Raw genomic sequence first — 115343 nt, forward strand, 5'->3', positions numbered from 1 at the left:
CCACGCGGAGTGGATCGAGTCCCACGAGGTCGGCCTCGCCTCCGCCCTGGCGTGCGGTGACCGCATGGCGGCGGCACGTATGCACTACCAGCTGGGCTTCGCACACCTGGACCGCTGGAGCGTGGAGGAGAGCGACCCGAGCCGGGCCCGCGAACATCTCGGAGCGGCACTCGACATCGTCGGTGCGGGAACGCCCGACCGGAGCGAGGCGGAGCAGCGTACGCGGTCGAGTGCGTGGGAAGGACTGGCGCTCCTGGAGCAGAAGCTCAAGCGCCCGCAGCACGCGCTCGCACGCTTCGACCAGGCCGTGGCAGCGCTCGACGGGGTGAACCACCCCCGCGGTCTCGCCCTGCTGGCCTATCACCGGGCCGCCACGTACACCGCACTGGGGCGTCACGACGACGCAGAGCGCGCCCTGCGGGAGGCACGCGAAGGCTTCGAGGCACTCGGCGCGGGCAAGGACATCGCCCTCAACGTCGGCAAGTGCTGGGTACGGACCGCGCAGGACCGGCGTGCCTGCGGGCGGCCCGGCGAAGCGGTCCGGGCCCTGGACGAGGCGATCGTGGAACTGGCCGAGGCGGACTCCGCCTACGTTCTCGCCGCCGCTCATCTGCTCCGCGGCGACGTGTACCGGGACCTGGGCGACGACGGCCGGGCGACCGCCGATTGGGAGTGCTCCCGGGAGCTGTTCACGGCAGCCCGCAGCAATCGCGCGGAGGAAGCGCGGGAACGGCTGACCGGTTCAAGGAACGGGGGCGAGCTCCAGTAGGGCAGGGGGGAGCTGGTCGCTCGCGCGGACTTCGATCCGGACGGTGCCCCGCAGGTGGCGTCGCCGTGGAGACATCTGCGCCCATGCGTGGACGGCTGATGCGGCGAGGGGGCAGGAGACCCAAGCGGTGCGGTCGACCCAGTGCGCGCGCAGCCTGGTGTCGTCGGCGAAGAGCACGGTGCAGCCCTGGTCCGCCGCCTCCACCGCGATGAGACCGCACCCGGGAAACCGAGCGGCGACGTCGGACCACTTCACCGCTTCGGGCTGTGGATACCGCTCGTGCGGAAGCACGAGGACATCGGCGGACCGGGGCCACCGGAGGTCGGGGTCATCCGGGTCGGCGACCAGATGAGCACCGGTGACGGGGGTGTTCCACCTTCGCTGGAGCGCGGCGGGGAAACGGTGCACGCGGACGCCCGGCGCGAGGCCGCTGTCGTACGACGTCGTGGTGACCAGCATGGCGGGCAGGTGGGGAAGGCGACGTTCGTGGAGCGGTGAGACCGATGGAACGGGTATCGGTCGAGTCGCGGCGGGGCGGGAGGGCTCCGGCAAGCGCAGCCAGGAGTAGAAGAGCCGCCGCAACAGGGCCGCTGACCTGCCGGGTTCCGATGTCACGCGGTGCCTCAGGGCGATCAGTTCCGGATCGCCGCGCTGGGCTTGCGCGGCGCGCGCGAGCTGGGCCGGAAGCGGCTGTGCCGTGGCGAGCCGGGGCAGGACTTCACCGAGTCGCTCCATCGGAGATCCAGGAGCGACGACCAGGTCCCGGAACGCGCCGAGAACGCAGGGAATGCCGAGCGCGACTCCGTACGTCGTCAGTGATCCGTGGTCGCCGACAAGGAAATCAGCAGCGCACAGAGCGGCCTTCCATACCTCCGTCTCAGGGCGGGGAAGCATGAGACCCGCGTCGATCAGCGGAGCGAGCCAGGAATGCATCTGCCAGGCTCCGTGCCCGTACCAGGCGTTGGGATGAACAGCCGCCAACACGCGGAATTCGTCCGCCGGTAGTTCGGCGAGGGTGCGCCGCAGCACATCGGTCTGTGGCGATCCCAGGACAGAGCCTTGGCCCCACGTCGACGACACAACGACCAGACGCTGGCCCGGCAGCAGTCCGAGAGCGCGCCGATATGCCGGGCGGAAGGCGAGACCGGCCTTCAACTGGTCGAGACAGGGGTCGCCCGCGACGTGAGCTACCGGCAGAGCTTCAGGACACCCCTCAGCAAGTCGTTCGAGTTGCTCCTGATGGGACAGCACGATCGCGGACGGGATCAGTTTCCCGTCATGCACGAGCCACTCACGCGTGAGGCCGAAAGCTCCCTGCTCCCTGCTCCCTGCTCCCTGCTCCCTGCTCCCTGCTCCCTGCTCCCTGCTCCCTGCTCCCTGCTCCCTGCTCCCTGCTCCCTGCTCCCTGCCAGCGTTTTATTGTAACCGGCTCCGTGTGGTGTACATATGAGAGGGAAAGGAATCCTGTGCAGATCTCCGCCCCGACTGGTGGAAATGGCGACATCGAAATCCTGGGAAAGCGCGTCTTCCCACGGAACATAGAGCATGCCCCGTGAAGCGAGGAATTCCCTCGTGCCTTCGTCGAGCGCCGACGAACCCGTACTGGTGAAAAACACCTGGACCCGCTCATCGCTCTCGAAGGCGGACAGCAGATCCAGCAGTCGAGTTGCGGAGGTGATGTTGTGTACGACTCCGAGAACAGAACGCTCGGCGAGTACCGTGCTCCAGCGCCGTCCGTCACTGCTCAACGCCGCGGGGAGCCGTCCCGCCTCACCCACGTCCACCCCGCATGATCGTCCACTTCCGTCGGGTTACACGATAGCCATGCTCTGCGCCGGTGTCGTCGCACCTGGGCCCCGCCCGGCGGACCCCACCTGCTTCACGGTTCCGCCCGAGGCGTCGGTGTCCCGGTGCGCGCCGGTGGTGAGGCGGGGGTGCGCAGGCGGGCGGTGATGGCGTGGCCGATCGGCGTGGTGTCCGAGGTGGCGGGGAGGCGGAGGCGTTCGGCGAGGTCGCCGAGGTGGAGGTCGCAGGCGGTTTCGATCAGGCCGGCCAGGACGTCCGCGGCGGCGTGGGCGCGCACCGTGGCGGTGGCGAGGACGGCGGTGCCGATCAGCCCGGCGGGCCACCAGACGGCGGTGAGGGCGAGATGGAGCAGGCCCCAGGCGGCGAGGCGGGCGGTGGCGGCGTAGGTGTCGCGGGCGGTGGCGATGTCGGTGCGCAACTGGTCCGGGAGGACGGTCCACAGGCGGGGCCAGGCCAGGGCGAGGTCGTCCAGGCCGTTGAACCGGGCGATGCGGGTGGTGGTGCGCGCGAAGCGGTCTCCGGTCCGGGTGGGGCGCTCCGGGCGGGCGGGGCCGAGGCGGGCGCGGCGGCGCTGACAGGCACGCACCCGGGCGGCGTGGGCCGCGTCGTCCCGGCCGCCGGTGTCCCGGGCGGCTTGCAGGATCGCGGTCTTCAGTCGCCGCTGCGCCGTGTCCCACCGCTGTCGGCGCCGGGCGAGCAGCCAGGCGGCGGCGGGCCGGTCACCGGGCAGCGCCCACAGGCGCTCGACGAGGCCGCCGAGGGCACCGGCGAGCAGTCCGGCGCCGGCGCCTGCCAGCAGGATCGCGCAGGCGGCGAGCGCGACGGTGCCGGGGGCGTGAGCGGCGGGGCGGGCGGCGAGTTGTTGGAGCCAGGCGCTCAAGTGGTCCGTGGCGAAGGCGTGCGCCTGGCCCAGGTGCACGCCCGCGGCGAGCAGCCCGGTCCACAGCAGGCCGGGCAGGAGCAGGGCGTTGACCCACCGGTCGGCGAGTCTGGTGCCGATGCCGGCCAGGAAGGCGCCCGTCATCGCGGACGGGGGCGGTAGGGCCTCATGCGCGCATCCTCGCCGTGGGCGGCGCAGATCGGCGCGGACGGGGTCTCCTCCGGGAGGACGACGCGGCTGCACCTGTCCAGCGGGCATGTCCATCCCGCAGGTTCACCGTCTTGCGGTGTGCGTCGCGCCGTTCCCAGTCCCGGCGGCAGGGATGGCAGGCGGCGGGTGAGTCCGGGCAGGCCCTGCCGGGCGCATGCGTCCTCGATCGCGTCGATCAGCGCGGACACGCGACGATCGTCGGGGGCGCCCCGGCCGGCGAGCAGCGTCAGCAACTCGGCGAGCTGTGCCTGGGCTCCGCCGTCGCGGATCGTCGTCGCCAACTCCGGCCAGCGGCTGAGCTGATCGCACAGCATCCCCACCCGGTCGCTCACCGCTTCGTCCATGCCTGCCCCCTCTGCCGGCCTCGGACGGGCGGCACGAGCCCCGGCACCGGCCCCGCGCCGGCGGGTGAAGCCGCTCCTCCCGAAGCAGCACGAGCATAGGCCGCGTCAGCCGGTGCGGTGGGTAGCATCTGCCAAACGCACACCGCTCGTGCCACGTCGTCACCACACCGTCCGGACAGGTGTGTTGATCGGCTTCCAGGGTGAGCCGTTCTCCGGGGGGATGTCTGTCATGCCGGACCGCGAGGCGGCGCTCGCCGCCCTCCACCACCACCTCGACCGCGCCGTCGGCGACCCCGCGCACCTGCTCGGGGCGCAGGCCATGAACGCCGCGCACGCCCTCGCCGGCGCCGCCGATCCCGCCTGCGACCTCGCCGCCGCCCACGCCCTGGGCTGGTACCACTGGGTGCGTCACCTCGTCCTTCCCCGAGGCCTCGACCGGGACGATCTCGCCGCCGCGGTTCGCCTGCTGGCCCTGGTCCACCGGACACACCCGCGGTCCACCCCCGAAGCTCTGCACGGGACGTTGCAGCGGCTCGTCGCCGAGAGCCCGGTGCCGGATGCCGATGACAGCGCCGCAGCCGCCCTGCATGTCCGTGCCGTCGACCTGCTGCGCGCCTACGAGCGCACGCAGCGGCGGGAGTTGCTGGAACAGGCCGTCTCCGTGATGCGCACGCTGATCACCATGCTTCCCGAGGAGCATCCCGCCCGCGCCGCGGTCCTGAACAGCCTCGGGTCCTCCCTGCGAAGCCTGGTCGAACGCGGCGGCGACGCAGGCCTGTTGGAGGAGGCGGTACGGGCGAGCCGTCAGGCGGTGGCCGCCACCCCAGGCGAGGATCCCGACCGCGCCTTGTACCTGAACAACCTCGGGAGCCACCTGCGGTTCCAGTTCGGGCGCGTGGGCGAGGTGGGTCTGCTGGAGGAGGCGGTCGAGACGGGCCGTCGGGCGGTGGCCCTCACCCCGGACGAGGGCCCCTACCGTCCCATGTGCCTGAAAAACCTCCACACAGCTCTGGGCCTTCTGTACGAACACACCGGCGAGGTGGGCCTGTTGGCGGAGGCGGTCGAGACGGGCCGTCGGGCGGTGGCCGCCACCCTCGACGACGATCCCGACCGTGCAGGGCGGCTGGGCGACCTCGGCATCGACCTGCGCGTCCTGTTCGAACGCACCGGGGAAGTGGGCCTGTTGGCGGAGGCCGTCGAGGTGAGCCGTCGGGCGGTGGCCCTCACCCCCGATGACCACCCCGACCGGGCGGAGCACCTGAGCAACCTCGAACACGCACTGCACATGCTGTTCGAACGAGCGGGCGGTGAGGTGAGTGTGCTGGAGGAGGCGGTCGAGGTGGGCCGTCGGGCGGTGGCCGCCACCCCCGACGACGACCCTGGCCACGCCGCCCGTCTGACCGACCTCGGGATCGATCTGCAGGCCCTGTTCGAGCGCACCGGCCGCGTCGATCTGCTCAGGGCGGCGGTGCGGGCAGGCCGTGAGGCGGTGGACCTCACCCCCGACGACGCCCCCGACCGCGCCGTCCATCTGAATCCCCTCGGGGCCTCCCTGCGGTTCCTGTACGAGCGCACCGACGACGCGGAGGTGCTTGAGGAGGCGGTACGGGTGAGCCGTCAGGCGGTGGCTGCCGCGCCCGACGACCATCCCGACCGTGCCATGTACCTGAACAACCTCGGGGCCGCCTTGCTGAGGCGGTTCGAGCGCACCGATGACGCGTGTGCGCTGGAGGAAGCGTTGTCGACAGGCCGTCGGGCGGTGGCCCTCACCCCCGACGACCACCCCAACCTCGCGATGTACCTGAGCAATCTCGGGTTCACCCTGCGGGCCCGGTTCGAGCGCACCGGCGAGGCGGAGGTGCTGGAGGAAGCGGTACGGGTGGGCCGTCGGGCGATCGACGCCACCCCGGACGACCACCCCAACCTCGCGATGTACCTGAACAACTTCGGGCTCGCCCTGCGGGTCCGCTTCGAGCACACCGGCGAGATCGCCGCGTTGCGGGAAGCCGTGCAGATCGGCCGTCGCGTCGTCACCCTCACCCCCGACGACCGCCCCAACCGGGCCGCGGCCCTGAGCAATCTCGCGAACGCCCTGCGGGTTCTGTTCGAGCGCACCGGCGAAGAGGGGGTGCTTGAGGAGGCGGTACGGGTGAGCCGTCGGGCGGTGGCCGCCACGCCCGACGACCACCCCCACCTCCCCGCGACCCTGAACAGCCTCAGGAACGCCTTGCAGAGGCAGTTCGAGCACACCGGCGAGATCGGGACGCTCAAGGAGGCGGTACGGGTGAGCCGCCGGGCGGTGGAGGCCGCGCCCGACGTTCACCCCGACCGCGCCATGTACCTGAGCAATCTCGGGATCGCCCTGCAGAGGCAGTTCGGGCACACCGACGACGTGGGGGCGCTTGAGGAGGCGGTGCGGGCGGGCCGTGCGGCGGTGGCCGCCACTCCCGCCAACCATCCCGACCGCGCCGTCTACCTGAATCCCCTCGGCAACGCCCTGCGGCTCCTGGCCGAGCGCACCGCGGAGACCGACCTCGTGGCACAGGCCTGTGCCTGCTACCGCGAGGCCGCGGACACCTCGACCGGTGAGACGATGTCCCGGATCCGCGCGTACCGGTCCTTCGCGCTCCTGACCTCGGGCCCCGGTGCTCCCCAGGCCGCACTGAAGGCCGTGGAGGACGCCATCGATCTGGTGGGCGCCCTCGCTCCGGGCAGTCTGGCCCGCGCGGACCGCGAGCACCAGCTCAGCCGCCTGCCAGGTCTGGCGGGGGAGGCCGCGGCCGCCGCGCTGGGCGCGGGCCGGCCCGTGCGCGCCGTGGAGCTGCTGGAACGCACCCGCGGCATCCTCGCCGCCGAAACCCTCGGCATCCGCAGCCGCGACACGGCCCGCCTGCGCGAGCGCGCGCCCCACCTCGCCGTCGAACTCGACCGGCTGCGCGCCCGACTCGACGCCCTGAACCGTCCCCGCTCCGTACTGGCGCAGGAGAGCACCGCGACCGAGGCGACCCTCGCGGCGGACCGGCGCCTGGCCGAGGACCGGCGCGCGACGCACGCGGCGTGGCAGAGCCTGCTCGGGCGGATCCGCGGCCTGCCGGAGTTCGAGGACTTCCTCCAGGCGCCCCCCATCGACCGGCTCGCCCGGGACGCGCACGACGGCCCCATCGTCTTCGTCACCACCAGCCCCGGCCGCTGCGACGCGCTCGTCCTGTCCGACACCCCCGACAGGCCCGTCCAGGCCGTGCCCCTGAACGGCCTGACCCACGAGATCGCCGTCGCCCACGCGGACCACCTGCAGGCCGCCGTTCAGGCCACCACCGACCCCCGACTCGCCCCCCGGGAACGCGCCGCAGCCCAGCGGGAGATCCTCGCGGTCCTGGCCTGGCTGTGGGACACCGTCACCGAACCCGTCCTCACCCGACTCGGCCACACCGCCGCCCCCCGCCCCGGTGCGCCCCGGCACCGTCTGTGGTGGTGCCCTGTCGGGGTGCTGTCCGCCTTCCCCCTGCACGCCGCCGGCCACCACGCCGACGCCCCTGACCGGTCCGGCGGCCCGCGCACCGTGTTCGACCGCGTCGTCTCCTCCTACGCCACCACCGTGCGCGCCCTCGCGCACGCCCGCACCCGCCACGCCGGCCCGGCAACCCCCGGCACCCTGATCGTCCCCGCCGCCGACACCCCCGGCACCGTCCCCCTCCCCGGGGTCCGGTCCGAGACGAGGGCCCTCACCCGTCTCATCCCGGACGCCCACCTGCTCGACCCCGCGTCACGCGCCGCGGTCCTGCGCGCGCTGCCCGGCCATCGGGTCGCCCACTTCTCCTGCCACGGCCACGCCGACTGGAACGACCCGTCCCGAAGCCGCCTGGTCCTCCCCGACCACGCCACCACCCCGCTGACCCTCGCCGACATCACCACCCTGGACCTGACCGCCGACCTGGCCTACCTCTCCGCCTGCGACACCAGCGTCACCGACCCCCGCCTCGTCGACGAGTCCCTGCACATCACCGGCGCCTTCCACCTCGCCGGCTACCAGCAGGTCATCGGCACCCTGTGGCCCGTCGACGACCGGACCGCCGCCGAAGTCGCCACCGCCTTCTACACCCACCTCACCAGCGGTGGCACCACCCCGGCCCAGACCCACCGCAGCGCCCACGCACTGCACCGGGCCACCACACGCCTGCGCGACCGCTACCCCAACACCCCCAGCCTGTGGGCCGCGTACACCCACACCGGCCGCTGATCCCGCGCCCCGCGCCCACGCGCGTGCCCCGTCGCCCCCCGGCCGCTGCCGCAGCAGCGCACCCTTTCGGCATGGTCCGGGCCGGCCCGGCGTCGGCAGCCGCTGGAACAACCGCCCGACACGGGGGAGACCTGCCGCGGAAGCGCCAACTCCCCAATGCCGCTCAGCCGTTGCTCAGCGCTCGCAGCACTGCCCCCAGATGCTCCAGCGCCTCGGGGACGCCGGCCTCGACGGCCTTCCGGCACCACTGCTCGCCTTCGGCCACGTCCCCGGCCATGGCGAGACCCAGCCCCAGGAGCTCCATCGACCGGCCGTTGCCGGCCTCGGCACCCCTGCGCCACCACCGATTCGCCTCGGCCTCGTCACCGCGTCGCGAGGCCATCTCTCCCGCGAGGAACATGGCCGAGGGATCTCCCGCCTCGGCCGCCGCCCGGAACCACCGCTCGGCCTCGGCCTGCTCGCCGTGCCGGGCCAGCCTGAACGCCAGTGAGACCATGGCCAGGACGTCCCCGCCCTCGGCCGCGCCGCGCAACCAACGCTCCGCCTCGGCAGCCTCCCCGCGCTCCTCCAGCAGGTGGGCCATCCTCGTCATCGAACCCGCGAGCCCGGCGGCTGCCGCCTTCCGGTACCACACCTCGGCCTCGGCGGTGTCGCCGCGCTGCTCCAGCAGTCGGCCCAACAGCTCCATCGCAGCAGGCTCCTCGGCGGACCGCCGGTACCACTGCTCGGCTTCGGCCTTGCGCCCGTGCTCGTCCAACAGCATTCCCAGCATGAGCATCGACCGCAGATGCCCACCCTCGGAGCCCTTGCGGTACCACTGCTCCGCTGCCGCCAGATCGCCTCGGCGTTCGAGCAGCGACCCCAGGTGGAACATGGGCTCGACACGCTCGGTGGCTTCGGCGGCCACCCGGTAGAACTCCTCCGCGTCGGCCACTTCCCCGCGGTCCTCGTGCAGCAGCCCCAATCCCGTCAGCACATGGGACAACAGCTCGGGAAAGCCCGGGTCGTACGGCGCCTCGGTGATGACCCGTGCGGCCTCCCGCAACCGCCGCTCCTCATCGGCCGGCTCTCCGCGCCCGGCCGCGAGCCGGGCGAGCGCGTTGAGGGCGTGGGCCTGCGCCAAGGGGCTCACAGCCGCCTCCGCCGCCCGGCGGTACCACGCCTGCGCCCCGGCGAGGTCCGTCCGCTGCTCCAACAGGGCCCCGCCCCTGAGCACCGCCAGGGCGTCCCCGCGCTCCGCCCCCTCCCGATACCACCGCTGTGCACCCGTGACGTCGCCGCGTTCCTCCAGCGCGGTTCCCATGGCCCCCCACGCCGGGACGTGGCCGGCATCGGCAGCACGCCGGTACCACTCCTCCGCGTCGGCGAGGTTCCCGCGTTCGTGGAGCAGCGCGCCGAGCCGAACCATCCACTCGGGGCTGCCGGCCATGGCGGCTTCCCGGTAGCAGCGCTCTGCCTGCTCCGACTCTCCTCGTTGAAGAAGCAACCAGCCGACATGGCCCATCCCGGGGGCATGTCCCGCTTCGGCGGCCCTGCGGAACCACACCTCCGCCTCGGCAACGTCACGGCGGTCCCTGAGCAGGATGCCCAACTCGACCATCGCTTCCGGGTCTCCGGCCTGGGCGGCCTCGCGGTACCGCTGCTCCGTCTCCATCTCGCCCCCGTCCTCGCGCGCCGGCCGAGGAAGGCGGCGCCGCAGTCCTCCCGCGGATTCTCCTCCGCACCGGCAGGACGGAGAAGGGGGCGCTGTCATGCCCGTCTCGCAGGACTCCTCGCTCCAGGCGGCGACCGGAACGCACTGAATTACCGCACAGGAATTCGTCCTTGCCCAAAGGGAACTCCATAAACCCCACCAGGAACCGACGTACAGTTATGCAACAGTAGGCTGCACGGGATTACCCCAGCCTCGTACGCAACAGTCGAATTTCCCCTTGCGGCCCTACCCGGCCGGCTGTAGCGTGTGGCACGCAAAGTTGAGGGTGCTGCGAAGCAGCGTACCCGCCGCGTGGCACGGTCACATCTCAGGCTTATTCAAATGAAAGTCCCTGCATCGCGCGCGCTTTGAGAAAACCGGGGGGACAGAGGGATGTATTCCCTATTGACGCGATTATGGGAATGGTGTCGACTCGGGCGCCTGATTCTGAGTGTCGTCGCAGGCCTGACGGTGTTGTCGCGCGCCACTCTCCTCACCGCGACCCCGGGGCGAACACACGGGTCCGGGACCGCCCGCCCATCCTCCCGGCCCATCCGCGCGCGTGGCCCACGAGGAGCCTGCCGTACCCGTGCGGCCGCCAGGGTGCCGGCGAGGGGCGGCGGGCCGTGCCCGGGGCCGGCCGAGCCGTCCGGAACGCGCCCGCGGCCCATTCGGCGATCGCGAGCGTTCCCGCGCACCGCCGGTGACGCGGCCGTGGTCCCCGCATCAGGCATGACCAGCGGCGATACCAACACGCGGGCCGACACCGGCGACGTGCCCGTGCACCATCCGCACCCTCTAGCGCCGTCCATCCGGCGCGCCCGCCACACAAGCCCACGCATCCCGTGGAGGCACCCCATGGACGCGGTCGGTTCCCGGCCTTTCGATCCACGCGACCAGGGCGCCGACCGGATCCGATAGTTCCGCCCGAAAGACGACGGGGGAGTTCCGCCATGCCCGAGCCCACCAGCACACCCACCGGCACGCCCGCCCGCACGAACCGGCCGGCCGACACATCCCGCGTGCGGGCGAACGCCCAGATCACCATGGATCCGGAAGCCATCGATCTGCCGTCGCTCGTGCCGGTCATGTACACCTTCATGTTCCGGAACATCTCCAGCGACGGCTTCGCCTTCAGCGATCCTCAGTCGCCGGGCGACATCTCCCGGAACTCGAAGCCGGGTTGCATCATCGCCGCGCCCTCCTTCCCGGCCGACACCCCCGGCATCGACGAGGACTACGTCTTCAACTGGGTGCGCGACGGGGCCATCACGGCCATGGAGGTGGCCAAGGCCGACATGCCCGCCCGCCCGGGCGGGACGGTGCAGACGCTCAACGACTACGTGCAGTTCGCCGACCTGTGCCACTCCAACGCCCAGCCGCCGCTGACCAAGGGGCACGCCTGCTTCAACATCGCCGGCGACGCCCGCCCGTGGACCGAGCAGAACGACGGTCCGGCCCTGCAGACGATCACCGTCCTGGCCGCCTACGACCAACTCGACGTCGGCACCCAGAAACGGGCGGTCGACCTGGTGAACGCGAACGTGGCCTACCTCCTCGGCGTCTACCAGGCCCCCACCACGAACCTGTGGGAGGAGCACAGCGGTTACAGCTTCTTCGCCCGCTCCGCCCAACTGCGCTGCTTCGAGGAGATCCAGGCCTCGACGGTCGTCGGCATCGACAAGCCGACCGGGCTGCGCCCCGCCATCAAGTGGCTGCGCCAGGCGCTCGCGAGCCACTGGGACGGAAGCGTGTACGTGAGCATGCTGGCCGACCCCGGTGACGGGGCCCAGCCGTCGCCGCAGAACCCGGTCGTCAGCGGTTACGACCCGAACATCGACATCGTCCAGTCGGCCGTCTACGGCGCCGTTCCCGTCACCGACACCAAACTGCTGGCCACGGCGGCCCGACTGCGCTCGCAGTGGGAGGAGGGCGGCATCGCCTTCTACCCGATCAACAAGGCCGACAAGGAAGCGTTCGGCATCGGGCCGCTGTTCGGCCGCTACCCGGGCGACGTCTACGACGGCGACACCGCGCACCCGGTGCTCGGCGGCCACCCCTGGGCCCTGTCCACGTGCAACGTCGCGGAGCTGCACTACAAGCTGGCCGCCGCGATCAAGTCCAGCGGCAAGGTCCCCCTGGACGACCTGTCCGCACCCTTCTTCGCCCAGTCCGGCATCGACGCGTCGACGGCCCCGGCGGCGGCAGCCGCCGCCCTGGCGGCCACCGGCGACGCCATGGTGCGCGCCGTCGTCTACCACAGTGACAACCTGGAGCTCTCCGAGCAGTTCGACGGCACCACCGGCTTCGAGCGCAGTGTGCACAACCTGACGTGGAGCTATGCCGCCTACCTGTCCGCCATGCGGGCCCGGGCCGAGGCCGTGTGACCCATGGCCGACCGACGCGCAACCCCAACCCCACACCGGTCCCGGCCACGCCCGGCAGCGGAGGAGTGACTGCCCCATGTACGCGAAGTTCCCCGAGGGGGCGGCACAGCGCACCGACCCCGCGGCGGCGGCCGAGATCCTCTACGACGCCGTCATCGTCGGCGGCGGGATCGCCGGCGCCCTCATCGCCTCGCGGCTGAGCGCCGCCGGCAAGAGGGTACTGATACTCGAAGCCGGCCCGGCCGAGGACCTCACCCTGAGGGGCTACGAGAGCTACCTCGACCGCTTCTACTCGGCCACCGGCAAGGACAACCAGTCCCCCTACCCGGTCGTCGCAGCCGCCCCGATGCCCCGCGGCACCGACGCACGCCGCATCCCCCCGGGCGCGCCCGACGCCTCGGCCTACCTCGTCCAGAGCGGGCCCTTCGCCTCCGACACCACCTACACCCGGGTCCTCGGCGGCACCACCATGCACTGGGAGGCCAAGACGCTGCGGATGCTCCCCGAGGACTTCCGGATGCGCACGCTCTACGGCGAGGGGGCCGACTGGCCGCTCACCTACGAGGACCTCGCCCCGTACTACACCGAGGCCGAACGCGAGATCGGCGTCTGCGCCGACGTGGCGGACCAGGCCTACCTCGGGATCACCTTCGACGAGGACTACGTGTTCCCGATGAAGGGGCTGCCCCTTTCGTACCTGGACCGGATGGTCGCCAGGGACCTCGACGGGATGCCGGTCGAGCTCGACGGGGAGCGGCGCGAGCTGCGGGTGCGGCCGTTCCCGCAGGGACGCAACGGGATACCGAACCCGGCCTACGACGGCGGGAAGGGCTACCAGCCGCGAGGGGCGGTGAGCACGTACCAGGTCGAGGTCGGCGGGCGGTGCCAGGGCAACAACAACTGCGTGCCCATCTGCCCGGTGCAGGCCAAGTACCACGCCGGCAAGACCCTCGCGGTGGCCCTGCAGAGCGGCCGGGTCGACCTGGTGGCCCAGGCGGTGGCCTACAAGGTGCACGTCGACGAGCGGACCGGCCGGGTGACCGAGATCGAGTACCGCCGCTACGACCGGCCCGACAGCCCCGGCTTCACCACCGTGCGAGCCCGGGGCCGGCTGTTCGTCCTGGCCGCCAACGCGGTGGAGAACCCCCGGCTGATGCTGGCCTCCGGGCTGCGCGGCTCCAGCGGCCTGATGGGGCGCAACTTCATGGACCACGCCTACCTGTTGGCGTGGGCCCTGCTGCCGGAGGTGGCCGGCACCTTCCGGGGCACGAACTGCACGGGCGGCATCACCGACCTGCGCGGGGGCCGCTTCCGCCGCCGCCAGGCGGCCTTCAGCGTCGACATCCACAACGACGGCTGGGGCTGGGCCCGGGGGGCGCCGATGACCGACCTGGCCGACCTGGTGGACGCCGGCGGCCGCTACGGCGAGTCCCTCCGCCAGGGCCTGGTGGACCGGGTCTCCCGCCAGCTGCAGCTGGCGTTCATGGTCGAGGTCCCCGCCAACCCGAGCAACCGGATCACCGTGGACCCGGCCTACACCGACCACCTGGGGAACATGCGGCCCATCCTCACCTACGACATCCCCGACTACACGATGCGGGGCGTGGCGTACGCCCGGCAGCTGTCCAGGCGGATCTTCGCCCGCCTCGGAGCCGAGGACCACACGGCGTACGACCCGAACTTCTGGGGCTACGCCGTGCACGCAGGCGAGGGATACGAGATCCGGGGCGGCAACCACCTTGCCGGCACCCACACGATGGGCAGCGACCCGTCGACCTCGGTCGTCGACGCGGACCAGCGGAGCTGGGACCACGAGAACCTCTACCTGGTCGGCGGGGGAAGCATGCCCACCGTGGGCACGTCGAACGTGACGCTCACCATCGCCGCCCTGTGCCTGCGCAGCGTCCGGGCCATGCTGGCCCGGCTCGACGCGGAGACCGCACCGATCGCCGTGGAGGTGGCCCGGTGACCGCGTCGACCATCGACGACCGTGACGACCTGATCAGCTATCTGCACGTGGCGATGGCGCTGGAGCACGCGACCATCCCCCCGTACCTGACCGCGTACTACTCCATACACTCCACCACCAACTCCGACGCCGCCCACATCATCCGGGTGGTCGCGGTGGAGGAGATGCTGCACCTGACCCTCGTCGCCAACGTCCTGAACGCCATCGGCGGCAGGCCCGACCTGACCCGCCCCGGCTTCGTGCCGTCCTACCCGGCCTACCTGCCCGACGGGGAGAGCGACTTCACCGTCGACCTGCGGTCCCTGTCCCCGGAGGCGGTGGAGACGTTCTGCAAGATCGAGCGGCCGGGCCGGGCCCCCAGCGCCGACGCACGGCTGCTGCGCACACCGGACGGCGGGAGTCCGGTGCTGGCGTTCAGCCCGACGGCCGAGGGGATGCGCTTCTACAGCATCGGCGAGTTCTACGCGGAGATCATCGAAGGCCTCGAAAAGGTGGCGGCCGGCGACCCGGGGCTCTTCTCCGGAGACCCGGCGCTGCAGGTGGGGCCCGAGTACTTCTACTCCGGCGGCGGGTCGGTGATCGTCGTCTCCGACCTGGACTCGGCCTGCCGGGCGCTGCGCTTCATCGCCGCGCAGGGCGAGGGCCTCGACTCGGGCATCCACGACGCGGACGGGGAGCTGGCCCACTACTACCGGTTCCGGCAGCTGCAGCTCGGCCGCTACTACCAGGTGGGCGACGACCCCGACGCGCCGTCCGGGCCGCCGCTCAGTGTCAGCTGGGACGACGTGTACCCGGTGAAGGTGAGCCCCCGGCTGGCCGACTTCCCGGCGGGATCGGAACTCGCCCGTGCCGCCCGGGACTTCAACGCCGCGTACGGGGCCTTCCTCGCCCTGCTCACCAGGGCGTTCACCGGGCAGCCGGGCCTCTTGCAGGACGCCGTCTGCGACATGTTCCGCCTGCGTGACGGGTTCACCCAGCTGGTTCGCAACCCCCTGCCGGGCAGCGACGGCCTGCACGCCGCCCCGACCTTCGAGATCCCGGCCGCGGTCGGGTCCGATCCGGGGGCCTCCCGGTCCGCCGGCAAGACGGAGCGGGCGGTGGCACGGTGACCGCCCCGTCGTTCGAGGAGTTCCTGCGCCTGTCGGTCGACCTCACCGCCTTCGGGGAGACCGAACTGCTCGGCACCGGTCTGGCCCGGCAGTACCTGGCCAAGGTGCGGGCCGCCTGCGGCGACGAGATCGTCACCGCCCTCCTGGACGCCCACCGGGCGGCCCGGGCCGACGCGGCCGGTGACGCCGGCAGCCCCGACCGGATGCTGCTCGACCGGATCCTGCTCGACCGGTCCCTGCGCCACCGCATCTTCAGCGACGAACGCCTCGGACCGGTGGCCCGAGGTGTGATCAAGCTCTGGTACGCCGGGATGTGGTACGCGCTGCCCCCCGAGTGGACCGACCGCTACGGGGCCCACGCCGCGGGCGAGGCCTCCACGGTCACCGCCGCCTCCTACCAGGAGGGGCTGCTGTGGCGGGCCATCGGCGCCAATCCTCCCGGCGCCAAGGGGCCCGGCTACGGCTCCTGGGCCCAGCCACCCCGCATCGAGGACCGCTACCTGAATGGGGCGACGAAATGACCGACTTGGCGGGCCGCCTCGGCCCGGACAAGGTGAAGCTCGGCGTCTGCTGCACCCTGTGGTGGAACGACGACTTCCCCGCCATCGACGCCGGCATCTCCTTCGGCCAGGCCGTGAGCGAGATGGCGCTCGCCGGCTTCCAGGGCTGCAGCATCGGGCACAAGTACCCCTCGGACGCCGCCGCGCTCAAGGCCGCCCTCGATCTGCGCGGCCTGCGGGTGTCCGAGCCCTGGACGAGCACGTACTTCACGATCGGCAAGATGCGGCACAAGACGATCGCCGCCTTCGAGGAGACGCTGGCCCACATCAAGGCGCTGGGCGGGACCGAGCTGGTCGTGGCCGAGTTCGGAGCCTCGTCGCACCTGCTCCCCGTCGACGTGTTCGCCAACCGTCCCGTCTTCACCGACGCCCAGTGGGACGCCCTGACGTCGGGCCTGGACGAGCTCGGCAAGATCGCGGGCTCGGCCGGGATGAAGCTCAGCTATCACCACCACATGGGTACCGGCGTCATGACCCGGGCCGACGTCGACAGGCTGATGGCCTCGACCGATCCGGCACTGGTCCACCTCCTGCTCGACACCGCCCACATCGCCTTCGCGGGCGACGATCCACTGGACCTGGCCAGGGCGCACGCCGACCGCATCGGCCACGTCCACCTGAAGAGCATCCGGCCCGAGGTCGTGAGCCGGGTGCGGGAAGAAGGCCTGTCGTTCCAGGAGGGCGTCGAGCTCGGCGTCTTCACCGTGCCCGGGGACGGCGCGATCGACTTCCGGCCGATCCTGGAGGTGCTGGCCGACGCCGACTACCAGGGGTGGCTGGTCGTGGAGGCCGAGCAGGACCCGAACAAGGCCAACCCGCTCGAATACGCCAAGAAGGCCCGCGCCTATCTCGCCGACGTCCTGGGCTGGTAGCGAACGGAGGACCCGGGAATGAACGAGACATTCGAACGGGACGTGTTCTTCAGCTTCTTCATGTTCACGGCCGACCTGAGGCCGCAGGACGCGCGGTACACCGCGGTCCTGATCAATCATCTGAAGGCCCTCACCGACATGGGCTACGACGGCTTCGACCTGCACATCGCCCCGCAGCCCGCGACCGTCGACCACAAGCTCGAAACCGACAGCTACGTCGCCCTCAAGAAGGCGTTCGACCAGGCGGGGCTGAAGGACGTGAAGTTCACGACCAATGTCGGGACCACGCGGACCTTCGACCCGACGTCGCCCTACGAGGAGCAGCGCAGGCGGGCCCTGTCCTACCTCACGTCACGCGTCGACATCACACGGGTCCTGGGCGGCGACTCGATCATGTCGGGGCCGTTCCTCTACCCGTACGGCGTCTTCCCGGTCACGGACGCCGACGAGCCGCTGTGGAGCGACGCCCTCCAGGACTGGATGAAGTCGCGCTATCGCGCGGCGCGTTCCGTCTTCGAGGACCTGGCGGAGTACGCCGCGGCGCGCGAGGTGAAGCTCGCCATCGAGCCCGTCAAGAGCTGGGAGACGCCGCCACCCAACATGGTCTCCGAGGCACTGGACTTCCTCGACGGCTTCGAGCACTCGGGGGCCGGCGTGACGATCGACACCGCGCAGGTCGTGATGGAGAGCCAGGGCCCGTCGGTCTTCCGGGACAACGTCGCGCGAGCGGTCCGGCGGGACCGGCTCCACTACGTCCACATCTCCGCGCCCGACCGGGGTGCGGTGAAGGACAGCTGGATCCCGTGGGACGTCGTCCGGAACGAGATCGAGCCGGTGTATCGCGGGCCGTACCTCGTCGAGGTGTTCAACGCGATCCCGCCCTTCGTCAGCTCCATGCGCATGGCACGCCGGCGGTTCTGGCGGCCCGGCGAGGACGACCCGGTGCCCGGCGTCGACAGCGCCTACGACGTCGCGAGGGCCGCACTGGAGGAACTGCGGGAGCAGGTCATCACTCCTTCCGCCCAAGTGCCCGGGAAAGGTGCCGCATGCTAGCCCAGGTGTCGGATCCCATCATCATGGTCGTGAAGCAGTCGGGCGACGTCCGCATTCACACCTTCGTCGCCTCCTTCGCGTACAGCAATATCGCGAACGCCACGCACATCATCGAGACCAGGAACCAACTGGTGCTCGTCGACGGGCAGTTTCTCGTTCCCTACGCGAGGGCGTTCAGGGACTACGCGGACAGCCTCGGCAAGCCGATCGAGCGGCTGTACGTCTCCCACCGGCACCCCGACCACTGGTTCGGTGTGGGGGCGGCGTTCGGCGACGTCCCGATCCACGCGCTGCCCGAGACCATGAGCTTCATCCAGGAGCACGGGGAAGCGTCGAGGAGCGACCACTGGAAACTCGGCGACCTCGTCCCGGACCGGATCGTCGTGCCCAAGCAGGCCGTCGGCCCCGGCACCGAGACGATCGACGGGGTCAGGTACCTCTTCGACCGGGTGACAGAGACAGAAATCGACTTCCACCTGACCATCAGGCTTCCTGATCTGGGAGTCTATTTCACTCAGGACCTGATCTACAGCGGCACCCATCTGTACCTGACACAGCACATGGACCACTGGATCCAGGTGCTCCAGGAAATGCTGCTGTCCGACTACGACCTGTTCATGCCGGGCCACGGCCTGCCGGCCGACAAGAACGAGGTCGCTCGCAACATCGAGTACCTCTCGGCCGCCCGGCAGGCGATCGGCAACGGGCTGACGGGCGACGCCTTCAAGGGTTTCATGCTCCAGCGGTATCCCGAACGCAAGTGCCCGGGGATATTCGACATCTACCTGCCCCGGCTGTTCGGCGGCGCGAGCGACTACTGACCCCGGAGGCATTCGGACCATGAACGAGACCTGCACCGTAGGGCAGTACCTGGTGGACCGGCTCCGCCAACTGGGGCTGGGTCACCTCTTTTCCATCGCGGGCGACTACTCGATCGAATGGCTGAACCGCTACGTCGCGCCGAGCGGCATCGAGATCATCGAGGAAGTCAACGAGGTGAACGCCGGTTACGCGGCGGACGGATACGCGAGGCTGAAGGGCGTCGGGGCGCTCTGTGTCACCTACTCCGCGGGCGCACTGTGTGCCGTGAACGCCGTCGCCGGCGCTTATGTCGAGAAGGTTCCGCTCGTGCTGATCAACGGCACACCGAGCATCAAGAAGACCATCGTCTTCGAGCAGACCGGCTTCAGCGCGCATCACTTCATCAGCGGACGTGAAACGGACCTTCAGTCGTTCGAGCACATCACGGTCGCAGCCGTACGCATCGAGAACCCGGACGTCGCACCGACGTTGATAGATTACGCGCTGACCCGGTGCATCAGCGAACGGCGCCCGATCTACATCGAGCTTCTCCAGGACATGGTCGACTTGACGTGCGAGCCGCCGAGGGGTGTTCTGAAGCCGGCCAGGATCCTGTCGGACGAGACCAGCCTGGAACAGTCGGTGGCGCAGATCTGCGCCAGGCTCGAAAGCGCCGAGAACCCGCTCGTCTGGGTCGGTGTGGAGATCGACCGGCTCGGCCTTCAGGACAAGGCCATGAGTCTGATCCAGCAGCTGAACGTCCCCTTCGTCACGGAACTCCTCAGCAAGGCCGTCCTTTCCGAGGACGATCCCCTGTTCGCCGGCGTGCTCGACGGCCAGGCGTCATCGACGGCCGTCACGGATCTGGCCGCGACGTCCGACTTCGTGCTGGCCCTCGGCGTGTGGCTGACGGACATCAACTCGCTCGGCTGGGAGCCGGACTACGACAAGACCGCGTTCGCGTCGTTCGACGCGGTCAAGCTCGGGACCTTCTTCGGCGGACAGGTCGCGCTGGAGCACCTGATGGACGGCATCCTGGCACAAAAGGTCGCGCCCAAAACACGGAAACTCCCGGAGAAACCCGCTCGTGGCGCGCCGACCACGGGCTCGTCCGACGTGATCACGTACCAGGGGTTCTACAACTTCATCCAGCAGTACATCGACCGGAAGACCATCGTCGCCGCCGACGCGAGCATGAACTACTTCGGGAGCCTGCTGCTCGACGTGCCACGGCCGGGCGGGTTCATCGCTCAGTCGTCCTACTCGTCGATCGGTTACGGCGCGGCGGCTGCGACGGGTATCTGCCTGGCGAAGGCGCCCGACCAGAGAGTCGTGGTCTTCTCGGGTGACGGCGGATTCCAGATGACCGCCCAGTGCCTCTCGACGCAGACTCGCTTCAGGCTCAACCCGATCGTCTTCGTCATCGACAACGGCGTCTACGCCGTGGAGCAGTGGCTCGGCGATGCGTCGGTCTTCCACGCCGACAAGCCGTTCTTCAAGCCGTGTGTCCTGCACCGGTGGAACTACAGCCGGCTGTCGGAGGTGTTCGGGTGCCGAGGGTGGGAAGTCGGCACGTACGGAGAGCTGACGGCTGCCGTGACGGGTGCCCTGAAGAACTCGGACAGCCCGTCCATCATCCAGGTCCACGTGCCCGACAAATCGATCCCCGAGAATGCGAAATGGAAGACCCAGTAACAGTAACGGACAAGGAGCAGGAATAGTGCCGACGAAGATCACCGCAATCTACGAGAACCCGAAATCCCCCGAGGAGTTCGAGGCCGGTCACCACGAGCAGATCGCGCTGGCGAAGAAGATCCCCGGAGTCCAGCGGATCGAGAGCGCGAAGGTCTGGCCGAAGGAGGACGGCAGCGCGACACCGGCCTATCGCGTACTCGACATGTACTTCACCGACTACGCCGCGGCCAGCAGGGCCGTGACGACCGGAGAGGCATCGGCGTTCGTCGCCAAGGCCTTCGAGCTGGCGACCGGCGGTGTGCGCCTCCTCTTCACCGATGTCGAGGACGTCTGACCTCGCTTCGTCCGAGGCGTGGTGGGCATCCCACGTGCCTCGTCGGCACGTGGGATGCGTCGCGGGGGTCGTAAGCTTCCTCGGGTTTGTGACGAGCGGGGAGGCGTGCGTGGGGCGGGAATCAGTCCTCAGTGACCGGTACGAGCTGGTCGAGAGGCTCGGGCAGGGCGGCATGGGAACGGTTCATCGAGGGGTGGACCGCCAGCTGCGCCGCACTGTCGCGGTCAAGCTGCTCTCCTCGGCGCTGGCCCACGATCCGCAGTCACGAGCCCGCTTCCGGCGCGAGGCACACGCGGCGGCCGCGCTGAACCACCCCGCAGTGGCCACCATCCACGACGTAGGGGAGGAGCCCGACGCCGACGGCCCGCGGCCCTATCTGGTGATGGAATACGTACCGGGCACGACCCTCGCCGAGGCCCTGCGCGACGGCCCGCTGCCCGTCGCCGAGGCCATCGAGACGGCATGCGCCGTGCTGGACGCGCTGCAGCACAGCCACGAACACGGCATCGTGCACAGGGACATCAAGCCCTCGAACATCATGCGCACCGGCCCCGGCGCCGTGAAGGTCCTTGACTTCGGCATCGCCAAAGCCTTCACCGAGACGGCCACCCGCATCACCGGCAGCGGCGCCGCTATCGGCACCCCCGCCTACCTCTCGCCCGAGCAGATCAACGGGGCGGAGGTCGACCACCGGGCCGACCTGTACGCGATGGGGTGCCTGCTGCACGAACTGCTGACCGGGCAGCCGCCGTTCCGCGGCGAATCGCCGTTCGCCGTCATGCACCAGCATCTGTTCGCCGAACCCGAGCCGGTCTCCCGGCTCCGTCCGCAGGTGCCGCCGGCGGTGGAGGCGGTGATCCGGCGTGCTCTGCGCAAGGATCCGAAGGAACGATTCGCTGACGCACGGCAGATGGGTGCCGCTCTCGCCGAGGCCCTGGCCCGGTCCGCCATGCCGACGGCCCAGGCCCCCTCACCCCTCCCGCCGGCGCCGCGCCCCGGCACTCCCGCCACGCCCGGCCGCAGGTTCGTGCCGCGCCTCACGGCCGACAGCGTCCTGGCCCTGGCGGGGTGTCTGCTGTCGCTGCTGTGCGCACGCGGCCACGTGGTGGAAACGGCCCACTTCGGCTGGGTCGCCTCCGCGGCCGGCCTGCTGGGGCTGGTGGCCCTGCCCTGGTCGGCACGTCTGTCGTGCGTCGTGGGCTGGGGTCCCGTGGCGGAGGCCGTGGCGGTGAACTCGGAACTGCGGCGCGCCAATGACGGGTGGGCCCACTCGTACGTCGGCATCGCCGCACTGCTGGCGCTGACCGCCGCCTGCTGCCTGGTGAGCGCGGCACGCCGCAAGGGGGGCGGCGCCGGTTCACTGGTCGCCTTCTGGTTCTGCGCCACCGCGTCGGTCTGGTACGTCCTCGACGACCTGCGCAAGCTCTTCGTGTTCTACCTGCTGCTGTCCCTGATGTCCGTCGCCGCCCTGTCCTGGGAGACCGCGGTACGTGTGCGGCGCCGTGGCGGCGGCACCGCCGAGTGAAATACACCAGGGCCGTGTCCGTCGGCCCGGCCCGGTTCGGGGGGTAGGTTTCCTGCGGCCCGCGTCCACGGAACGAGTCCTGTGGACGCCCGTTTGACCGCGGATACCCGTCAGACCCTCCTACCGGGAGAGAACACGAGACATGTCTGCACAAGAACCTGCGCAACACCCGCCCCAGCGCGTCGGCGTCGTGGTCGAGTCCCTGTCCGGGGAGACACGGGTCGCGGCGACGCCGTCGACGGTACGTCACCTGCTGGGCCTGGGCTACGAGGTGGTGGTGGAGTCCGGGGCCGGCGCGGCCAGCGGCTTCGGCGACCAGGCCTACCTCGACGCCGGCGCCGCCATCGGCCAGGCCTGGGACGCGGATGTCGTCCTGAAGGTGAACGCTCCCTCCGACACGGAGATCACCCGGCTGCGCGGCGGCGCCACCGTGATCGCCCTGCTGGCCCCGGCACAGCAGCCCGAACTGCTGCGGGCACTGGCGGATGCCGGGGTGACCGCGCTGGCGCTCGACGCGGTGCCGCGCATCTCACGCGCCCAGACGATGGACGTACTGTCGTCGATGGCGAACATCGCCGGGTACCGGGCGGTGATCGAGGCCGCCCACGTCTTCGGCCGGTTCTTCACCGGCCAGGTCACCGCGGCGGGCAAGGTGCCGCCGGCGAAGGTGCTGGTCGCCGGTGCGGGCGTGGCCGGTCTCGCGGCGATCGGCGCCGCCTCCAGCCTCGGCGCGATCGTGCGGGCCACCGACCCGCGGCCCGAGGTCGCGGACCAGGTGAAGTCGCTGGGCGGCGAGTACCTCCCGGTGAACGTCGTCCAGGAGGCGAGCACCGACGGCTACGCCAGGGCGACCTCCGCCGACTACGATCGCGCCGCCGCCGAGCTCTACCACGAGCAGGCCGGGGACGTGGACATCGTGATCACCACCGCGCTGATCCCGGGCCGGCCGGCGCCGGTCCTGCTGACGGCCGGGGACGTGGCGGTCATGAAGCCGGGCAGCGTCATCGTCGACATGGCCGCCGCCCAGGGCGGCAACGTCGAGGGCACCGTGCCCGGGCGTGCGGTCGTCACCGACAACGGTGTCACCGTCATCGGCTACACCGACCTCGCCTCCCGGCTGCCCGCCCAGGCCTCGCAGCTCTTCGGCACCAACCTGGCGAACCTCCTGAAGCTGCTCACCCCCGGCGGGGACGGGCGGCTGACGATCGACTTCGACGACGCCGTACAACGGGCCGTGACCGTGGTGCGGGGCGGCGACGTCACCTGGCCGCCGCCGCCCGTGGCGGTCTCGGCCGCACCCGCCCCGCCGACCGGGTCGCCGCAGACCGTGCCCGCCGAGCGCGAACCCGAAGCGAGGGGACCGAGGCTGACGCCCGTTCGGCGCTACGGCCTGATCGGGCTGGGCATGCTCTCCCTGTTCCTGCTGGTGGCCTTCGCCCCCGCCCAACTGGCCGGAAACTTCACGGTGTTCGCCCTGGCGGTCGTGATCGGCTACTACGTCATCGGCAAGGTGCACCACGCGCTGCACACGCCGCTGATGTCGGTGACCAACGCGATCTCCGGGATCGTCGTGATCGGCGCCCTGCTGCAGATCGGGCACGAGAACCGGATCGTCACCGCGCTCGCCTTCGTGGCGATCCTGCTGACGAGCGTGAACATCTTCGGAGGTTTCGCCGTCACCCGCCGTATGCTGTCGATGTTCTCGAAAGGCTGAGCCGAGATGACTTCACTGACGGCGTCCCACGCCGCCGACCTGGTCGCCGCGCTGCTGTTCGTCCTGAGCCTGGCGGGCCTGTCCCAGCACCGCACCTCCCGCGCCGGCGTCGTCTACGGCATCGCCGGCATGGTCCTCGCGCTGGTCGCCACGGTCGTGCTCGCGGCGCGGAGCATCACTGCGGGCGCGGTGACCCTGATCGTGGTGGCTATGGCGCTCGGCGGGGCGGTCGGCCTGTGGCGGGCCCGGCGTGTCGAGATGACGCAGATGCCCGAACTGATCGCGGTGCTGCACAGTTTCGTCGGCCTCGCCGCGGTGCTGGTGGGCTGGAACAGCTATCTGGAGGTGGAAGCGCACGGCAGGGCGCAGACCCGGATCGCTGCCGACCTGCTGGGCATCCACCACGCCGAGGTGTTCATCGGCGTCTTCATCGGCGCGGTCACCTTCACCGGCTCGATCGTCGCGTTCCTGAAGCTCTCGGCGCGCATCACGTCCCGTCCGCTGACGCTGCCGGGCAGGAATGCGCTGAACCTCGGCGCGCTCGGCGCCTTCGTCGCACTGACCGCCTGGTTCACCGTCAGCCCGGACCTGGCGCTGATGATCACGGTGACCGTGCTGGCGCTGGCGCTCGGCTGGCACCTGGTCGCCGCGATCGGCGGCGGTGACATGCCCGTCGTCGTCTCCATGCTGAACAGCTACTCGGGCTGGGCGGCGGCCGCGGCCGGCTTCCTGCTCGACAACAACCTGCTCATCGTGACGGGCGCGCTGGTGGGCTCCTCCGGTGCCTATCTGTCCTACATCATGTGCCGGGCGATGAACCGCTCCTTCCTCTCCGTCATCGCGGGCGGATTCGGCATCGAGGCGCCGTCCGGCCGTGCGCAGGAGCAGGGCGAGCACCGGGAGGTGCGGGCGGCGGAGGCGGCCGGGATGCTGGCCCGCGCCCGCTCGGTGATCATCACCCCCGGCTACGGCATGGCCGTCGCCCAGGCCCAGCACCCCGTGGCGGAGTTGACGCGCCGGCTGCGCGCACGGGGCGTCGAGGTCCGGTTCGGCGTCCACCCCGTCGCCGGGCGCCTGCCCGGGCACATGAACGTCCTGCTGGCCGAGGCGAAGGTCCCCTACGACATCGTCCTGGAGATGGACGAGATCAACGACGACTTCGCCGGTACCTCGGTCGTGCTGGTCATCGGCGCGAACGACACCGTCAACCCGGCCGCGACCGAGGACCCGGCGAGCCCCATCGCGGGCATGCCGGTGCTGCGGGTCTGGGAGGCGGAGCAGGTCGTGGTGTTCAAGCGCTCCATGGCCTCCGGATACGCGGGCGTGCAGAACCCGCTCTTCTTCCGCGAGAACAGCGGCATGCTCTTCGGCGATGCCAGGCAGAGCGTCGAGGACATCCTGGCCGCGCTCGGCACCGACGGCCACGAGGAGCCGACGTCAGCCGCACGCCAGGCGACGACCGCCGGCCGCTGAGCCGGGCCCCTTCGCCGGCCGCGGGGGGGCTGCATACGATGCGGCGACGACCGAAGCCCGTCGCCTCCGCGCGGGACGGAGCCCTGCCCGACCGGGAGCGGCCCCTCACCCCGGCCGGCGAGGCGTTCGTCCCCGCCGCGCGTGCGGGTGACCGTCTCGGTGCCCTCATCGCGGCGCTGCTCGCGAGCGCCGGGTTTCGAGGCCAGGTCGGTAGGGGCTTCGCCCGGGTGGTTACAGTCGCACCATGGCTGATCTACTTCACCGACGCGGTCTGCGTGCACCGGGGACGTCACCTGGGCGATATGCGCGATCCGGGGTAATCCGGTGAATATCCGTCCGAATTCCCGGAGTGGAGCGCGTGCCGTCGCCGAGCCCTGCGTCGCCGTCCGGCAGCGCCTGCCGAGAGCCCGCCCGTCCACGGGTGCAACCGTGCCGACAGACCTCTGCGGGTGCGAGCTGATGCGGCCGGCCATGTGGAAAGCTGCCGTGGTGCCCGTATCGGTGGGTGCGGTGGGGCCATGGGCGACGACGGCACGTCCGGTCTGCCGGATCGTCGTCGCACCTCCCCGCCGCGAGCTGACGGAGAGGACCGGTCGCTGAGCTGCCGAGACATGTGCTGCCGTGGGGGGAGGCGCAGTTCCCGATCACCCGTGTGTGAAAGAGCCATGACCCGAGTGCGACCCAGAGGCCGACCTTGACGATCAACAACAACGAATGGACTCTGCGACCTCTGGCCCTGGGCAGGAGGACAGCCGGGTACACGGCTCGGACGGGAGACGGCCGGCCGCGGCCGCGCGCCGCGTTGTGGGCGGCGGGGGCAGGCGTCCTCCTGTTCGCGCTGGTCGGTGCGAGCGCGCCCAACCCGAACACGCTGAGGGCGCCGATCACCTGGCTCCGGCTGCCCGCCATGCCCGGCACACTCTCCGAGGCGGCCATGGCCGCCGCCGTCGTGCTGTCGTGCGGAGGAACGCTCGGTCTGCTCCACGCACACGGCCGAGGGTGGAGTCCCGATCCCCGAACTCTGTTCCGCGGGGGCGCGCTGGCCGTGCTCCTCTTCGCGAACCTCACCCCGGTCGGCTCCTCCGACGCGGCGAGTTACGCCGCCTACGGTCGTATCGCCGCTCTCGGCGGTGATCCGTATGTGACGACCCCCGCCCAACTGGGCGGTGCCTACGCGCATTTGGTCGGCGACGCCTGGCGGAACTCCCCGTCGGTGTACGGGCCGGTCGCCACGTGGTGGCAGGCCGCTGCCGCGTGCGTGGGCGGTAACCAGCCGTGGCTGACCATATGGGTGCTGATGCTCGCGAACGCGGCCGTCTTCCTCGGCGTCGGCCTCCTGCTGATGCGGACGGCCGACGATCCGGTACGGGCCGCACTCCTGTGGAGCGCCAATCCGTTGCTGATCGGGGTGCTGGTCGGGGGCGGGCACCTGGACACCCTCGTGGCCGTCCTGGCGGTCTGCGTGGTCCACATGGCGCGCAGCACCGGCGGCAGGCGCCGGGACCTGACCATCGGCGGCCTCGTCGGCCTGGCCTGCGGCGTCAAGGTCAGTGCCGCACTGCTCGGTGCCGGGGTGATCTGGCTGCTGCTCCGACGCGGCGCCTGGCTGCGGGCGGCCGGCGTGGTGGGAGCGGCCACGCTGATGGTGGCGGTGCTCTACGGCATGTACGGCCTGCACGCCTTGGACCCGCTCTCCAAAGCCTCGCACATGGTGTCGATGCCGTCGTTGTGGGGCGTGTTCCAACACGGTGCGACCGCTGTCGTCGGGCCGGCCGCGGCCGCGGCGAGTGTCAGCGTTCTGTGGCCCGTGCTGATGCTCGGGCTGGCCCTCGTACTCCACCGGCACGTACCGGCGGAGGCCCCGGTCGTCGTCACCGTCCCCTTCGTGCTCTCCTTCGCCTGGATCATCGCGGCACCATGGTCCATGCCGTGGTACGCGGCTCTTGCCTGCGCACTGGCGGCGCTGTTCTGCCCCGTCCGCCTCTCGCAGCTCCTCATCGTGGTCACGGCCGGCCTGGCCCTGTTCCACACCAGCGGCGGTCACGGCTGGTGACCGCGCAGTCGGCGGGATTACCGCAGACGTGCCGCGCTGCGGTCGTCGAGGTCCGCGAAGAAGCGGTCCACGACGTCGCTTTCACGGACGACCCCGTCGAGGGACTCGCCGACCACCCGGCCGGCCAGCTCCGTGGCCAACGACACGACGACACCGTGCAATTCCGTCTTCGCGGTCTCCCGGTCGGCCGCGAGCCGGGCCTGAGCTTCGGTGATCATCGCCTCGCGTTCCCGCAGTGCCTCGGCGCGCATCTCGGCGATCAGTTGAGCGCCCTGTTCCAACGCCTCCTGACGCAGGCGAGCCGCCTCGTGCCGAGCGTCCGCCAGTTCCTCGCGGTACATGGCGAGGACCTCACCGGCCTCGATCGCCGCCCGCTCGGCCTGTTCCCGCTGACCGTCGATGGCGTCCCGGCGTTCGGCGAGCGCGTCGTCGATCCGGGGGAGAAGGATCCTGGACAGAGAGAAGAAGATCACGGCGAAGGTCAGCACGCACACCAGTGACGGGGCGAGCCGAGGTATGAGGATGCCCATGCCGAGATTTTAGAGAGACATTGACATGTGATGGGTGTGCGTAAGGTAAGAGTTTGCCCCCAACTGGGCGGCGGCAAAAGCTTTCTGATGTCCCCTCAGGTCAGGTGTGCCAGCCGGGTTCGAGGGTGTCGAGGAGGGCGTGGAAGGCGGTGTCGGCCTGGGCCCAGTGGCCGTTCGCCAGGGGGGCGATCAGGAGGCCGAGGCCGGCGTCGGTGAGGAGGGTGGCCTGGGTCCGGGCCCGGTCCTGGTTCATGCCCAGGCCGTGCAGGATCGAGGTGAGCAGGTCCGTCCACTCGGTGACGATGTCTCGCATGACGGGTCCGTAGCGGTCCGGGTGGAGCACGCTGGCGCTCATGACCTCCAGGAAGAGGGGGAGCGTGGCGCGTACGTCGGGTTCGCCGAACTGCCGCCACAGTTCCTCCATGAAACGGCGCAGCCCCGCGGGGTCCGTGGGGGAGCCGGTCGTGTCGAGCGCGGTGCGGACGCGGAGGAGGGGGCGGCGTTCGTAGACGGCGAGCGCTTCGGCGATCATGCGTTCCTTGGTGCCGAAGTAGTACAGGAGCATGCGGTCGCTGGTGCCCAGGGCCTGGGCCAGCGGACGCAGGGAGAGATCCGTGACGCCGTTGCGCAGTACGTAGGCGCGGACACGGTCGAGAAGTGCGCGCCGTTTGGCCGGGTCGGGTGGGCGAGGCATGGGGGCTCCTGGATGCGTGAGGGACGCTTCCGATGACCGATGACCGATTACTTACTTTTGAGAATTTTGGAGCGCTATTTACCGTAGCAGTCATTACGTCTATATTTGTATGTAGCGGTTGCTACATACACGCGTCCGGCACGAGCCCGGCGCGCACCCGGTGGGCCGCTCACCGTCAGCCCCAGAAGGATTGATCGCCATGGCCACCGACGCCATCGGCCGTCCCGTCGGCCGTCCCCTCGCCCGTCACCAGGAGAGCGGGTCGTCTCGCGGTGCCGCACCGTCGTGGTTCGCCAGGCAGTGGGCCATGTGGTCGCGCACGCTGGCACCGCTGCGGCCGCTGGACGCGCCCCGCGGCCGCCCCACCCCCTGGGACGCCTCCTGGCCCTTGCGCCGGGAACTCACCTCCGCGGGCCGAGCCCGGCGGCTGGTGACCGCGCAGCTGGGCGACTGGGCCGTGACCGACCTCGCCGACACCGCGGAACTGCTGGTCAGCGAGCTGGTCACCAATGCCCTGCGCCATACGCGGGGCCCGCTCAGGCTCAATCTCCGGCTGCGCCAGGGCAGGCTGTTGTGCGAGGTCGAGGACACCGAGTCCGGCGGCCCCGTGCGCGGCGTCGCCGACGCGGACGCCGAGGGCGGTCGCGGCACGGAACTGATCGACCTGCTCGCGGACGCCTGGGGCAGCAGGCGGACGGCCACCGGCAAGAGCGTCTGGTTCGAGCTGCGGTGCGGGGACCGGTTCCCGGACATGCCGGAGACACGGTGATGATGCGGCTCGGCGGCCAGTCGCTCGGCTGCGCGGACACCGGCTGACCGTCCTGGTCGCCGCTCCTGCCCCCGGTGGTCGTGCTGCCTGACCTGTGCGAGGACGGCAGCGGTGTGAGACTGGGCGCGGAAGGGGTGATGACCGTGCCGGATCCTCCGCACGCGTTCTCCGGTCCCGGCACCGCCGTCGACGAGGATCTGCTGGAGCGGCTGGTCATCGAGGCGCAGTCGGCCCTGCCCTTCGAACTGTCGGCCTTGGCGAACCGGTGCGCCTCGGCCCTCGGCCTGGACACCGCGCTGATCTACCTCGTCGACCTGCAACAACGGCTGCTCGTCCCCTTGGACGAGGCCTTGCAGCCGCTGCCGGTGGACCGCTCGCCGGCCGGCTGGGCCTACCGTTCGGTCTCCCCCCGGGTCGTGGGCGGCGACGGCGGCGTGATCGTCTGGATGCCCCTGGTCGACGGCGCGGAGCGGCTGGGCGTACTGGCGGTGCGGGCCGCCTCGCCCGACCGGGTCCGGATGCGCCGCTGCCGGATGCTGTCCCATCTGTTCGCGATGCTGGTCACCTCCAAGCGCGCCTACAGCGACTGGCTCGCCGCCCGCACCCGCACCGTGCCGATGGGGTTGCCCGCCGAGATGCTGCGGGCCTTCCTGCCCCCGCACACCGTGGGCAGCCGCAGATGTGTCTCGACCGCGGTCCTGGAGCCGGCGTACGACGTCGCCGGAGACGCCTTCGACCACTCGGTGGTCAAGAACGTGCTGCACACCATGATCCTCGACTCCATGGGGCACGATCTGACCGCCGGTCTGAGCACGTCGGTCGCCATGGCGGCGGCGCGCAACGCCCGCCGGGGCGGTGGTGACCTGGCCGATGTCGTCGGCTCCGTCGACCAGGCGCTCGCCCGCTGGCTGCCCGACCACTTCTGCACCGGCGTGCTGTGCCGGCTCGACGCCGAGACCGGGGTGCTGCACTGGGTCAACTGCGGGCACCCTCCGCCGCTGCTGATCCGTGCCGAGCGGGTGCTCGCCGGGGCGCTGGACCGCCCCCCACAGCCGCCGATCGGCCTGGCCGGCCCGCTCGCCCCGGCCGTCCGGCAGGTCCACGAGACGGTACTGGAACCGGGCGACTGCGTCCTGCTCTACACCGACGGTGTCGTGGAGGCGCGCGACGCGAACGGCGCGGAGTTCGGCCTCGACCGGTTCACCGACTTCGTCATCCGCTCCAACGCCGCCGGCCAGCACCCGGCCGAGGTGCTGCGGCTGCTCATCCACGCCGTCCTCGACTACCAGCGCGACCAACTGCGGGACGACGTGACCATCCTGCTCTTCGAATGGTGCCCGCCGGCAGCCGGGCCCCGCCCCCGCGCTGCCGCCACGGGCGAGGCTCCCTGATCCTCGGAGGTCCTCGGCGAGACGCCCGCGGGCGAGTGGAGAACGATGGAAACGGTAGAGGTGAGGCAGGAGGCCGACGCGGCGGGACCGGCCGCCACGGGCGTCCCGTCGTGTCGGCCTCCTCGGCCTCCGCGACGGTGCCCGGGGCCACGGTGGCCGAGCGGGCGGAACGGGCGGTGACCGGCATGGGTGATGCCACCCCCCTCGGCGGGAGCCGTGCCGCACGGCCCGATCCGGCAGACCCGGCCACGGCGGTCGTCGACGACCGGGGAATCGTGACGGGATGGAGCACGGGCGCCGAGCGCCTGCTCGGCTACCCCCGCGGGGAGGCCGTCGGAAGCCCGGTCACCCGTCTGATCGCCCCGGACGCGGGCAGCGGCGACGGCCTCCCGGACCTGAGCCCGGCCGGCACGACGGCCCTGCTCCGGCACCGGGACGGCCGGCCGGTGCCCGCGCGGGTGCGGGCCTATCCGTCGGTCGACCGTACGGGCCGCGCCCAGCGGCTCCTCGTGGTGACGTCACCGGAGCACTCACCGCCGGACCTGGTGACGGCCGACGAGGCGTTCACCCAGTGCCGGCTCCCCGTGATCCTGTACGACTCCGCGCTGCGGGCCGTACGGGCGAGCGCCGGAGCGGTACGGGAACTCGGACTGAGCGAGGAGCGGATGCGTGGCCGACGCGTCACCGACATCCTGCCGCCCCACCTCTGCCACCGGGTCGAGGACGGCATGGGCCGGGTGCTCGCGTCGGGCGAGGCGGAGCAGTTCCACGTCCGGGGCAGAGCCCGACCGGACGGACCCGAGAAGGTCTGGTCCGTCACCGTGTCCCCGCTCACCACACCGGCGGGGCAGGTGCGGCACCTGGAGGTCTCCGCCCTCGACGTCACCGAACAGCAGCTGGCCCGGGAGCGGCTCGCGCTGCTGAACGACGTCGGCGCGCAGGTGGGCAGCACCCTGGACGTGATGCGCACGGCCCAGGAGATGGCCGACGTGACGGTGGGCCGGCTCGCCGACTTCGTCACCGTCGACCTGCTCGACTCGCTGTGCCGCGGAGTCGAGCCGAGGCCGTCCGGAACGGGCACGGTCCCGCTGCGGCGCGTGGCGCAGCAGTCCGCGCTGCCCGGGGTGCCCGAGGCGGTGCGGGCACCGGGAGACGTGGACGACTACCCCGAGTCCGCACCACCCGTGCGCTGTCTGGCCACGGGCACGCCCTCCCTGCACCGCAGCGAGGACGCGGCGATCAGGGAGTGGGGGCGGGCCGATCCCGACCGGGCCGAAGTGGTCCGCGGGTTCGGGATCCACTCGATCATGGTCGTGCCGCTGCGCGCCCGCGGCATCACCCTCGGTGTGGCGGTCCTCGTCCGGCATCGGCGCGAGGAGCCCTTCTCGCACGACGACCTGCTCCTGGCCGAGGAGATCGCCGCCCGCACCGCCGTGGCCATCGACAACGCCCGCCGGTACACCCTCGAACGCGGCACCGCGCTGGCCCTGCAGCGCAGCCTCCTGCCGAGCCGGTTCTCGGCCCAGGAAGCGGTCGAGGCGGCTCATCGCTACCTGCCGGCCCGCACCCGGGCGGGGCTGGGCGGCGACTGGTTCGACGTGATCCCGCTCTCGGGCGCCCGGGTCGCGCTGGTCGTCGGCGACGTGGTGGGCCACGGACTGCGGGCGTCGGCCACCATGGGACGGCTGCGGACCGCGGTGCACACCCTGGCCGACGTCGACCTTCCCCCCGACGAACTGCTCACCCACCTCGACGACCTGGTCACCCACCTGGCGACCGAGGAGTGCACCGCGTACGACGAGGTCGATCTCGACGTCCCCACCGGTCTCATCGCCACCTGCCTGTACGTGGTCCACGACCCGGTCTCCAGCCGCTGCACCGCCGCCTCCGCCGGCCATCCGCCGCCCGTCGCCGTCACCCCGGACGGCACGGCGGGCTTCGTCGACGTGCCGCCCGGCCCTCCGCTCGGGGTGGGGGGTCTGCCCTTCGAGACCGTCGAGTGGGACGTGCCCCCGGGCAGCCTGCTCGCGCTGTACACCGATGGCCTGGTCCAGGGCGCCGGGCACGACCTGGGCCGGGGTCTGGAGCTCCTGCGCCGGGGCCTCGGCCGGTCCGCCGCCCGGCCGCTGGAGACGGTGTGCGACGAGCTGATCCGGACGCTGCTGCCCGCGCGGCCCGGGGACGACGTCGCCCTGCTCGTCGCGCGGACCCGGGCGCTCGACGCCGACCGGGTCGTCACCTGGGACCTGCCCTCCGATCCGGCGGTGGTGGCCGACGCCCGCGCACAGGTGCTGGCCCGGCTGGACGCCTGGCGCCTGCGCGACGCGGCGTTCACCGCCGAGCTGGTGGTGAGTGAACTCGTCACGAACGCCATCCGCTACGGCCAGCCGCCCGTCCAACTGCGGCTGATCCGCGGGACGGCGCTGATCTGCGAGGTCTCCGACGGCAGCGGCACCGCCCCGCACCTGCGCCGGGCCCGCACCTACGACGAGGGCGGCCGCGGTCTGCTGCTCGTCGCCCAGCTCGCCCAGCGGTGGGGTACCCGGCACCATGAGGGCGGGAAGACCATCTGGGCCGAGATCGAACTCGCCGAGCGGGACGGGTGAGGGGATCGGCCGCACGTACGCGATGGGGGCCGCGGGACGCCACTCGACCGCGGCGCTCGGTGTCCGGCGGCCCGCCGTCACGGACTCACCCGTCGTGAGGCGGAGTTCCTCACGCTGATGGCGCGGGCCATGGCCAACGTCGAGATCGCCGGGACCCGCGCCCCTTCTCACTCGTTCGGGGCGGGGGAAACGCCGGGAGGGAATCGGGCGGCGAGGGCATGGCCGGATGTGCAGGCGCGAGGGCACTGGGGTGTAAATGCCCAGGTGAGTCGGGCTGTTGGCGGGCGGGTGCGGGCCCGGGCACCAGAGCGTGACGCCTGGTGTCCGGGCCCGGTGGTGCGGGGAGGGCGTGCGGGTTGTCGGACAATGGTGGGGATCGGGGTCCCCGGCCCGATTGCGGCGGGCCGGGGCCTCATCCTGTGCTGCCGCTGTCCGGTCAGTCGTCCCAGCCGCCGTCGCCCCAGCCGCCTTCACCGCGGCCGCCTTCGCCCCGGCCGCCTTCGTGGTCGCAGTCCACACGGAAGCTGGCCACGATGCCGTCCTTGACGTGGACGCCGTCCTTGACGTGGAGATCGTCGACGCCGAAGCTGGTGCTGAACGCGCCGACGGTGGCGATGGGGGCGCCGTTGTCGCAGACGGCCCCGCGGAAGACCTCCACGCGCTTGTGGCTGTCGTTGCGGACGTTGAGGGTCTTGGCGCCCAGGCCGCTGATCACGGTGATGCAGTCGCCGGGGCGGGCGGAGTAGGACCGCTCGTTGATGAGGATGCGGCCCTCCTCGTGGCGCTCCTCGTGACCCCGGCCTTCCTCGCGGCGGCCTTCGTTGCCCTTGCCCTCGTTGCCCTTGCCTTCGTTGTTGTTGCTGTTGTTGTTGCTGTTGTTCTTGCCCTGCCCGGAGTCGCCGCCGAAGGGCGCCTCCGCGGCGGGGGCGACGGCCGCCGGGGCCGCCTGGGGCGCCGGGGCGGAGGCCGCCGAGGCGTAGGTGATGCCGGTGACGGCGAGTGCCGTGGCGGCTCCGGCAGCGGCGGTGACCATGGTGGAACGAGCGAGCTTCATGTCGCTTCTCCTGTCTGGATATCTCGGAGACGTCGGCTCGTCAGCCGACTGCGATCAAACGTACTCACGGCTGTCACATCGGGCATTTCGGGAAATTCGCGATGGAGGCCGATCGGGTTATATGCGGCCCTTTCTGTCGCTCGGTCAGGAAGTGAAGTGACCGAAAAAGAAGGCATATTGAATGACGATTAGGCCTTCCGAATGATCTCTGACGGCTGCTCACCCCACGCCGACAGCGTGTCGCTGTGAACGCCGTGAGGTGGTTCGTGTTAGCGGGCGCCCGCATCGGCCGGTGGGACGCGCCGTCATGGCGGCTCGCCGTGGCCGGCGCGCGACGGCGCGACCGGACGTGCCCGGCGGTGAACTTCGCGCACAGAAAGTCTTGTTGGCCTCGTTGACACGCCGCAAGCACACGCGTTTCACTCAACACTCGTGCATGGCAACGTTGTCAGGCCGTGCGGGGCGCGGCCGGAACCGCTGCCTGTCGTCGGCGCTCCGGCCTTCTTCGGCGCGCCTGCACCTGATGTGCGAAGCACGAACCGCTGCGGAGGCAACCGATGGTGAGACCCCGACGTTCAGCCGCGCCACGTGACCGAAAGAGATTCCGCCAACGCCTGGCCGTGGTCGCGGTCCTGGGCCTGGCCGCCCTCCCCCTTCCGGCGACCGGGAGCGCGTATGCCGCGAGCGCGACACCGGCCCTCGTGAAGGACCCCGCGTCCCTCGTCAACCCCCTCATCGGCACCTCCGGTGCGGTGGACACCTTCCCCGGCCCCGACATGCCGGCCGGCATGGTGCAGTGGGGGCCGGACACGACGCCCGACCGCGCCGACGGCGGCGGCTACGAGTACAACGACAACAAGATCTCCGGCTTCAGCCTCACCCATGTCTCGGGACCCGGCTGCCCCGTCGCGGGCGACCTGCCCGTCCTGCCGGTGACCGGCGCGCTGCCGGGCGACCTCGGCAACGCCTCCGTCGGCTTCAGCCACCACGACGAGCAGGCAGGCACCGGCTCCTACAAGGTCACCGACGCGAGCGGGGTCAGGACCGAGCTGACCGACACCACCCGCGCCGGCCTGGGCACCTTCACCTTCCCCGCGGGTGCGCAGGCGAACCTGCTGTTCAAGCTCAACGGCGGCGCCACGCAGGTGGACGGAACCCGCGTCCAGGTGGTCAGCGACAAGGAGATCAGGGGCGCGATCGACAGCGGTCACTTCTGCGGCGCGAACAACCGGTACACCCTGCACTTCGACGTCATGTTCGACCGGCCGTTCACCGCGAGCGGCACCTGGATCGGCGGCACGGTCAACCCCGGCGCGACGTCGCTGACGGCGGGCAGGGCACAGCAGAACCTGAAGGCTCCCCGGTCGGCCCCGCTGAAGGAGAAGCACTTCACCGTCCCCGCGAAGCCGGCCCCGACGGTCCACGGGAGCGGCGGCAAGGCCTCCGCCGCGCCCTCCCCGGCCGCGAGCGGCGGCGCCGCACCCCGCTCGTCCGGCGCGGGCAAGGCCGCCCAGCCCCCCACGACGGGGGCGAACGGCATGTACCTGACCTTCGACACCTCCGCCGACCCGTCGGTGAGCGCGAAGGTCGGCGTCTCGTACACGAGTGACGCGGGCGCGGCGGACAACCTCGCCACCGAGATCAAGCAGTGGAACCTCCACGCCGTCGAGCAGGCCAACCACGACGCCTGGAACGCCGTACTGGGCAAGGTGCGGATCGGCGGCGGCTCCGCGGACCAGCAGGTGCAGTTCTACACGGCGCTCTACCACGCGCTGCTGCACCCGAACGTCCTCTCCGACGACAACGGCCGGTACATGGGGATGGACGACCAGGTCCACAAGCTGGCCACGGGGCAGCAGGCGCAGTACGCCAACTACTCCGGCTGGGACACCTACCGCTCCCAGACCCAGCTGATGGCGATGGTCGAGCCCAAGGTCGCCGGTGACGTCGTCACCTCGATGCTCAACGGCTATGACCAGACAGGGCTGCTGCCCAAGTGGGCCTCGAACAACGGCGAGAGCTACGTGATGGTCGGGGACCCGGCCGCCGGCATCATCGCCGACGCGCACGCCTTCGGCGCGACGGGCTTCGACACGGACAAGGCGCTCGCCGCCCTCCAGCACGAGGCCACCGTCCCCAACAACGACCGCCCCGGCGAGTCGGTGCGGGACGCGAAGGGCTATCTCCCGCTGGACGAGAACGACTTCGGCTGCTGCAACTTCTACGGCCCGGTCTCCACCCAGCTGGAGTACGACTCCGCCGACTTCGCCCTCGCCTCCTTCGCGAAGTCGCTGGGCAAGACGGCCGTCTACGAGAAGTTCGCCACCCGCGCCCAGGACTGGATGAACGTCTTCAACCCGCAGACCGGCTACATGCAGGCGAAGGACAAGGACGGCCGGTTCGCGGGCGGTTTCACCCCCGGCACCTCCAACGGCTTCGTGGAGGGGACGTCCGCCCAGTACACGCCGATGGTCCCGTTCAACCTGCGCCAGCTCATCCAGGCACGCGGCGGCGACCAGGCGTACTCGTCGTACCTGGACGGCCTCCTCGACAACATCACCGCCCCCGGCAACACCAACGCCGACCTGAGCAACGAGCCCAGCGTGGAGATCCCCTGGGAGTACGACTACACGGGGCAGCCGTGGAAGACCCAGGCAGCTGTCCGCGAGGCCCAGCAGAAGCTGTACTTCAACGCTCCGGTCGGCTCGTTCGGCAACGACGACCTCGGCGCGATGAGCTCCTGGTACGTGTGGTCCGAGCTCGGCATGTACCCGGAGACCCCGGGCACGGACACCCTGGCGCTCGGCAGCCCGGTGTTCCCGGTGGCGCAGGTGACCTTCGCCGGCGGGAAGACGGTGCGGATCAACGCGCCGCAGGCCGCTCCCCAGGCGCCGTACGTGCACGCGCTCGACGTCAGGGGCAAGGAGTGGAAGACCTCCTGGCTGACGTACCAGCAGTTCAAGGGCGCGGGCACGATCGACTTCACGCTCGGCACCCAGCCCGACACCTCCTGGGCGTCCGACCCGTCGGCGGCACCGCCGTCGGACACCACGGGCGGCGGCCGGGTGCTCGCCGCGACCGGTCCCTCCAGCGACGGCCTGGTGCTCCAGCCGGGCACGTCCGGTGACGGCACGCTCGACCTGACCAACCTCGGCGCCGCGGCCGTCACGGTCGACTGGAAGGCGACGGCGTCCTCCGGCGTCACGCTGGACACGGCGTCCGGCTCGCTGACGGTGCCCGCCTCGGGCAGCGCCGAGGCGAAGGTCCACGTGGCCGCGGGCGCGAGCGAGGGGACGTTCCCGGTCGCCTTCGCGCTGACCGACCACGGCACCGGCGCGGCACTGAGCGGGGCGACCCTCCGGGTGGCCGTGGCCAAGGCCGGTGCCCTGTGGCCGTACGACACCAACGAGGGCGTCTACCCCGACGGCGCCCACTTCTCGGGAGGCTTTGACGACGGCGGCTGGGCGTTCTCGCAGAACGCGCTGTCGGCGGCCGGCGTCACCAGCGGCTCCCCTCTCACGGTCGACGGCATCACCTACACCTGGCCCACCGTGACCTCCGGTCAGCTCGACAACCTGGAGATGGCCGGCCAGCGCATCCTCATGCCGGCCGGCACGTCGGGCGCGTCACTGGGCCTGCTCGGCACCGCGACCAACGCGCCGACCGACGGCAGCGGGGTCTCCGGCACGGTGACCGTCACCTACACCGACGGCACCACCGCGAAGGCGACGGTCGGCTTCTCGGACTGGACGCTCAACGGCGGGTCCACCAAGCCGCTCGCGAGCGACACGACCGCCGTGACGACGGCCTACCGGAACACCGGCAGCGGCGGCCGGGACAACGTCGGGACGTACGTCTTCGCCACGAAGGTCCCACTGGACCCGTCCAGGAAGGTCGCGTCGATCACGCTGCCGGTGACGGGATCGACGGGCACCGACCACCTGTTCGCCTACGGCTTCGGCCAGTAGGCGGACCAGGGACACGGGCGCTCACGACGGCGGGCCGGTTCCCGGGTGCGAGCCCGGGAGCCGGCCCGGCCGGGTCCCGAGGGCCGCACGCGCGCGGTCGTGGGCGCGGTCGCCGTCGGGGGCGTCCAGGGCGCGGCGGTACCAGTAGCGGGCCTCTCGCCACTGCTCCTCGCCGGAGGCGACATCGCCGAGGAGGACCAACACCGGTGCGGTCAGGACGGGTTCGCCGGGGCGGGAGGCGGACGGCTGCGGTGCGGGGGCGGCGGTCCCGCCGGGCAGGGCGTCCCGTGCGGGCTCGCTCTCCGGGGCGGGGCGGGCGTCCGCGGGCGCCGAGAGGATCTCCGCGAGCCGGTCCCAGCGGCCCGTGTCCCGCAGCAGCGGGGCGTACGCGGTGCGCGCCTCGGCCTCCGCCTCCGGGTCGCCGGCGGACAGCACCTGCTCGAAGCGGTCGGCCGCCTCGTCCTGCCGCCCGGTGACGACGGCGAGCCGGGCGAGCAGCAGCAGGGCCTGCGGGCGCTCGGGGCTGTCCGCCGCGGCGGCCAGCGGGAGCAGGGTCTCCTCGGCCTCCTCGGGCCGGCCGAGCTGGGCGAGCGTACTGCCCAGATACCGCCGGGCCTGCGGTTCCACGGCGGGGTCGCCCGAGGCCACCGCCCGGGTGAGACGGTCCCGGGCCTCGTCCAGTCTGCGCTCGGCCAGCCGCGTCACGCCGAGCAGCAGACAGGCCCGGGGCGCGCTGTCCGGGGCACCCGACTCCACGGCGGCTTCGAGCAGCTCGGCGGCCATCTCGACCTCCCCGGCGTCGAGGAGGTACTCACCCCGGTCGAGGTAGCTCTCGGCCACCGCCTCCGGGTCGTCGGACGCGGCCGGGTCGGCCAGGAGCCGCCGGGCCGCCGCGTGATCGCCCTGGCGAAGACGCAGGGTGCCCAGGGTCGCCCGCGCCACCTCGGTGACGTCCGAGGGCTCCCCGCGCAGGACGTCCTCCAGGAGTTCCGCGGCCTGTGCCTCGGCCGGATCCCCGCCGTCGCCGAGGTGGGACAGGGCGAGGAAGAGCCGGGCCGCGTCGGACGCCCGGGGCACGTCCGCGGCCACGGCGTCGCTCAGCAGTCGCAGTCCCTGCGACCGGTCGCCCGAGACGATCCGGACCTGGCCGAGCAGCGACTGCGCCCAGGTGGCGAGCACGGGAAGGGACGCCTGCATGGCCTCGACGAGCAGGTCCGCCACCGGCGCGAACCCCTGCGGGTCGTCCGGGTCGGCGAGGTCCGACAACATGAGCGCGAGGCGGATCCGGGCGAGGTGGGACCACTGCTCATGGCCGAAGCCGATGGCCTGCCGGTAGGCGGCCTCGGCCTCGTCGTACCGCTCCAGCACGGTGAGCAGTTCGCCGAGCAACTCCGCGGCGCGCGGGCCGTGTCCGGGGTGTCCGGAGGCGACGGCCTCGGCGAGCAGCGCGGTGAACGCGGCCACGTTCCGCGGATCGTCCGGGTCGGTCGTCACTGCCAGCATGACCGCAAGGTCGATCCGGGCGAGCTGGGACCAGTGCTGGTGGCCGGAGTCGATGGCCCGTCGGTAGGCGGCCTCCGCCTCCTCGTACCGCTCCTGGCCGGCCAGCAGATCGCCCAGGTGGTCCAGGGCGAGCGGGGCGTTCGGCCAGGGCCCGGCGGCGACCGAGGCGAGCAGCCGTTCCGCCCGGTCCGGGTCGCCCTGCCGTACGGCCAGTCCGGCCAGGGAGAGTTCGGCGGTCGGCGCCCAGTCCGGGTGGCCGGATGCCACGGCCTGGCCCAGCCGGTACTCGGCGCGCTCCGCCCGCCCGCCCGCGATGTGCCAGGCGCCCAGGGTGTGGGCGGCGCGGGGCGCCAGGGCCGGGTGGCCCGACCGCACCACCTCGCGCAGCAGTTCGGCGCCCCGCTCCTGCTCCTCGTCCCCGCTCACCAGGAGCCACCCGAGCGCGAGCCGGGCCAGCGGCCAGGCCAGCGGGGCCGGGGCGTCCAGCACGCTTTCGAGCAACGGACGCGCCTCGCCCCACCGGTTGCACGCCACGAGGAGGTCCCCGAGGTTGGCGCAGGCGAGGGGCGCGGCCAGCGGGTGAGCGCCGGCCATCACCTCCCGCAGGAGCTCCTCGGCCCGCGCCAGCTTGCCCTGGTTGACCAGGACCCAGCTCATGTTCGTCCGGGCCAGCTCCGCGATCGGCGCGGTCACGGCGGCGTCCACGGTGCGGGGGAGTGTCCAGGGGCCACGGTCCGGGCCGGGCAGGTCGCCGGTGCGGGCCGCGCGGGCCCGCAGCAGTTCGGTCCCGCCGCCTGCCGGGCCCTGCTTCCCGGCACCGTCCAGGGAGGCGGGAACGCCCTCGTCGGCGAGCAGCCCGCCGAGCCGGGCCTGTGCCAGGCCGGCCACCTCGTCGTCCCCCGCGGCCAGCACGTCCTCCAGGAGCGACAGCGCCCGGTCGTGCTCCCCCTGAAGGATCAGCAGCCCGCTGAAGAACACCTCGGCGAGCAGGGCCAGTTGACGGTTGTGACAGCCCATCGCCGCCTGGAGCAGCTCGCCGGCCCGCACCCGGTCACTGGCCGCCAGCATCCCGCCCAGTTCGACCTGGGCCAGCGGCACCACGTCCGGGACGCCGGAGTCGAGGGCCGCCTCCAGACACTCCGCCCCCTGCGCGAAATCGCCCCGGAAGAGTTCGAGCTGTCCGAGCAGCAGGGCCGCCCAGGCGGCGTCGTCCGAGTCCCCGCCGATCTGCCGGACCCGGCGCAGTGCGGCCGCGGCCACCTCCGTCTCGTCACGCACACCGGCGGTGAGGGCGATGGTGAGCAGCTCGCCGCTCAGCCCGCCCGGCTGGTCCGGGGCCCCGGTGCCGCCGGAAGCGCCCCCGCTCACGGCGAGCCGCCAGGCGAAGCCCGGCACCCGCGCGCCGGGGTCGTCGCTCCTGGCGTCCAGATAGTCGGGTACGTAGGGGAAGACGGTGTACATCCGCTGTGCGGGCCCGTCCCCCGGCGCGGCGTCCCCGGTGTCCGCCGGGGCCACGGGCCGGTCGGGGTGGAGCAGGGCGATCTGCCCGGCGACGGGTTCGCGCGCCCAGGCGAGGCCGGTACGGAACGCCGCCTCGTCGGCGTCCAGTGACGGGTGCGCGTCGCTCAGGTACCCGCGGAACAGCCGGAACAGGACGGCCTCCGGCACCGCCCCGCGCAGGCCCATCCGCCACCGGTCCGCCGCCGCCCGGGTCACCGCCCAGCCCGCCGGGCAGCTGTCGAAGCCGTCCGTCAGCCGCCGCTCCAGCTCGGGCGCGGCCACCAGGACCTGCCCGATGCCCCGCGCGGTGAAGTCCTCGCCCGGGTAGTGGCGGGCGGCCTCCGCCAGTTCCTCGTCGGAGAGCCGCTGCGGCAGCTCCACCTGGCGGGCCCGGCGCAGCACGCTGCGCGCGAGGCGGCCCTGGTCGTCCGCCCGGTCGAAGAGCGCCTGCCGCTGTACCGACGTCATGGAGGCGACCACGGTGACCGGCGGGTCCTGCCGTGCGAACCGTTCCAGGACCTGGACGTCGAGTCCGCCGGGCCGCAGATAGTGGTCCAGCTCGTCCAGCCAGAGGACCACCCGGTCGGGGCCGGCGGGCAGCCGCAGCCGGGACAGGTCGCCGGGCGCGGTCCGGTCGGCGGCGGGTACCAGGAGCCGGGCCCGCGGCATCCGGCGGCGCAGCAGCTCGAACAGGGTCCGGGACTTGCCGGACTTCGACGGGCCGACGAGCAGCAGCAGCCGCGCGCCGTCCGGCGCGGCCGCGAGCGCGCCGTCCAGCGCCTCCTCCAGCAGCGCGTCCGGCCCGGGGCGCGTGACGTACGTGTCGGCGGGGCCGTCCTCGGCCGGCAGCCCGCTGTAGGTGGAGGGGCTCACGCCGACGTGGTACGGGTCCACCTCGGCGACGGGCGGCAGCTCCCCGGCGCGTGTGAGGGGCAGCGCGAGCCGTGACTCCAGGCGGGCCCGCAGCTCGTCGGCGGCCTGCTCCCGGACCTGCGCCGCCAGGGGAGGCCAGTAGCGCAGCAGCGCCTCGGTCTTGATCGCGTACGCGGTGCCGCTCGGACCGGCCCCGCGGGTGCCGGAATCGCCGCCGCGCTCCCGGGCGTTGAGGATGCCGATCACTCCGTCGCCGTCCTCGTCCCACACCGGTGCGCCCGAGAAGCCGGGTTCCGGCGCCCAGCCCGCACGCGGTTCGAGCAGCAGCCACTCGTCGCCCGCGTGGTCCACGATCTCGCCGCGCACCGGGACACCGCCGCGCGCGTGCTTTTTCGGGTAGCCGTAGGCGCGGAAGCGGTGGTGCCAGATGCCGGCCGCCGTGGTGCACAGCGGTGCGGGGCGGGCGCCGGGCGGTGGGTCGCCCGAGAGTTCGAGGACGGCCACGTCCCCCGTGCGGGCCTCGGTGACCGGGTGCCAGCCGTCCGGCAGCACGGTCGCCCTCAGCGCCTCGGCGTGCCGCACGTGCTGGAAGCGGACGTACACCGCGGCGCCGGGCCTGTCCCTGGCCGGGCCGACCACATGGGCACAGGTGAGGATGTGGCGCGGTCCGCACAGCACGCCGACGCCGTGTGCCGGTCCGTCGGCGGCCGAGTGCCGGATGCTGACGAGCCAGGGCGGCTGTTCCCGGCCGAGGGCCACGGGTCGTCAGTTCCCGGAGCCGGCCGGCCGCTCGGGCGCACCGTCCGGCCGCGTCCAGCGCAGCCGTACGGCGAAGTGCCCCTCCGCGGCGGTCCTGGCGACGACGACACCGGCCTCCGCGGTGAACTTCATACCGAAGTCGATCTCCATCTCCTGCGGGGCGAGGGCACGCGCGGTGTCCACCACCGACCGCAGGGTGGGCAGCGTGGACTCCAGCGACTCCCGGATCCGCCGCGTGGCCTCGACGATGCCGTCCTCGCGGCGCGAGATCAGCTCCAGACCAGGAGTGTCGTCGGCGACTTCGACGACGAGTTCGGAGCCTTCCGGCCCCTGGAAGCGCACAAGCTCAGTCACGGGTTCCCCCACCCTCGTCGCTCTCGTCGCTCTCGTCGCTCTCGTCGCTCTCGTCCCCCGGACGAGGCCCGGCCGCTGCCTGGGCAGTCTAGATCCGAACGGCGTTGCCTCACAGGCGAATTCGGGGGCTTCGGCGCTACGCTGCCCCGGTCGGCGGTGTGACGGGGAACCGGGGGTGCGGATGGCGGCTGCGGACGACATGACCCCGGGCGAGCGGGCCCGCCGGGATCTGCGCGGGGCGCTCGCGGACGGTGCCGGAGCCGCGGCGGCCCTGTCGGCGCTCGGTGCCTCGCTCCGGTGGGCCGCGCAGGAACTCGCACAGGCGCGGGACGCGGACGGCGTCGCCGCGCTGGAGGGGCTGTTCGGCCTGTTCGACGCGCTGGAGGAGTTCCCGGCGCTGGCCGAGCAGGCGCCCCGCCTCGTGGCGGCCGCCCGGCCCGGCCGGCGGCCGGCGGAGCAGCTGGACGAGCGGCTCGCCGAGCTCACCGCGCTCGACGGCCGGCTGCGCGACGACCGTGCGGCCCTGGAGCGGCTCGCCACCACCGAGGAGGAACTGCGCCGGCGCCTCGCGGAGCACGGGGAGTTGCGGGAGCGGATCGCGGAGCTGCGCCGCCTCGAACGCCTGGTGGACGCGCTGGACGCGCTCAGCGGGCAGCAGCAGGTGGTGGACGAACGGCTGACGCTGCTGCGCTCCCGGGACACCTCCGCCGAACAGACCCTGGCCGCGGACTGCGGCGCGTTGGTCCGGCTCGGCGAGGACCGGCTGGACGCGCTGGCGCCACGGACCCGCGAGGCGCTGCGCCAGGCCGAGGAGACCGGCGAGCGGCTCGCCGAGGAGGAGCGGGAGCTGGCCCGGGTCACCGCCGAGCTGGACGAACTGCGCCGACGCCTCGACGCGGTCCGCGCCGAACTCGGCGAGCACGTACCGCAGTTGCGGCGCCACGCCCAGGCGGACCGGGAGCTGGCGCAGGCACTGTCCGCATGGGGCGACGACGATGAGGCACAGGCCCGTGGCGACCGGCTCACCAAGAACGGCACGGCCCTGGGGCGCGCGCTCCTCGACGCCGGTGACGTGGAGCGCCGCCTCGCCGCGATCGACCGGGTGCTGCGGGACGCGCTGGAGTAAGGGAGGGGAACGGAAAGAAAAGGCCAGGCGAGGCCAGGCAAGGGGGGTGGTCAGCGGCCGGGGGCGGGTACGTCGTCGGCGGTGAAGGCGGAGTGGTCGGTGGTGGTGGGGGCGGTGCGCAGACGGCGGGCGAGGCGGGCCTCCATGGTGGCGAGGAGGCCGCGGATCTCGCGGGCGTTGCCGAAGCCGCCCGGGTCGATGCGCCGCCGGGCGTCGAGCCAGCGTCCGGCCCGCTCGGCGACCTCCGGCGTGAGGACGTAGCCCTCGGCCCCGGCGCTGCGGCGCAGCACTTCGACGAGTTCCTCGGTGCCGTACGCCGGGAACTCCACGCGCAGGGTGAAGCGGGAGGCCAGGCCGCTGTTGCCGCGCAGGAACTCGTCCATCTCGCGGGGATAGCCCGCGGCGATCACCACGAGCCGGTCGTTCCAGTGCTCCATCTCCCGGACCAGGGTGTCGACGGCCTCCCTGCCGAAGTCGGCGCCCTGGATGCCGGAGCCGGACGTGAGGCTGTACGCCTCGTCGATGAAGAGCACCCCGTCGAGCGCCTCGTGCACGGCCTCCCGGACCCGGGGCGCGGTCTGGCCGACGTACTCGGCGACCAGGTCGGCGCGTGTGGCCTCGACCAGATGGCCCCTGCGCAGCAGTCCGAGGTCGCGGAGCATCCCGCCGACGGACCGTGCCACGGAGGTCTTCCCGGTGCCGGGCGGCCCCGTGAACAGCAGGTGCGGGGGCGCCGGCAGACGCCTGCCCCGGGCCTGGCGCAGCCGGATGCGGTCGGCGAGGTCGGTGATCGCCTCGCGCACCGAGGCGAGGCCGACCATGCCGTCCAGGTCGGACAGCAGGGCCCCGTCGTCGGGCGGGGGCCCGGGCAGCAGGGCGCGGTACTCCTCCGGCAGGTCGTCCACGGTGAACGGCTGCTCGGTGTCCTCGCCGACCCGGACGGCCCACTCGGTGAAGATCTGCTCGCCGAGGTCGCGCATGGTGCCGGCGTTGCCGAAGTCGGGTCGGCGGGTGGCGTGCAGCGCGGTGACGACCTCCAGCAGCCGGTCGGCCGACGCGTCGTCCCAGCGCAGGCCGCGGGCCGCCAGGTAGCGCAGCAGGATGGTGTGCAGCACGTCCGGCGGGTAGTCGGGAAAGGCGATCCGTTCGCGGAAGCGGCGGGCGAGGCCGAGGTCGGCGGCGAGGAACTCGTCGATCTTCTCGGGGTATCCGGCCGCGATCACGACGAGCCGGTCCCGTTCGTTCTCCATGCGGGCGAGCAGGGTCCGGATGACGTCCATCAGGAATCCGGGGCCCTCCTCGCCCACGCCGTGCACCTCGTCGACGAACAGCACCCCGTCCAGGGCGTCGTTCACGGCGGCGTTGGCGAGGGGGGTGCTCTGCCCGACGTAACCGGCGACCAGGTCGTCGAGCCGGACCTCCACCACATGGCCGCGGCGCAGCACGCCCAGTTCGCGGTACATCTCGCCGACGAGCCGGGCCACGGTCGTCTTCCCGGTACCGGGCGGACCGGCGAACAGCAGGTGCGGGGAGGCCGGTTCGGCGCCCGTGCCGCGCCCCAGGTCGTCCAGCCGTCGTTCGGCGGCGATCCGGCTGCGCAGCCGCCGCAGGTGGGTCTTCACCGGCTCCAGGCCCGGCAGGTCGGCCAGTTGCTCCTCGGCCGTGCGGATGTCCGGGCCGGCCGGCACCCCCGGCCGGTGTCCGGCGGACCGGGGCAGCCAGCCGCGCCCGGCAAGCTCCTGGCCGCTGAGCGGGGTCTCGCCGAGGGACAGCAGACGGCTGCGCCAGTTCTTCACGGTGAGCGGCTGGGCCGCCATCGCCCGTACCACGGTGTCCAGTTCGCGCCAGTCGCCGATGCGCAGTCCGTGGCGCAGCCGCAACCGCTGGACGAGGCGGTGCAGTTCGGCCTCGTCCGGGAAGCCGACGTGGACGGCGGGCGCGGCCTGCCGGCGCAGCCGGGCGGCCAGTGCGGGGTAGCCGTGCAGCGACTCGACGTACTCCACACAGGCGTCGAACGTCGGGCGCGCGAAGACCAGCACGACCGGGTGGTCGTAGTCGCCGTGCCGGGCCCAGTCGCTGAAGAAGGTGTCCAGGGGGCGGGTGGCGTCGGTGTGCCGCAGGGTGCTCTCCGCCTCGGTGAACACCACGGCCGTGCGGCGCGGGGGATTCGCCAGGTACCCGGACAGGGTCATGACGGTGAACGGGTCGGACAGGGCGCGCGGCGGCCCGCCTTCGGCGGACGGGGTGGTCGACTCCGCCGCGGGCGCGGCGTCCCGCGGCGGTCCGGGCGGGCGGACGACCACCCGGCCGAGCGGTCCGCGCAGCCGGGCATGGCGCATGAGGGGAGGCCCCGCGGGTCCTGTCCCCTCCGACGCGTCCGATGCCCGTGACGGTCCGTCGGCCGCGGCGCGGCCGGCCGGCCTGGACCGGGCCTCGGACTGCGGGTCCAGGAAGTACAGCGGCCGGCGCTGGGAGCTGTAGGCCACATACGCGCAGGACTCGGCGCGCAGCACATGCCACAGTGCCGCGTCCAGGTTCCGCTCCCGGTAGTCGGCGCCGACGAAGGTGTCGTCGACGCCGGGCCCGTACACCACGGTGAACGGCTCGCCGGCGCCGAGGCGCAGGCCGGCGAAGCGGGAGCCGAGCCGGCCCGTCATACGGCGCCGTCGGCCGGGAGCGTGCGCGGCCGGGCGGCGGGCCGCCGGAACCGGTCCAGGTCGGCGGCCGCCGGATCCGGGACGCCGGGCTCGCTCTCCAGCGCCCCGGTCGGGTGCCCCGCCTCCTGGAGCGCGTGCCGTACCGCCTCGGCCCGGTCCCGGAGTTCCCGTTCCGAGGCCGTGTCGTGGTCGTAGGACAGGACGCGCAGGACCTGCCCGGTCTCGCCCTCCGGCGGGGGCAGGATCTGCACCACGATCCTGTTGCCGTTCGCGTGCTCCAGCACGGCGTGGTACGAGCGGCGCTGGTCCTCGTCCTGGTACTCGCCGTCCGTCAGCTCGTAGGCGCCGATCCGGGAGAGTGTCCCGGCCACCGAGTCGGCGAGGTTCACGCGCAGCTGTGAGGCGAGCTGCCGCATGCCGGCCCGGTCCACGATCTCACCGAGCCGGTCCTCCAACCCGGCTGCCGCAGCGGCCAGTTCGCGCTGTTCGGCGGTGGTCGTGGCGTCGTCCCGGGCCCGGGCCAGCGGCTCGGCCGTCTGTTCGCGCAGCTGTGCGAGCTCGCCCTCCGACCAGTGGTCCACGTCCAGTTCGACCCCGTGCAGCGGCTCCCCGTCGGGTCCCATGACCGGCCTGACCTCGTTCTGCGTGATCAGCGTCTCCACCAGGACCAGGGCCTCGACGGCGGCGTCCTGGGCGAGCCGTCGCTCCAGCTCGCGGTGCTCGATGTCGAGGCGCAGCTCGCTGAGGTCGAGGTAGGCGCCCTGGGCGAGGGAGAGCGCGGCCTCGTACTGGCCGGCGTCGCTGTTGCGCCGTGCGGTGGCGAGGTCCAGGCGCAGCCGGTCGAGCCGGCCGGGGGCGTGCCGCTCGTGCGGCAGGGTGGAGTCGATGAGACCGGCCATCGTGGTGCCGTCGGCGAGCCAGTCCCGGGCGGCGTCCGCGGCGCGCTCGCGATGGCCGGCGAGCTCGTCGACGCGTCCGGTCAGGCCGGCGATGTCGCGGCGGCGCTGGTCGCGTTCGGCCGCGAGTTCGCGTTCCAGGGCCGCGCGCTGCTGGGCGAGCCGGGTACGGGTGTCGCGTTCGAGCCGGTCCGCGGTGCCGCGCAGCTCCTGCTGCAGGCGCTCGGACTGCTCGCGCAGCCTGCGTCCGGTGTCCCGCTCCAGCCGCTGTGTGTGGGCCGCGAGCCCGGACAGGGTCTCCTCCGTCCGGCGGGCGCGCTCGTTCAGCTCGGCGCGGGTGCGGGCCTGGTCGGCTTCCGTCTGCCGGCGGACCTCGTCGAGGAGCCGGGGCATGTCGCGCCGGACCTGCTTGAGGTTCTGGGCCGCCCGTTGGGCCTGGTACCACTGTGTCTCGTCCACCAGGATGCGCTTCTTGCCGCTCATGTCAGTCGTCCTCGCCTGGTCGGTCGGCCGCGAGCCGCGCCCGGGGGTGCCGGGGCCTCGCGTCGGGTGTCTGGGGAAGGCACAGCCGTGAACGGGCCTCGTCCACGGCGGAGTCGAAGGCCGCGAGCAGCCCGGCGGGCGGGACCCCGACCAGCAGGGCGGCGGGCCCGTCCAGGGCGATCTCGGCGGTGCGGGGCCCTTCCGTGAAGTCGTAGCCGCAGTCGGAGAGCCTCGGTGTGAGGTGGTGGACGCGCTGGTTGCTGCTTCCGCGCAGCCCCTTGCCGTCGTCCAGCCCGGCGACGTACCGGCCGTCGATCAGCACGTCGACGAGGCCGAGGAGTTCGGTGACCCCCGGTGCCGGTGGCCGGGCGCGCAGCCGTTCCAGGCGGTGGCCGGTGAAGCAGATCACCGAGAGGTCGCGCCGTGCGCGGGCCGCGCGGACCAGCGCGGCGAGCCCCGCGGCCTGGGCCATCGGCTCGCCGCCGGACAGCGTCAGACCGCGCACGCCGGGGTCGGCGAGCAACTCGCGGGCCAGCTCCGCGGGGTCCGCGCGGCGGGCGGGGCGGTCCGGGATCCACTCCGGTGCCAGACAGCCCGCGCAACGGAACGGGCAGCCCTGCACCCACACCACCGACCGCCGCCCCGGGCCCAGGGCGTGGGTGCCGACCCGGGTGGCGGCGACGTTGAGGTCCGGGCCGCTCACGGCAGGTCTCGTTCCGAGGGCGCGGGCCGCCCGGGCGGCGCCGGCGGCGGTGGCGGGGCGGCGCGCCAGGGCCCGTCCCCGTCGGGCGGCAGCGACCCGGGCCGCGGGATCGGCAGCGGGCCCGGCTGCGCGCCGGCGCCGGACGCGGCCGGCGGCGCGGGCGGCCCGCCGCTGTCGGCCAGGTAGGCGAAGCTGATGCCGTTGATCACCACCGAGTCGCCGGGCCGGCACACGGCGTCCGCGCTGCGGGCCGCGGTGCCGTCAGGGCTGTAACGCAGTTGCAGCGCGATCCCGCGCGTGCCGTCGGCCGCCCGGAACCGGCGGCCGTACACGCGGCCGCGGCCACCGATCCGGGCCGGTGCGAGCGTCAACTGCCGCCCCCGCAGGACGATGTGGTCCTGCGGGCCGCCGCCGAGCGCCGGGGACAGCACCAGGCGGCCGCTGAGGGCCGCCCGGTTGCGCCGCAGCCACAGCAGCAGCGCGGCGAGGAGGACCGCGAGGGGGACGCCGGTCAGCAGGGGCAGGGCCAGCGGCGAGCCGACCTCGGTGCGCAGCCGCAGGCCCGTGGCCGGTCCGTCCACCGCCGCCGGCACGTCGAACCGCACGTCGTCGAGGGTGGCCGCCCAGGGCGTCGTGACCCTGCCGTGCACGGTGACGCCGACCTCGGCCCGCCAGGTCCGCCGCACCGGCAGCAGTCCGGCGTCGGGCCTGCCGCGCACCTGGACGGCGAACCGCCGTGCCGCGCCCGGCTCCAGGGTCACCCGGTCCGGCAGGCCGGTGACGGTGAGCGGCTGTCCGTTCACGCTCGCGCCGAGGCCGGTCACGGTCAGCGGCAGCCGCTTGGTCGTGGCCGTCAGCGTCAGGGTGGCCGCCGCCCCGCCCCGGCCCAGCTCCAGTGTCCCGGCGGGCGACAGCGTGGCGGTGACGCCCCTGCCCGCGTCCTGGGCGATCAGCCGCGCGGCCTTGCGCGCCCGGGCCTGCTCGGCGGCCCGCCCGAGATAACCGGCGAGGTTCTGCACCGAGTCCGGCCGCAGCTCGGTGGTGTCCGGCACGACGCGGGACAGCTGCGCGGTGCCGGACTCGTCGGTGGCCAACGGCAGCGAGTAGGCGGCCAGTTCGTGCCGGCCGGCCAGCTTCTCGGCCCGGCTTCGCAGCGCGTCCCACGCCGGCCCGGAGGCCTTGGGGTACCGGGAGCCCTCCGGCGGATCGTGCCGGCCGTCGGTGAACATCACCACGGAGCCGACGTCGGCGGCGTCGGGCCGCTCCAGCTCGGCCAGGCCGCGGTCCAGGGCGGCGCCGATATCGGTGTGCACGCCGGAGGGCCCGGCCTGCGCGGGCAGCCTGCCGATGACGGCCTTGGGGTCGGACGGGTGCCCCAGATAGACGGTCTCGGCCGTGTTCCCGAACGTGAACAGGGCGACGTAGTCCTGCGGCGACAGGCCCTTCAGGAACGGCAGCAGCGCCGAACGGACCGACGAGTACCGCCCCTTGTCCATCATCGAGCCGGAGACGTCGACGAGTACGACGTAGTCGGCGGGGACCTGCTCCAGGCCGAGCGCGGAGTAGATCGCGGCGCGGCTGGGACCCGGTGCGGCCGGGGCCGTGCCGGCGGCCGCGGGGGCCGCCCCGGACGGCGCGACGGCCAGGGCCGTGAGCACCAGGGCGGCGAGAGCGACGGCGGCGCGGTGGACGGCACCGGCCCGGGCGCGTCCCGGACTCGGGCTGGGCGGGGGCTTGTTCATCGAAGGCGAGCTCCTCGGGCGCGACGCGGTCGGGGGCGGTGGGGCCGGATCAGGTGTCGGGCGGGGCGGGCAGGGGGCCGAGCGGAACGCGGGTCTCGGTGTCCGGACCCTCCGCGACCGCGCGCAGCACCAGGGCCGCCGCCCCGTCCGCGCCGACCCGGACGCCGACGCGGCAGAGCCCGGCCGGTGCGCCGGGAGGCAGGGTGACGTCCGGCAGCGGGACCGGCCGGCCGTCCGGGCCGACGGCCTCGACCCGCACCGGGCGCCCGGCCGCCGTGTCGGGGAGCACCTCGGCCGGCCGGCCGTCCCGGACGGCGAACACGGTGTCGCCGCCGGGCTCCAGGGCCCCGGGGGCGGCCAGTTCGAGTGCCTCGGTGCACAGCCGTCCGGCCACCCGGCGGTGGGTGCTGATGCGGACGGCGTACGGGTAGCGGTCCCCGGGGTCGGCGAGCCCGGCCGCGACCAGGGCGCCGCCGACCGCCGCCGCGTACCCGGCGTCCACGTCCGCGGGCAGGGGCAGCAGCCGGTGGCTCTCGGCCAGCTGCCGGGTGAGCGGTTCGAGCCGGGCCAGCCCCCCGGCGAGCAGCAGCGGGGGCGGCTCGGCCGCGCCGGCCGGTGCGGCGACCTCGGCCACGGCCCGCCGTACCGCGTCGATGAGCGGCGGCAGGGACGTCCGTACCTGCCCCGCGGTGACGTCCCGGCCGGACAGGAGGTGGACCGGGGTGTCGTCGAAGGGGTCGGGCCTGCGCACGGCCCGGGCCACGGCGAGCCCCAGCCGGCGGCCGCCGGGGTCGGCCAGGCGCGCCGCGGCCAGGTCGCGGTGGGCTTCGTCGGTGTCGCGCAGACCGGCGGCGGCGAGCAGCGCCGTGTCGAAATCCGCGCCCAGCAGGCCGGTCGGCCCGGTCGCCTCGGCGGTGGCGCGCACCAGCACCGAGGAGCCGGCCCGAGTGCAGCGGGCGGCGTCCGCGGCGCGGGCCCCGGCATCGCACACGAGGTACTCCCCGGTGTCCGCCGGTCCGCCCGGGGTCTGCCGGACCAGGGCGAGCAGGGCGTGGGCGGCGTCGATCGCCCGGGGCCGCGGACAGCCGTCCGCGGCGAGAGCGGCCGTCGCTGGACCGGCCAGCGCGCGGGCGGTGCGCCGCGGCAGGACGACCACGGCCCGGGCGGGCGGGCCGTACCGGGCGAGGTAGGCGCCGTACGCCTCGCGCAGCGCGGCGACGGGCCGGCCGCGCGTGGCGGCGGACAGCGGCAGCCCCTCGCCCGGTACGTCTGCGGGCAGGTGGACCGGGCGGGCAGGCCCGGCACCGGGCCCGGCGACGGCGAGGCGCGCGTAGCGGGTGCCGATGTCGAGGGCGAGGGAGCGCGGCGGGCTCATACGCGGTCCTCGCCTCGGCCGCGCCGCCCGAGCAGCCGGGAGAACACGCCCCGTTCGGACTCGCCGGAGGTGCCGGACGCCGGGTGAGCGGGGTCGGGGTAGGACCGGCGGCCCCCGGCGGGATGCTGTGTCCCCGGCGGGTACGACGGCCGGTGGGCGCCGCCGGACCCGGCCTGGCCGGGGAACGGGGGAGGAGCTGTCGGCTGCTGGCGCGACGGCTTCTGCCGCAGGAGCTTGATCGCGTGCTCGACGCTGTCCTTCAGCTCCCGGTGGCAGTCCAGTGCCCGCTGCCGGACCGGTTCGCCGAACCGCAGCTGGGAGACGGAGTAGTAGAGCAGGTCGCCGAGCGCCTGGTGCGGGGCGGTCCGGTTGAGGTGCCCGGCCAGCCGGTGCACGAAGTCGCCGCGTCCCGCGTGCTCGTGCAGCCAGGGCCTGATCGCATCGAGCACGGCGGAGGGGAACTCGACGGTCTGCTGGGCGTGTTCGGCGTACCGGGAGTGCGGGCTCGCCCGCACGATGGCGTCGCCCAGGTGCTCGGGAGCGGCCGTGCGGGCGGCGACGAGCCGGCGGATGTCGGCGGTGTGGGCCAGCCACTGGAGGTCGGGGCGGTCGCGCAGCCGCTGCTCCCACGGTGCGGGCATGTCGCGGGTGAGCCAGTCCCCGGCGTGTCTGAGCAGCTCGGCGATCCTGTCGAGCAGCGGACCCTCCAGGCCCACCAGGCCCGCCGCGCCCGGCTCCTGAGGGTGTGTCAGCTCCCACAGGAGCGGATACGGCACCTGGTCGAGCCGTTCCCCGACCAGCCCCTCGGCCAGCCGGCCCTCCCCCCGGCCCCGCAGCCCCAGGTGCGGCAGCTGCTGCCTGAGGACACCGGCGTACTCGGCGCCCGCCGCGCCGTCGTCCGCGAAGAGGCGGGCGCGCTGCACGCTCCCCAGCAGGGGAAGCTGGATCAGATCGGCCCAGGCGGCGTGCCTGCCCGCGACGCCGCGCTGTTTCGGTACGAGGACGTCGACCCGCCGGAGCAGGAAACCCCGGTCCTCGTCGGTGCCGGCCAGCCCCGCCGCGACCTCGTACAGCTCCGGGTGGAGCCAGCAGAGCACGTCCGGATTGCCGGCGTGAGCGGCCAGGCGCAGGCCGGTGCGCCAGGCCGTCGGGGAGATTCCGGCGAACGCCTCGATGCCCTGCCCGTCCGGACCGGCCGACGGCTCGCGGTGGATCAGCGCGGCGCCGTGCAGCCAGTCCGGGGCGCTCTGCCGGTCCGCCTCACCGGGCCGCCGCAGCAGGTCACGGACCAGCCGGTCGTCCAGCGTCCGATGCTCGGCGTTGACGTCGAGCCAGGCCAGCGCCAGCTCGGGGCGGCGCGGCAGGACGGACTGCACGGCCGCCACCGTGCTCTCGTCCAGCCCCCGCTGCACGGCGTGCAGCAGCGCGCCGCGCGCGAGCAGGCCGTCCGGCGCCTCGGCGGCGGTGCCCGCGTCGAGGTAGCCGGCCAGGACGGCGGCGTGGGCCTGCCGGTCACGGGACGCCGCCGCCAGATCGAGGACGGCCCGCACCCGCTGGACGGTCTGCCGCTCGACGGGCCAGGAGTTGAGTTCGTCGGCGAGGGCCGCGCCGGTCCGCGCGGACCAGTGCTCCAGGAGCAGGGCCCGGGCCTGCGCGCGCTCCGCCTCGGGCAGGGCGGCGGGCAGGGTGCAGCGCGCCAGATGACGGGCCACCGTGGCGGCCTCCCGCTCGTCGAGGCTCGCCAGCGGGTGCAGGCTCAGCAGCCTCGCCACGTCGCCCAGCCGGCCGGCGCCCCGTTCGATGTCCGACACCACCACGGCCCGGAGGTCGAGATCCCGCAGGTGCCGCAGCGCCTGCTCGGCGTCCTGCGGGGTCAGCGGGGCGCGATGGGAGAGCAGATGGGTGAGCAGCGCCTCGATGCCCACCTTCTGCCGCAGCCGCAGCAGTTCCGCCAGATAGGCACGGCCCTGGGCCGAGCCCGGCCCCTGCGGCGGCGGCCCCGCGAGCACGGCGTGGCACTGGCTGCCCCGGGGACGCAGCGCGAAGGTCAGCCGCAGCTCGTGGTCGGCGCCGTGACCGGCCCAGGTCGCGGCGGACAGCCAGGCCCTGCTGCCGTACGGCAGCAGGGCGCAGATCCCGTCGAGCACGGCGACCCGTGTGACGGCGCTCAGACCGGCGTGCTCCGGCGACAGCGTGATGGCCACGTGCCGCCCCTCCAGGAGCAGCGCCGCGGACCGCGCGGCCCACTCGAAGCCGATGTCCTCCTCGATGTACCGGGCCAGTTGGGCGACCCCGGCGGGCCGTGCGGCGAGGACGAGGCGGGGCGGGTGTGCGGCGTCCGCGTCCACGGCCGGCCACGCGGTGTCGAGGGCGGCGTCGTACAGCGAGGTCCAGGTGAGCCCCGCGTCACCGGCCGGCTGCCAGTCGAGGAGCAGCAGCCGGGCCGAGTAGCTGATCCGGCCGGTCGCGTCCCGCCCGCCCGACCAGACGGTCTCCACCAGGCCGGTCACGGGCCGGCCGGCCTCCGTGCCGCCGAGGAACGCCACCCACGGCAGTGCGTCGGGGGCGTGGGCGCGCTCGGCGCGTGGCGTCTCCGTGGACGCGGCCCAGAAGTACTTCTGCGCGATGCGGGGTTCCACGCTGCCCGCCTGTACGTCGTAGGCCACCTGACCCGGTGCCTTGCCCTGCAGGGACCAGGCGGCGCGCACCGGGGACCCGGCCGGTGGCCCGCTCACCTGCGCCCCCACCGGGGCCTGCCGGTGCGCGGCGGGCGTCCGGCCGTGCCCCGCAGAGCCTCCTCCAGCGTCATCAGCGGCTCGATGACGTTGATCGGCGTCGGCGGAGAACTGCAGATCCGCTCGCCGTCCGGCTCCACGTTGACGTAATTGCGGTAGTCGAACTGGTTGTTCGGGTTGAGCCGGAAGCCGATCGCGGAGCTGGCGTGGAAGGACATCCGGTCGGGGTGGAAGAAGTTGCCGAGGGCGTCACGGACCAGGCGGGCGCTGCCGCCGCGGAAGCTTTCGCAGATCCAGTCGAAGAAGCCGTGCGCCTGATGGTCCGGGACGCGCGGGACGGCGCCGACATGCTCCTGGGTGACCCAGCCGGCCCGCAGCGCCGGCTCGAAGACGTCCGGGTGGTCGAACTTGGTGATGCACACCGCGACATGGTGCGGCAGCCGGCCGTTGCCGAGGAGCCGGCCCTCGTCGCGCACCCGGGCGGCCATCTGACTGGCCATTCCGTAGAAGTAGTTGATGCTCGCGGTCTGCTGGTTGGCGTCCAGCAGCGGGTCGAAGAGGTAGACGAGACCGCCACAGCTCGTCAGGTGGGTCACGGCCTGTTCGTGCAGGTCCTCGCTGACCTGGTTCGAGCGCGGGTTGAAGGCCTCTCCGGGCAGGTCGAGCACCTCCAGCGCGAAGGTGATCCGCCGGCGGGTACGCAGCCCCCGGGCGGGCCGCGTCTCACCGGCGAACGACCACCTGAGGTCCCGCTGGGCCCGGGTCGCCTGCGGGAACACCTGCTCCGACACCAGCTGGTCCACGCTGTCCTGAAGGAACTCCGCGGAGGAGGGATCCATCCCGGCGACCACCCAGTTCACCTGGCCGCGTCGCTGGTGCTGCATCGCGGCGATCGGCACGGCGCCGAGGAACGTCGTCTTCCCGGACCCGGAGGCTCCCCACACGCCGATCCTGACGCCGACGGGAGGAGCGCCCCGGAGCGACGGAATGGCCAGCGGCGGCGCGCCCAGGTCGGCCACGGTGTGGGTGTCGGCCGCGGTGTGGGTGTCGGCGCCGGGCAGGCGCGGCTCGGCCGCGGGCAGGGGCGGCAGCGGGGGAGGCGGTTCGGCGCTGCGGGGCGCGCCGTCGAGGGCGAGCGACTGCCACGCGCGGTTGCCCCCGTGGTGCCCGTTCGGGGGCTGCCCCGGGTCCGGGGAGCGGGCCTCGTCCTCGTTGTCCCAGGAGCCCGGGTCGGGTCGATGAGGCGTCGTCATGGAGTGCGTCAGCTCCTCGGTGGGTCTGGTGGGCGCGGGGGGAGAGGCGGTGCGGCGAACGCGAGCGGGCTGCCGTCGGTGCCGTGGGGCTGCCCGGCGGTCAGGGCGAGCGCGGCCCGCTCCGCCGAGTCGGTGCCGGGCCGCAGGACGAGGCCCTCGGTGCCCGTCAGGTCCTGCCAGGTCTGCTTGAGGTAGTGGCCCAGCCGGTGCCCGCTGGGCACCCCGGCGGCGGGCGCGGTGAAGGGGGCGGCCCGGATGCCGACCCGCACCCCCCGGTGTCGCAGGGTCCCCAGTTGCTCCCGCCAGTCCACGGCGCGCGGGCAGCCGGGGACGAGGCCGTCCTGGGCGGGCAGCGCGGGCGGCCGGCCCCCGACCACCAGGAGGACCCGGTCGAGGGAGTCGGTGCGCGGTCCGGCGGTCATGCGCGCGGCGGCCTTGAGCGCGTCCTCCAGCGAGGAGGTGAGGGTGTCCCGGGACCGTATCTCCACGGGCAGCTCCCGCAGTTGGCGCAGTGCCCGGCCGGGCGGTCCCGGCGGCACGGCCCGGATGAGCCCCCGGGCGGGCTGGTGGGCGTTGCGGGGCGCGTGGTCGTAGTAGCCGATCACGGCGACCCGCAGGCCCCCGCCCGCGCCGGCATGGCGCTGCGCGGCACGGATCAGGTCGTCCGTGAAGCCGACGCGCTCGGCGACCTCGCTGTCGGCGGTGCCGGACATCTCCACCGCGCACAGGAGTTCCAGGGGCCGGGGCCGCCGCAGGCGCCGCGGCATGCGGTGGACCAGGTCGTGCAGGTCGGGCTCCGGTCCGTGCGCCGTCTCGGCCAGGACGTGGCCGCCGGTGCGCACCTCGATCTCGCCCGGTCCGTGCAGGACGAAGGTGAGGTGCGCGGAGCCGAGCGCGGGCAGTTCGACGCGGGGCAGCCGGACCAGCGGGGGGTGCCGGTCCTGCGGGCGGTAGCGGCCGGCGAGCAGCGGCAGGACGACGGGCAGGGTCGCGGACGGTGCGGCGGCAGCGCCCGCCGCGGTCCCCGCCCCGGCGGACGGCGGGGGCATGACCGGGGGACCGCCGTGCACGGTGACCGAGGCCGTCCGGGTCTCGCCGGGCGCCAGCCGCAGACCGGCCTCGAACAGGACGTGGTGGGCGAGTTCCACCGGAACGTGGTCACCCGCGCCGTGTCCCGCCCGCGCCAGGAGCAGTGTGTGCGGCTCGCGCAGGGGCGCACCGCGCAGCACGTCACGGACCCGGGCCGTGGTGGCGGCCGCCGTGCCCGGACCGGGCGCGGCGGCCGGGTTGCCCTCGGCGCGCACCGCGCACACCTCGTACAGCACGGCGGCGGCCCGGTCGAGGAGGGTCCAGCCGGTGCCGCCGCGCAGCAGCACCACCGCGGTGCTACGGGTGCCGGTCACCTCGTCCGCAGGGGGGACGACTGCGCGCAGCCAGCCGCGCACGGCCCGGTCGAAGCCCAGGCGGTCCACCGGTTCCACGGTGCCCACCCCACCGGCGAGCCGGAACCGACGCAGGGCGTCCGCGGTGCCGAGCTCCTGGACGAGCTCGGTCCAGGGCGTCTCGGCATGCGCGGCCGTGTGGGGCAGACCGGCGGTGTCGGCGAACACCCGTACCACCGAGGCCTGTTGGGTGCCGAACTCGACGAACAGCGCCTCGGGCACCTCCCCGGTGGTGAGCCCGCGCAGCAGATCGGCCAGGGCGGGCGGTCCGGCGGTCACCGGGGGAGCGGAGGCAGGCCGCGGGCCGGGGCCGTCGGCGGGGTGCGGAAGGCCGGAGGGGTGCGGGACGGCGGCGGGGTGCGAAAGCCCGGCGGGCGGTGGGCGAAGCAGCCCGGCCAGCTCCGAGCGCCCGGCGGCGTCGCTCAGCGTGCGCCGGGCGGCGTCGAGATCCCAGGTGTGCGCGGCGGCGGCCAGCTCGTCCGCCGCACACCGGTGGTCCTCCTCGGTGGCGGCACCCAGGACCGGATCCCCGAGGAGCGGGAATCCGCAGACCCGGCAGCGTCGTTCCTCCCCTCCCGGGTGAAGGCACACCGGGCAGGGCACCACCGGGCCGGACCGCGTCTCGTCAGCTCCGGAAGAGAGCGGCACGATCGCGGCACCGTCTCACAGCGACCGTGGGCGAGGTACACACCGGGAAACACCTTTGATCCATGTCACAACTGCCCCCTTGCCTCTCTCGGGCCGAGTAGAGCCCGATGAGCCATCCAGTCATGCCGTGGTCCCACGGACCACTGGTAGACGCCCCGTGTGATTGCGCCGGTTCCCGCCAACGGGTTGCTCATTGTCCCGATGGTGTTCCCGCGCCGCAACGGGTCCTGGGGTTTCGGGCGGCCGGCCGTGGCGTGCGCGCACGGGCGGGCGCGACACGGCCCGGCGGCGCGGGGAGCCACGCGTTCCGGTGTCTCCCGCACCCCGCCTCCGCGTCACTCCGGATCCCCCGAGCCCCCACCCGGCGGCCGGGCATAGACTCGGGCCGCTGAGCCCCAAGGGCAGGGCGCGACGCGGGAAGTTGGTGTCCATGAGCGGGGAATGGGCGGGAGCCGGGCTGCCCCCGGCGGCGGCCGCGCGCATCGCGGAGGTGCGGAGCAGCGGGACGTGGTCCTCGGCGCTGTCCACCGGCGCGTTCGCCGCGCTGCGCGCCGTGGGGTTCGAACCGGTGGGCCAGGTCATGGGTTCGGCCGTCTACCACGTGGGCCGCAGCGGCCGGTACTGGGGCTATCACGACTGCCTCTACCGGGGCATGCGGTACGCCTTCAGCGGTGCCCCGGCACCCGTCGCCCTCTCCGGAGGCGGTGCCCCGTCCGCCCGGCTCGTCGAGGTGCTCGACGGGGCGCGCCGCTCGGCCCTCGACCGGATGGCCGCCGAGTGCTCGGCCCTCGGCGGCGACGGCGTCGTCGCGGCACAGCTGACGGTGGCGCCCTTCGCGGCCCAGCCCAACTGCCTGGAGTTCAAGGTGATCGGGACCGCGGTGCGCGCGGCCGGTACGGTCCGGGCGCCCCAGCCGTTCACCTGCCACCTCGACGGCCAGGGCTTCGCGAAGCTGGTGACCGCGGGCTGGGTCCCTGTCGAGCTGCTCTACGGAATGTCCATCGGCGTACGCCACGACGACTACACCACCCGCGCCCAGACCCGTTCGTGGAGCAACACCGAGGTCAGCGGCTGGAGCGAGCTCGTCCAGGCGGTGCGGGCCGACGCCCGGGCGCACCTGCGCGCGCAGAGCGGCCGGCGGGGCGGCGACGGCGTGATCCTCGCCGCGGGCGACCTGCGCATCTGGGGCGAGTCCTGCACGCGCGGCAGCGGCAACAACGAGCAGAAGGACCATGTGGCCGAGGCGACGCTGGTGGGCACCACCGTCGCCCGCTTCACGGCACGCGAGGAGCCGCCCCGCACCCTCACCGTGATGCCGCTCGACCCGGAACGACGCCGGCGGACCATGCGCCGTACCGCCACCGACATACGATGAGGGGAACCCGCTGATGACCGCCTTCAACCCCGCCGACGGCACCGCTCACGGCCTGTCCGCCCAGGGGGTGCCGGCCGACGCGATGCGGCGGCTGGCCGAGCTGCAGCCGGGAAAGCCGGGTTCGATCTTCACCAGCGACCTGTCGGTCAACGAGTTCCTGCTCGTGCGCGAGGCGGGATTCCGGCCCATCGGCCTCGTGCTGGGCAGCTCGATCTACCACGTGGGCATCCAGCTGGGCCGCTGGGGCAAGAACCAGGAGCTGACGACGCTCAGCCAGGCGATGTACCACGCCCGTGAACTGGCGATGACCCGTATGGAGGCGGAGGCGGCCCAGCTGGGCGCGGACGGCATCGTCGGGGTGCGGCTGAGCGTCGAGGCCCGTGAATTCGGCACCGACATCGCGGAGTTCATCGCCGTCGGCACCGCCGTCAAGGCCGACCACCCCGCGCCGGGCGCGGGCGGCGGCAGCTGGCGCAACCTGAAGGGCCAGCCGTTCACCTCGGACCTCAACGGACAGGACTTCTGGACGCTCATCCGCGCCGGCTACGCCCCGCTGGGCATGGTGATGGGCACCTGTGTCTACCACATCGCGCACCAGCGGATGGGGCAGATGTTCTCCAACATCGGCAAGAACGTGGAGATCGAGCAGTTCACCCAGGCGCTGTACGACGCGCGCGAACTGGCGATGGCGCGGATGCAGCACGAGGCGGAGGAGCTGCGGGCGGAGGGCGTAGTCGGTGTGCAGCTCAACGCGCACAACCACCGCTGGGGCGGCCACACCACCGAGTTCTTCGCGATCGGCACGGCCGTACGGCCGCTGCGTGAGGACCATGTCATCGAGCGCCCGACGATGGTGCTCGGCCTGGACGGCTGAGCGTACGGCCCAGCAGACTCGGAACGACCGCACACCACGAGAGGCCCCACGATGACCTCCCCACAGGACCCCGTACCGTTCGAGCCCGCCGGGGCGTCGGACTCCGTCGAGCTGCTGACGGCCGCGCTGCGCAGGGACGCCGCCGACCTGGAGGTGTACGCCCGGGTGCTCACGGGGACCCTCGCCGAGGCGCTGCCGCCGGGCTCCGTCGCCGTCGAGCGCAGACGCGGCCTGGCGGACCGGCTCGCGGGGCGTGCGGGCCGTGTCGAGCGGGTCGAGGTCCTCCTCGGCGAGCAGCGTCTCGTGCTGGACCTCGCGGGCGCGCATCCCCGGGGCGAGGTGTGCAAGGAGGTCCGCGGCGTGGTGCTTTCGCGGCGGCCGGTGGCGCTCGACGAGTGGGTGCGGGAACTCGCGGTCGCGGTCGCGGCCCGAGCACAGTCCGACGCGCGGGCGCGGGCGGCGCTGGAACGGCTGCTGCTCGGCGAGTAGCGCCACGCCCTGCGCCGCCTACGCCACGCCCTGCGCCACCTGCGCCGCGGCCGGCCACCTTCGCGGGAACCCGGAAAATCACGTGCCCCGGCCCCGTCCCGCCTCGTACTGTCGGGACACGTCAGACACAGAACGGATCAGACACAGGACAGAGGGGAGCCGGCCGTGCGTGCACACAGCGCTGTCGTCGCTCCCCGTTGCCGGTACGAGGTGATCCTCGTGTCCTCGTCCGGCCGGTGCCCGCTGCGCGGCCGGCACCGGACCCCCGTGACGTCCCGCTGACCTCCCCTGCCCGAACCGGCCACGTGCCGCCGGGCCGTGCCGCCGGCGTGCTCTTCAGGGCGTACGGGTACATCGCGCCGCCCTTTTCTCCGCAGACCGGAGAGGCTCCGAACCCCAGAAAGGCCCCGGGCCGTGCGCACGCACATCACCAGTTCCGCCACCGCTCTCACCGCCGTCCGCAACCTCGGCATCCTCGCCCACGTGGACGCGGGCAAGACCACCGTCACCGAGCGGATCCTGTACGCGACGGGCACCACCCACAAGCGGGGCGAGGTGCACGACGGCACCACCGTCACCGACTTCGACCCGCAGGAACGCGACCGCGGCATCACCATCTTCGCCGCCGCCGTCAGCTGTGCCTGGGGCGGCTGTCGCATCAACCTCATCGACACCCCCGGCCACGTCGACTTCGCCGACGAGGTCGAGCGCTCGCTCCGGGTCCTCGACGGGGCGGTCGCCGTGTTCGACGCCGTCGCCGGGGTCGAGCCGCAGAGCGAGTCGGTGTGGCGGCAGGCCGACCGGCACGGCGTCCCGCGCATCGCGTTCGTCAACAAGCTGGACCGCGCGGGCGCCGACCTCGACCGGGCCGTCGCCTCGATCCGGGAGCGGCTGCACCCGGCGCCGCTGGTCGTGCAGCTGCCGATCGGCGCCGAGGACGCGTTCACCGGTGTCGTCGACCTGGTCCGGATGCGCGCGCTGACGTGGGACGACGCGACCGGTACGGCGGTGGAGGGCGTCGTGCCCGAGGAGCTGCGGGAGGAGGCCGTACGACGACGGCGGGTGCTGGAGGAGGCGGTGGCCGGGCTGCATCCGGGCGCGCTGGAGGAGTTCTGCGCGCAGGACACGCTCCGCTCCGCCACCCTCACCGCCGCCCTGCGCGATCTCACCCGCACCGGGGACGGCGTGGTCGTCCTCGCCGGCTCGGCCTACCGCAACCGCGGCATCGAACCGCTGCTGGACGCGGTCGTCGCCTATCTGCCCTCGCCGCTGGACGTCCCTGCCGTACGCGGCGTGCACGCGGGCGGCGAGCAGGAGCGGGCGGCCGATCCGCAAGCCCCGTTCAGCGGGCTGGTGTTCAAGGTGAACGCCGGTACCACCGGACGACTGGCCCACGTCCGCGTCTACTCGGGCACCCTGGAGAAGGGAGACACCGTGCACGAGCAGGGCAGCGGGCGCACCGAGCGGGTGGCGCGCATCCTGCGCGTCATGGCGGACCGGCATGTCCCGCTCGACCGCGCGGTCGCCGGGGACATCGTGGCCCTCGTGGGCGTGAAGTCGGCGCGGGCCGGATCCACCCTGTGCGACCCCGGTGCCCCGTTGCTGCTGGAGCCGCCGACCGCGGCCGAGCCCGTGGTGTCCGTCGCGGTCGAGGCCCGGCGGGCCGCGGACACCGGCCGACTGGCGGCGGCGCTGGCCCGGCTGGTCGAGGAGGACCCGTCGCTGGTGGTGCGCACCGATGCCGAGACCGGGCAGACCGTGCTGTCCGGGATGGGCGAACTCCATCTGGAGGTCGCGGTGGAGAAGGTGCGGCGCGACGGCGGACCGGAGGTCACGGTGGGGCGGCCGAGGGTCGCCTGTCGCGAGACGGTCGTCGCGGGAGTGACGGGGTTCGGGTACCGGCACGTCAAACAGGACGGCGGTGCGGGGCAGTTCGCGCACGTCGTGCTCGACGTGGCGCCGCTCGGACCCGAAGTCGGCGCCACCGGCTTCGAGTTCCGCTGCACCGTCACCGGCGGGTCCGTACCGCAGGAGTACGTGCGGGCGGTGGAGGCCGGGTGCCGGGACGCCCTCGTCGAGGGGCCGCTCCACGGGCATCCGGTGACCGGGCTGCGGGTCACGCTCACGGACGGCTCCACCCATGTGAAGGACTCCTCCGACACGGCCTTCCGCGCCGCCGGCCGGCTCGGACTCCGCGCGGCCCTGCGTGCCTGCGCGACGGCCGTGCTGGAACCGGTCGCCGAGGTCACGGTCACCGTGCCCGAGGACGCGGTCGGCACGGTCCTCGGGGACCTGTCCGCCCGGCGCGGCCGGGTCGGCGGCTCCGAGAGGCGGCGCGGCGCGGCCGTCCTGACGGCGACCGTCCCGCTGGCCGAACTCTTCGGCTACGCCACCCGGTTGCGCAGCCGCACCCAGGGCCGAGGCACCTTCACCACCCGCCCCACTGGCTACGCCCCAATCCCCCGACCCCAACCGACCCCCACCCCCACCCGCTAGCGGTCCCCGGAGCCCGGCACTCCGGCCCTCCGGGCTCCGGGGACTCCAAATTCCCCGGCCTGCCCGGACTCCGGGTACCTGGGCTCCTGGTCTCCGGGCTCCGCAGACCTCGGGGCCCGGGTACCCGGGCCCTGGGCCCCACCCGCACCCCGACCCCACCCGCACCCGCACCCCGACCCCACCCCCGGCCCCCGCCCGCCCGCGTCCACCGCCAACACCCTCACCACGCCCAACACCCCCTCCCGGCGCACGACTTCATCACGACTGTCCTCACCTGTGCCCAACCCCTTGACGGCTGCCGATTCCGAGGTTTAACTCACGTCCTAAATTAAGCCATGAGGAGCTTTCGGGAGTCGAAGGCGACGTCGTGTGACGTCGGCTCCCGTCGGCGGCCTCGGGGATCGACCCCCGGAAAGGGACACCAGGAGCCATGCGCAGAATCCGAGCCGCGGCCACCGGCGCCGTCGCCCTGTCTCTCGCCCTCGCGGCCACGGCCTGCGGCGGCGGTTCCGCGACCGGGGGCGGGTCGAACGACTCCCCGAAGACACTGACGTACTGGGCCTCCAACCAGGGCGCCAGCATCGCCGTCGACCAGCAGGTGCTGAAGCCCGAGCTCGACAAGTTCCAGAAGCAGACCGGCATCAAGGTCAAGCTGGAGGTCGTGCCCTGGTCCGACCTGCTCAACCGGATCCTCACCGCCACCACCTCCGGCCAGGGCCCGGACGTGCTGAACATCGGCAACACCTGGAGCGCCTCGCTGCAGGCGACCGGCGCACTGCTGCCGTGGGACGCCAAGAACTTCGCGAAGATCGGCGGCAAGGACCGGTTCGCCGGCGCCGCGCTCGACTCGACCGGCGTCCGGGGCAAGGACCCGGCCGCGGTCCCGCTGTACTCGATGGCGTACGCCCTCTACTACAACAAGAAGATCTTCGCCGACGCCGGAATCTCCCAACCGCCCGCCACCTGGGACGAGTTGGTCGCCGACAGCAAGAAGATCGACGCGAAGGGCAAGTCCGCGCTCGGGGCCGAGGGCTCGAACCCCTCGGAGAACATCCACCACGTCTTCGTCTTCGCCCGGCAGCGCGGCGCCGACTTCTTCACCCCCGACGGCAAGCCCGACTTCACCGCTCCCAAGGTGGTCGACGCGGTCAAGAGCTACGTCGACCTGATGGCCACGGACAAGGCCATCCCGACCGGCGACGCCGAGTACGCGCAGAACCAGTCCGTCAGCGATTTCGCCAAGGGCAGGCAGGCGATGCTGCTGTGGCAGTCCGCCGCCGCCAACCTCACGTCCCAGGGCATGAGCGCCGACTCCTACGGCATCGCGCCGGTGCCCGTGCTCTCCGGCACGCCCGGCAGCGGCACCCAGGTCGACTCGGCGTTCATGGGCATCAACCTGGCCGTCTTCAAGAACACCCACAACCTCGACGGCGCCACGCAGTTCGTGAAGTTCATGACCTCCGACGCGGAGCAGAAGATCCTCAACAAGGCCTACAGCTCCATCCCGCCGGTCACCTCCGCGCAGGCGGACGCCGCCTTCGGCACGCCCGCCGACACGGTGCTGAAGAGCACCCTCTCCGCGTCCGCGGCCGCCATGCCGCAGGTCCCCTCCGAGTCGCAGTTCGAGACGACCGTCGGTACGGCCGTCAAGGACCTCTTCGCCGACGCCGCCGCCGGCCGCGCGGTGACCACCGGCTCGGTCAAGGCCGAGCTGGAGAAGGCCCAGCAGCAGATGCCGGCGGCGTGAGCGGGCCGATGACACCTCCGCCGATGACGACGACCACCGCCTTCAAGGAGCCGGTGCGCGAGGGACCCCCGGGCGCGGCGGCGCGCGAACCCCGCCGCCGCACCGGGCGGATCCGCCGCGCCGCTCTGCCCTACCTGCTCCTCCTGCCCGCCCTCGTGCTCGAACTGCTCGTCCATCTCGTGCCGATGGCCGTCGGCATCGTGATGAGCTTCAAGGAACTCACCCAGTTCTACATCCGCGACTGGGGCACCGCCCCCTGGTCAGGCCTCGGCAACTACACGGTGTCGGTGGACTTCGACGCCCCCGTCGGCAAGGCCCTGCTGCACTCCTTCCTCGTCACCGTCGGCTTCACCCTGCTCTCGGTCGCCCTGTGCTGGCTGACCGGCACCGCCGCCGCCGTCTTCATGCAGGACGCCTTCCGCGGCCGCGGCCTGCTGCGCACCCTGTTCCTGGTGCCGTACGCGCTGCCCGTCTACGCGGCCGTCATCACCTGGGTGTTCATGTTCCAGCACGACAACGGCCTGGTGAACCACGTCCTGCACGACCAGCTCCACCTCACCGACCGGCGCTCCTTCTGGCTCATCGGCGACAACAGCTTCTACGCCCTGCTGACCGTGTCGGTGTGGAAGGGCTGGCCGTTCGCCTTCCTCATCGTGACGGCCGGGCTCCAGAACATCCCACGGGAGCTGTACGAGGCCGCCGCGCTGGACGGCGCCGGGATGTGGCAGCAGATCCGCCGCATCACGCTGCCCTCGCTGCGCCCGGTCAACCAGGTCCTCGTCCTGGTGCTGTTCCTGTGGACGTTCAACGACTTCAACACGCCGTACGTCCTGTTCGGCAAGTCCGCCCCGGCCGCCGCCGACCTCATCTCGGTCCACATCTACCAGGCGTCCTTCGTCACCTGGAACTTCGGCACCGGCTCGGCGATGTCCGTCCTGCTGCTGCTCTTCCTGCTCGTCGTGACGGGCGGGTACCTGCTGCTCACCTCGCGCCGACGGAGGCCCGCCCGTGGCTAGCGCCAACTCGCCCATGGCACCCCCGCGTTCGTTCCTGTGGACCCGGCGGATCTTCCTCACCCTGCTCACCGGCTTCGTGCTGATCCCGGTGTACGTGATGGTCTCCAGCTCGCTCAAACCGCTCGCGGACGTCACCGGGAAGTTCCGCTGGCTGCCCAGCGGCCTGACGATCCGGCCGTACATCGACATCTGGTCGACCGTCCCGCTCGCCCGCTACTTCGTGAACTCGCTGATCGTGGCGGGCGCGGCGACCGTCTGCTCGGTGGTCATCGCGGTGTTCGCCGCCTATGCCGTCAGCCGCTACGACTTCCGTGGCAAACGCGTCTTCACGGTGACCGTGCTGTCGACGCAGATGCTCCCGGGCATCCTTTTCCTGCTCCCGCTGTTCCTGCTCTACGTCAACATCGGCAACGCCACCGGCATCGCTCTGTTCGGCTCCCGCGGCGGCCTGATCCTGACGTATCTGACCTTCTCCCTCCCCTTCTCCATCTGGATGCTGATCGGCTACCTCGACTCCGTGCCGCGCGATCTGGACGAGGCGGCACTGGTCGACGGCTGCGGCCCGCTCGGCGCGCTGCTGCGGATCGTCGTGCCCGCCGCGATCCCCGGCATCGTCGCGGTCGCGGTCTACGCCTTCATGACCGCGTGGGGCGAGGTGCTCTTCGCGTCCGTGATGACCGACGACACCACCCGCACCCTCGCCGTCGGCCTCCAGGGCTACTCCACCCTCTACGACGTCTACTGGAACCAGATCATGGCCGCGTCGCTGGTCGTCAGCGTGCCCGTGGTGGCCGGGTTCCTGCTGCTCCAGCGCTATCTCGTCGCCGGTCTGACGGCGGGCGCCGTCAAGTGACCGATCCCGCGTACTCCGAAGGGACTTCCGTGTCCGAACGCATCGACCTCGCCGCCTTCCCGCCCGACTTCCTGTGGGGCACGGCGACCGCGGCGTACCAGATCGAGGGGGCCGTCGCCGAGGACGGCCGGGCGCCCTCGATCTGGGACACCTTCTCCCACACCCCGGGGAAGACCGCGAACGGCGACACCGGCGACGTCGCCTGCGACCACTACCACCGCTGGCGCGAGGACATCGCCCTGATGCGGCAACTCGGCGCCGACGCCTACCGGTTGTCCGTCGCCTGGCCCCGCGTCCGGCCCGCCGGCACCGGCCCGGTCAACCCCAAGGGCCTCGTCTTCTACGACGAGTTGGTGGACGCGCTGCTGGAGGCGGGCATCACACCGTCCGTCACGCTCTACCACTGGGACCTGCCGCAGACGCTCCAGGACCGCGGCGGCTGGCCCGAGCGGGACACGGCCTTCGCGTTCGCCGAGTACGCCGAGGCGGTCGCCGGCCGCCTCGGCGACCGTGTGAAGCTCTGGGCGACCCTCAACGAGCCCTCGTGCTCGGCCTGGATCGGCCATCTGGAGGGCAAGATGGCCCCCGGCTGGACCGATCTGACCGCCGCCGTACGGGCCTCGTACCACCTGCTCCTCGGCCACGGCCTCGCCGTCCAGGCGGTGCGGGCCGCCGCGCCCGGCGCCGAGATCGGCATCGTCAACAACCTCTCCACCGTCCACCCGGCCACCGACCGCCCCGAGGACGTGGCGGCGGCCCACCGCCAGGACGGCCACGTCAACCGCTGGTGGCTCGACCCGGTGCACGGCCGCGGCTTCCCGGCCGACATGGTCGACACCTACGGCGTCGAACTCCCCGTCCACGCAGGCGACTTGACGACCATCGCCACCCCACTGGACTGGCTCGGCCTGAACTACTACTTCCCGGCCCACGTCGCCGACGCCCCCGACGGCCCGGCGCCGTACGTCCGCGCCGTGCGCCGCGAGGGAGTCCCGCGCACCGGCATGGACTGGGAGATCGACGCGAGCGGCATCGAGACGCTGCTGCTCCGGCTCACCGAGGACTACGGCGCCCGGAAGATCTACGTCACCGAGAACGGCTCGGCCTTCGAGGACCTGGTCCGCCCGGACGGCAGCGTCGACGACCCCGAGCGCCAGGCCTATCTGGAGCAGCACCTCGCCGCCTGCGCCGCCGCCGCCCGCAAGGGCGCCCCGCTCGCCGGCTACTTCGCCTGGTCCCTGCTGGACAACTTCGAGTGGGCGTACGGCTATGCCAAGCGCTTCGGCCTGGTCCACGTCGACTACCGCACCCAGGTGCGCACCATCAAGGGCAGCGGCCGCCGGTACGCGGACATCGTCCGCGTCCACCGGGGCCAGACCCGCCGAGCCGCCTGACCCGCCCCCCTACGGCCGGTGGGCCCGGACGCGGGAGTCCGCCCCCACCGGCTTCATGCAACGAGTTCCAGGTCCGGGGAACGCGCGGCAGTGCCTCCGCCGCCTGCCCCGCGCTCCCCGCGGACCAGCCGGGCACCTACCGCACGACCTTCTTCGACGACTTCTCCGGCGCCGCCCTCGACCACTCCAAGCGGCGCGTCGTACGCCTCGCCCTCGGCGGCGCCTGTCCGGAGGGCCAACGGCGGGCGGGCGGTACCCTGGCACCTAATGCATAGGATGTGCAAGTGCATCCATATAGCATCAGACCCGCAACCCCCTCCGACCTCGACGGTGCCAGGTCCGTCATGCTCGACACCGTCTACCGGGACTTCGGGACCGGATACGTGCCCCGTTGGCACGCCGACATCGTCGATCCCGCCGGGGCCTATCTCGTGCCCGTGCGGCACGCGCTGTTCGTCGCGGTCGACGGGGTGGGGGAGGTCGTCGGGACCGGGGCGCTCGATGCGCGGGGGCCCGTGTGGCCGCCGAATCCGCGGTGGCTGGCCGAGCGGTATCCGTCGGGGTCGACCGCGCAGTTGCGCCGGGTGTACGTGCGGCCCGCGCACCGCAGGCGGGGGATCGCGCGGCAACTGGTGGAGCGGCTCGTGGAGTTCGCCGGGGCGGACGGGGGGTACCGGGCCGTGTATCTGCACACCGATCCGGCCGTGCCCGGCGCCGAGGCGTTCTGGCGGTCGCTCGGGAAGGTCGTCCATGACGAGCGGGCGGACCCCGGACGTCCGCAGAGCCTCGTGCACTTCGAGCTGCCCGTGGGGGCGGGGTGAGGGTGCCGCCGGTTATGAAAATGATTGTCATGTAGTCTGGGGCTCGCGCCCAATCGTCCGAAACGAACCGAGGATCATGTCTCTCCCGCGTCCCCGGCTGCTCGCCGCCCTTCTGCTCACCCCCTTGCTGGCAGGCTGCTTCGCCTCCGGTGCGGGCGACCATCGCGGCGGCGGTGCCGGCGGCGCCGCCCGGCTGCGCGTCGCGCTCGCCTTTCCGCCCGCCGAGCGGCTCTCCCCGTACGGCGCCGACGGCACGATCCTCACCCGGCTCGGCGTCACCGAGGGGCTGACCGCGCTCGACGGCAACGGCGCCGCCGCGCCCGCCCTGGCCACCTCCTGGCGGCAGGACGGCGACCGCAGCTGGCTGTTCACCCTGCGCGAGGCCACCTTCCACGACGGCACCGACGTGACCGCCCGCGCCGTCGCCGCCTCCCTCGCCCGCGCCGCCACGGCCCGGCCCGCCCCGGCCGCCCTGTCCGGCGTGGAGCTGACCGCCCGGGCGGTGGACGCCCGCCGGCTGCGCGTCACCACCGAGCGGCCCGACCCGGTCCTGCCCCTGCGACTGTCCAGCCCCGGCCTCGCCGTCCTGTCCGCCACGGCGTACACCCGCAAGGGCGCCGTCGACCCGGTGGGCAGCGGCACCGGGCCGTTCGTCCTGAAGAAGGTGAACGGGACCGCCTCCGCCACCCTCGACCGGTACGACGGCTACTGGGGCGGGCGCGCCCGGGCCGGCGGCATCGACGTCCGCTTCGTCGCCGACGGCACCGCCCGCACCAACGCCCTGCGCAGCGGTGACGCCGACCTGGCCGAGGCCGTGCCCGTCGCCCAGGCCGCGAGCCTGGCGGAGGGGACCCGGCGCGAGACCGCCACCACGCGCACCACCAGCCTGCTGCTCAACTCCCGCTCCGGGCCGCTGCGCGACGCCGGGCTGCGGGCCGCCGCCCGCGCCGCCGTCGACACCTCCGGCCTCGCGCGCGGCGTGTACGAGGGGCACGCCGACCGTGGGACCGGGATCTACGGGCCCGCCGTCACCTGGGCCGAGGGCAAGCACCTCAAGCCCGCGGGCCGGGCCGCGGCGAAGCGGCCCCACGGGACCGAACTCACCCTCGCCACCTACGACAACCGGCCCGAACTCCCCGAAGTCGCCCAGGTGTTGAAGCAGCAGCTGGAGAAGGCGGGCTTCCGGGTGAAGCTCGTCGTGCGCGAGTACGGGCGGCTGGAGGGCGACGCCCTCGACGGGAAGTTCGACGCGTTCGTGCTCGCCCGCAACAGCCTCGTCGACACGGGAGACCCCGTCGCCGTCCTGGCGAGCGACTACACCTGCGACGGCGGCTACAACCTGGCCCTGCTGTGCGACCGCGCCGTCGACCGGGCCGTGGCCGCCGCCGAGCGCACCGCCGACCCCGCCGGACGGCGGACCGCCGCGCTGCGCGCCGAGGCGGCGATCCTCGCCACCGACACCGTCGTACCGCTGGTCCACCAGCGCGTCGTCACCGGCGTCTCCGGCGCGGTGAAGGGGGTGCTCCTCGACCCCTACGAGCGCACCCTCGTCGGCACCGGCACCCGGCGCTGAGCGACATGCGCAGCATGCTGTGGCGGGCCTCGCTCGCCGGTGCCCTGGTGTGCGGGATCGGGCTGCTGCCCTGGCTGGCCCGCACCGATCCGGCGCTCACCGTCCTCAAGGCCCGCGCCCAGGACCGGGATCCCGACCCCGAGGTGCTCGCCGCCATCCGCCGTCAACTGCGCCTGGACGACGGGGCGTTGACCCTGCTCGGGCGCTGGCTCGGCGGACTGGCGCGCGGGGACGCCGGACAGTCCTGGATCTCCGGCGCCGACGTCGGACCGGCCGTGCTCCAGGCGCTCGGCGCCTCCCTGCTGCTGATGGCCGTCGCCCTGGCCGTCGCCCTGTGCACCGCGGCCGCTGTCTGCGCCCGCACCCTGTGCCGCGGCGGCCGCGACCGGCCCGGCGGCGCCGGCTCCGCGATGCTCGCCACGCTCCCGGAGTTCCTCACCGCCTCCGTGCTCGCCACCGTCGTCGGCGTCCAGCTCGGCTGGCTGCCCGCCCTCGGCTGGTACGGCCCGCGCCACACCGTCCTGCCCGCCCTCGCCCTCGGCCTGCCCGCGGGCGCCGTCCTCGGCCGGCTCCTCGACGACCAGCTGCCCGGCGCCTTCGCCGAGCCCTGGGTGCGGGCCGCACGGGCGCGCGGACTGCCCGACCGCTCGATCGCCCGGCAGGCGGTCCGGCGCGTCCTGCCCGGACTGCTGCCCAACACCGCCCTGTTCGTCGTCGGCATGACCGGCGGCGCCGTCGCCGTCGAGCAGATCTTCGACATCCCCGGACTCGGCCGCACCATCCTCCAGGCCGCCCTCGCCCAGGACCTGCCCGTCCTCCAGACCGGCACCCTCTGCCTGGTGCTCCTCGCCGCCCTGGCCGCGGGCACCGCCCGGCTCGGCGTACGCCTGCTCGTCGGCCCCGCCCTCAAGGACGGCGCCGTACCCGCACTGCACCCGGCCACCGCGCCCGCGCGGGCTGCGACGCCGCTCCTCCTCGCCGCCGTGCTGCTGGCCGTCCTCGCCGCCGGTCTGCCCCGCGACCCGCTCGCCCTCGACACCGCCGCCCGCCTCCAACCACCCTGCGCCGCCCACCTGTTCGGCACCGACGCCCTCGGCCGCGACCTGCTCGCCCGCATCGCCCACGGCGCCCTCGACACCCTGCTGCTCGCCCTCGCCCTCAGCGCCGGCACCCTGCTGGCCGGGCTGCTGCTCGGACTGCTGCCCCGGCTGTCCGGGCCGCTCGCCGACACCGTCAACGCCGTACCGCCCGTCCTCGCCGCGCTCCTCGTCACCGCCGTCGCGGGCGGCGGCCCGGCCACCCCCGCGCTCGCCGTCGCGGCCGTCGCCTGGGCACCCCTCGCCGCCCACACCAGCGCGCTCCTGCGGCAGGAACGCGCCGCCCTGCACCTCACCGCCACCCGCGCCCTCGGCGCCGGCCGCTGGTACCTGCTGCGCCACGAACTCCTGCCCGCCGTCGTCCCGCCCGTCGCCCGGCACGCCCTGCTCCGGCTGCCCGGCACCGCCCTCGCCCTCGCCTCGCTCGGCTTCCTCGGCCTCGGCGCCCAGCCGCCGTCCCCCGAGTGGGGCCATCTCCTCGCCGAGAACCAGCCCTACGCCGAACGCGCCCCCTGGACGGTCCTCGCCCCCGCCGCCGTACTCGCCGTCCTCGGCGCGCTCGCCGTCACCTCGGCGGCCGCCCTACGACGCCCGGCGCGCGCCGAACGCCCGGCCGGCAAGGGGGAGCCGGTGACCCGATGACGTCCGTGCCCGCCGCCCCGCACCCGGTACCTGCGGCGGCTCGTCCTGCCCCGCCGCTGAACACGACGCCCCCGCCCCACGTATCACCCGACCGTGGGAGACTCCCTCACCATGAGCGCGTCCCCGGCGGTGAGAGGTCTGCGTGCCGCGGTGTTCGCCGCGGTGTGCGTGCTCCTCGCCGCAGCCGGGCACGGGCTCGCCATGGGGACGATGCCGCCTCTGTGGGCCGACGCGGCCGGATTCGCCGCAGTGTTCGCGCTCGGCTGGATCCTCGGCGCCCGCGAACGGTCGCTCACCGGCATCGGCGCCGCCATGCTGGCCACCCAGGCCGCCCTGCACACCGGCTTCGACGCCGCCCACCACGGCAGCCGGCTCGCGTCCGCGGCGGGCATGACGGCCACGCCGGGCCACGGTACGGCGGTGACGCAGAGCCACGCGATGCCGTTCACGCACGGCCCCGCCACGGCCGCGGCACACGTCCACGCGACGGCGTCCGCGTACACGACCGCCCACGCCACCGCCGCCCATCTCCTCGCCGCGCTCGCCGCCTCCTGGTGGCTGCGGCGGGGCGAGGCCGCCCTGTGGTCGCTGCTGCGCCGCACCGCCCGCCTCGTCCCCGGCCTCGCCGTCCGGCGGGGCGAGGCCACGCTGCCCGCCCCCGCCCCGCACACCCCGTGTCTCCCGGACGATCCCGGGCCGCCCCGCCGTGCCCCGCTGCGGCACGCGGTCAGCCGGCGCGGACCCCCGGCCCCGGTCCCGTACCCGATCCGACCCCTTCACCCACGTCACCCGTACGGAGACCGACCCGCCATGTCCGCCACACGTCCCGCCCTGCGCCGCGCCGCGACCGTCGTCGCCGGTGCCGCCGCCACCGTGCTCCTCGCCGCCGGTGCCGCCTTCGCGCACGTCACCGTCCACCCCGAGAGCTACGCCAAGGGCGCCACCGACGGCGTCCTCACCTTCCGCGTCCCCAACGAGGAGGACGGCGCCTTCACCACGAAGGTCCAGGTCTTCCTGCCCACCGACCACCCCGTCCTCGGCGTCCTCGTCCACCCGCAGGACGGCTGGACCGCCAAGGTCACCACGACCAGGCTGAAGACGCCCGTCAAGACCGACGACGGCACCATCACCGAGGCCGCCTCCGAGATCACCTTCACCGGCGGGAGGATCGCCGCCGGACAGTACGAGGACTTCGACGTCGCCTTCGGGCAACTCCCTTCCGACACCGGGCAGTTGGTCTTCAAGACACTCCAGACGTACTCCGACGGCAAGGTCGTCCGCTGGATCGAGGAGCCCACCGGCGGCGACGGCCCGGAGAACCCGGCGCCCGTGCTCAGACTGACGGCCGGTGGCACCGGCGCGGCCACCCCCGCCAAGAGCGCCGCCACCACCCGGGCCGCGGACTCCGCCGACTCCACGGCCCGCGGGCTCGGCATCGCCGGGCTGGTCGTCGGCGTCCTCGGCCTCGCCGCCGCGGCCTTCGCGCTCGTGCGGAGCCGCACGCCGCGGGCGTAGCAGCGGGCAGTCAGTGCGATGCGAAGGGCCCGGACCGGCATTCCCGGTCCGGGCCCTTCCCCCTGCCCGCCGCCGCTCAGCGCCCGGCCAGCTCCAGCACCGGGGCCTCGGCCGGCACCCGCACCGGCGTACGCGACGTACGCCACAGCCAGCGCACGTCGCGCCCGAAGGACCACACCAGGGAGCCCAGCGCCAGCAGGACGACCGCGAGGTTCGCCGGCCGCGGCAGCAGTTCGGCCCCCGCCACCAGGAGCGCGACGCCCTGCACCGCGGCCACCGTCTTGCGGGCGAAGGAGGGCGGCAGCGGGGCGTTCAGCCAGGGGGCGAGGCGGGCGGCCGCGACGAACGCGTACCGCATGCCGCCGATCAGCAGCACCCACGGGCCCAGCTGCATCGAGACATAGACGCTCAGCACGAGGATCAGGAACGCGTCGACCTCCATGTCGAAGCGGGCCCCGAGCGCCGTCGACGTCCCCGTACGGCGGGCCACCTTGCCGTCGACGCCGTCCAGGAGGAGGGCGACGGCGGTCAGGCCGACCAGCACGGTCACCGGCGGCGAGCTCTCGAAGGAGTCCGCGACCAGGGCGGTCACCCCGCCCACCAGGGTCGCCCGGCCGAGCGTGACCCGGTTCGCGGGACCGAAGGAGCGCAGCCGGGAGCGGTGCAGGGCACGGGCCAGCACGGCCCAGGTGGCGAACGCGAACGCCAGCCCCGTCAGCCAGCCGGCCGGCCCCATGCCTATCGCCGTGCCGAGCAGGGCCAGCAGCAGGATCTGTACGCCCGCTCCCACAGCGGTCTCCTGCTGGAGCCTCGCGTCATACGTGTTGTTCAGGGCCACCGCACACCCTCCGGCCGAGTGACAGAGTCGATCAACGCCGCGTACTGTGCGCGGCCTGTGCACTTCTCGGTACGTGAACAACTTGCCCACTGTTCAGGAGGATGCCCATGAACCGCTCGGCCCGCGCGTTCTGGCTGCGCTCGCCCGGCCACGGAGAACTGCGTGACGTCACCCTCGCGGAGCCCGCCGAGGGCGAGGTCCTCGTGCGCGCGCTGTACTCGGGGGTCAGCCGCGGCACCGAGACGCTCGTCTTCCGCGGCCAGGTGCCGCCCGGCCAACACGCCGTGATGCGGGCGCCGTTCCAGGAGGGCGACTTCCCGGGCCCGGTGAAGTACGGCTATCTCAGCGTCGGCACGGTGGAACAGGGCCCGGCCGACCTGATCGGACGTACCGTCTTCTGCCTGTACCCGCACCAGAGCCGTTACGTCGTCCCGGTGAACGCCGTCACCGTCGTACCCGAGTCCGTGCCCGCCGCGCGCGCCGTGCTCGCCGGGACCGTCGAGACCGCCGTCAACGCCCTGTGGGACGCCTCGCCGCTGATCGGGGACCGGATCGCCGTGGTCGGCGGCGGCATGGTCGGCTGCTCGGTGGCCGCACTGCTCGCCCGCTTCCCCGGCATCCGCCTCCAGCTCGTCGACGCCGACCCGGCCCGCGCGAAGACCGCCGAGGCCCTCGGCGTCGACTTCGCGACCCCCGACGGCGCCCTCGGCGACTGCGACCTCGTCATCCACGCCAGCGCCAGCGAGGCCGGCCTCACCCGCGCCCTGCAGCTCCTCGCCCCGGACGGCACCGTCGTGGAGCTGAGCTGGTACGGCGACCGGCGCGTGAGCCTGCCGCTCGGCGAGGCCTTCCACTCCCGCCGGCTCACCGTGCGCAGCAGCCAGGTCGGCACCGTCTCCCCGGCCGCCCGCCCCGGCCGCGGTTACGCCGACCGGATGGCACTCGCCCTCGACCTGCTCGCCGACCCGGCCCTGGACGCGCTCATCACGGGGGAGAGCGAGTTCGAGCAACTCCCCGACGTCATGCCGCGGCTCGCCGCCGGTGACATCCCGGCCCTGTGCCACCGCATCCGGTACGCCGAGGCGGGTCTGACCTGAGAAAAGAGTGAGAGGGGACTGAACACGGGGAAGCGAAGAGCCGTACTAGATGTCATCCCCGGGCAGGCACGGTCCGGGGGGACCAGACGCGCCGCACCTGGAGGGTCGTCCGTTGTTCAGCATCACCGTCCGCGATCACATCATGATCGCCCACAGCTTCCGCGGCGAGGTGTTCGGACCCGCGCAGAAACTGCACGGCGCCACGTTCCTCGTGGACGCCACCTTCCGCCGCGAACAGCTGGACCAGGACAACATCGTGGTCGACATCGGCCTCGCCACCCAGGAACTGCGGCTGATCACCGCCGAGCTGAACTACCGCAACCTCGACGACGAACCCGACTTCGCCGGTGTCAACACCTCCACCGAGTACCTCGCCAAGGTCATCGCCGACCGGCTCGCCGAACGCGTCCACAAGGGCAACCTCGGCGAAGGGGCCAAGGGGCTCGCCGCCATATCGGTCACCCTCCACGAGTCGCACATCGCCTGGGCGAGTTACGAGCGTGCCCTGTGACCGACGCGACCGTGGAGCGGGCGCGGCTCTCCTACGTGCCCGCACAGCCCACCGCAGCCGAGCAGCAGGCCGGAATCATCCCCATGTCCCTGCGCACCGTGCACTTCGTGATGCCGGCCGGCATCGACGACCCGGCCGCGCCCAGCGGCGGCAACGCCTACGACCGCCGGCTCTGCCTCGACCTGCCCGGCTTCGGCTGGCAGGTCACCCGGCACATCGCCGCCGGCATTTGGCCCCGCCCCGACCGCACCGCCCGCGAGGCACTCGCCCGCACCCTGCGGGACCTGCCGGACGACGCGATCGTCCTGCTCGACGGACTCGTCGCCTGCGGCGTGCCCGAGATCGTCACCCCGGAGGCCGAACGCCTGCGCCTCGCGGTGCTGGTGCATCTGCCGCTCGGCGACGAGACCGGCCTCGACCCCCGGGACGCCGCCGACCTCGACGCCCGGGAACGGGCCGTGCTGCGCGCCGTACCCGCCGTCGTCGCGACCAGCGACTGGGCGGTGCGCCGGCTCGTCTCCCACCACGGCCTCGCCCCCGACCGGGTCCATGTCGCCCCGCCCGGCGCCGACATCGCGCCCCTCGCGCCCGGCACCGACGGCGTCTCCCGGCTGCTGTGCGTCGCCGCGGTGACCCCGCGCAAGGGCCAGCACCGGCTCGTGGAGGCCCTCGCGGCGGTGCGCGACCTGCCGTGGACCTGCGAGTGCGTCGGCGGACTCGTCCACGACCCCGTGTACGTCGCACAGTTGCGGGAGCTGATCGCCCGGCACGGCCTCACCGACCGGCTGCACCTGACCGGCCCGCGCACCGGCGCCGGCCTCGACGCCGCCTACGCCGCCGCCGACCTGATGGTCCTGACGTCGTACGCGGAGACCTACGGCATGGCGGTGACCGAGGCGCTGGCCCGCGGCATCCCGGTGCTCGCCACCGACGTCGGCGGGGTGCCGGAGGCGGTCGGCCGGGCTCCCGACGGCGGGGTGCCCGGCATCCTCGTCCCGCCGGAGGATCCCGGCGCGCTCGCCGCCGAACTGCGCGGCTGGTTCGGCGAGCCCGACGTACGCCGCCGGCTCAAGGCCGCGGCCCGCGCCCGGCGTGCCGCGCTCGACGGCTGGGCCGCCACCGCCCGCAGCCTGGCCGCGGTCCTCGGCCGCCTCCCCGAGACCCCGGGGAGGGCGGCATGACGGCACGCGACACCATGACGAACGCGGCCGCCGCGATCCCGGCCCAACCGGGGCCCCGGGAAACGGAGTCGCCGCGGAAGAGCGAGAGCGAGGTGGAGTCCGTGCCGCGCAGGGAGACCGACGGCGGTGCGGCCGGTGCGGGACAGGGCGACGACCGTGGCCCCACTCCGGCCGACGCGCACGGCGAGCCCGGTACGACGGCGTCCGGTACGACAGCGGCCGATGACGGGTCCGCCGACCTGGGGCCCGCGGCCGCCGCGGCCGACTCGGTGCTCTCGGTCGTCCCCGGCGCCGGGCCCGCCGGCCGTCCGGGCGAGCGGGCCACCGTACGGCTGCGGGACGACGAGCCCGGCGAACCGCCCCGCTACGCGCCCGAGTGGCTGCAGCTGAGGGAGAGCGCCGACGCGACCGCCCGTGCACACGATCTGCTGGACCCGCTGCGGATCCGGCTGGCGAACCTGCCGGGCCGCCCCGGTGCCCTGGCCGTGCACGACCTCGGCTGCGGCACCGGCTCGATGGGCCGCTGGCTCGCGCCCCGCCTCGACGGCGCCCAGCACTGGGTCCTGCACGACCGCGACCCCTATCTGCTGCACTTCGCCGCCGTGGCCAGCCCGCGCTCCGCCGCCGACGGCAGCCGCGTCACCGTCGAGACCCGGCGCGGGGACGTGGCCCGGCTGACCCCGGACGCGCTGAGCGGCGCCTCGCTGGTCACCGCCTCCGCGCTGCTCGACGTCCTCACGCGCGAGGAGATCCTCGCCCTCGTCGACGCGTGCGCCGGCGCCGGTTGTCCCGCGCTGCTCACGCTGTCCGTCGCCGGACGCGTCGAACTCACCCCGCACGACCCGCTGGACGCCGAGATCGCCGAGGCGTTCAACGACCACCAGCGGCGCACGGACCTGCTCGGCCCGGACGCGGTCACCGTGGCCCGCGAGGCGTTCGCCGCGCGCGGCGCGAACGTCCGCGTCCGCCCGAGCCCGTGGCACCTCGGCCCCGAGCAGGCCGCGCTGACCGAACAGTGGCTGCGCGGCTGGGTGGGCGCGGCCGTGGAGCAGCGCCCCGACCTGGCCGAGCGCGCGGCGCGCTACCTGCGCGACCGGCTCGCCGCCTGCGCCGCCGGCGAGCTGCGGGTGATCGTCCACCACAGCGACCTGCTGGCCCTGCCCCGCTCGACGGACGGCACCTCATGACCGCGCGGGCGACCGCGTACCCCGCGGGTGCCGGACCGGCGGAGAACGAGGCCCCCGCCCCGGCCCCCGCCTGCTCCGCCACGCCCGCCGTCGGCCCGCGGCGCCCCGGCGGCCGTGCCCTGCGCACGCACCTCGGGACCGCCGCCGGTGTCGTCATCCTCGGCGCGCTGCTGTGGCGGCTGGGCACCGGCGCGCTGCTCGACGGGCTGCGCCGGATCGACACCGGGACCGTCCTCGCCGCCCTCGGCATCGGCGTGGTCACCACCGTGCTGAGCGCCTGGCGCTGGCAGTTGGTGGCCCGGGGCCTGCGGATCCGGCTGCCCTTCGGGCCCGCCGTCGCCGACTACTACCGTGCGCTGTTCCTGAACGCGGCCCTGCCCGGCGGGATCCTGGGCGACGTGCACCGCGCGGTACGGCACGGGCAGAGCGCCGGCGACCTGCGGCGCGGCGTGAAGGCGGTGGTGCTGGAGCGGGTCGCGGGGCAGATCGCGCTGGCCGTGTCCGGCGCGGCGGCCCTGCTGGTCCTGCCCTCGCCGGTCCGCGACGAGGTCCGCGCCTTCGCGCCGCTCGCCGCCCTGGCCGTCGCCGGCACCCTCGCCGTCGTCCTCGCCGTGCGCATGAACCGCGCCCCCGGCCGACGCCGGACCGCGCTGCGCACGAGCCTCGGCGAGGCACGGCAGGGGCTGCTGTCCCGGCAGGCCGGGCCCGGTGTCGCACTGTCCTCGGCCGTCGTCCTGGCCGGACATCTGGCGATGTTCGTCGTCGCGGCCCGGGTCGCCGGCTCCGCCGCCTCGGTGGCCGCCTTGGTCCCGCTCGCGGTCCTGGCCCTCGTCGCCATGGGACTGCCGCTGAACATCGGCGGATTCGGCCCCCGCGAGGGCGTCACCGCCTGGGCGTTCGGGGCCGCGGGGCTCGGCGCGGACAGCGGGGTCGCCGTCGCCGTGGTCTACGGCGTGCTCAGCTTCGTGGCGAGCCTGCCCGGCGCCGTCGTCCTCGCCGCCCGCTGGTACGCCGGGCTGCGCGGCTACCCCCGTACGGCCCCCGCGTCCGCGGCGCCGTCGGACGCGGTGAGCAACGTGAACACCGCCGAGAAGGAATCCGCGAGGCTCGCCAGCAGGTCCTTCCCCTTTTCCGCCGACCCCAGGGAAGGACGGCCGATGACGCCCGATTCGGTATAGGCGGACATTCCCACGGTGAGCAGATGACGACGGTCGTCGGCGATGAAATCGGCGGACTCGTGACCAGGGCGGACGAATTCGGGATGAGCGTGCAGAAGAATCGAGGTCTCGATTTCCCCGGCATGCATGTCGGAGAGCAGCGAGGTCTCCACCCCCGCCCGCTCCCGGGCCTCCTCCCAGTCCTCGGCGGCCGGGAACAGCGCCATCCGCTCACCGCGCGCGGACGCCTCCTGCACGACGTTGCCGAGGACGTAGTTGCCGCCGTGCCCGTTGACCACGACGAGCGTGTCGACCCCGCCGCGGCGCAGCGACTCCGCGATGTCCCGGACCACCGCGTGGAGGGTCACCGAGGAGATGCTGACGGTCCCCGGCCAGCCGGCGTGCTCGTGCGAGCAGGAGACCGTCACCGGAGGAAGGAGATGCACCGGGTGGACGGCGGCGATCTCCCGCGCCACGGCACAGGCGACCAGCGTGTCGGTCGCCAGCGGAAGGAAGGGCCCGTGCTGCTCGAAACTGCCGACGGGAAGGACGGCGACCTGTGCGGGAACGCCCGCCCCCCGCGCCCGTACGTCCTGCGTGGTGTCCGCCGGCAGCACGCCGTACATCCCGCGCGTCCCGCTCATTCCGCGCGTTGCCTCGTGTGCCGCCGCCCGCACGCCCGAACCACTCATTGTTTCACGGCCTTTCGTCTCGCTTGAGGAATCAGATCATGACAGAAAACACCGGCGTCGACATCGGCGTACTGGGCTCGAAGTCCGCAGGGCGGACGGACACGGAACGCGTCGTGAATGCGCCGCTGCCCACCGTGTACGGCAAATTCCAGGCGATCGGCTACCTGGACCACGACCGCGGCGAGGAACAAGTCGCCCTGGTGTACGGCGAGATCGGCACCGAGAACGTGCTGACCCGGCTGCACTCCGAATGCCTGACCGGGGACGCGTTCGGCTCCCGGCACTGCGAGTGCGGCGACCAGCTGGCCTCCGCGCTGCGCGCCGTCGTCGCCGAAGGCAGCGGTGTCGTCGTGTACTTGAGGGGGCACGAGGGCCGCGGCATCGGCCTGCTCGCCAAACTGCGCGCCATGGCGCTCCAGGCCGAGGGCCTGGACACCGTGGAGGCGAACCTCGCGCTCGGCCTGCCCGTCGACGCCCGCGACTACGGCGTCGCCGCCGAGATCCTGCGCGACCTCGGGGTGCGCTCGGTCCGGCTGATGTCCAACAACCCGCGCAAGCGCGAGGCCCTCGTCCGGCACGGCATCCAGGTCGCCGAGCGGGTACCGCTGCTCATCGAGCCGTGCGAGAGCAACATCACCTATCTGCGCACCAAACGGGAGCGGCTGGACCACATCCTGCCGCACCTGGACGCCGTCGCCCACGGCTCCTGACGGCCCGGCGGTCAGCCGGCCAGCGCCTCGCTCACCAGCCGCCGCAGCTGCGGGAACACCTTCAGCGTCCTCGGGCGCACCTGGGTCATGAACTGCACCGTCAGCTCGTGGGCCGGGTCCACCCAGAACGCGGTCGTGGCCGCGCCCGTCCAGCCGTACGCACCGAGGCTGGACGGGGCCAGGGTGCGCGACGGGTCGACCACCACGGAGACGTTGAAGCCGAAGCCCAGGCCGTCGTTGCCGGGCTCCTGGTGGACCGGGGCGCCGAAGGCGCGCAGGACGGCGCCGCCGGGCAGCCGGTTGCCGGTCATCAGCGCGACGCCGTCCGCCGACAGCAGCCGGACGCCGTCGAGTTCGCCGCCGCGGCGCAGCATCTCCATGAACCGGTGGAAGTCGTACGCCGAGGAGACCAGGCCGCCGCTGCCGGACAGGAACCGCGGCCGGCCGTGCACCGGCAGCCCCGGCACCGGCGCGATCCCGCCCTCGTCCGTCTCCCGGTACAGCTCGGCCAGCCGGGGCTCCTGCCCGGGGGCGAGGTGGAACCCGGTGTCGGCCATGCCGAGCGGGCCGAGGATCCGCTCGGCGAGGAACGCGTCCAGCGGCCGCCCGGACACCACCTCGATCACCCGGCCCAGCACGTTCGAGGCGACCGAGTAGTTCCACTGCGCGCCCGGTTCGAACTGCAACGGCATCCGTGCGTACACCTCGACCGTCTCGGCCAGATCGGCACCCGGCGGCACCGAGTACTCCAGCCCCGAGTCGCGGTACAGGGCGTCGACCGGATGCTGGTGGTAGAAGCCGAAGGTCAACCCGGCGGTGTGGGTGAGCAGATGACGGATCCGGATCGGTCCGGCGGCCGGCCGGGTGGTGAGGCCGCCACCCGAACCGCCCTCGTACACACGGGGGTTGGCGAACGCGGGCAGATGCCGCTCCAGCGGATCGTCCAGGCCCAGCCGGCCCTCCTCCACCAGCAGCAGCACGGCCACGGCGGTGACCGGCTTGGTCATCGAGTAGATCCGCCACAACGTGTCGGATTCCACCGGCAGTCCGCCCGCGACATCGCGCCGCCCGTACGTCGTGAGGTGCGCGATGCGCCCGTCGCGGGCCAGGGCCAGCAGAAAGCCGGGCAGCCGCCCCGCGTCCACGTGGTCGGCGAAGCACCGGTCCAAGCGGTCCAGCGCCGCGGCGTCCAACCCCGCCTCGTCCGGCTCGACTTCCTGCCCCAACCCCGCCATCGCTCTCCTCCGCTCGCCGCCGTACGCAATGCCTGCCGGCCGCCCGGCCCGGTCCGCGTCCGATGCTCATCGTGTCGCAGAAACGGTGTGCCGGAGGTGATCTTCGACGGTGGGTGTGACCGACGCGACGCCGCGCGCCGCCCCGGACGGCGCGCAGGCCGGCAGCACGCCGAGCGCCGGGCCGGCCGCGAGGACGAGCAGCGCCGGCCCGGTCCCGGCGCCCAGCAGCGCGGTCTGCGGGCGCGTTCGGCCCACATCGCGCTCGCCACTGCAACCCGGCCGAACACCGCCGCGGACGCGGCCCGGACAGCACGAGGGCCCCGAGCGAGAGCAGCACCCGAATCGAGCAACAGTTCGACACCCTCTCCGTCCAGGGCGAGTGCCGCCGGCCCGGCGCATGGGAATGCGCGGCCCGCACCGCCGAGTTGACCGTGATATGACTCACGACACCACGCAGGACGCCCTGCTCGCCCTGCTCTCCGCAGGTCACGGCGGCACCCTGGTCACCCTCAAACAGGACGGCCGCCCCCAGATGTCCAACGTCAGCCACGCCTACTACCCCGAGGAGCGGCTCATCCGGATCTCCGTCACCGACGACCGCGCCAAGACGCGCAACCTGCGCCGCGACCCCCGCGCCTCGTACCACGTCACCAGCGCCGACCGCTGGGCGTACACCGTCGCCGAGGGCACCGCCGAACTGACCCCGGTCGCCCGGGACCCGTACGACGACACGGTCGAGGAGCTGGTCCGTCTCTACCGCGACGTCCTCGGCGAACACCCCGACTGGGACGACTACCGGGCGGCGATGGTCCGCGACCGGCGCCTGGTCGTACGGCTGCGAGTCGAGCGGGCGTACGGGATCCCGGAGAAGGGGTGAGCGGGGGGCGACCATAGGCGGTAGGCAGTGGGGGTGTCACGGAACGGAGGTCGGCGATGGGTGAGGAACGGCCGGGGCCGCGGGAGCGGATGGTCATCAGCGCGGCCCAGCTCATCCGGCGGCACGGCGTGACCGCGACCGGTATGCGTGAGGTCGCCGTCCACGCCGGGGCACCGCGCGGGTCCCTGCAGCACTACTTCCCGGGCGGCAAGGAACAGCTGGTCAACGAGGCGATCGACTGGGCCGGACGGTACGCGGGCCGGCGGATCGGACGCTTCGTCGCGAGCCTGGACGAGCCGAGCCCGAGCGCCCTGTTCGCGGCGATGGCCGCGCAGTGGACCGACGAGTACGCGGCCGAGGGTTTCGCCGCGGGCTGCCCGGTCGCCGCGGCCACCGCCGAGTGCGCCGCCGCCGGCGGCTCGGCCCGTGCGGCCGCGGCCGCCGCCTTCACGACCTGGCGGACCCCGCTCGCCGAGGCCCTGGCCGGCATGGGCGTCCCCGCGACCCGCGCCACATCCCTGGCCACGCTGATGATCAGCACCCTGGAGGGCGCGATCCTGCTGGCCCGCGCCGACCAGGACGTACGCCCGCTGACCACGGCCGTACGCGAACTGGGCCCGCTGCTCGACGCGGCGGTGGCCCCGGCGCCCTGACCAGGGCGAGCCGCTGACGTCAGTCGAACAGCTCGGACGCGCCCGTCCGCCCCACGCACAGGGCCCAGATGACGAGCCCGGAGAAGGCGATCAGCACGATCGACCACACCGGGTGGTACGGCAGGGACAGGAAGTTGGCGATGACGATCAGCGAGGCGATGGCCACTCCGCACACGCGCGCCCACACGACGCCCCGGAAGAGGCCGAGGCCCACGAGCAGGGCGACGACACCGAGGACCAGATGGATCCAGCCCCACCCCGAGAGGTCGAACCGGAAGACGTAGCTGCGCGTCACGAGGAACACGTCGTCGTGGGCGATCGCCATGATGCCGCGGAAGATGTCCAGGATCCCGGCGAGTACGAGCATGACCGCGCCGAAGGCGGTCAGGCCGGTGGCCCATTGTTCCCTGGCGGTGGGCGCGGGTGCGGTGGGTGCGGCGGTCATCGTGCCACCTCGTTTCTGTGCCGTGCGACGTGCTCGGTGCTCCGGTGCGGCGGGAACCTCATGGTGCGGGGTGCGCGGGCCCGCCGCCGGTGAGGACCAGTTCCTTCGCCCGCCGGAACTCGTCGTCGGTGATGTCGCCGCGCGAGCGCAGCCCGGACAGCTTCTCGAGTTCGTCGGCACTGGTCGGGGGTGTGCCCGCGTGGGCGGTCTCGCGGATGTAGGTGTCGACCGCCTGCTGCTGCGCACGGACCTGTTCGGCCTCGCGGCGGCCCATGTTCCTGCCGCGGGCGATCAGGTAGACGAAGACGCCGAGGAAGGGCAGGACGATGACGAACACGAGCCAGCCGGCCTTGGCCCAGCCGCCCAGGTCGTCGTCCCGGAAGACGTCGACGATGATCCGGAACAGCAGGACGAACCACATGATCCACAGGAAGAACACCAGCATGGACCAGAAGACACTCAGCGCCGGATAGTCATACGCGAGGTAGGTCTGCGCGCTCATGGCTCCTCCTCCGTTCCGGGACTGCACCCGGTCGTCGTTCCGTACGCCTCCCAGCGTGCGCGGGGCGGGTGCGCGGCCACCTCACCCCTCACGGGTGACCCGTACCGGGGCCGCGGCGGTGGGATCACGACGGCGTCTGGCGCAGCTCCAGCACCCTCAGCCCCAGGGACTGGCAGCGGGCCAGCAGGCCGTACAGATGTGCCTCGTCGACGACCGCTCCGAAGAGGATGGTCTGACCGGCCATCAGGACGTGGTCCAGCTCGGGGAACGCCCTGACCAGCGTCTCGGTCATCCGTCCGTCGACGCGAATCTCGTAGCGCATGAGCTGTCTTCCCCACGTTTCCCAGGTGTCCCACGTTTCCCACGTCTCCCGAAGGGGCGTGCCCGTTCCTGTCGGTTCGATCCTCCGCCGGGTGCCCACCGCGCTGCTTCACCCGTGGGAGGTGACCCGCGGGCGGTGACCTGTGGGAGGTGACAGCACCGCCGCGTCCGCCCCGGAGCGTTCCCGTCACAGGAGGTCCAGGTCACGCGCGCGGCGCACGGCGTCGTGACGCCGGTTCACGCCCAGCTTGCGGTAGGCGCTCTTGAGGTGGGTCTTGACCGTGTTGACCGACACGTACAGATCGGCGGCGATCTCCTGCGTCGACATCAGCTGCGCCAGCCGGCGCAGCACGTCTCGTTCGCGTCCGCTCAGCTCTTCCACCACCGGCAGCGGCGGCCGCTCCCCGGCCCGCCGGGGGCCGCCGGGTGCCGGCGGGCGGGGGGACAGCCAGCCCTCGGCCAGCGGGCGCAGGGGCACGGTGCTCAGCAGCGGGCGCAGCCACGGTCCGGCGTCGGCGAAGGGGCGGCGCAGCCGCTCGCGCCGGGCCTCCCGCAGCGCCTGGGCGACGAGTTCCCGCCGGCGGTCCACGTCCCCGGCCGCGCCCGCCAGCTGGGCCCCGACCAGTGCGGCTCGTACCGTGACGGCGGGGCCGGCCCGGTCCTGTGACCGCACCCCGTCGAGCAGTTCGGCCGCGGCCTCGGGTCTGCCCGCGGCCAGCTCCGCCTGCGCGGCTCCCACGAAGCACACCGGGTCGCCACCGGGCTCGTCCGCGAGCAGCTTGGCGGCCAGCTCCGGCCGGCCCTCGGCGAGGTGGGCGGCGGCGGCCACGGACGCCGCGTGCGCCTCGGCCCAGGGAGACGGCACATCGGCGACGACGGCCCGGTCCACCGCCTCCAGTGCGGCCTGCGGGTCGCCGCGGGCCAGGAACAGCCGCCCGGCGACGATGGACTGTGCCGCCGACATCACCGGGTCCGGCGGCAGACGCTGTGCCTGCGCCGCGGCGTCCAGGAGTGCCTGGGCCCGGTCCAGTTCGTCGCGGTCGACGGCCACCGCGGCCAGGACCAGCGTGGCAGGCCCAGGCCCAGGCCCGGGCGCGGGGGGCGGGTCGCGGCGGTCCGCCGCGGTGAGCGTGGCCAGCGCCGTGCGCTCGGCGCTGCCCGGCCGGCCCTTCAGATAGTCGATCAGTGCCAGGTGGCCCAGGCACTCCTGGCGCGCCGGTGCCGTCGCCGCCGTCCGGCCGGAGTCGGCCACCGCGGTCAGGGCCGCTCGCGCCTCCCGGACCCGGCCGGCCCACAGCCGTGCCGAACCGAGGTGGGTGCGCAGGAGCGCGAACAGCTCGGGGTGCGCTTCCAGGAGCCTGCCGGGGACGTCGCCGCGCAGCTCCTCGGCGGCCTGTGCCGCCGCTTCCGCCCGTCCCGGCGCACCGGCCAGGCGCGCGGCCACGGTCTCCAGGAAGGCGCAGCTCAGCCGAGCCGCGGCCAGGTCGGCCACCGCGTCGCCGTCGTCGCCGGACGGGCCGCCGTCGTCGGCCGCTGTGTCTCCGTCGCGCGATGTCAGGGCCTGTGCCGCCCGGCGCAGCGGGGCGAGGCCGTGCTCGACGTCGCCACGGGAGAGTTCGAGGGCCGCGCGGACGAGGTCGGTGGCGGGACCGGCGGGCCGCGGGCCCATGCGGGAGAACAGCTCGGACAGGTCGTCGACGTGCAGGCCGGTGAAGATCTCCCCGATGGCGAGATCGCCGACGAGGGCACCGGCGGCGGTCTCCCAGTCGCGGGCCGCGGCCGCGTGGCCGAGCGTCTCGCCGAGGGAGCCCGAGCGCCGCAGCCAGCGCGCCGCCCGGCGGTGGAGTTCGGTCTCCAGGCCCGGGCAGCGCACCCGGAGGTGGGCCCGGAGGATCTCCCCGAACAGCGGATGGAGACGGAACCAGGCGTGCCCGAGGTACTCGACGAACGCGTTCTCGCGGTGCAGGCCGGTCAGGATGCGTGCGGCGTCGGTGCGCCCGGTGAGGGCGTCGGCGAGTTCGGGACAGCAGCGTTCGAGGATGCTGATACGCAGCAGCAGATCCTGCGTCTGTGCTGTCTGCCGCTTGAGGACCTCGGCCAGCAGGAAGTCGGCGATCGTGCTGCGGTCGGCCTCGAACTCCTTCAGATACGCGCCCGGATCGGGTTCCGTCCGTGCGGCCAGGGCGCACAGCCGCAGTCCGGCCGCCCAGCCCCGGGTGCGCTCCACCAGCGCGTCCACGCCGTCGGCCGGCAGGCGCAGCCCGTGCAGCGCCAGGAGATCCGCCGCTTCGCCGGAGGTGAAGGCCAGTTCGGCGTTCCTGATCTCCGTGACGGTGCCGGCCGCCCGGTAGCGGTGCAGCGGGAGCAGCGGTTCGGTGCGGGTGACGAGCACCAGGCGCAGGCCGCGCCCCGCCTGCTGGAGGACGAGTTCCAGCTGGTCCGCTATCTCGGGGTCGGCCGCCCGGTCGAACTCGTCGATGACCACGATCACCGGTGTCCTGCGGGCGTCCAGTCCGTCGGCGAGCCGTGCGAGCAGCGCGTCGTGCACGTGGCCGGGTTCGGTGGGCAGGCCGATCCCGGAGTCGACACCGGAGTCCGGCCCCACGCCGGCCAGCCGCAGGGCCTGGAGGAGGTACGCCCAGAACGTGCCGCACCCCTTGTCCGCCACCCGGGCGGTGAGCCAGGCGACGGGTGCGTCCTGTGCGCAGGCCCAGTCGGCGGTCAGCAGTGTCTTGCCCGCTCCGGCGGCTCCGTCGACCACGGTCAAGGGGGTCAGCCGGGCTTCGTCGAGGTGGGCGGTCAGCCGGTCGCGCCGCAGGAACGTCGCGGGCCGGCTCGGTACGGCGAAGCGGGTCCGCAGGAACGGCTCCCCGCGGGGATCGGCACACCATGTCGTCGGGGCCGGTCCGTCCCTGCCCGGAGTGGCCATGGTGCCCACCACCGCTCATGATCCTCAGGTGCCGACGGCGTTCCTCCCGCCCTCCAGGGTGTCCCGGCGCGGTCACGCGCGACAGGGGCCGATGGTCCCGGGGGCGGGCCGGACATGCCTGGCCCCGCCGGGCCCGGTGCTTGTCCGGGCCCCTCCGCCGCACTAGCCTCCCCCGCGTGATCAACGGTGCACATGTGGTGCTCTACAGCCGGGACCCGGAGGCCGACCGGGCCTTTCTGCGGGGGACCCTCTGCTGGAACTACGTCGACGCGGGCAGCGGATGGCTCATCTTCAAGGCGCCGCCCACCGAGGTGGCCTGCCACCCCACCGAGGGCACGCCCGCGCACGAGTTGATGCTGACGTGCGACGACCTGGACGAGACCCGGCGTCAACTCGCCGAGCGGGGCGCGGAGTTCAGCCGCCCCGTGGAGGAGGCCCGGTGGGGCCGGGTGACCGCGGTCCGCCTGCCGGGCGGCGGCGAGATCGCCCTGTACGAGCCGCGTCACCCGCGTCCCTAGGAGCCCCCCGGTCCGGGCTCGCCCCACTCACGCCTGATCCGCTCAGGCCGGGTCCGCTCAGGCCGTGATCCGCTCCGCCTGCGCCGTCCGGCGCCCGCCGTCCCGCTCGCCGAGCAGTTCCGTCGGGACGGCGTGCGTCTCGCGGGCGCAGAGCGCGGCGACGACCGGCGGTACGCACAGCGCGGCCGTGAACAGGGCCACCGCCCCCCAGTCGGCGCCGTCCGGACCGGCGATCTCGGCGGCGAAGGTGACCGCGAACCCGGCCACCGCGAAGCCGGTCTGGGTGCCGATCGCCACACCGGACAGCCGGACCCGGGTCGCGAACATCTCGCCGTAGAAGGCGGGCCACACGCCGTTCGCCGCGCTGTAGAGCACGCCGAAGGAGACGATGCCGAGGGCCAGGGTCAGCGGGTAGGAGCCGGTGGAGATCGCCCAGAGGTAGCCGGCGGTCGCCACCGCGCTGCCGGCCGCGCCGATCAGGAACACCGGCCGGCGTCCGATCCGGTCCGACAGGGTCGCCCACAGCGGGATCGCGCCGAGCGCGACCAGGTTGGCGAGGGCGCCCACCCACAGCATCGAGGTACGGGACATGCCGACCGCGTCGCTGGTGGCGTAGGCCAGCGCCCACACCGTGAAGATCGTGCTGACGGAGGCGATGAGCGCGCCCGCGATCACGCGCAGCACGTCCGCCCAGTGCTCGCGCAGCAGCACCGCGAGCGGCAGCTTCGCCACGCCCTCGGTGGCGGCCTGCCGGGTGAAGGCGGGCGTCTCGCGCAGCCGGCGCCGGATGACGTAGCCCGCGACGGCGACCGCCACGCTCAGCCAGAACGGCACCCGCCAGCCCCAGGAGAGCAACTGGTCCTCGGGGAGCCGGGCCACCGGGATGAAGACGAGGGTGGCGATGAGCTGGCCGCCCTGGGTGCCGCTGAGCGTGAAGCTGGTGAAGAACCCGCGCCGGTGCTCCGGCGCGTGCTCCAGGCTCATGGAACTGGCACTCGCCTGTTCGCCGGCCGCCGATATGCCCTGGAGGACACGGCAGAGCACGAGCAGCACGGGAGCGAGGGAGCCGACCTGGGCGCGGCTGGGCAGACAGCCGATGAGGAACGTCGACAGACCCATCAGGACCAGCGTGAACACCATGATCTTCTTGCGGCCGAGCCGGTCGCCGACGTGCCCGAGGACCAGCGCGCCGAGCGGCCGGGCGGCGTAGGCGACGCCGAAGGTGGCGAGCGAGAGCAGGGTCGCGGTGGCCGGATCGGAGGCGTCGAAGAACACCTTCGGGAAGATCAGGGCGGCGGCGCTGCCGTAGACGAAGAAGTCGTAGTACTCCAGCGCGCTGCCGATCCAGGCGGCCGTCGCCGCCTTCCAGGGCTGGCCGGCAGGGACGTCGGGGGCGGGCGCGGGGACGGACTCGGACACGTCGGTGCTCCTTCGGGGGAACGTCACCCTGCGGAAGAGGGGAGTGAGCGGCGAGGGGGAGCGGGCGGGGCCGGATCGCGGCGGCTAATTAACCCACTGGGTAGTTAGTCGTGGTGGGTGGGATGTTGCGCCGCTGTTTCCCCTGTGTCAAGAGACCGTGCACGGGCCTTTGCGCGCGGACGCCGCGGTGACGTCGCGCGGAGGTCACGGGGACGTGTGCGGAGGTCAGTCGTCCGCCCGCTCCGCCGTCAGGTACGCGATCACCATGTCGCCGAGCATGGTTCGGTAGTGCTCGCGCCGGCCGGGGTCCGTGAGGTCGCGGCCGAACAGGGCGCCGAACGTATGCCGGTTGGCGACCCGGAAGAAGCAGAACGAGCTGATCACCGCGTGCAGGTCGACCGCGTCCACGTCGGCCGTGAACAGCCCGGACTCCTGTCCGGCGGTGAGGATCCGGCGGATCACGTCCAGCGCCGGGGAGCCGATCCGGCCGAGCTTCTCGGAGGCCGCGATGTGCTCGGCGCCGTGGATGTTCTCGATGCTGACCAGGCGGATGAAGTCCGGGTGCCGCTCGTGGTGGTCGAGGGTCAGCTCGGCGAGGCGCCGGATCGCCGCGACCGGGTCCAGATGGTCGACGTCCAGGCGCTGCTCGGCCTCCCGGATCACGCCGTACGCCCGCTCCAGCACGGCCGTGAACAGCTGTTCCTTGCCGCCGAAGTAGTAGTAGATCATCCGCTTGGTGGTGCGGGTGCGGGCCGCTATCTCGTCGACCCGGGCGCCGTCGTAACCGGCCCGCGCGAACTCCTGCGTGGCCACGTCGAGGATCTCGGCCCGGGTGCGGGCGGCGTCGCGCACCTTCCCGCCGGGGTGCAGGGGTTCTTCGACGCTGGTCATCGGGTTCCTTCGGGGCCGGGGACACCTGGGCGGAGCACTCGTCGGTGGTGCCGGTGATTGTAGAAGCAGGGCCCCGGATGCCGCCGGGGGCTTCCCCGGGACTCCCGCCGCTGATATAGCTAACGTACTGGTTCGTACATTAGCGTCGCCTCGGGAGGTCCGCGTGGCCAAGGACTCGTATCTCGTCGGGCTGGTCGGGGCCGGCATAGGTCCCTCGCTCAGCCCCGCCCTGCACCAGCGGGAGGCGGACCGGCAGGGCCTGCGCTACCTGTACCGGCTCCTCGACCTCGACGTCCTCGGCACGGCCCCGGAGGCGGTCGGCGGCCTGGTCCGGGCCGCCCGCGACCTCGGCTTCGACGGGCTCAACATCACCCACCCCTGCAAGCAGCTCGTCCTCGGTCACCTGGACGCGCTCGAACCGCGCGCCGAGGCGCTCGGCGCGGTCAACACCGTCGTCTTCGGCGACGGCGGCCGGGCCGTCGGTCACAACACCGACGTCACCGGCTTCGCCGCGTCCTTCGCGCGCGGTCTGCCCGGCGCCCCGCTGGAGCGGGTCGTCCAGCTCGGCGCGGGCGGCGCGGGCGCGGCGGTGGCGCACGCCGTACTGGCCCTGGGCGCGGGGCGGGTGACGGTCGTCGACGCGCTGCCCGACCGCGCGGCCGGGCTCGCCGAGTCGCTCGTACGGTACTTCGGCCCCGGCCGGGCGCAGGCGGCGGCGCCCGACCGGCTGCCGGCGCTGCTGGCGGAGGCCGACGGCGCGGGGGGACTCGTGCACGCGACCCCTACGGGTATGGCGGCGCACCCCGGACTGCCGTTGTCCGCCGAGCTGCTGCGGCCCGGGTTGTGGGTGGCCGAGGTGGTGTACCGGCCGCTGGAGACCGAGTTGGTGCGGGTCGCGAGGGAGCGTGGCTGTGCCGTGCTGTCCGGGGGCGGGATGGCCGTGTTCCAGGCCGCGGACGCGTTTCGGCTGTTCACGGGGGTGGAGCCGGACAGCGGGCGGATGCTGAGTGACTTCGCGGAGTTGGCGGGGGTTGAGCGTTCGGGGAGTCTGGCCGGATGACCGGGGCAGGTTTCGTCGCGGTTGACCGCGCCCACGCGGCGGAGCCGCATGCCGGCACGGCCCGCGCCCCTTACGGGGCGCTGCGCACCTCCATCGCCACCGTATCCCTGAGCGGCTCCCTCACCGAGAAGCTCACCGCCGCCGCGCGGGCCGGGTTCGACGGGGTGGAGATCTTCGAGAACGACCTGCTCGCCAGCCCGCTCCCGCCCGAGGAGATCCGCGCCCGGTGCGCCGATCTCGGGCTGCGGATCGACCTGTACCAGCCGATGCGGGACATCGAGGCCGTTCCGGAAGAGGTCTTCGACGCCAGTCTGCGCCGCGCCCGGCACAAGTTCGAGCTGATGCGGCGGCTCGGTGCCGACACCGTGCTCGTGTGCTCCAGCGTCTCGCCTGACGCCGTGGACGACGACGCCCTCGCCGCCGGGCAGCTGGCCCGACTCGCCGGGCTGGCCCAGGAGTTCGGGATCCGGGTGGCGTACGAGGCGCTGGCCTGGGGGCGCCATGTGAACACGTACGACCACGCGTGGCGCATCGTCGAGGCGGCCGGGCACCCGGCGCTCGGCACCTGCCTGGACAGCTTCCACATCCTCTCCCGCGGCTCTGACCCGCGGGGCATCGCGGGCATACCCGGCGACCGGATCTTCTTCCTCCAGCTCGCCGACGCACCGCTGCCGGCGATGGACGTCCTCCAGTGGAGCCGCCATCACCGCTGCTTCCCCGGCCAGGGCGGCTTCGACGTCGCGGGGCTGCTGCGGCACGTCCTCGACGCCGGCTACCGGGGGCCGCTGTCGCTGGAGGTGTTCAACGACGTTCACCGGCAGGCCGATGCCGGTGCCACCGCCGTGGACGCCCACCGGTCCCTGCTGCTGCTCCAGGAAGCGGTCGGCGCCGCCGAGTTGCCGCCGCCGGTCGTCCCCACGGGGATTGCCTTCGCCGAACTCCTCACGGCGGATGCCGAACCGGTCACCGCGCTGCTGGCCGCCCTCGGCTTCGCCCGCACCGCCCGGCACCGCGGCAAGCCCGTCGACCTGTGGGAGCGCGGTACGGCCCGGATCCTCGTCAACACCGGCGCCCGCGACCGCCGCGACGGCACCCGGCTCGCCGCGATCGGGCTCACGTCCCCCGACCCCGCCGGTGCCGCCCGCCGTGCCGAGGCTCTGCATGCCCCCGTTCTGCCCCGCCGCCGCGCCCCCGAGGACGCCCCGCTCGATGCGGTCGCGGCACCCGACGGCACGGAGCTGTTCCTCCTCGCCACCGGGTCCTCGGACGCCTCCCGACTCCCCGACTGGCGAGGCGACTTCGCCGACCTGCCGGAGGTTCCCGAGCCCGTCGGCACCACCCGTATCGACCACCTCGCCCTCACCCAGCCCTGGCACCGGTACGACGCGGCGACGCTCTTCCACCGCGGCGTCCTCGGGCTGGACGCCCGGGAGAGCATCGACCTTGCCGACCCCTACGGGCTGCGCCGCAGCAGGGCCGTCGCGAACGCCGACGGCAGTGTCCGTATCGCGCTCACCGTCGGCGCGGCGCCCGCCGACGAAACGGTGCACGCCGCGCACATCGCGCTGGCCACCGACGACGTGGTGGCCGCCGCCCGCGCCCTGCGCGCGGCCGGCGGCCGGCTGCTGCCGGTCCCGGACAACTACTACGACGACCTCGCCGCCCGATTCGCCCTCTCCGAGGGGGAGTTGGCGACGTACCGTGAGCTCGGCATCCTCTACGACCGCGACGCGGGCGGCGCCTTCAGGCACTGCTACACCGAGACGGTCGGCCGGGTCTTCTTCGAACTCGTCCAGCGCGATCCCGGCCATCAGGGGTACGGTGCCGCCAACGCGCCGGTGCGGCTCGCGGCCCAGCACACGGGACGGCTCTTGCGATGAACTGACCGGCCTCTTACCGGATCCCCCGCAGGGGTGAGAGGGCGGTGAGACCTCCGCCGGGTTCAGCTCCGGTTCAGGCTCCGTACATCTCCGGAGACGGATACTCCGCAAGATCCGGTATGCGCGCTGCGCCCGGATCACCACGCTTTCCGGGAGCCTGAAAGGCCGTTCATGCTGAGCACCCCTACCGAGTCGGTCGTCCGGGACGGCGGGCCGCCGCCCGCGGCCGCGCCGCGCCCGCACACCCAGCGGTACGAACGCCCGGTGCTGGTGGCCATAGCCGCACTCGCCGCACTGCTGTGCCTGTGGGGCCTCGACCACAGTTCGTTCCACGGCTTCTACGCCGCCGCCGTGCGCAGCATGACGGACAACCCGGTCGCGTTCTTCTTCGGCTCCTTCGACCCGCGCAACACCCTCACCATCGACAAGCTGCCCGGCTTCCTGTGGCCGCAGGCCCTGTCGGCGCTGGTGTTCGGCTTCCACCCGTGGGCGCTGGTGCTGCCGCAGGCCCTGGAGATCGTGGCCTCGGTGGTCCTGCTCCATGTGGTGGTCCGGCGCTGGGCGGGCGTGTCGGCCGGGCTGCTGGCGGCCGCCTTCCTGGCCCTCACCCCGGTGACCGTCGGCCTCGGCCGGTCCGTCACCGAGGACGCCCCGTTCGTCCTGCTGCTCCTGCTGGCCGCCGAGGCCGTGCAGCGCGCGACCGAGCGGGGCCGGGTGGTCCCGCTGCTGCTCGCCGGCTTCTGGGTGGGCGTCGCCTTCCAGTGCAAGATGCTGGAGGCCTGGGCGGTGCTGCCCGCACTCGCCGCCACCTACCTGGTCGCCGCCCCGCCGAGCCTGCGCCGCCGGCTGCGGGACCTCGCGCTCGCCGCCGCGGTCATGTTCGCGGTGTCGGTGTCGTGGATGGTCGCGGCCACCCTCACCCCCGGCTCCGCCCGCCCGTATCTCGACGGCACCACCGACAACTCGGCGTTCGGCCTGGTCGTCGGCTACAACTTCCTCACCCGCTTCCACACGGTCGGTGTCGACGCGGCGGGCACCGGCAGCGTCGCGCCCAACGAGAGCCTGCGGGCGGCCGGTTCGGGCCCCGGCATGGGCGACAGCGTGTGGAAGATGTTCAGCCCCGGGCTCGCCACGCAGACCGGGTGGCTCTACCCGCTGGCCGCGCTCGGGCTCGTCGGCGGCGCCGTGGCGCTGTGGCGGCGGCGCCCGGCCCGCACGGACCGGGTGCTCGCGGGCCAGGTGCTGTGGGGCGTGTGGCTGGCGACGTTCTTCTTCGTCTTCAGCTTCGGCAGCGTGACCGGGCACACCTACTACATGGGCGTGGTCGCGGTCGCGCTCGCCGCGTTCGCCGGCGCCGGTGTCGTACGGGCCTGGCGGGCGGGGCTCGGGGGCGGCCCGCGGGCCTGGGTGCTGCCGGCGGCGCTGGCCGCGAACGCCGCCTGGTGCGTGGTGCTGACCCTGTGGTCCCCACGGTTCCTGCCCTGGTCGGCCCCGGCCGCCGGCGCCCTCGCCGTGCTCGCCCTGGCCCTGACCGCGCTCCGGCGCCGTCCGCGCGCGGCCCGGGCCGGTCTGGCCGTGGGCCTGGCCGCGGCCCTGCTCGTGCCCGCCGCCTGGTCGGCGTCGGCGCTGTCGCTGCGCTACAACCAGCCCGGCTCGCTGGCCCGGGTCGGGCCCACCAGCCACCGCTCGGGCAACCCGCTCGCCCAACTGGACCCCGCCCAGCAGCACTTGCTCGGCTATCTCACCGCGCACCGGCACGGCGCCGAGTACCTGGCCGCCGTCCCCGGCTGGTGGTCCGCCGCACCGTACGTCATCTCGGCGAACGCGGACGTCATGCCCATGGGCGGCTTCACCGGTCGGGTCCCGTACCCCTCGTCCGCCCGCTTCCACCGGCTGCTCGACTCCGGCCGGCTGCGCTACGTCGTCCTGAAGCGGACCGACGTGCGGGCCGCGCACCGGCGCGGGGAGCACACGCTCGTCGGCGGGCTGGTGCGCTGGACGAGCGACCACTGCGCGCTCGTCCCGGCGGCCGCGTACGACGGCTCGCGCGACCGCGCGCACCGGCTGTACGACTGCGGCCCGGCCCACCGCAGAGGGTGAACCGGGCCGCGGGGCCGACGGGCGTACGGCGGGCGGCGCTCACGCCCTCCTGTTCCACTCGGCGATCACGGGCCGGCCGTGCTCGGTGGAGAGCCGGCTGACCGTGCCGGTGGCCAGCTGGAACAGCCGGCCCTCGGCGGGCGCGAGGCCCAGCCGGCGGGCGGTGAGCACCCGCAGGAAGTGGGCGTGGGCGACGAGGACCACGTCCCCGGCGCCCTCGGCGAGCGCCGTGTCGACCCGGGCCAGCACCCGGTCGGCGCGGGCGCCGATCTGCGCCGGCGACTCGCCCGGGTGGCCCTCGGGGCCCGGCGGCACACCGTCGGTCCACAGGTCCCAGTCGGGGCGGGTGCCGTGGATGTCGACCGTGGTGATGCCCTCGTAGCCGCCGTAGTCCCACTCGTGCAGGTCGGGGTCGGCCACGAGTCCGCTCAGGCCCGCCAGTTCGGCGGTGCGTATCGCGCGGCCCAGCGGGCTGGCCAGCGCGAGGGCGTACGTCCGCCCGGTGAGGAGCGGGGCGAGGGACTTGGCCTGTTCCTCGCCGTGCTCGGTCAGGGGCAGGTCGGTCCAGCTGGTGTGCTGTCCCGACAGGCTCCACTCCGTCTCACCGTGGCGGACCAGCAGGAGGTCGCCCACGGTGGTTCAGTCCTTCTTCTCGACCGCGTGGCCGCCGAACTGGTTGCGCAGCGCGGCGATCATCTTCATCTGCGGGGAGTCGTCCTGGCGCGAGGCGAACCGGGCGAAGAGCGACGCCGTGATCGCGGGCAGCGGTACGGCGTTGTCGATGGCCGCCTCGACCGTCCAGCGGCCCTCGCCGGAGTCCTCCGCGTAGCCGCGCAGCTTCTGCAGGTGCTCGTCCTCGTCCAGGGCGTTGACCGCGAGGTCGAGGAGCCAGGAGCGGATGACGGTGCCCTCCTGCCAGGAGCGGAACACCTCGCGCACGTTCTCCACGGAGTGGACCTTCTCCAGCAGCTCCCAGCCCTCGGCGTACGCCTGCATCATGGCGTACTCGATGCCGTTGTGGACCATCTTGGAGAAGTGCCCGGCGCCGACCCGGCCCGCGTGGACGTAGCCGTAGGGGCCCTCCGGCTTGAGCGCCTCGAAGATCGGGTGCAGCCGTTCGACGTGCTCCTTGTCGCCGCCGACCATGAGCGCGTAGCCGTTCTGCAGGCCCCACACGCCGCCGGAGACACCGGCGTCGACGAAGCCGATGCCCTTGATGGCGAGGGCGGCGGCGTGCTTCTCGTCGTCGGTCCAGCGGGAGTTGCCGCCGTCGATGACCGTGTCGCCGGGCTCCAGCAGGTCGCCGAGTTCGTCGACGACGGTCTGGGTGGCGGTGCCGGCCGGGACCATCACCCAGATGTGGCGGGGCGCGTCGAGCTTCTCGACCAGCTCTTCGAGGGACTTGACGTCCGAGACGTCGGGGTTGCGGTCGTAGCCGATGACGGTGTGGCCGGCGCGGCGGATCCGCTCGCGCATGTTGCCGCCCATCTTGCCGAGACCGATGAGACCGAGCTGCATGATCAGTTCTCCGTTGCGTTCTTGAGAGTGCGGTAGGCGGCGACGAGGGCCCGGGAGGAGGGGTCGAGACCGGGGACGTCCGCGCCCTCGGTCAGGGCGGGTTCGACCCGCTTGGCGAGGACCTTGCCCAGCTCCACGCCCCACTGGTCGAAGGAGTCGATGTTCCAGATCGCGCCCTGGACGAACACCTTGTGCTCGTAGAGGGCGATGAGCTGGCCGAGCACGGACGGGCTCGGCTCGCCGGCCAGGATCGTGGTGGTGGGGTGGTCGCCGCGGAAGGTGCGGTGCGCCACCTGCTCCTCGGCGACGCCCTCCGCGCGGACCTCCTCGGCGCTCTTGCCGAAGGCGAGTGCCTGGGTCTGGGCGAAGAAGTTGGCCATCAACAGGTCGTGCTGCGCCTTGAGTTCACCGCTCAGCTCGCCGGCCGGGCGGGCGAAGCCGATGAAGTCCGTCGGGATCAGCTTCGTGCCCTGGTGGATCAACTGGTAGTAGGCGTGCTGCCCGTTGGTGCCCGGGGTGCCCCACACGACCGGACCGGTCTGCCACTCGACGGGCCTGCCGTCGCGCTGCACCGACTTGCCGTTGGACTCCATGTCCAGCTGCTGGAGGTAGGCGGTGAACTTCGACAGGTAGTGGCTGTACGGCAGCACCGCGTGCGACTGGGCGTCGAAGAAGTCGCCGTACCAGATGCCCAGCAGGCCCAGCAGCAGCGGGGCGTTGGCCTCGGCGGGGGCCGTGCGGAAGTGCTCGTCGACCAGGTGGAAGCCGTCGAGCATCTCGCGGAAGCGGTCCGGGCCGATCGCGATCATCAAGGAAAGGCCGATCGCCGAGTCGTACGAGTAGCGGCCGCCGACCCAGTCCCAGAACTCGAACATGTTGTCCGGGTCGATGCCGAACTCGGTGACCTTCCCGGCGTTCGTGGACAGGGCCACGAAGTGCCGGGCGACCGCCTTGTCGTCGCCGTCGAAGGCCCTCAGCAGCCACGAGCGCGCCGAGGTGGCGTTGGTGATCGTCTCGATCGTGGTGAACGTCTTGGACGCGACGATGAACAGGGTCTCCGCCGGGTCCAGGTCGCGGGTGGCCTCGTGGAGGTCGGCGCCGTCCACGTTGGACACGAAGCGGAACGTCAACTCCCGTGCGGTGTACGGGCGCAGGGCCTCGTACGCCATCGCGGGCCCGAGGTCGGAGCCGCCGATGCCGATGTTGACGACGTTCCTGATCCGCTTGCCGGTGTGGCCGGTCCACTCGCCGGAGCGGACGCGGTCGGCGAAGCGCGCCATCTTGTCGAGGACGGCGTGCACCTTCGGCACCACGTTCTCGCCGTCGACCTCGATCACCGCGTCGCGCGGGGCGCGCAGCGCGGTGTGCAGCACGGCCCGGTCCTCGGTGACGTTGATCTTCTCACCGCGGAACATGGCGTCGCGCAGGCCGGACACGCCGGTGGCGGTGGCGAGTTCCGTCAGGAGGGCCAGGGTCTCGTCGGTGATCAGGTGCTTGCTGTAGTCGATGTACAGGTCCCCGACCCGTACGACGTACCGCTCGGCGCGGCCGGGGTCCTGCGCGAACAGCTCGCGCAGGTGCGGCCGGCCCTGGGCGCGGTGGTCGGCGAGCGCCGTCCACTCGGGCCGGTGGGTGAGCTGGGGAAACCCGGAAGGCTGGGTCGCTGCCATGTCAGGCGTTCTCCTCGGCGGCCTCGCCCTTCAGGGCGATGGCGTACATCTCGTCGGCGTCGAGGCGGCGCAGCTCCTCGGCGATGAGTTCGGAGGTGGAGCGGACCTTGAGCGCGAGGGTGCGCGGCGGCTGGCCCGGCAGGGTCAGCGTCGCGAGCGGGCCCTCGGGCCGGTCGATGACGATCTCGCCGTTCGCGGTGCCGAGGCGTACGGCGGTGACGACCGGGCCGGCGGTGACCACGCGGTCCACGCGCACCTTCAGCCGGGCCTCCAGCCAGCGCGAGAGCAGTTCGGCGCTGGGGTTGTCCGCCTCGGCCTCGACGGCCGCCGACGTGATCTTGGTGCGGGCCTGGTCCAGGGCGGCGGCCAGCATCGAGCGCCACAGGGTCAGCCGGGTCCAGGCGAGGTCGGTGTCGCCGGGCGCGTAGTTACGGGCCCGGGTCTCCAGGACCTCCATCGGCTTGAGCGCCGCGTACAGGTCGGTGATCCGGCGCTGGGCGAGCGCGCCGAGCGGGTCCCTGGACGGGGTGTCGGGGGCCTCCACCGGCCACCACACCACCACCGGGGCGTCCGGCAGCAGCAGCGGCAGGACGACCGAGTCGGCGTGGTCGGACACCTCGCCGTAGGTGCGCAGCACGACCGTCTCGCCGGCGCCGGCCTCGGAGCCGACCCGGACCTCGGCGTCGAGCCGGGAGTGGGTGCGGTCGCGCAGGGTGCGGGCGTGCCGCTTGATGACGACCAGGGTCCGCGAGGGGTGCTCGTGCGAGGCTTCCTCGGCGGCCTTGATCGAGTCGTAGGCGTTCTCCTCGTCCGTGACGATGACCATCGTCAGGACCATGCCCACGGCCGGGGTGCCGATGGCGCGGCGGCCCTGCACCAACGCCTTGTTGATCTTGCTTGCCGTGGTGTCGGTCAGGTCGATCTTCATGGCCTGCGCCAGCTCCGTCCGTCTCGTGCGAGCATCTCGTCGGCTTCCGTCGGTCCCCAGCTGCCCGACGCGTACTGCGCCGGACGGCCGTGCGCCGCCCAGTACTCCTCGATCGGGTCGAGGATCTTCCAGGACTCTTCCACTTCCTGGTGACGGGGGAACAAATTCGCGTCGCCGAGCAGCACGTCCAGGATGAGCCGCTCGTACGCCTCCGGGCTCGACTCGGTGAACGACTCGCCGTAGGCGAAGTCCATCGACACGTCCCGGATCTCCATCGAGGTGCCCGGCACCTTGGAGCCGAAGCGGACGGTCATGCCCTCGTCGGGCTGGACGCGGATGACGATCGCGTTCTGGCCCAGCTCCTCCGTCGCGGTGGAGTCGAAGGGGGAGTGCGGGGCCCGCTTGAAGACCACCGCGATCTCGGTGACCCGGCGGCCCAGGCGCTTGCCGGTGCGCAGGTAGAACGGCACGCCCGCCCACCGGCGGTTGTCGATGCCCAGCTTGATGGCCGCGAAGGTGTCGGTCTTGGACTTCGGGTCGATGCCCTCCTCCTGGAGGTAGCCCACGACCTTCTCGCCGCCCTGCCAGCCCTCGGCGTACTGCCCGCGCACGGTGTGCTCGCCGAGCTCCGCCGGCAGCCGCACCGACTTCAGCACCTTCAGCTTCTCGGTGAGCAGCGCCTCCGCGTCGAACGCGATGGGCTCCTCCATGGCGGTGAGCGCCATCAGCTGGAGCAGGTGGTTCTGGATGACGTCACGGGCGGCGCCGATGCCGTCGTAGTAGCCGGCCCGGCCGCCGATGCCGATGTCCTCGGCCATGGTGATCTGCACGTGGTCGACGTACGACCGGTTCCAGATCGGCTCGTACATCTGGTTGGCGAAGCGCAGCGCCAGGATGTTCTGGACGGTCTCCTTGCCCAGGTAGTGGTCGATGCGGAACACCTGGTCCGGCTCGAACACGTCGTGCACGATCGCGTTCAGCTCACGGGCGCTGTCGAGGTCGTGGCCGAACGGCTTCTCGATGACCGCGCGCCGCCAGGAACCCTCGGACGGGGAGGCCAGGCCGTGCTTCTTCAGCTGCTGCACGACCTTCGGGAAGAACTTCGGCGGCACCGAGAGGTAGAAGGCGAAGTTGCCGCCGGTGCCGCGGGAGGCGTCCAGCTCCTCGACGGCGTCCTTGAGCTGCTTGAACGCGGTGTCGTCGTCGAAGTCGCCGGGGATGAACCGCATGCCCTCGGCGAGCTGCTGCCACACCTCCTCGCGGAACGGGGTGCGGGAGTGCTCACGCACGGAGTCGTGCACGACCTGCGCGAAGTCCTGGTCCTCCCACTCCCGGCGGGCGAAGCCCACCAGCGAGAAGCCCGGCGGCAGCAGACCGCGGTTGGCCAGGTCGTACACGGCCGGCATCAGCTTCTTGCGGGACAGGTCACCGGTCACCCCGAAGATGACCAGACCGGACGGACCGGCGATCCGGGGCAGGCGCCGGTCACGGGTGTCCCGCAGCGGGTTCTCCCAGTCGGCGGCCGGACCCGCAGGCACGGTCACCCCCGCCGGCGACTTCGCCTTCGCGGGTGCCTGCGCCTTCGCGGGTGCCGGAGCGGCAGGTGCCGCGGCGGCGGGCGCGTTCTCGGTCATCGGGCGTCAACTCCCTTGCTCTCCAGGGACTTCGCTACGGCGTCCAGCAGGTCCTGCCAGGCCGCCTCGAACTTGGCGACGCCCTCGTCCTCCAGCTGCTGGACGATCTCGTCGTAGGAGATGCCGAGCTTCTCGACCGCGTCGAGGTCTGCACGGGCCGCGCCGTACCCGCCGGTCACCGTGTCGCCGGTGATCTCGCCGTGGTCGGCGACCGCGTTCAGCGTGGCCTCCGGCATCGTGTTGACGGTGCCCGGCGCGACCAGCTCGTCCACGTACAGGGTGTCCTTGTACGCGGGGTCCTTCACACCGGTGGACGCCCACAGCGGACGCTGCTTGTTCGCCTTCTCCGCGGCGAGCGCCAGCCAGCGCTCGGAGCCGAAGACCTCCTCGTAGGCCTCGTAGGCGAGCCGGGCGTTGGCGAGGGCCGCGCGGCCCTTCAGGGCGAGCGCCTCGTCGGTGCCGAGGGCGGTCAGCCGCTTGTCGATCTCGGAGTCCACGCGGGAGACGAAGAAGGACGCCACCGAGTGGATCGTGGCGAGGTCGATGCCGCGCTCGCGGGCCTTCTCCAGACCGGCCAGGTAGGCGGCCATGACCTCGCGGTAGCGCTCCAGCGAGAAGATCAAGGTCACGTTCACGCTGATGCCGAGCCCGACGACCTCGGTGATCGCCGGCAGGCCCGCCTTCGTCGCCGGGATCTTGATCATCACGTTGGGGCGGTCCACCAGCCAGGCGAGCTGCTTGGCCTCGGCGATCGTGGCCTCGGTCGCATGGGCCAGGCGCGGGTCGACCTCGATGGAGACGCGGCCGTCGCGCCCCTCGGAGGCGGTGTATACAGAATGCAGAATATCGGATGCGGCCCGCACGTCGGCGGTCGTCATCATCCGCACCGCCTCGTCCACCGTCACCCCGCGCACGGCGAGATCGGTGAGCTGCTCCTCGTAGCCCGCGCCGGAACCGATGGCGGCCTGGAAGATCGACGGGTTGGTGGTGACGCCGACGACGTTCCTGTTCTCGATCAGCTCCGCCAGGTTGCCCGAGGCGATACGCCCCCGCGACAGGTCGTCCAGCCAGACGGAGACCCCCTCGTCGGCGAGGCGCTTGAGGGCTCCGGCGGTGGCGATTGCTTCGGTCACGTCAGTCATCTTTCTTGGTTTCCGGTTGAGTTGTCTTGTCGCGTCGGGGTCAGGCGCGCGCGGCGGCGAGCGACGCGCGGGCCTGGGCGGCGACGTTCTCGGGGGTGAAGCCGAACTCGGCGAAGAGGGTCTTCGCGTCGGCCGAGGCGCCGAAGTGCTCCAGGGAGACGATCCGGCCGGCGTCGCCGACGTAGCGGTACCAGGTCAGTGCGATCCCGGCCTCCACGGCGACCCGGGCCTTCACGGCCGGCGGGAGGACGGAGTCCTTGTACGCCTGCTCCTGCTCCTCGAACCACTCCACGGACGGCATCGACACCACGCGCGTGCCGATCCCCTCCGCCTCCAGCGCCTCCCGCGCGGACACGGCCAGCTGCACCTCGGAACCCGTCGCGATGACGATCACCTCCGGGACCTCGGTCGACGACTCGCGCAGCACATAGCCGCCCTTGGCCGCGTCCTCGTTCGGCGCGTACACCGGCACGCCCTGGCGGGTGAGCGCGAGCCCGTGCGGGGCGGGGCTGGTGGCGTGCCTCTTCAGGATCTCGGCCCAGGCGATCGCGGTCTCGTTGGCGTCCGCCGGGCGGACGACGTTCAGGCCCGGGATGGCCCGCAGCGAGGCCAGGTGCTCGACCGGCTGGTGCGTCGGGCCGTCCTCGCCGAGGCCGATGGAGTCGTGCGTCCAGACGTACGTCACCGGGAGCTGCATCAGCGCCGACATCCGCACGGCGTTGCGCATGTAGTCGGAGAACACCAGGAAGGTGCCGCCGTAGACGCGGGTGTTGCCGTGCAGGGCGATGCCGTTCATCTCCGCGGCCATGGAGAACTCGCGGATGCCGAAGTGGACGGTACGGCCGTACGGGTCGGCCCCGGGCAGCGGGTTGCCCCGCGGCAGGAAGGAGCTGGTCTTGTCGATCGTGGTGTTGTTGGACCCGGCGAGGTCGGCGGAGCCGCCCCACAGCTCGGGGATCACCGGGCCGAGCGCCTGGAGGACCTTGCCCGAGGCGGCCCGGGTGGCGACCGACTTGCCCTGCTCGAACACCGGCAGCGCGTCCTGCCAGCCCGCGGGCAGCTCGCCCTTGCCGATCCGCTCGAACAGCGCGGCCCGCTCCGGCTGGGCGCCGGCCCACTCGGCGATCCGCTTGTCCCAGGCGGCGTGCGCCTCCGCGCCCCGGTCCAGGGCCCGGCGGGCGTGCCTGAGGACCTCGTCCTCGACCTGGAAGGTCTGCTCGGGGTCGAAGCCGAGGAGCCGCTTGGTCGCCGCGATCTCGTCCGCGCCGAGCGCGGAGCCGTGGGAGGCCTCCGTGTTCCGGGCGTTCGGGGCGGGCCAGGCGATGATCGTGCGCATCGCGATGATCGACGGCCGCGCGGTCTCGGCCTGCGCGGCCCGCAGCGCCCGGTACAGGGCCTCGGGGTCGACGTCGCCCTCGGCGGTCGGCTCGATGCGCTGGGTGTGCCAGCCGTAGGCCTCGTACCGCTTCAGGACGTCCTCGGAGAAGGCGGTGGCGGTGTCGCCCTCGATGGAGATGTGGTTGTCGTCGTAGACGAAGACCAGGTTGCCGAGCTTCTGGTGGCCGGCGAGCGAGGAGGCCTCGGCGGAGACGCCCTCCTCCAGGTCGCCGTCGGAGACGATCGCCCAGACGGTGTGGTCGAAGGGGGAGGCGCCCTCGGGGGCCTCGGGGTCGAACAGGCCGCGCTCGTAGCGGGCGGCCATGGCCATGCCGACGGCGTTGGCGACGCCCTGGCCGAGCGGCCCGGTGGTGGTCTCGACGCCGGCGGTGTGGCCGTACTCCGGGTGGCCGGGGGTCTTGGAGCCCTGGGTGCGGAAGGCCTTCAGGTCGTCCAGCTCCAGCTCGTACCCGGCGAGGAACAGCTGCGTGTAGAGGGTCAGCGAGGTGTGACCGGGGGAGAGGACGAAGCGGTCCCGACCGGCCCACTCCGGGTCGGCAGGGTCATGTCGCATCACCTTCTGAAAGATCGTGTACGCGGCAGGCGCCAGGCTCATCGCCGTGCCCGGGTGCCCGTTGCCGACCTTCTGTACCGCGTCGGCCGCCAGCAGACGGGCCGTGTCGACGGCGCGCCGGTCGAGGTCGGTCCACTCGAAGCTGTCGGAAGTCTGCGTGGTCATCTTCAAGAAGTCCTCGTTCAGTGCGGAATGGCTGGCCGGACGCGTTCAAACTTAAAAGTCTGACTTTTTAGAAGGAAGGTCGGGGTGTGTCAGTCTGTGGTGAATCTGGGACAGCGATCAACAGTGATCACGGAGCAGGGACGGCGCGAACAGGACATGGCTGACAGAACGCCACAAGCTGACGGCGGTGCCACGGACGGCGGCGGTGCCGGCGACGGCGGCGGGATCAGGACCTTCCCCTTCCCGACCGAGCTGGCCGTCGGCCGGGTCGGCATGCAGGTCGGCCCCATGGGCACCGGCCGCACCTGGCACGCCGACGCCCCGCTGGAGCGCGTCCACCGCATCGACTTCCACGTCGTCATGCTCTTCACCGAGGGTCCCGTACGGCACATGATCGACTTCGCCGAGTACGAGGCCTCGGCGGGCGACCTGCTGTGGATCCGCCCGGGGCAGGTCCACCGCTTCTCCCGCGAGAGCGCGTACCACGGAACCGTCCTCACCATGCAGCCCGGCTTCCTGCCCCGCGCCACCGTCGAGGCCACCGGCCTGTACCGCTACGACCTCCCGCCCCTGCTCCACCCCGACGCCGCCCGGCTCACCGCACTGCAGGCCGCCCTCGACCAGCTCCGCCGCGAGTACGAGGACACCGCCACCCTCCCGCTCAGCCTGCACACCGCCGTCCTCAGACACACCCTCACCGCGTTCCTGCTGCGCCTCGCCCACCTCGCGGCCAGTTCCGCCGAGGCCTCCCGGCAACAGACGGACAGCACCTTCACCCGGTTCCGGGACGCCGTCGAGCAGGGCTTCGCCGCCAACCACAGCGTCAGCGCCTACGCCGACGCCCTCGGGTACTCCCGCCGCACCCTCGTGCGCGCCGTGCGCGCCGCCACCGGCGAGACCCCGAAGGGCTTCATCGACAAACGCGTGATCCTGGAGGCCAAACGCCTTCTCGCGCACACCGACCTGCCGATCGGCCGGGTCGGCGCGGCCGTCGGCTTCCCCGACGCGGCGAACTTCTCCAAGTTCTTCCAGCTGCACACCGGCCGGACGCCGGTGGGATTCCGGGCCGAGCTGCGCTGAGCGGCGCGCTCGGACGGGAAGAGGGTGGCTCCACGCGCGCGTGGAGCCACCCTCTTGCCCTCCGGGCGGCGTCAGTGCCCGAAGTCGAACCAGTTCACGTTCACGAAGTCCGCCGGCTGGCCGCTGGAGAACGTCAGATAGACGTCGTGGGTGCCGGTCACCGGGCTGATGTTGGCCGGGACCGTCCGCCAGGACTGCCAGCCGCCGGTGCCGGCCACCGAGAAGCTGCCGACCGGGGGACTGGTGGGGCTGTCCAGCCGTACCTGGACCAGACCGCTCACCCCGGACGCGGCCCCGCTCGCCACCCGGGCGTAGAACTGCGTGGCCGCCGTGGAGCCGAAGTTCACGCCCTTGTACGACGCCCAGTCGCCGTTCGCGAGGTAGCCGATGTCCTGCCCGCCGCCGGTGTCCGTGGTCGTCTCGGTGCCGACGCCGGACTGGCCGTCGTAGGACTCGGCCTGGATCGGGCTGTAGGCGTCGCGGTTGCCCGGCGGGGGAGTGGTGCCGCCGCTGCCGCCGGACTGGAGCACCTGGACGTAGTCCACGACCATCGGGTGCCCCGGGTCGGTGGCGCCGGTCGGGCCGCCGCCGAACGCCGCCGGGAAACCGCCGCCCATCGCCACGTTCAGGATGACGAAGAAGCCGTGGTTCGTGGCGTTGGCCCAGGTCGTCGCGTCCACCTGGTTCGCCGTGACCGTCTGGTAGCCGACGCCGTCGACGTAGAAGCGGATCGCCTCCGGACTCACCGAGCGGTCCCACTCCATCGTGTAGGTGTGGAAGCCGGACTGGCAGGTGGTGTTCGGGCAGGCCGTGGAGTTGCCGAGGCCGGTGGTCTCGTTGCACGGGCCGCCGGGGCTGGTGCCGCAGTGCATCGTGGCCCAGGTCTTGTTCAGGCCGTTGACGTTCTCCATGATGTCCAGCTCGCCGACGCCCGGCCAGTTCTGGTAGTTGCCGCGGAACGGCGCGCCCAGCATCCAGAAGGCGGGCCAGTAGCCGGCGGCCGCGTCCCCGGTCACGTTCGGCATCTGGATCCGGGCCTCCACGCGCAGCTTGCCGCCGGCCGGGGGCTGGAAGTCGGTCCGGGTGGTCTCGATGCGGCCGGAGGTCCAGTTGCCGGAGGCGTCGCGGCGCGGGGTGATGAGCAGGTCGCCGTTGCCGTCCAGCGCCACGTTGTTCGTGCTCGACGTCATCGACTCGACCTCGCCGGTGCCCCAGTTCGCGGCGCCGCCCGGGTACGAAGTCCCGGTGTCGTACTGCCAGTCGGAGGTGTTCACGCCGGAGCCGGCCGCGCCGTTGAAGTCGTCCAGGAAGACCTGGGACCAGCCCGAGGGGGGCGCGGGCGCGGAGGCGTTCGCGGGTGCGGTGGCGGCCGTGGCGAGGGCCGCGGACAGGCCGAGCGTCGCGACGACGGCGACGAGCGCGCGGCGCAGGGGGCGGGGCCGTGGCGGGCGGGGTCTGGGTATGCCGGAGGGTGCGTTCACGGGGGCCTCTCGGGTGTGGGGGTACGGAGTGGGGGAGGTACGGGGTAGGGGAAGTGCGGGGTGCGGGAGGTGCGAGAGCGCTCCCATGGCCGGTCGGCTGAGAGCGCTCTCAGGGTGCCGCCAATGTGCTCCCCGCCCCCGCGACCGTCAAGCCTTGAAACAAGGAAAGTCCTTGATTCGCGGGGGAGTTCACGGTGTGAAGCCACCCGTACCCGCTCAGACCGGCCGCCAGCCCAGGGCCCGGGAGATCCCCCGGCCCGCCAGCCGGACCGCCGGAGCGAGCGCCGGCACCTGGGCGCCGTCCCGGGGCACCACCACCGACACCGCCGCGACCACCTCCCCGCCCGGACCGCGGACGGCCGCCGCCACGGACAGCGCGTCCTGCGTGACCTGACGCTCGCTGACCGCCACACCCGAGCGGCGCACTTCGGCGAGCGTGCGCCGCAGACCTGCCGGGTCGGTGAGCGTGTACGGCGTGAAGGAGGCGAGCGGCCCCGCGCAGTACTCCTCCTGGACGGCCGGGTCGGCGTGCGCGAGCAGGACGAGGCCGACGCCGGTGGCGTGCAGCGGCCAGTGCGCGCCGATGCGGATGTGCACGCCCACCGCCGAACGGCCCTGCAGCCACTCGACGTAGACGACCTCCGTGCCGTCCCGCACCGCCAGCTGCACGTTCTCGTGCGTCGCCTCGTACAGGTCCTCCAGATACGGCAGCGCCAGCTGGCGCAGGGCGAGACCGCGCGGGGCGAGCGCGGCCACCTCCCACAGGCGCAGCCCCACGTGGTAGACCCCGGACGCGTCGCGCTCCAGCGCGCCCCACGCGGTCAGGGCCCCCGCCAGCCGGTGCGCGGTGGTGAGGCTGAGCCCCGCCCGGCGGCTGATGTCCGTCAGCGACAGGGCGGGATGCTCGTGGTCGAACGCGGCGAGCACGGCCAGCAGCCGGTCGGGAGCGGACCGTTCGCCCACCGCACCCACCTCGCCCTGTTGTCGCTCGCCCCCGCCGGGACCGTCATCGCCGACAGTACGCGCGGGAGCCCGCCGTGACAGCGGGTGCGGTTGAGGACGCCGTGGTCCGGCGGGCTCCGGTCGGCTCCGCGGGCCGTGGGTCGCTGCTGCTCGGTGCCGGTGGCCCTCGGCGGGGGGGCGGGGTCAGTGGGTCATGAAGGCGGTGACGGGCAGCGCCCGGGAGACGATCCGTACGTCGCCGAGGCGGCCGTGCAGGATCTGGTCGATCTTCCCGGCGTACTCGTAGCCGCCGAGCAGCCACGGCAGTCCGACGGAGGCGATCCCGACGGCCGGGGCCTTGGGATTGCGGACGACCGGGCAGCCCTCCACGTAGAGGGTGGTGCGGGTGCCGTCGTTGACGACCGCGAGGTGCCACCAGGTCTCCAGCGCCGTCTCCTGCCCCCAGTTGGTGGCGATGCCCTCCTGGTTGAGCGGCCGCATCGCCCACTGCGGCTCACGGTCGTCCGACAGCGAGAGGGTGGCCAGCGGCTCGTCGGGATCGTCGCCGGTCTTGCCGGCGGCGCCGCCCGTGCCGGTGCGGCCGACGATGCCCGACCAGGCGTGGTGTGCGGGGTCCCAGTCGGCCGGGAGGCGGTAGAACGCCTCGATGGTGTAACCGTTCTCGAAAGTGGCCGAGTTGAGCGGCGCACCGTCCACCGTGCGCAGATACGCGCCCTTCAGCGGGGACTTGTACCCCTGGAACTCCAGGCTGCCGTGGCCCGGTTGGTCGGGGTGGTGGTCGGCCGACCAGCCGAGCGTGCCGCCGCCCACCGTGACCACGGTGAGGTCGTTGCCCCGGCCGGACAGGTCACGGACGGTGCCGGAGACGGCCGACTCGAAGCGCCAGTAGGCGGCCGTGCCCGGGATCAGCATCTTCGACGCGGGCCGCGCGGGGCGGGCCGGCACCGGGTCGAAGCCCGCGAAGCGGGCCGCGAAGTCGATGTCCACCGAGAAGCGGTCCGCGTCGCCGCTCAGCTCCAGCTCCTGCCGCTCCAGCGCGTTCAGGCCCTCGGCGGCCCGGCCGAGGATCCACGGGGAAACGGTTTCGACGTCGATGACGTTCCGGTCCAGGTCGAAGCGGTACAGACGGATCATCGCCGCACCGCCGAAGTAGCGGTTCTGGTAGTTCGTGAGGTGCAGGTGCACCTCGTTGCCCGCCGCGTTCGTGCGCACCGCCCGCCCGGCCGGCCAGTAGTGGCCGTTCAGGGTGAGGAAGATCTGGTCGTGGTCCGCGATGAGCTGGTCCCACAGCTGCTGCCCGTGGTCCGACAACCGGCCGTCCTCGACGACGAGTTCGTGCGTGGTGAGGACGACGGGGGTCTTCGGGTGCCGGGCGAGGACGTCCTTCGCCCACGCGTATCCCTTGGCCGACAGCCGCCAGTCCAGTGCCAGCACCAGCCACTCGCGACCGGCCGCCCGGAAGAGGTGGTAGGTGTTGTAGCCGTCCGAAGAGGCGCCGCCGAACGTCGACTTGTCGCGGAGGCGCTGCGGGCCGAACGTGTCCAGGTACGGGGTCGGGCCGCGCTGGTCGTCCGTCGAGGACTTCACGTCGTGGTTGCCGGCCAGCACGCTGTAGCCGACGCCCCTGCGGTCGAGGATCCCGAACGCCCTGCCGATCGCGGAGAATTCGGCCTCGGCGCCGTTCTGGGTGAGGTCGCCGAGGTGGGACAGGAAGACGATGTTCTCGTCCTTCCCGTGCTGCAACAGGTAGCGCAGCGACGCCTCGACGGGCGCCGCGTCGATGCTCGGCCCGTCGAACAGGTACTGGGTGTCGGGCATCACCGCGAGCGTGAAGCGACGGCTCTCCGGGTCGGGCCGCGGGCCGCCCTTCTCCGCCGCCTCGGCGACGGCCGGCACCGCGACCCCGGCCGTGGCGGCGGCGCCCAGCAGCGCGGTGGCCCTGAGGAAACTGCGTCGTCCGGCACCGGCCTGCGCGGCCTCGTCCCGGACGGGGTCATGCGACGTACACACGTGTGCTCCGTAAAAGGTCGCTGAAGGTCACTGAGAAGGGCGGGGAGGGTCGGGGTCACAGGGCGCGCAGGGGGCGGTTGCGGCGGCGGTTCACGGCCGGTGCCGGACGGGACGGTCGTACGGCACCCGCGGCCCCGGTGCGCCCGGCGAACGCGGCGCGTTCGGGACGCCCGGTGGCGGTGACGGTGGGGGCGGTGGTCGTGGCCGGCAGCAGGACCCGGGGCGCGCACAGCTCCGTACCGCGCGGCGTCCCCGGCTCGTCCGTCGCCGTCACCACCCGCAGGGTCAGCCAGGTCGCGCCGCCGTCCCGCGGCAGCCCGAACGGCAGCGGTACCGCCGCCGTCTCGCCCGGCCGCAGATCGGGCAGTTCGGCCGGGGCGGCCAGGATCCTGCCGTCGGCCCGCAGCAGCTCCCAGGTCGCCGCCAGCCGGCCGAGACCGGGGACGTGGTGGTCGTTGGCGAGGACGATTCCCTCGTGCCGGTGGCACCGGATGCGGACCGCGGCCTCGCGCTGCCGATGCTCGTACGGCCCGGTGTCCATGCGCCCGGCCGGTCTTCCGTCGCTCACGCGCTGCACCATTCCGTGGCCCCGGGACCGGGGGATGAAGCCGCCCTGAAGAGCCGGGGTGGACTCGGTAACCGCTTACGGAAAGGGATCCCTCACCGGCTCCCGACCGGGTTCGGTCACCGGATGGCCCCCTTGGCGAGGTCGCCGATGATCTGCCGGGCGCCGATCGCGAACACGATCAGCAGCGGGACCAGGGCGAGCAGGGCGCCGGTCATCACCATGCCGTAGTCGGTGGTGCCGTGGGTGCCGTTCAGCTGGGAGAGGGCGACCTGGAGGGTGACGTTGTCGGGGTTGGTCAGGGCGATCAGGGGCCAGGCGTAGTCGTTCCACTGGCTCATGAAGGTGAAGATGCCGAGGAAGGCCAGCCCGGGCCGGACCACGGGCAGGGCCACGTGCCAGTACTGGCGCAGGAAGTGCGCGCCGTCGATGCGGGAGGCGTCCAGCAGCTCGTCGGGGATCGCGCCCCGCATGTACTGGCGCATCCAGAAGATGCCGAAGGCGTTGGCCGACGCCGGCACGATCAGCGAGGTCATCGAGCCGATCCAGCCGAGCTTCGCCATGATCACGAACTGCGGGATGGCGGCCAGCTGCGCCGGCACCATGAAGATCACCATGAGCAGCGCGAACAGCGGCCGCCGGCCGGGGAAGGCGAACTTGGCGAAGACGAACGCGGCCAGCGAGTCGAAGAACAGCACCAGCACCGTCACCGAGCCCGCCACCAGCAGCGAGTTCAGCATGGAGCCGAAGAAGTCGACGGCCGCGAACAGATGACGGACGTTCTCCGGGAAGTGCGAGCCCGGCAGGAGCTTCGGCGGGAAGGAGAAGATCTCGCTCGACGTGTGCGTCGACATGATCACGGCCCAGTAGAACGGGAAGGCCGACAGCAGCAGACCGAGAACGAGGACGGCGTGCAGCGCGATGCCTCTGCCGCGGGAACCCCTGATGCTCCCGGAGCCGCTGAGGGGCCGGGTCCGGGGCCGTCGTGTGCCGTGGGTGGTTGCCATGGTGACCGGCCTGCCTATTCTTCGCCCCGGCGCTGCACCAGGCGCCAGTTGACGATCGAGAAGAGGGCGACGACGAGGAAGATGCCCCAGGCCACGGCGGCGCCGTAGCCGAAGTCGTTGTTGTCGAAGGTCTGTTGGAAGAAGTAGAGGACCATCGTGCGGCCCGCGTGCCCGGGGCCGCCGGAGAAGGTCGACTCGTTGGCGGTGTTCTGGAGGAGCACCTGGGGTTCGGAGAAGCTCTGCAGTCCGGTCACGGTCGAGACGACCAGCACGAACAGCAGCACCGGCCGCAGCAGCGGGAGCGTCACGCGGAAGAAGGTCGTCACGGGTCCGGCGCCGTCGATCCGCGCCGCCTCGTACAGCTCGCCCGGGACGGTCTGCAGCCCGGCGAGGAAGATGATCGCGTTGTAACCGGTCCATTGCCAGGTCATCAGCGTGGCGATGGCGACCTTGATGCCCCAGGGCGTGTTCAGCCAGGCCACCTGGTCCAGCCCGACCGCCTGCAACAGGGCGTTGACCAGGCCGAAGTTGGTGGAGAACACCGAGCCGAAGATGATCGCGACGGCGACGACGGAGGTGACGTTCGGCAGGAAGTACGCGAACCGGTACACGTTCTTGAAGCGCACCGCCGAGTTGAGCATCACGGCCGTCACCATCGCCAGGAAGACCATGGGAAAGGTGGCCAGCGCCCAGATGACGACGGTGTTCCCGATCGACGACCAGAAATCGGTGTCCGACAGCAGGTACGCGTACTGCGACAGGCCCGCCCACTCCATCCGGCCGAGGCCGTCCCAGCGGTGGAAGGACAGATAGAGGGAGAAGCCGACGGGGACCAGGCCGAAGCCGAGGAACAGCAGATAGAAGGGGGAGATGGCGGCGTAGAGGTACCAGTACGCGCGCCGGCCCCGCCTGCTGCGGACGGCGGGCGGATCCGCGAGCACGGGTGAGGGCTCGTCGTCCAGGGCCGTGGCCATCAGTGACTCACCCCCAGGTGCTCGGCGATGCGCCGGCAGGTGCGCATGGCGTCCCTCCAGGCCTGCTCGGGGTCCTTGCCGAGGACGCCGACGTTCTTGATCTCGTCCTTGACCGGCTGTGACAGGGCGGTGTCGTACGGGCTGTCGTAGGCGACCGGGATCTTCTGCGCCGCGGGCCCGAAGACGTCCATGGTGATCTGGCCGCCGAAGAACGGATCGGGCTCGCGCAGCGTCGTCATGCCGTACGACGCCGGGGTGGACGGGAACAGGCCCGCGTCCACGAAGCCCTGCGCCTGGTTGGCGGCGTCCAGCACCCAGGTGATGATCCGGAACGCCTCCTCCGGTTCCCGGCAGGCCTTGGTGACGGAGAGGAACGAGCCGCCGATGTTCGACGGCCCGCCCGGACAGGCCGCCACCCGCCAGCGGCCCGTGGTCCTCGGCACCCCGGTCTTGATGTCGTTGGTGGCCCAGGAGGCGTTGAGCTGGCTGGGCAGCTTGCCGTCCTGGACGGCCGAGAGCTGGTCCGGGGTGCCGCTGACCAGGTCGGAGACGATCCGCCGGCGCTTGGCCTCGACGGCCCGGTCCCACGCGGTACGCACGTGCTCCTGGTCGCCGATGAAGTGCCGGTCCCGGTCGACGTACCGCTTCGTGCCCTGGTTGACCGACATCTCGAAGACACTGGTGATGTCGGTCAGCAGACACGTCCCCGGTATGCGTTTTCGCAGCTGTTCCCCGGCGGCGAAGAACCTCTCCCAGCTGCCCAGCTCCCGTGACACGTCGGCTGGTTCGTACGGCAGGCCCGCCCGGCGGAACACCTCGTACTGGTAGTAGTGCGCGACCGGGCCGCAGTCGATCGGGAACCCGACCATCCGGCCGTCGTCCGCGCGGCCCTGCTCCCACTTCCAGGCCAGATACCGGTTGCGGAGCTTTTCCGCGCCGAGGGTGCGCAGATCCACGAACTGGTCGGCATCGGGCAGATACGACGCCATGTCCTCGCCCTTGAGGCCCGCGATGTCGGGGATGTGGGCCCGGCCCGCCATCGTGGTGATCAGCTTCGAGCGGTAGTAACCGCCTATCTTGACCGCCCGTAGCGCCACGGAACCGTCGAATCGTTTCCTGGCGTGTTTCAGGACGGTGTCGCCGAGGCCGCCGTCCCAGTACCACAGGACCATGTTCCGGCCGGTCGAGCCGGTCGGCACGGCACAGCCCGACGCCAGGCCGCCGAGCGCCGTGGCGGCCGTCGTGCCAAGGCCCGCCCGCAGCAGGCCTCTTCGGGAGAGCCGCACAGCTCCCACCGCCTTTCGGATGTCGTCGACGCGAGAGGGGGGATCAGCTCCGCCGCGGGGCGGGCGGGCTGTCGTCGGGGTGCGGGAGGGGCGAGGCCGCCGGTGCGGGGCGCTGCGGCGAGGCCGCGCGTGCGGGGCGCGCCGGCGGGGTGACCGGGGCCGGGCGGGGCGGCGGGCCCGGGTCGGCGGGCAGGCGGTCGGCGAGGAAGCCGTAGGCGCGCCGCAGTTCGGGGTCGTGCTGCGTCCGCCACCAGCGGTCGACGCCGTACCAGCCGGGCGCCGCGAGCGCGCCGCCGTGCCGCGCGACCGACAGACCGGCGGCGAGGACG

85 protein-coding genes and 2 pseudogenes (2 of these 87 only partly in view) are annotated in these 115343 nt (G+C 73.0%); 46 read left to right on the forward strand and 41 right to left on the reverse strand.

Going from position 1 to position 115343, the window contains the following annotated elements; translation table 11 throughout:
- Window positions 1–769 carry the 3' portion of a hypothetical protein gene (locus ACFC8N_RS26955; protein ID WP_376290521.1) on the forward strand. It extends 1604 nt beyond the left edge of the window, so 769 of the gene's 2373 nt are visible here — the last part of the coding sequence; the start codon falls outside the window, past its left edge; the stop codon is at window positions 767–769.
- Here the strand turns inward: ACFC8N_RS26955 and ACFC8N_RS26960 are convergent.
- From ACFC8N_RS26960 to ACFC8N_RS26970, 3 genes are all read right to left on the reverse strand, one after another.
- Window positions 743–1702: a hypothetical protein gene (locus ACFC8N_RS26960; protein WP_376290523.1), complete on the reverse strand. Its 960-nt coding sequence runs from the start codon at window positions 1700–1702 to the stop codon at window positions 743–745. The genes ACFC8N_RS26955 and ACFC8N_RS26960 overlap by 27 nt on opposite strands.
- A 946-nt stretch (window positions 1703–2648) precedes the next feature.
- Entirely contained in the window at window positions 2649–3599 is a 951-nt protein-coding gene (locus tag ACFC8N_RS26965; RefSeq protein ID WP_376290525.1) for a hypothetical protein, read from the reverse strand.
- A complete protein-coding gene (locus ACFC8N_RS26970) occupies window positions 3596–4009 on the reverse strand; it encodes a hypothetical protein (RefSeq protein ID WP_362819778.1) in 414 nt (137 codons plus the stop codon). Before ACFC8N_RS26970 ends, ACFC8N_RS26965 begins: the two co-directional genes overlap by 4 nt.
- Window positions 4010–4238: 229 nt before the next feature.
- On the opposite strand from ACFC8N_RS26970, the gene ACFC8N_RS26975 reads away from it, so the two are divergent.
- A complete protein-coding gene (locus ACFC8N_RS26975; RefSeq protein ID WP_376290528.1) occupies window positions 4239–8246 on the forward strand; it encodes a CHAT domain-containing protein in 4008 nt (1335 codons plus the stop codon).
- Window positions 8247–8409: 163 nt separating this feature from the next.
- Here ACFC8N_RS26975 and ACFC8N_RS26980 read toward each other — a convergent pair whose 3' ends face one another.
- Entirely contained in the window at window positions 8410–9900 is a 1491-nt protein-coding gene (locus ACFC8N_RS26980; RefSeq protein ID WP_376290530.1) for a tetratricopeptide repeat protein, read from the reverse strand.
- Window positions 9901–10892: 992 nt separating this feature from the next.
- Between ACFC8N_RS26980 and ACFC8N_RS26985 the strand changes: the two genes are divergently transcribed.
- The 14 genes from ACFC8N_RS26985 to ACFC8N_RS27050 all read left to right on the forward strand — a co-directional run bounded on the left by ACFC8N_RS26985 (window position 10893) and on the right by ACFC8N_RS27050 (window position 27484).
- Window positions 10893–12326: a glycoside hydrolase family 15 protein gene (locus ACFC8N_RS26985; protein ID WP_376290533.1), complete on the forward strand. Its 1434-nt coding sequence runs from the start codon at window positions 10893–10895 to the stop codon at window positions 12324–12326.
- Between the two features lie 76 nt (window positions 12327–12402).
- A complete protein-coding gene (locus ACFC8N_RS26990; protein ID WP_356025657.1) occupies window positions 12403–14295 on the forward strand; it encodes a GMC family oxidoreductase in 1893 nt (630 codons plus the stop codon).
- The gene (locus ACFC8N_RS26995; protein WP_362819773.1) at window positions 14292–15404 is read left to right on the forward strand and encodes a ferritin-like protein; all 1113 of its coding nucleotides are present in this window, start codon (window positions 14292–14294) and stop codon (window positions 15402–15404) included. The genes ACFC8N_RS26990 and ACFC8N_RS26995 overlap by 4 nt, the downstream gene beginning before the upstream one ends.
- Window positions 15401–15925 (forward strand): hypothetical protein, encoded by a 525-nt coding sequence (locus ACFC8N_RS27000; RefSeq protein WP_356025654.1) that lies wholly within the window; start codon window positions 15401–15403, stop codon window positions 15923–15925. The genes ACFC8N_RS26995 and ACFC8N_RS27000 overlap by 4 nt, the downstream gene beginning before the upstream one ends.
- Window positions 15922–16836, forward strand: coding sequence for a myo-inosose-2 dehydratase (gene iolE / locus ACFC8N_RS27005; protein ID WP_376290537.1), 915 nt, complete (start codon window positions 15922–15924; stop codon window positions 16834–16836). Before ACFC8N_RS27000 ends, iolE begins: the two co-directional genes overlap by 4 nt.
- 18 nt (window positions 16837–16854) lie before the next feature.
- Complete coding sequence (locus tag ACFC8N_RS27010; protein WP_356025649.1) at window positions 16855–17889, forward strand: sugar phosphate isomerase/epimerase family protein; 1035 nt, start codon at window positions 16855–16857, stop codon at window positions 17887–17889.
- A gap of 5 nt (window positions 17890–17894) precedes the next feature.
- The gene (locus ACFC8N_RS27015; protein ID WP_356025646.1) at window positions 17895–18710 is read left to right on the forward strand and encodes an MBL fold metallo-hydrolase; all 816 of its coding nucleotides are present in this window, start codon (window positions 17895–17897) and stop codon (window positions 18708–18710) included.
- A gap of 19 nt (window positions 18711–18729) precedes the next feature.
- Window positions 18730–20385, forward strand: coding sequence for an alpha-keto acid decarboxylase family protein (locus ACFC8N_RS27020; RefSeq protein ID WP_376290541.1), 1656 nt, complete (start codon window positions 18730–18732; stop codon window positions 20383–20385).
- A gap of 25 nt (window positions 20386–20410) precedes the next feature.
- Window positions 20411–20719: an EthD family reductase gene (locus tag ACFC8N_RS27025; RefSeq protein WP_356025641.1), complete on the forward strand. Its 309-nt coding sequence runs from the start codon at window positions 20411–20413 to the stop codon at window positions 20717–20719.
- Window positions 20720–20828: 109 nt separating this feature from the next.
- Entirely contained in the window at window positions 20829–22244 is a 1416-nt protein-coding gene (locus ACFC8N_RS27030; protein ID WP_376290543.1) for a protein kinase, read from the forward strand.
- A gap of 142 nt (window positions 22245–22386) precedes the next feature.
- Window positions 22387–23958 (forward strand): Re/Si-specific NAD(P)(+) transhydrogenase subunit alpha, encoded by a 1572-nt coding sequence (locus ACFC8N_RS27035; RefSeq protein ID WP_376290546.1) that lies wholly within the window; start codon window positions 22387–22389, stop codon window positions 23956–23958.
- A 6-nt stretch (window positions 23959–23964) separates the two neighbouring features.
- Window positions 23965–25431, forward strand: a complete 1467-nt coding sequence (pntB, locus tag ACFC8N_RS27040; RefSeq protein WP_356025634.1) for a Re/Si-specific NAD(P)(+) transhydrogenase subunit beta — start codon at window positions 23965–23967, stop codon at window positions 25429–25431.
- Window positions 25432–25469: 38 nt separating this feature from the next.
- The gene (locus ACFC8N_RS27045) at window positions 25470–25751 is read left to right on the forward strand and encodes a hypothetical protein (RefSeq protein WP_376290548.1); all 282 of its coding nucleotides are present in this window, start codon (window positions 25470–25472) and stop codon (window positions 25749–25751) included.
- A 374-nt stretch (window positions 25752–26125) separates the two neighbouring features.
- The gene (locus ACFC8N_RS27050) at window positions 26126–27484 is read left to right on the forward strand and encodes a hypothetical protein (protein ID WP_376290551.1); all 1359 of its coding nucleotides are present in this window, start codon (window positions 26126–26128) and stop codon (window positions 27482–27484) included.
- A 17-nt stretch (window positions 27485–27501) separates the two neighbouring features.
- On the opposite strand, the gene atpF is transcribed toward ACFC8N_RS27050, so the two are convergent.
- Both atpF and ACFC8N_RS27060 read right to left on the reverse strand, forming a co-directional pair.
- Window positions 27502–28014 carry a F0F1 ATP synthase subunit B gene (gene atpF, locus ACFC8N_RS27055; RefSeq protein ID WP_376290553.1) on the reverse strand — a complete coding sequence of 171 codons (513 nt, stop codon included), beginning with the start codon at window positions 28012–28014 and terminating at the stop codon, window positions 27502–27504.
- A 100-nt stretch (window positions 28015–28114) separates the two neighbouring features.
- Window positions 28115–28708, reverse strand: coding sequence for a TetR/AcrR family transcriptional regulator (locus ACFC8N_RS27060; protein WP_362819761.1), 594 nt, complete (start codon window positions 28706–28708; stop codon window positions 28115–28117).
- 199 nt (window positions 28709–28907) lie between these two features.
- Between ACFC8N_RS27060 and ACFC8N_RS27065 the strand changes: the two genes are divergently transcribed.
- From ACFC8N_RS27065 to ACFC8N_RS27075, 3 genes are all read left to right on the forward strand, one after another.
- Complete coding sequence (locus ACFC8N_RS27065) at window positions 28908–29477, forward strand: ATP-binding protein (protein ID WP_356025623.1); 570 nt, start codon at window positions 28908–28910, stop codon at window positions 29475–29477.
- Window positions 29478–29614: 137 nt separating this feature from the next.
- A complete protein-coding gene (locus tag ACFC8N_RS27070) occupies window positions 29615–30868 on the forward strand; it encodes a PP2C family protein-serine/threonine phosphatase (RefSeq protein WP_376290677.1) in 1254 nt (417 codons plus the stop codon).
- Window positions 30869–30978: 110 nt separating this feature from the next.
- Window positions 30979–33474 carry a SpoIIE family protein phosphatase gene (locus tag ACFC8N_RS27075; protein WP_376290557.1) on the forward strand — a complete coding sequence of 832 codons (2496 nt, stop codon included), beginning with the start codon at window positions 30979–30981 and terminating at the stop codon, window positions 33472–33474.
- Between the two features lie 436 nt (window positions 33475–33910).
- Here ACFC8N_RS27075 and ACFC8N_RS27080 read toward each other — a convergent pair whose 3' ends face one another.
- The gene (locus ACFC8N_RS27080; protein ID WP_356025617.1) at window positions 33911–34528 is read right to left on the reverse strand and encodes a hypothetical protein; all 618 of its coding nucleotides are present in this window, start codon (window positions 34526–34528) and stop codon (window positions 33911–33913) included.
- Between the two features lie 557 nt (window positions 34529–35085).
- On the opposite strand from ACFC8N_RS27080, the gene ACFC8N_RS27085 reads away from it, so the two are divergent.
- A complete protein-coding gene (locus ACFC8N_RS27085) occupies window positions 35086–38496 on the forward strand; it encodes a GH92 family glycosyl hydrolase (protein ID WP_376290560.1) in 3411 nt (1136 codons plus the stop codon).
- A 21-nt stretch (window positions 38497–38517) separates the two neighbouring features.
- Here the strand turns inward: ACFC8N_RS27085 and ACFC8N_RS27090 are convergent, their stop codons facing one another.
- Together ACFC8N_RS27090 and ACFC8N_RS27095 are read right to left on the reverse strand one after the other, a co-directional pair.
- Window positions 38518–43131, reverse strand: a complete 4614-nt coding sequence (locus ACFC8N_RS27090; protein WP_376290562.1) for a tetratricopeptide repeat protein — start codon at window positions 43129–43131, stop codon at window positions 38518–38520.
- A gap of 6 nt (window positions 43132–43137) precedes the next feature.
- The gene (locus tag ACFC8N_RS27095; protein WP_356025610.1) at window positions 43138–43485 is read right to left on the reverse strand and encodes a CU044_2847 family protein; all 348 of its coding nucleotides are present in this window, start codon (window positions 43483–43485) and stop codon (window positions 43138–43140) included.
- 181 nt (window positions 43486–43666) lie between these two features.
- Here ACFC8N_RS27095 and ACFC8N_RS27100 point away from each other — a divergent pair, with 181 nt between their 5' ends.
- Window positions 43667–44611, forward strand: a complete 945-nt coding sequence (locus ACFC8N_RS27100; protein WP_376290564.1) for a hypothetical protein — start codon at window positions 43667–43669, stop codon at window positions 44609–44611.
- A gap of 50 nt (window positions 44612–44661) precedes the next feature.
- Here ACFC8N_RS27100 and ACFC8N_RS27105 read toward each other — a convergent pair whose 3' ends face one another.
- The 8 genes from ACFC8N_RS27105 to ACFC8N_RS27140 are packed head-to-tail and all read right to left on the reverse strand — an operon-like array spanning window position 44662 to window position 58545.
- The gene (locus tag ACFC8N_RS27105) at window positions 44662–47268 is read right to left on the reverse strand and encodes an AAA family ATPase (RefSeq protein ID WP_376290567.1); all 2607 of its coding nucleotides are present in this window, start codon (window positions 47266–47268) and stop codon (window positions 44662–44664) included.
- Window positions 47265–48647, reverse strand: a complete 1383-nt coding sequence (locus ACFC8N_RS27110; RefSeq protein ID WP_376290569.1) for a hypothetical protein — start codon at window positions 48645–48647, stop codon at window positions 47265–47267. The genes ACFC8N_RS27105 and ACFC8N_RS27110 overlap by 4 nt, the downstream gene beginning before the upstream one ends.
- 1 nt (window position 48648) lies before the next feature.
- Window positions 48649–49350 carry a 4Fe-4S single cluster domain-containing protein gene (locus ACFC8N_RS27115; protein WP_376290572.1) on the reverse strand — a complete coding sequence of 234 codons (702 nt, stop codon included), beginning with the start codon at window positions 49348–49350 and terminating at the stop codon, window positions 48649–48651.
- The gene (locus tag ACFC8N_RS27120; protein ID WP_376290574.1) at window positions 49347–51092 is read right to left on the reverse strand and encodes a VWA domain-containing protein; all 1746 of its coding nucleotides are present in this window, start codon (window positions 51090–51092) and stop codon (window positions 49347–49349) included. Before ACFC8N_RS27120 ends, ACFC8N_RS27115 begins: the two co-directional genes overlap by 4 nt.
- Window positions 51093–51141: 49 nt before the next feature.
- Window positions 51142–52467, reverse strand: coding sequence for a hypothetical protein (locus ACFC8N_RS27125; protein WP_376290577.1), 1326 nt, complete (start codon window positions 52465–52467; stop codon window positions 51142–51144).
- Window positions 52464–55202: a hypothetical protein gene (locus tag ACFC8N_RS27130; RefSeq protein ID WP_376290578.1), complete on the reverse strand. Its 2739-nt coding sequence runs from the start codon at window positions 55200–55202 to the stop codon at window positions 52464–52466. Before ACFC8N_RS27130 ends, ACFC8N_RS27125 begins: the two co-directional genes overlap by 4 nt.
- Complete coding sequence (locus ACFC8N_RS27135) at window positions 55199–56455, reverse strand: hypothetical protein (protein ID WP_376290581.1); 1257 nt, start codon at window positions 56453–56455, stop codon at window positions 55199–55201. The genes ACFC8N_RS27130 and ACFC8N_RS27135 overlap by 4 nt, the downstream gene beginning before the upstream one ends.
- An 8-nt stretch (window positions 56456–56463) precedes the next feature.
- Window positions 56464–58545, reverse strand: coding sequence for a hypothetical protein (locus ACFC8N_RS27140; RefSeq protein ID WP_376290584.1), 2082 nt, complete (start codon window positions 58543–58545; stop codon window positions 56464–56466).
- 430 nt (window positions 58546–58975) lie between these two features.
- On the opposite strand from ACFC8N_RS27140, the gene ACFC8N_RS27145 reads away from it, so the two are divergent.
- The 12 genes from ACFC8N_RS27145 to ACFC8N_RS27200 all read left to right on the forward strand — a co-directional run bounded on the left by ACFC8N_RS27145 (window position 58976) and on the right by ACFC8N_RS27200 (window position 74437).
- Complete coding sequence (locus ACFC8N_RS27145) at window positions 58976–59920, forward strand: heavy metal-binding domain-containing protein (protein ID WP_356025588.1); 945 nt, start codon at window positions 58976–58978, stop codon at window positions 59918–59920.
- A gap of 13 nt (window positions 59921–59933) precedes the next feature.
- Complete coding sequence (locus tag ACFC8N_RS27150; protein WP_376290587.1) at window positions 59934–60794, forward strand: heavy metal-binding domain-containing protein; 861 nt, start codon at window positions 59934–59936, stop codon at window positions 60792–60794.
- A 51-nt stretch (window positions 60795–60845) separates the two neighbouring features.
- Window positions 60846–61283, forward strand: a complete 438-nt coding sequence (locus ACFC8N_RS27155) for a hypothetical protein (RefSeq protein WP_356025583.1) — start codon at window positions 60846–60848, stop codon at window positions 61281–61283.
- 414 nt (window positions 61284–61697) lie between these two features.
- Window positions 61698–63779 carry an elongation factor G gene (gene fusA / locus ACFC8N_RS27160; protein WP_376290590.1) on the forward strand — a complete coding sequence of 694 codons (2082 nt, stop codon included), beginning with the start codon at window positions 61698–61700 and terminating at the stop codon, window positions 63777–63779.
- 430 nt (window positions 63780–64209) lie between these two features.
- Window positions 64210–65526 (forward strand): extracellular solute-binding protein, encoded by a 1317-nt coding sequence (locus tag ACFC8N_RS27165; protein WP_376290592.1) that lies wholly within the window; start codon window positions 64210–64212, stop codon window positions 65524–65526.
- 23 nt (window positions 65527–65549) lie between these two features.
- Window positions 65550–66542 (forward strand): sugar ABC transporter permease, encoded by a 993-nt coding sequence (locus tag ACFC8N_RS27170; protein WP_356025574.1) that lies wholly within the window; start codon window positions 65550–65552, stop codon window positions 66540–66542.
- Window positions 66543–66555: 13 nt separating this feature from the next.
- Window positions 66556–67395 carry a carbohydrate ABC transporter permease gene (locus ACFC8N_RS27175; RefSeq protein WP_356025818.1) on the forward strand — a complete coding sequence of 280 codons (840 nt, stop codon included), beginning with the start codon at window positions 66556–66558 and terminating at the stop codon, window positions 67393–67395.
- Between the two features lie 29 nt (window positions 67396–67424).
- On the forward strand, window positions 67425–68789 hold the full coding sequence (locus tag ACFC8N_RS27180) for a GH1 family beta-glucosidase (protein ID WP_376290596.1): 1365 nt from the start codon (window positions 67425–67427) through the stop codon (window positions 68787–68789).
- Between the two features lie 344 nt (window positions 68790–69133).
- On the forward strand, window positions 69134–69610 hold the full coding sequence (locus ACFC8N_RS27185) for a GNAT family N-acetyltransferase (RefSeq protein ID WP_376290599.1): 477 nt from the start codon (window positions 69134–69136) through the stop codon (window positions 69608–69610).
- 76 nt (window positions 69611–69686) lie between these two features.
- Window positions 69687–71183: an ABC transporter substrate-binding protein gene (locus tag ACFC8N_RS27190; RefSeq protein ID WP_376290602.1), complete on the forward strand. Its 1497-nt coding sequence runs from the start codon at window positions 69687–69689 to the stop codon at window positions 71181–71183.
- Window positions 71184–71188: 5 nt separating this feature from the next.
- Entirely contained in the window at window positions 71189–72922 is a 1734-nt protein-coding gene (locus tag ACFC8N_RS27195) for an ABC transporter permease subunit (RefSeq protein ID WP_376290604.1), read from the forward strand.
- An 810-nt stretch (window positions 72923–73732) separates the two neighbouring features.
- Entirely contained in the window at window positions 73733–74437 is a 705-nt protein-coding gene (locus ACFC8N_RS27200) for a YcnI family protein (protein WP_376290680.1), read from the forward strand.
- Window positions 74438–74513: 76 nt separating this feature from the next.
- Here ACFC8N_RS27200 and ACFC8N_RS27205 read toward each other — a convergent pair whose 3' ends face one another.
- The gene (locus ACFC8N_RS27205) at window positions 74514–75275 is read right to left on the reverse strand and encodes a CDP-alcohol phosphatidyltransferase family protein (protein ID WP_356025563.1); all 762 of its coding nucleotides are present in this window, start codon (window positions 75273–75275) and stop codon (window positions 74514–74516) included.
- Window positions 75276–75382: 107 nt separating this feature from the next.
- Here ACFC8N_RS27205 and ACFC8N_RS27210 point away from each other — a divergent pair, with 107 nt between their 5' ends.
- The 5 genes and pseudogenes from ACFC8N_RS27210 to ACFC8N_RS27230 all read left to right on the forward strand — a co-directional run.
- Entirely contained in the window at window positions 75383–76372 is a 990-nt protein-coding gene (locus ACFC8N_RS27210) for a dehydrogenase (RefSeq protein WP_376290606.1), read from the forward strand.
- 112 nt (window positions 76373–76484) lie between these two features.
- Window positions 76485–76883 (forward strand): 6-carboxytetrahydropterin synthase, encoded by a 399-nt coding sequence (locus tag ACFC8N_RS27215; RefSeq protein ID WP_356025558.1) that lies wholly within the window; start codon window positions 76485–76487, stop codon window positions 76881–76883.
- Window positions 76880–78064, forward strand: coding sequence for a glycosyltransferase family 4 protein (locus ACFC8N_RS27220; RefSeq protein ID WP_376290608.1), 1185 nt, complete (start codon window positions 76880–76882; stop codon window positions 78062–78064). Before ACFC8N_RS27215 ends, ACFC8N_RS27220 begins: the two co-directional genes overlap by 4 nt.
- Window positions 78061–79251, forward strand: coding sequence for a class I SAM-dependent methyltransferase (locus tag ACFC8N_RS27225; protein WP_376290610.1), 1191 nt, complete (start codon window positions 78061–78063; stop codon window positions 79249–79251). Before ACFC8N_RS27220 ends, ACFC8N_RS27225 begins: the two co-directional genes overlap by 4 nt.
- A pseudogene (locus ACFC8N_RS27230) lies at window positions 79248–80222 on the forward strand (YbhN family protein); the annotation flags it as partial. The gene ACFC8N_RS27225 and the pseudogene ACFC8N_RS27230, both read left to right, overlap by 4 nt.
- Window positions 80223–80275: 53 nt before the next feature.
- Here the strand turns inward: ACFC8N_RS27230 and ACFC8N_RS27235 are convergent.
- On the reverse strand, window positions 80276–81052 hold the full coding sequence (locus ACFC8N_RS27235) for a creatininase family protein (RefSeq protein ID WP_376290612.1): 777 nt from the start codon (window positions 81050–81052) through the stop codon (window positions 80276–80278).
- A gap of 86 nt (window positions 81053–81138) precedes the next feature.
- On the opposite strand from ACFC8N_RS27235, the gene ribA reads away from it, so the two are divergent.
- The gene (gene ribA / locus ACFC8N_RS27240) at window positions 81139–81810 is read left to right on the forward strand and encodes a GTP cyclohydrolase II (RefSeq protein ID WP_356025550.1); all 672 of its coding nucleotides are present in this window, start codon (window positions 81139–81141) and stop codon (window positions 81808–81810) included.
- Between the two features lie 11 nt (window positions 81811–81821).
- Here ribA and ACFC8N_RS27245 read toward each other — a convergent pair whose 3' ends face one another.
- The gene (locus ACFC8N_RS27245) at window positions 81822–83045 is read right to left on the reverse strand and encodes a serine hydrolase domain-containing protein (protein WP_376290614.1); all 1224 of its coding nucleotides are present in this window, start codon (window positions 83043–83045) and stop codon (window positions 81822–81824) included.
- A gap of 436 nt (window positions 83046–83481) precedes the next feature.
- On the opposite strand from ACFC8N_RS27245, the gene ACFC8N_RS27250 reads away from it, so the two are divergent.
- Window positions 83482–83922 (forward strand): PPOX class F420-dependent oxidoreductase, encoded by a 441-nt coding sequence (locus tag ACFC8N_RS27250; protein WP_376290615.1) that lies wholly within the window; start codon window positions 83482–83484, stop codon window positions 83920–83922.
- Between the two features lie 56 nt (window positions 83923–83978).
- Entirely contained in the window at window positions 83979–84575 is a 597-nt protein-coding gene (locus tag ACFC8N_RS27255) for a TetR/AcrR family transcriptional regulator (RefSeq protein WP_376290617.1), read from the forward strand.
- A 19-nt stretch (window positions 84576–84594) separates the two neighbouring features.
- Here the strand turns inward: ACFC8N_RS27255 and ACFC8N_RS27260 are convergent, their stop codons facing one another.
- The 4 genes from ACFC8N_RS27260 to ACFC8N_RS27275 form a co-directional block, all read right to left on the reverse strand.
- Window positions 84595–85020 carry a hypothetical protein gene (locus ACFC8N_RS27260; RefSeq protein ID WP_356025537.1) on the reverse strand — a complete coding sequence of 142 codons (426 nt, stop codon included), beginning with the start codon at window positions 85018–85020 and terminating at the stop codon, window positions 84595–84597.
- A 58-nt stretch (window positions 85021–85078) separates the two neighbouring features.
- On the reverse strand, window positions 85079–85522 hold the full coding sequence (locus tag ACFC8N_RS27265) for an SHOCT domain-containing protein (RefSeq protein ID WP_356025536.1): 444 nt from the start codon (window positions 85520–85522) through the stop codon (window positions 85079–85081).
- Between the two features lie 124 nt (window positions 85523–85646).
- Window positions 85647–85844: a hypothetical protein gene (locus tag ACFC8N_RS27270; protein ID WP_376290620.1), complete on the reverse strand. Its 198-nt coding sequence runs from the start codon at window positions 85842–85844 to the stop codon at window positions 85647–85649.
- A 186-nt stretch (window positions 85845–86030) separates the two neighbouring features.
- Window positions 86031–88772 carry a LuxR C-terminal-related transcriptional regulator gene (locus ACFC8N_RS27275; RefSeq protein WP_376290622.1) on the reverse strand — a complete coding sequence of 914 codons (2742 nt, stop codon included), beginning with the start codon at window positions 88770–88772 and terminating at the stop codon, window positions 86031–86033.
- A gap of 176 nt (window positions 88773–88948) precedes the next feature.
- On the opposite strand from ACFC8N_RS27275, the gene ACFC8N_RS27280 reads away from it, so the two are divergent.
- Entirely contained in the window at window positions 88949–89290 is a 342-nt protein-coding gene (locus ACFC8N_RS27280) for a VOC family protein (RefSeq protein ID WP_362819733.1), read from the forward strand.
- A 57-nt stretch (window positions 89291–89347) separates the two neighbouring features.
- Here the strand turns inward: ACFC8N_RS27280 and ACFC8N_RS27285 are convergent, their stop codons facing one another.
- Both ACFC8N_RS27285 and ACFC8N_RS27290 read right to left on the reverse strand, forming a co-directional pair.
- The gene (locus ACFC8N_RS27285) at window positions 89348–90709 is read right to left on the reverse strand and encodes an MFS transporter (protein ID WP_356025526.1); all 1362 of its coding nucleotides are present in this window, start codon (window positions 90707–90709) and stop codon (window positions 89348–89350) included.
- Between the two features lie 225 nt (window positions 90710–90934).
- Window positions 90935–91600: a TetR/AcrR family transcriptional regulator gene (locus ACFC8N_RS27290; RefSeq protein ID WP_356025524.1), complete on the reverse strand. Its 666-nt coding sequence runs from the start codon at window positions 91598–91600 to the stop codon at window positions 90935–90937.
- Window positions 91601–91763: 163 nt separating this feature from the next.
- Between ACFC8N_RS27290 and ACFC8N_RS27295 the strand changes: the two genes are divergently transcribed.
- The 3 genes from ACFC8N_RS27295 to ACFC8N_RS27305 all read left to right on the forward strand — a co-directional run bounded on the left by ACFC8N_RS27295 (window position 91764) and on the right by ACFC8N_RS27305 (window position 96640).
- Window positions 91764–92660 carry a shikimate dehydrogenase gene (locus tag ACFC8N_RS27295; RefSeq protein WP_362819731.1) on the forward strand — a complete coding sequence of 299 codons (897 nt, stop codon included), beginning with the start codon at window positions 91764–91766 and terminating at the stop codon, window positions 92658–92660.
- A gap of 80 nt (window positions 92661–92740) precedes the next feature.
- Window positions 92741–94540 carry a TIM barrel protein gene (locus tag ACFC8N_RS27300; protein WP_376290683.1) on the forward strand — a complete coding sequence of 600 codons (1800 nt, stop codon included), beginning with the start codon at window positions 92741–92743 and terminating at the stop codon, window positions 94538–94540.
- A gap of 171 nt (window positions 94541–94711) precedes the next feature.
- Window positions 94712–96640: an ArnT family glycosyltransferase gene (locus ACFC8N_RS27305; protein WP_376290626.1), complete on the forward strand. Its 1929-nt coding sequence runs from the start codon at window positions 94712–94714 to the stop codon at window positions 96638–96640.
- Window positions 96641–96679: 39 nt separating this feature from the next.
- Here the strand turns inward: ACFC8N_RS27305 and ACFC8N_RS27310 are convergent, their stop codons facing one another.
- From ACFC8N_RS27310 to tkt, 7 genes are read right to left on the reverse strand one after another with little or no spacing between them, the layout of a single operon-like run.
- Entirely contained in the window at window positions 96680–97273 is a 594-nt protein-coding gene (locus tag ACFC8N_RS27310; RefSeq protein WP_356025517.1) for a histidine phosphatase family protein, read from the reverse strand.
- Window positions 97274–97279: 6 nt separating this feature from the next.
- A complete protein-coding gene (gene gnd / locus ACFC8N_RS27315) occupies window positions 97280–98158 on the reverse strand; it encodes a phosphogluconate dehydrogenase (NAD(+)-dependent, decarboxylating) (protein ID WP_356025515.1) in 879 nt (292 codons plus the stop codon).
- Window positions 98159–98160: 2 nt separating this feature from the next.
- Complete coding sequence (pgi, locus tag ACFC8N_RS27320) at window positions 98161–99828, reverse strand: glucose-6-phosphate isomerase (protein ID WP_376290630.1); 1668 nt, start codon at window positions 99826–99828, stop codon at window positions 98161–98163.
- Window position 99829: 1 nt separating this feature from the next.
- Window positions 99830–100756, reverse strand: coding sequence for a glucose-6-phosphate dehydrogenase assembly protein OpcA (gene opcA / locus ACFC8N_RS27325; protein WP_356025510.1), 927 nt, complete (start codon window positions 100754–100756; stop codon window positions 99830–99832).
- Window positions 100753–102390 (reverse strand): glucose-6-phosphate dehydrogenase, encoded by a 1638-nt coding sequence (zwf, locus tag ACFC8N_RS27330; protein WP_362819726.1) that lies wholly within the window; start codon window positions 102388–102390, stop codon window positions 100753–100755. The genes opcA and zwf overlap by 4 nt, the downstream gene beginning before the upstream one ends.
- Window positions 102387–103532 carry a transaldolase gene (gene tal / locus ACFC8N_RS27335; RefSeq protein WP_356025506.1) on the reverse strand — a complete coding sequence of 382 codons (1146 nt, stop codon included), beginning with the start codon at window positions 103530–103532 and terminating at the stop codon, window positions 102387–102389. The genes zwf and tal overlap by 4 nt, the downstream gene beginning before the upstream one ends.
- Window positions 103533–103572: 40 nt before the next feature.
- Complete coding sequence (gene tkt / locus ACFC8N_RS27340; RefSeq protein ID WP_356025504.1) at window positions 103573–105648, reverse strand: transketolase; 2076 nt, start codon at window positions 105646–105648, stop codon at window positions 103573–103575.
- A 156-nt stretch (window positions 105649–105804) separates the two neighbouring features.
- On the opposite strand from tkt, the gene ACFC8N_RS27345 reads away from it, so the two are divergent.
- Window positions 105805–106728 carry a helix-turn-helix domain-containing protein gene (locus ACFC8N_RS27345; protein WP_376290634.1) on the forward strand — a complete coding sequence of 308 codons (924 nt, stop codon included), beginning with the start codon at window positions 105805–105807 and terminating at the stop codon, window positions 106726–106728.
- Window positions 106729–106799: 71 nt separating this feature from the next.
- Here the strand turns inward: ACFC8N_RS27345 and ACFC8N_RS27350 are convergent, their stop codons facing one another.
- From ACFC8N_RS27350 to ACFC8N_RS27385, 8 genes and pseudogenes are all read right to left on the reverse strand, one after another.
- Window positions 106800–108209, reverse strand: coding sequence for a glycoside hydrolase family 16 protein (locus ACFC8N_RS27350; RefSeq protein ID WP_356025499.1), 1410 nt, complete (start codon window positions 108207–108209; stop codon window positions 106800–106802).
- 216 nt (window positions 108210–108425) lie between these two features.
- Complete coding sequence (locus ACFC8N_RS27355; RefSeq protein WP_356025496.1) at window positions 108426–109172, reverse strand: IclR family transcriptional regulator; 747 nt, start codon at window positions 109170–109172, stop codon at window positions 108426–108428.
- A 183-nt stretch (window positions 109173–109355) separates the two neighbouring features.
- Window positions 109356–111182 (reverse strand): LamG-like jellyroll fold domain-containing protein, encoded by a 1827-nt coding sequence (locus ACFC8N_RS27360; RefSeq protein ID WP_376290637.1) that lies wholly within the window; start codon window positions 111180–111182, stop codon window positions 109356–109358.
- Window positions 111183–111351: 169 nt separating this feature from the next.
- A pseudogene (locus ACFC8N_RS27365) lies at window positions 111352–111825 on the reverse strand (DUF4981 domain-containing protein); the annotation flags it as partial.
- A 41-nt stretch (window positions 111826–111866) separates the two neighbouring features.
- Window positions 111867–112754 (reverse strand): carbohydrate ABC transporter permease, encoded by an 888-nt coding sequence (locus tag ACFC8N_RS27370; protein ID WP_362823544.1) that lies wholly within the window; start codon window positions 112752–112754, stop codon window positions 111867–111869.
- 14 nt (window positions 112755–112768) lie between these two features.
- Complete coding sequence (locus ACFC8N_RS27375; RefSeq protein WP_376290639.1) at window positions 112769–113728, reverse strand: carbohydrate ABC transporter permease; 960 nt, start codon at window positions 113726–113728, stop codon at window positions 112769–112771.
- Entirely contained in the window at window positions 113728–115014 is a 1287-nt protein-coding gene (locus ACFC8N_RS27380) for an ABC transporter substrate-binding protein (protein ID WP_376290642.1), read from the reverse strand. The genes ACFC8N_RS27375 and ACFC8N_RS27380 overlap by 1 nt, the downstream gene beginning before the upstream one ends.
- Window positions 115015–115057: 43 nt before the next feature.
- A protein-coding gene (locus ACFC8N_RS27385; protein ID WP_376290686.1) for a carbohydrate kinase family protein crosses the window boundary here: on the reverse strand, window positions 115058–115343 show its 3' portion. Its footprint extends 830 nt past the window's final position; only the last 286 of its 1116 coding nucleotides appear in the window; its start codon lies off the right edge, out of view; it ends in the stop codon at window positions 115058–115060.

Origin of the sequence: Streptomyces sp. NPDC055966, assembly GCF_042269865.1 — a bacterium.
Classification (GTDB): domain Bacteria; phylum Actinomycetota; class Actinomycetes; order Streptomycetales; family Streptomycetaceae; genus Streptomyces.

Excerpts from the sequence above, each read along its gene's own strand:
- ACFC8N_RS26960 (WP_376290523.1), bottom strand. The coding sequence starts at position 1,702 with ATGCATTCCTGGCTCGCTCCGCTGATCGACGCGGGTCTCATGCTTCCC.
- ACFC8N_RS26965 (WP_376290525.1), bottom strand. The coding sequence starts at position 3,599 with ATGACGGGCGCCTTCCTGGCCGGCATCGGCACCAGACTCGCCGACCGG.
- ACFC8N_RS26970 (WP_362819778.1), bottom strand. The coding sequence starts at position 4,009 with ATGGACGAAGCGGTGAGCGACCGGGTGGGGATGCTGTGCGATCAGCTC.
- ACFC8N_RS26975 (WP_376290528.1), top strand. The coding sequence starts at position 4,239 with ATGCCGGACCGCGAGGCGGCGCTCGCCGCCCTCCACCACCACCTCGAC.
- ACFC8N_RS26980 (WP_376290530.1), bottom strand. The coding sequence starts at position 9,900 with ATGGAGACGGAGCAGCGGTACCGCGAGGCCGCCCAGGCCGGAGACCCG.
- ACFC8N_RS26985 (WP_376290533.1), top strand. The coding sequence starts at position 10,893 with ATGCCCGAGCCCACCAGCACACCCACCGGCACGCCCGCCCGCACGAAC.
- ACFC8N_RS26990 (WP_356025657.1), top strand. The coding sequence starts at position 12,403 with ATGTACGCGAAGTTCCCCGAGGGGGCGGCACAGCGCACCGACCCCGCG.
- iolE (WP_376290537.1), top strand. The coding sequence starts at position 15,922 with ATGACCGACTTGGCGGGCCGCCTCGGCCCGGACAAGGTGAAGCTCGGC.
- ACFC8N_RS27010 (WP_356025649.1), top strand. The coding sequence starts at position 16,855 with ATGAACGAGACATTCGAACGGGACGTGTTCTTCAGCTTCTTCATGTTC.
- ACFC8N_RS27020 (WP_376290541.1), top strand. The coding sequence starts at position 18,730 with ATGAACGAGACCTGCACCGTAGGGCAGTACCTGGTGGACCGGCTCCGC.
- ACFC8N_RS27035 (WP_376290546.1), top strand. The coding sequence starts at position 22,387 with ATGTCTGCACAAGAACCTGCGCAACACCCGCCCCAGCGCGTCGGCGTC.
- pntB (WP_356025634.1), top strand. The coding sequence starts at position 23,965 with ATGACTTCACTGACGGCGTCCCACGCCGCCGACCTGGTCGCCGCGCTG.
- ACFC8N_RS27045 (WP_376290548.1), top strand. The coding sequence starts at position 25,470 with ATGCGGCGACGACCGAAGCCCGTCGCCTCCGCGCGGGACGGAGCCCTG.
- atpF (WP_376290553.1), bottom strand. The coding sequence starts at position 28,014 with ATGGGCATCCTCATACCTCGGCTCGCCCCGTCACTGGTGTGCGTGCTG.
- ACFC8N_RS27060 (WP_362819761.1), bottom strand. The coding sequence starts at position 28,708 with ATGCCTCGCCCACCCGACCCGGCCAAACGGCGCGCACTTCTCGACCGT.
- ACFC8N_RS27065 (WP_356025623.1), top strand. The coding sequence starts at position 28,908 with ATGGCCACCGACGCCATCGGCCGTCCCGTCGGCCGTCCCCTCGCCCGT.
- ACFC8N_RS27070 (WP_376290677.1), top strand. The coding sequence starts at position 29,615 with ATGACCGTGCCGGATCCTCCGCACGCGTTCTCCGGTCCCGGCACCGCC.
- ACFC8N_RS27080 (WP_356025617.1), bottom strand. The coding sequence starts at position 34,528 with ATGAAGCTCGCTCGTTCCACCATGGTCACCGCCGCTGCCGGAGCCGCC.
- ACFC8N_RS27085 (WP_376290560.1), top strand. The coding sequence starts at position 35,086 with ATGGTGAGACCCCGACGTTCAGCCGCGCCACGTGACCGAAAGAGATTC.
- ACFC8N_RS27100 (WP_376290564.1), top strand. The coding sequence starts at position 43,667 with ATGGCGGCTGCGGACGACATGACCCCGGGCGAGCGGGCCCGCCGGGAT.
- ACFC8N_RS27105 (WP_376290567.1), bottom strand. The coding sequence starts at position 47,268 with ATGACGGGCCGGCTCGGCTCCCGCTTCGCCGGCCTGCGCCTCGGCGCC.
- ACFC8N_RS27110 (WP_376290569.1), bottom strand. The coding sequence starts at position 48,647 with ATGAGCGGCAAGAAGCGCATCCTGGTGGACGAGACACAGTGGTACCAG.
- ACFC8N_RS27120 (WP_376290574.1), bottom strand. The coding sequence starts at position 51,092 with ATGAACAAGCCCCCGCCCAGCCCGAGTCCGGGACGCGCCCGGGCCGGT.
- ACFC8N_RS27125 (WP_376290577.1), bottom strand. The coding sequence starts at position 52,467 with ATGAGCCCGCCGCGCTCCCTCGCCCTCGACATCGGCACCCGCTACGCG.
- ACFC8N_RS27135 (WP_376290581.1), bottom strand. The coding sequence starts at position 56,455 with ATGACGACGCCTCATCGACCCGACCCGGGCTCCTGGGACAACGAGGAC.
- ACFC8N_RS27145 (WP_356025588.1), top strand. The coding sequence starts at position 58,976 with ATGAGCGGGGAATGGGCGGGAGCCGGGCTGCCCCCGGCGGCGGCCGCG.
- ACFC8N_RS27150 (WP_376290587.1), top strand. The coding sequence starts at position 59,934 with ATGACCGCCTTCAACCCCGCCGACGGCACCGCTCACGGCCTGTCCGCC.
- ACFC8N_RS27155 (WP_356025583.1), top strand. The coding sequence starts at position 60,846 with ATGACCTCCCCACAGGACCCCGTACCGTTCGAGCCCGCCGGGGCGTCG.
- ACFC8N_RS27165 (WP_376290592.1), top strand. The coding sequence starts at position 64,210 with ATGCGCAGAATCCGAGCCGCGGCCACCGGCGCCGTCGCCCTGTCTCTC.
- ACFC8N_RS27170 (WP_356025574.1), top strand. The coding sequence starts at position 65,550 with ATGACGACGACCACCGCCTTCAAGGAGCCGGTGCGCGAGGGACCCCCG.
- ACFC8N_RS27175 (WP_356025818.1), top strand. The coding sequence starts at position 66,556 with ATGGCACCCCCGCGTTCGTTCCTGTGGACCCGGCGGATCTTCCTCACC.
- ACFC8N_RS27185 (WP_376290599.1), top strand. The coding sequence starts at position 69,134 with ATGCTCGACACCGTCTACCGGGACTTCGGGACCGGATACGTGCCCCGT.
- ACFC8N_RS27190 (WP_376290602.1), top strand. The coding sequence starts at position 69,687 with ATGTCTCTCCCGCGTCCCCGGCTGCTCGCCGCCCTTCTGCTCACCCCC.
- ACFC8N_RS27195 (WP_376290604.1), top strand. The coding sequence starts at position 71,189 with ATGCGCAGCATGCTGTGGCGGGCCTCGCTCGCCGGTGCCCTGGTGTGC.
- ACFC8N_RS27200 (WP_376290680.1), top strand. The coding sequence starts at position 73,733 with ATGTCCGCCACACGTCCCGCCCTGCGCCGCGCCGCGACCGTCGTCGCC.
- ACFC8N_RS27210 (WP_376290606.1), top strand. The coding sequence starts at position 75,383 with ATGAACCGCTCGGCCCGCGCGTTCTGGCTGCGCTCGCCCGGCCACGGA.
- ACFC8N_RS27225 (WP_376290610.1), top strand. The coding sequence starts at position 78,061 with ATGACGGCACGCGACACCATGACGAACGCGGCCGCCGCGATCCCGGCC.
- ACFC8N_RS27235 (WP_376290612.1), bottom strand. The coding sequence starts at position 81,052 with ATGAGCGGGACGCGCGGGATGTACGGCGTGCTGCCGGCGGACACCACG.
- ribA (WP_356025550.1), top strand. The coding sequence starts at position 81,139 with ATGACAGAAAACACCGGCGTCGACATCGGCGTACTGGGCTCGAAGTCC.
- ACFC8N_RS27245 (WP_376290614.1), bottom strand. The coding sequence starts at position 83,045 with ATGGCGGGGTTGGGGCAGGAAGTCGAGCCGGACGAGGCGGGGTTGGAC.
- ACFC8N_RS27250 (WP_376290615.1), top strand. The coding sequence starts at position 83,482 with ATGACTCACGACACCACGCAGGACGCCCTGCTCGCCCTGCTCTCCGCA.
- ACFC8N_RS27255 (WP_376290617.1), top strand. The coding sequence starts at position 83,979 with ATGGGTGAGGAACGGCCGGGGCCGCGGGAGCGGATGGTCATCAGCGCG.
- ACFC8N_RS27260 (WP_356025537.1), bottom strand. The coding sequence starts at position 85,020 with ATGACCGCCGCACCCACCGCACCCGCGCCCACCGCCAGGGAACAATGG.
- ACFC8N_RS27265 (WP_356025536.1), bottom strand. The coding sequence starts at position 85,522 with ATGAGCGCGCAGACCTACCTCGCGTATGACTATCCGGCGCTGAGTGTC.
- ACFC8N_RS27270 (WP_376290620.1), bottom strand. The coding sequence starts at position 85,844 with ATGCGCTACGAGATTCGCGTCGACGGACGGATGACCGAGACGCTGGTC.
- ACFC8N_RS27275 (WP_376290622.1), bottom strand. The coding sequence starts at position 88,772 with ATGGCCACTCCGGGCAGGGACGGACCGGCCCCGACGACATGGTGTGCC.
- ACFC8N_RS27290 (WP_356025524.1), bottom strand. The coding sequence starts at position 91,600 with ATGACCAGCGTCGAAGAACCCCTGCACCCCGGCGGGAAGGTGCGCGAC.
- ACFC8N_RS27305 (WP_376290626.1), top strand. The coding sequence starts at position 94,712 with ATGCTGAGCACCCCTACCGAGTCGGTCGTCCGGGACGGCGGGCCGCCG.
- gnd (WP_356025515.1), bottom strand. The coding sequence starts at position 98,158 with ATGCAGCTCGGTCTCATCGGTCTCGGCAAGATGGGCGGCAACATGCGC.
- pgi (WP_376290630.1), bottom strand. The coding sequence starts at position 99,828 with ATGGCAGCGACCCAGCCTTCCGGGTTTCCCCAGCTCACCCACCGGCCC.
- opcA (WP_356025510.1), bottom strand. The coding sequence starts at position 100,756 with ATGAAGATCGACCTGACCGACACCACGGCAAGCAAGATCAACAAGGCG.
- zwf (WP_362819726.1), bottom strand. The coding sequence starts at position 102,390 with ATGACCGAGAACGCGCCCGCCGCCGCGGCACCTGCCGCTCCGGCACCC.
- tal (WP_356025506.1), bottom strand. The coding sequence starts at position 103,532 with ATGACTGACGTGACCGAAGCAATCGCCACCGCCGGAGCCCTCAAGCGC.
- tkt (WP_356025504.1), bottom strand. The coding sequence starts at position 105,648 with ATGACCACGCAGACTTCCGACAGCTTCGAGTGGACCGACCTCGACCGG.
- ACFC8N_RS27345 (WP_376290634.1), top strand. The coding sequence starts at position 105,805 with ATGGCTGACAGAACGCCACAAGCTGACGGCGGTGCCACGGACGGCGGC.
- ACFC8N_RS27370 (WP_362823544.1), bottom strand. The coding sequence starts at position 112,754 with ATGGCAACCACCCACGGCACACGACGGCCCCGGACCCGGCCCCTCAGC.
- ACFC8N_RS27375 (WP_376290639.1), bottom strand. The coding sequence starts at position 113,728 with ATGGCCACGGCCCTGGACGACGAGCCCTCACCCGTGCTCGCGGATCCG.